This window comes from Aeromonas sp. 602396, assembly GCF_049173735.1.
Taxonomy (GTDB): domain Bacteria; phylum Pseudomonadota; class Gammaproteobacteria; order Enterobacterales; family Aeromonadaceae; genus Aeromonas; species Aeromonas veronii_A.
In genome coordinates, this window is sequence record NZ_JAAKSD010000014.1 from 57,040 (window position 1) to 148,106 (window position 91,067).

The 91,067-nt window shown below is 58.6% G+C and carries 87 protein-coding genes (1 of these 87 running past the window's edge); 47 read left to right on the top strand and 40 right to left on the bottom strand.

Annotation, left to right across the window (positions count from 1 at the left end):
* The 8 genes from sfsA to G5229_RS16145 form a co-directional block, all read left to right on the top strand.
* Positions 1 to 304 carry the final stretch of a DNA/RNA nuclease SfsA gene (sfsA, locus tag G5229_RS16110; protein WP_337073489.1) on the top strand. It extends 440 nt beyond the left edge of the window, so 304 of the gene's 744 nt are visible here — the last part of the coding sequence; the start codon falls outside the window, past its left edge; its stop codon occupies positions 302 to 304.
* Positions 305 to 423: 119 nt separating this feature from the next.
* Complete coding sequence (gene dksA, locus G5229_RS16115; protein WP_005335644.1) at positions 424 to 873, top strand: RNA polymerase-binding protein DksA; 450 nt, start codon at positions 424 to 426, stop codon at positions 871 to 873.
* 111 nt (positions 874 to 984) lie between these two features.
* Entirely contained in the window at positions 985 to 1,893 is a 909-nt protein-coding gene (gluQRS, locus tag G5229_RS16120) for a tRNA glutamyl-Q(34) synthetase GluQRS (RefSeq protein ID WP_337073490.1), read from the top strand.
* A gap of 255 nt (positions 1,894 to 2,148) precedes the next feature.
* Entirely contained in the window at positions 2,149 to 3,615 is a 1,467-nt protein-coding gene (gene pcnB / locus G5229_RS16125) for a polynucleotide adenylyltransferase PcnB (protein ID WP_421209624.1), read from the top strand.
* A gap of 11 nt (positions 3,616 to 3,626) precedes the next feature.
* Positions 3,627 to 4,136, top strand: a complete 510-nt coding sequence (gene folK / locus G5229_RS16130) for a 2-amino-4-hydroxy-6-hydroxymethyldihydropteridine diphosphokinase (protein ID WP_005354659.1) — start codon at positions 3,627 to 3,629, stop codon at positions 4,134 to 4,136.
* A complete protein-coding gene (gene panB, locus G5229_RS16135) occupies positions 4,133 to 4,927 on the top strand; it encodes a 3-methyl-2-oxobutanoate hydroxymethyltransferase (RefSeq protein ID WP_042063124.1) in 795 nt (264 codons plus the stop codon). The genes folK and panB overlap by 4 nt, the downstream gene beginning before the upstream one ends.
* A 201-nt stretch (positions 4,928 to 5,128) precedes the next feature.
* The gene (gene panC, locus G5229_RS16140; RefSeq protein WP_421209627.1) at positions 5,129 to 5,983 is read left to right on the top strand and encodes a pantoate--beta-alanine ligase; all 855 of its coding nucleotides are present in this window, start codon (positions 5,129 to 5,131) and stop codon (positions 5,981 to 5,983) included.
* A gap of 149 nt (positions 5,984 to 6,132) precedes the next feature.
* Complete coding sequence (locus G5229_RS16145; RefSeq protein WP_421209629.1) at positions 6,133 to 7,500, top strand: cation:dicarboxylate symporter family transporter; 1,368 nt, start codon at positions 6,133 to 6,135, stop codon at positions 7,498 to 7,500.
* Between the two features lie 83 nt (positions 7,501 to 7,583).
* Here the strand turns inward: G5229_RS16145 and G5229_RS16150 are convergent, their stop codons facing one another.
* The 8 genes from G5229_RS16150 to hpt all read right to left on the bottom strand — a co-directional run bounded on the left by G5229_RS16150 (position 7,584) and on the right by hpt (position 13,369).
* Positions 7,584 to 8,111 (bottom strand): rhodanese-like domain-containing protein, encoded by a 528-nt coding sequence (locus G5229_RS16150; RefSeq protein ID WP_421209631.1) that lies wholly within the window; start codon positions 8,109 to 8,111, stop codon positions 7,584 to 7,586.
* Positions 8,112 to 8,115: 4 nt separating this feature from the next.
* Positions 8,116 to 8,550 carry a MauE/DoxX family redox-associated membrane protein gene (locus tag G5229_RS16155; protein ID WP_421209633.1) on the bottom strand — a complete coding sequence of 145 codons (435 nt, stop codon included), beginning with the start codon at positions 8,548 to 8,550 and terminating at the stop codon, positions 8,116 to 8,118.
* Positions 8,551 to 8,564: 14 nt separating this feature from the next.
* Positions 8,565 to 8,873, bottom strand: a complete 309-nt coding sequence (locus tag G5229_RS16160) for a DUF3343 domain-containing protein (protein ID WP_421209635.1) — start codon at positions 8,871 to 8,873, stop codon at positions 8,565 to 8,567.
* Positions 8,870 to 9,652: an acyl-CoA dehydratase activase gene (locus G5229_RS16165; protein WP_320545803.1), complete on the bottom strand. Its 783-nt coding sequence runs from the start codon at positions 9,650 to 9,652 to the stop codon at positions 8,870 to 8,872. The genes G5229_RS16160 and G5229_RS16165 overlap by 4 nt, the downstream gene beginning before the upstream one ends.
* A 9-nt stretch (positions 9,653 to 9,661) precedes the next feature.
* Positions 9,662 to 10,813, bottom strand: a complete 1,152-nt coding sequence (locus G5229_RS16170) for a double-cubane-cluster-containing anaerobic reductase (protein ID WP_337073495.1) — start codon at positions 10,811 to 10,813, stop codon at positions 9,662 to 9,664.
* Positions 10,814 to 11,039: 226 nt separating this feature from the next.
* Entirely contained in the window at positions 11,040 to 11,813 is a 774-nt protein-coding gene (locus tag G5229_RS16175) for an ABC transporter permease (RefSeq protein ID WP_019445351.1), read from the bottom strand.
* The gene (locus G5229_RS16180) at positions 11,810 to 12,727 is read right to left on the bottom strand and encodes an ABC transporter ATP-binding protein (protein ID WP_201933394.1); all 918 of its coding nucleotides are present in this window, start codon (positions 12,725 to 12,727) and stop codon (positions 11,810 to 11,812) included. Before G5229_RS16180 ends, G5229_RS16175 begins: the two co-directional genes overlap by 4 nt.
* A 111-nt stretch (positions 12,728 to 12,838) precedes the next feature.
* Positions 12,839 to 13,369, bottom strand: a complete 531-nt coding sequence (hpt, locus tag G5229_RS16185; protein ID WP_421209638.1) for a hypoxanthine phosphoribosyltransferase — start codon at positions 13,367 to 13,369, stop codon at positions 12,839 to 12,841.
* A 201-nt stretch (positions 13,370 to 13,570) separates the two neighbouring features.
* Between hpt and G5229_RS16190 the strand changes: the two genes are divergently transcribed.
* Positions 13,571 to 14,185, top strand: coding sequence for a TetR/AcrR family transcriptional regulator (locus tag G5229_RS16190; RefSeq protein ID WP_019445349.1), 615 nt, complete (start codon positions 13,571 to 13,573; stop codon positions 14,183 to 14,185).
* Positions 14,186 to 14,257: 72 nt separating this feature from the next.
* On the opposite strand, the gene G5229_RS16195 is transcribed toward G5229_RS16190, so the two are convergent.
* Positions 14,258 to 14,869, bottom strand: a complete 612-nt coding sequence (locus tag G5229_RS16195) for a flavin prenyltransferase UbiX (protein WP_069529846.1) — start codon at positions 14,867 to 14,869, stop codon at positions 14,258 to 14,260.
* The gene (mpl, locus tag G5229_RS16200) at positions 14,866 to 16,236 is read right to left on the bottom strand and encodes a UDP-N-acetylmuramate:L-alanyl-gamma-D-glutamyl-meso-diaminopimelate ligase (RefSeq protein WP_019445347.1); all 1,371 of its coding nucleotides are present in this window, start codon (positions 16,234 to 16,236) and stop codon (positions 14,866 to 14,868) included. Before mpl ends, G5229_RS16195 begins: the two co-directional genes overlap by 4 nt.
* A gap of 258 nt (positions 16,237 to 16,494) precedes the next feature.
* Here mpl and G5229_RS16205 point away from each other — a divergent pair, with 258 nt between their 5' ends.
* Positions 16,495 to 17,196 (top strand): phosphatase PAP2 family protein, encoded by a 702-nt coding sequence (locus G5229_RS16205; RefSeq protein ID WP_421209641.1) that lies wholly within the window; start codon positions 16,495 to 16,497, stop codon positions 17,194 to 17,196.
* Positions 17,197 to 17,265: 69 nt separating this feature from the next.
* Here the strand turns inward: G5229_RS16205 and galE are convergent, their stop codons facing one another.
* The 7 genes from galE to barA form a co-directional block, all read right to left on the bottom strand.
* A complete protein-coding gene (gene galE / locus G5229_RS16210) occupies positions 17,266 to 18,279 on the bottom strand; it encodes a UDP-glucose 4-epimerase GalE (RefSeq protein WP_005335608.1) in 1,014 nt (337 codons plus the stop codon).
* A gap of 116 nt (positions 18,280 to 18,395) precedes the next feature.
* Positions 18,396 to 19,385 carry an FAD-binding oxidoreductase gene (locus tag G5229_RS16215; protein WP_421209643.1) on the bottom strand — a complete coding sequence of 330 codons (990 nt, stop codon included), beginning with the start codon at positions 19,383 to 19,385 and terminating at the stop codon, positions 18,396 to 18,398.
* 111 nt (positions 19,386 to 19,496) lie between these two features.
* Complete coding sequence (gene hcp, locus G5229_RS16220) at positions 19,497 to 21,146, bottom strand: hydroxylamine reductase (RefSeq protein WP_421209691.1); 1,650 nt, start codon at positions 21,144 to 21,146, stop codon at positions 19,497 to 19,499.
* Positions 21,147 to 21,435: 289 nt separating this feature from the next.
* Positions 21,436 to 21,903 carry a Dps family protein gene (locus tag G5229_RS16225; protein WP_021229540.1) on the bottom strand — a complete coding sequence of 156 codons (468 nt, stop codon included), beginning with the start codon at positions 21,901 to 21,903 and terminating at the stop codon, positions 21,436 to 21,438.
* A 155-nt stretch (positions 21,904 to 22,058) separates the two neighbouring features.
* Complete coding sequence (locus G5229_RS16230) at positions 22,059 to 22,946, bottom strand: N-acetylmuramoyl-L-alanine amidase (RefSeq protein WP_421209645.1); 888 nt, start codon at positions 22,944 to 22,946, stop codon at positions 22,059 to 22,061.
* Positions 22,947 to 22,980: 34 nt separating this feature from the next.
* Positions 22,981 to 23,460, bottom strand: a complete 480-nt coding sequence (locus G5229_RS16235) for a DUF1456 family protein (protein WP_421209647.1) — start codon at positions 23,458 to 23,460, stop codon at positions 22,981 to 22,983.
* Between the two features lie 89 nt (positions 23,461 to 23,549).
* Entirely contained in the window at positions 23,550 to 26,267 is a 2,718-nt protein-coding gene (gene barA / locus G5229_RS16240) for a two-component sensor histidine kinase BarA (RefSeq protein WP_075114607.1), read from the bottom strand.
* A gap of 153 nt (positions 26,268 to 26,420) precedes the next feature.
* Between barA and rlmD the strand changes: the two genes are divergently transcribed.
* The 5 genes from rlmD to eno all read left to right on the top strand — a co-directional run bounded on the left by rlmD (position 26,421) and on the right by eno (position 34,387).
* On the top strand, positions 26,421 to 27,743 hold the full coding sequence (gene rlmD, locus G5229_RS16245) for a 23S rRNA (uracil(1939)-C(5))-methyltransferase RlmD (RefSeq protein ID WP_421209649.1): 1,323 nt from the start codon (positions 26,421 to 26,423) through the stop codon (positions 27,741 to 27,743).
* Positions 27,744 to 28,132: 389 nt separating this feature from the next.
* Complete coding sequence (gene relA / locus G5229_RS16250; RefSeq protein WP_005335588.1) at positions 28,133 to 30,346, top strand: GTP diphosphokinase; 2,214 nt, start codon at positions 28,133 to 28,135, stop codon at positions 30,344 to 30,346.
* A gap of 73 nt (positions 30,347 to 30,419) precedes the next feature.
* Positions 30,420 to 31,217: a nucleoside triphosphate pyrophosphohydrolase gene (gene mazG / locus G5229_RS16255; RefSeq protein WP_216952021.1), complete on the top strand. Its 798-nt coding sequence runs from the start codon at positions 30,420 to 30,422 to the stop codon at positions 31,215 to 31,217.
* A gap of 141 nt (positions 31,218 to 31,358) precedes the next feature.
* Entirely contained in the window at positions 31,359 to 32,996 is a 1,638-nt protein-coding gene (pyrG, locus tag G5229_RS16260; protein ID WP_005335584.1) for a glutamine hydrolyzing CTP synthase, read from the top strand.
* Positions 32,997 to 33,085: 89 nt separating this feature from the next.
* The gene (gene eno, locus G5229_RS16265) at positions 33,086 to 34,387 is read left to right on the top strand and encodes a phosphopyruvate hydratase (protein ID WP_005335583.1); all 1,302 of its coding nucleotides are present in this window, start codon (positions 33,086 to 33,088) and stop codon (positions 34,385 to 34,387) included.
* Positions 34,388 to 34,510: 123 nt separating this feature from the next.
* Here the strand turns inward: eno and G5229_RS16270 are convergent, their stop codons facing one another.
* The 3 genes from G5229_RS16270 to G5229_RS16280 form a co-directional block, all read right to left on the bottom strand.
* Complete coding sequence (locus G5229_RS16270; RefSeq protein WP_421209651.1) at positions 34,511 to 34,996, bottom strand: GNAT family N-acetyltransferase; 486 nt, start codon at positions 34,994 to 34,996, stop codon at positions 34,511 to 34,513.
* 196 nt (positions 34,997 to 35,192) lie between these two features.
* Positions 35,193 to 36,881 (bottom strand): UvrD-helicase domain-containing protein, encoded by a 1,689-nt coding sequence (locus tag G5229_RS16275; protein ID WP_421209653.1) that lies wholly within the window; start codon positions 36,879 to 36,881, stop codon positions 35,193 to 35,195.
* The gene (locus G5229_RS16280) at positions 36,878 to 38,803 is read right to left on the bottom strand and encodes an ATP-dependent nuclease (RefSeq protein WP_421209655.1); all 1,926 of its coding nucleotides are present in this window, start codon (positions 38,801 to 38,803) and stop codon (positions 36,878 to 36,880) included. Before G5229_RS16280 ends, G5229_RS16275 begins: the two co-directional genes overlap by 4 nt.
* A gap of 474 nt (positions 38,804 to 39,277) precedes the next feature.
* Here G5229_RS16280 and G5229_RS16285 point away from each other — a divergent pair, with 474 nt between their 5' ends.
* Entirely contained in the window at positions 39,278 to 40,453 is a 1,176-nt protein-coding gene (locus G5229_RS16285; protein ID WP_421209656.1) for an aspartyl protease family protein, read from the top strand.
* Between the two features lie 39 nt (positions 40,454 to 40,492).
* Here the strand turns inward: G5229_RS16285 and G5229_RS16290 are convergent, their stop codons facing one another.
* Both G5229_RS16290 and G5229_RS16295 read right to left on the bottom strand, forming a co-directional pair.
* A complete protein-coding gene (locus tag G5229_RS16290; RefSeq protein WP_421209658.1) occupies positions 40,493 to 41,089 on the bottom strand; it encodes an MliC family protein in 597 nt (198 codons plus the stop codon).
* Positions 41,090 to 41,276: 187 nt separating this feature from the next.
* On the bottom strand, positions 41,277 to 41,642 hold the full coding sequence (locus tag G5229_RS16295) for a DUF2061 domain-containing protein (protein WP_042084552.1): 366 nt from the start codon (positions 41,640 to 41,642) through the stop codon (positions 41,277 to 41,279).
* 191 nt (positions 41,643 to 41,833) lie between these two features.
* Between G5229_RS16295 and G5229_RS16300 the strand changes: the two genes are divergently transcribed.
* Complete coding sequence (locus G5229_RS16300; protein ID WP_043821654.1) at positions 41,834 to 42,040, top strand: hypothetical protein; 207 nt, start codon at positions 41,834 to 41,836, stop codon at positions 42,038 to 42,040.
* Positions 42,041 to 42,180: 140 nt separating this feature from the next.
* Here G5229_RS16300 and G5229_RS16305 read toward each other — a convergent pair whose 3' ends face one another.
* The 6 genes from G5229_RS16305 to G5229_RS16330 all read right to left on the bottom strand — a co-directional run bounded on the left by G5229_RS16305 (position 42,181) and on the right by G5229_RS16330 (position 48,993).
* On the bottom strand, positions 42,181 to 42,594 hold the full coding sequence (locus G5229_RS16305; RefSeq protein ID WP_021229527.1) for a hypothetical protein: 414 nt from the start codon (positions 42,592 to 42,594) through the stop codon (positions 42,181 to 42,183).
* A gap of 60 nt (positions 42,595 to 42,654) precedes the next feature.
* A complete protein-coding gene (locus G5229_RS16310) occupies positions 42,655 to 43,899 on the bottom strand; it encodes a hypothetical protein (RefSeq protein ID WP_021229526.1) in 1,245 nt (414 codons plus the stop codon).
* Between the two features lie 160 nt (positions 43,900 to 44,059).
* A complete protein-coding gene (locus G5229_RS16315) occupies positions 44,060 to 45,028 on the bottom strand; it encodes a hypothetical protein (RefSeq protein ID WP_421209661.1) in 969 nt (322 codons plus the stop codon).
* Between the two features lie 752 nt (positions 45,029 to 45,780).
* Positions 45,781 to 46,635, bottom strand: coding sequence for a 23S rRNA (adenine(2030)-N(6))-methyltransferase RlmJ (locus tag G5229_RS16320; RefSeq protein WP_236351583.1), 855 nt, complete (start codon positions 46,633 to 46,635; stop codon positions 45,781 to 45,783).
* Positions 46,629 to 47,090, bottom strand: a complete 462-nt coding sequence (locus tag G5229_RS16325) for a DUF2390 domain-containing protein (RefSeq protein ID WP_005343337.1) — start codon at positions 47,088 to 47,090, stop codon at positions 46,629 to 46,631. Before G5229_RS16325 ends, G5229_RS16320 begins: the two co-directional genes overlap by 7 nt.
* Positions 47,083 to 48,993: an ABC transporter ATP-binding protein gene (locus G5229_RS16330; protein WP_421209663.1), complete on the bottom strand. Its 1,911-nt coding sequence runs from the start codon at positions 48,991 to 48,993 to the stop codon at positions 47,083 to 47,085. Before G5229_RS16330 ends, G5229_RS16325 begins: the two co-directional genes overlap by 8 nt.
* A gap of 154 nt (positions 48,994 to 49,147) precedes the next feature.
* Between G5229_RS16330 and G5229_RS16335 the strand changes: the two genes are divergently transcribed.
* Entirely contained in the window at positions 49,148 to 49,561 is a 414-nt protein-coding gene (locus tag G5229_RS16335) for a CBS domain-containing protein (protein ID WP_227341361.1), read from the top strand.
* A 152-nt stretch (positions 49,562 to 49,713) separates the two neighbouring features.
* Here the strand turns inward: G5229_RS16335 and G5229_RS16340 are convergent, their stop codons facing one another.
* From G5229_RS16340 to G5229_RS16350, 3 genes are all read right to left on the bottom strand, one after another.
* Positions 49,714 to 51,375, bottom strand: a complete 1,662-nt coding sequence (locus tag G5229_RS16340) for a hypothetical protein (protein ID WP_216952011.1) — start codon at positions 51,373 to 51,375, stop codon at positions 49,714 to 49,716.
* A gap of 125 nt (positions 51,376 to 51,500) precedes the next feature.
* Positions 51,501 to 51,968, bottom strand: coding sequence for a hypothetical protein (locus G5229_RS16345; protein ID WP_421209665.1), 468 nt, complete (start codon positions 51,966 to 51,968; stop codon positions 51,501 to 51,503).
* A 54-nt stretch (positions 51,969 to 52,022) separates the two neighbouring features.
* Positions 52,023 to 53,399, bottom strand: coding sequence for a PLP-dependent aminotransferase family protein (locus G5229_RS16350; protein WP_421209667.1), 1,377 nt, complete (start codon positions 53,397 to 53,399; stop codon positions 52,023 to 52,025).
* A 116-nt stretch (positions 53,400 to 53,515) separates the two neighbouring features.
* Here G5229_RS16350 and G5229_RS16355 point away from each other — a divergent pair, with 116 nt between their 5' ends.
* The 8 genes from G5229_RS16355 to G5229_RS16390 all read left to right on the top strand — a co-directional run bounded on the left by G5229_RS16355 (position 53,516) and on the right by G5229_RS16390 (position 61,595).
* A complete protein-coding gene (locus G5229_RS16355) occupies positions 53,516 to 54,112 on the top strand; it encodes a LysE family translocator (protein WP_005335536.1) in 597 nt (198 codons plus the stop codon).
* A gap of 125 nt (positions 54,113 to 54,237) precedes the next feature.
* Positions 54,238 to 54,828, top strand: coding sequence for a LysE family translocator (locus G5229_RS16360; protein WP_124928593.1), 591 nt, complete (start codon positions 54,238 to 54,240; stop codon positions 54,826 to 54,828).
* Positions 54,829 to 54,954: 126 nt separating this feature from the next.
* Positions 54,955 to 55,653 (top strand): aspartate/glutamate racemase family protein, encoded by a 699-nt coding sequence (locus G5229_RS16365; RefSeq protein ID WP_421209670.1) that lies wholly within the window; start codon positions 54,955 to 54,957, stop codon positions 55,651 to 55,653.
* Positions 55,654 to 55,783: 130 nt separating this feature from the next.
* A complete protein-coding gene (locus G5229_RS16370; RefSeq protein ID WP_005362790.1) occupies positions 55,784 to 56,890 on the top strand; it encodes a 1-acyl-sn-glycerol-3-phosphate acyltransferase in 1,107 nt (368 codons plus the stop codon).
* Between the two features lie 314 nt (positions 56,891 to 57,204).
* Positions 57,205 to 57,675, top strand: coding sequence for a YhcH/YjgK/YiaL family protein (locus G5229_RS16375; RefSeq protein WP_124928596.1), 471 nt, complete (start codon positions 57,205 to 57,207; stop codon positions 57,673 to 57,675).
* A gap of 221 nt (positions 57,676 to 57,896) precedes the next feature.
* Positions 57,897 to 59,096 carry an acetate kinase gene (locus G5229_RS16380; RefSeq protein ID WP_005354534.1) on the top strand — a complete coding sequence of 400 codons (1,200 nt, stop codon included), beginning with the start codon at positions 57,897 to 57,899 and terminating at the stop codon, positions 59,094 to 59,096.
* Between the two features lie 143 nt (positions 59,097 to 59,239).
* On the top strand, positions 59,240 to 60,481 hold the full coding sequence (locus G5229_RS16385) for a mechanosensitive ion channel family protein (RefSeq protein ID WP_005335524.1): 1,242 nt from the start codon (positions 59,240 to 59,242) through the stop codon (positions 60,479 to 60,481).
* Between the two features lie 187 nt (positions 60,482 to 60,668).
* Positions 60,669 to 61,595 carry a L,D-transpeptidase family protein gene (locus tag G5229_RS16390; RefSeq protein WP_005354531.1) on the top strand — a complete coding sequence of 309 codons (927 nt, stop codon included), beginning with the start codon at positions 60,669 to 60,671 and terminating at the stop codon, positions 61,593 to 61,595.
* A gap of 69 nt (positions 61,596 to 61,664) precedes the next feature.
* Here the strand turns inward: G5229_RS16390 and G5229_RS16395 are convergent, their stop codons facing one another.
* The gene (locus G5229_RS16395; RefSeq protein WP_100652902.1) at positions 61,665 to 62,558 is read right to left on the bottom strand and encodes a VirK/YbjX family protein; all 894 of its coding nucleotides are present in this window, start codon (positions 62,556 to 62,558) and stop codon (positions 61,665 to 61,667) included.
* 326 nt (positions 62,559 to 62,884) lie between these two features.
* On the opposite strand from G5229_RS16395, the gene putP reads away from it, so the two are divergent.
* The 10 genes from putP (at position 62,885) to rpoS (ending at position 71,348) form a co-directional block, all read left to right on the top strand.
* On the top strand, positions 62,885 to 64,402 hold the full coding sequence (gene putP, locus G5229_RS16400; protein WP_201986304.1) for a sodium/proline symporter PutP: 1,518 nt from the start codon (positions 62,885 to 62,887) through the stop codon (positions 64,400 to 64,402).
* Positions 64,403 to 64,610: 208 nt separating this feature from the next.
* On the top strand, positions 64,611 to 64,928 hold the full coding sequence (ftsB, locus tag G5229_RS16405; protein ID WP_005335520.1) for a cell division protein FtsB: 318 nt from the start codon (positions 64,611 to 64,613) through the stop codon (positions 64,926 to 64,928).
* Positions 64,921 to 65,613, top strand: a complete 693-nt coding sequence (gene ispD, locus G5229_RS16410; RefSeq protein WP_421209674.1) for a 2-C-methyl-D-erythritol 4-phosphate cytidylyltransferase — start codon at positions 64,921 to 64,923, stop codon at positions 65,611 to 65,613. The genes ftsB and ispD overlap by 8 nt, the downstream gene beginning before the upstream one ends.
* Before the next feature lie 146 nt (positions 65,614 to 65,759).
* Positions 65,760 to 66,236, top strand: coding sequence for a 2-C-methyl-D-erythritol 2,4-cyclodiphosphate synthase (gene ispF / locus G5229_RS16415; RefSeq protein WP_421209676.1), 477 nt, complete (start codon positions 65,760 to 65,762; stop codon positions 66,234 to 66,236).
* Positions 66,236 to 67,294, top strand: a complete 1,059-nt coding sequence (gene truD, locus G5229_RS16420; protein ID WP_040068370.1) for a tRNA pseudouridine(13) synthase TruD — start codon at positions 66,236 to 66,238, stop codon at positions 67,292 to 67,294. Before ispF ends, truD begins: the two co-directional genes overlap by 1 nt.
* Positions 67,275 to 68,036 (top strand): 5'/3'-nucleotidase SurE, encoded by a 762-nt coding sequence (surE, locus tag G5229_RS16425; RefSeq protein ID WP_005335515.1) that lies wholly within the window; start codon positions 67,275 to 67,277, stop codon positions 68,034 to 68,036. The genes truD and surE overlap by 20 nt, the downstream gene beginning before the upstream one ends.
* 7 nt (positions 68,037 to 68,043) lie before the next feature.
* Positions 68,044 to 68,661: a protein-L-isoaspartate(D-aspartate) O-methyltransferase gene (locus G5229_RS16430; RefSeq protein ID WP_005335507.1), complete on the top strand. Its 618-nt coding sequence runs from the start codon at positions 68,044 to 68,046 to the stop codon at positions 68,659 to 68,661.
* Positions 68,658 to 69,239: a YqaA family protein gene (locus tag G5229_RS16435; protein ID WP_021229508.1), complete on the top strand. Its 582-nt coding sequence runs from the start codon at positions 68,658 to 68,660 to the stop codon at positions 69,237 to 69,239. Before G5229_RS16430 ends, G5229_RS16435 begins: the two co-directional genes overlap by 4 nt.
* A 9-nt stretch (positions 69,240 to 69,248) precedes the next feature.
* Positions 69,249 to 70,319, top strand: coding sequence for a LysM peptidoglycan-binding domain-containing protein (locus G5229_RS16440; RefSeq protein WP_040068374.1), 1,071 nt, complete (start codon positions 69,249 to 69,251; stop codon positions 70,317 to 70,319).
* A gap of 45 nt (positions 70,320 to 70,364) precedes the next feature.
* Positions 70,365 to 71,348, top strand: a complete 984-nt coding sequence (rpoS, locus tag G5229_RS16445) for an RNA polymerase sigma factor RpoS (protein WP_005335504.1) — start codon at positions 70,365 to 70,367, stop codon at positions 71,346 to 71,348.
* Between the two features lie 99 nt (positions 71,349 to 71,447).
* Here the strand turns inward: rpoS and G5229_RS16450 are convergent, their stop codons facing one another.
* The gene (locus tag G5229_RS16450) at positions 71,448 to 72,485 is read right to left on the bottom strand and encodes an alkene reductase (RefSeq protein WP_199765779.1); all 1,038 of its coding nucleotides are present in this window, start codon (positions 72,483 to 72,485) and stop codon (positions 71,448 to 71,450) included.
* Positions 72,486 to 72,684: 199 nt separating this feature from the next.
* Between G5229_RS16450 and G5229_RS16455 the strand changes: the two genes are divergently transcribed.
* On the top strand, positions 72,685 to 73,251 hold the full coding sequence (locus G5229_RS16455) for a TetR/AcrR family transcriptional regulator (protein ID WP_005335495.1): 567 nt from the start codon (positions 72,685 to 72,687) through the stop codon (positions 73,249 to 73,251).
* 49 nt (positions 73,252 to 73,300) lie between these two features.
* On the opposite strand, the gene G5229_RS16460 is transcribed toward G5229_RS16455, so the two are convergent.
* Entirely contained in the window at positions 73,301 to 73,645 is a 345-nt protein-coding gene (locus tag G5229_RS16460) for an endonuclease domain-containing protein (protein ID WP_139406923.1), read from the bottom strand.
* A gap of 467 nt (positions 73,646 to 74,112) precedes the next feature.
* The gene (locus G5229_RS16465; protein ID WP_069528920.1) at positions 74,113 to 75,066 is read right to left on the bottom strand and encodes a LysR family transcriptional regulator; all 954 of its coding nucleotides are present in this window, start codon (positions 75,064 to 75,066) and stop codon (positions 74,113 to 74,115) included.
* Between the two features lie 155 nt (positions 75,067 to 75,221).
* On the opposite strand from G5229_RS16465, the gene aguA reads away from it, so the two are divergent.
* From aguA to G5229_RS16490, 5 genes are all read left to right on the top strand, one after another.
* Positions 75,222 to 76,319, top strand: coding sequence for an agmatine deiminase (gene aguA / locus G5229_RS16470; RefSeq protein ID WP_100652914.1), 1,098 nt, complete (start codon positions 75,222 to 75,224; stop codon positions 76,317 to 76,319).
* Positions 76,320 to 76,575: 256 nt separating this feature from the next.
* The gene (locus tag G5229_RS16475) at positions 76,576 to 78,279 is read left to right on the top strand and encodes an amidase (protein WP_421209680.1); all 1,704 of its coding nucleotides are present in this window, start codon (positions 76,576 to 76,578) and stop codon (positions 78,277 to 78,279) included.
* A 263-nt stretch (positions 78,280 to 78,542) separates the two neighbouring features.
* Entirely contained in the window at positions 78,543 to 79,667 is a 1,125-nt protein-coding gene (locus tag G5229_RS16480; protein ID WP_268016642.1) for a hypothetical protein, read from the top strand.
* Position 79,668: 1 nt separating this feature from the next.
* Positions 79,669 to 80,175 (top strand): hypothetical protein, encoded by a 507-nt coding sequence (locus tag G5229_RS16485; RefSeq protein WP_268016643.1) that lies wholly within the window; start codon positions 79,669 to 79,671, stop codon positions 80,173 to 80,175.
* A gap of 570 nt (positions 80,176 to 80,745) precedes the next feature.
* Positions 80,746 to 81,510, top strand: a complete 765-nt coding sequence (locus G5229_RS16490; RefSeq protein WP_202005948.1) for a CphA family subclass B2 metallo-beta-lactamase — start codon at positions 80,746 to 80,748, stop codon at positions 81,508 to 81,510.
* Between the two features lie 104 nt (positions 81,511 to 81,614).
* Here the strand turns inward: G5229_RS16490 and G5229_RS16495 are convergent, their stop codons facing one another.
* Complete coding sequence (locus G5229_RS16495) at positions 81,615 to 83,039, bottom strand: DASS family sodium-coupled anion symporter (protein ID WP_124241738.1); 1,425 nt, start codon at positions 83,037 to 83,039, stop codon at positions 81,615 to 81,617.
* A 288-nt stretch (positions 83,040 to 83,327) separates the two neighbouring features.
* Between G5229_RS16495 and G5229_RS16500 the strand changes: the two genes are divergently transcribed.
* On the top strand, positions 83,328 to 84,599 hold the full coding sequence (locus G5229_RS16500; protein WP_421209683.1) for a hypothetical protein: 1,272 nt from the start codon (positions 83,328 to 83,330) through the stop codon (positions 84,597 to 84,599).
* Positions 84,600 to 84,682: 83 nt separating this feature from the next.
* Here the strand turns inward: G5229_RS16500 and G5229_RS16505 are convergent, their stop codons facing one another.
* Together G5229_RS16505 and G5229_RS16510 are read right to left on the bottom strand one after the other, a co-directional pair.
* Positions 84,683 to 85,930 (bottom strand): DEAD/DEAH box helicase, encoded by a 1,248-nt coding sequence (locus G5229_RS16505; RefSeq protein ID WP_421209685.1) that lies wholly within the window; start codon positions 85,928 to 85,930, stop codon positions 84,683 to 84,685.
* 217 nt (positions 85,931 to 86,147) lie between these two features.
* The gene (locus G5229_RS16510) at positions 86,148 to 86,612 is read right to left on the bottom strand and encodes a hypothetical protein (protein WP_021229493.1); all 465 of its coding nucleotides are present in this window, start codon (positions 86,610 to 86,612) and stop codon (positions 86,148 to 86,150) included.
* A gap of 198 nt (positions 86,613 to 86,810) precedes the next feature.
* Here G5229_RS16510 and G5229_RS16515 point away from each other — a divergent pair, with 198 nt between their 5' ends.
* Positions 86,811 to 87,719 (top strand): SAM hydrolase/SAM-dependent halogenase family protein, encoded by a 909-nt coding sequence (locus tag G5229_RS16515; RefSeq protein ID WP_019446189.1) that lies wholly within the window; start codon positions 86,811 to 86,813, stop codon positions 87,717 to 87,719.
* An 80-nt stretch (positions 87,720 to 87,799) separates the two neighbouring features.
* Here the strand turns inward: G5229_RS16515 and G5229_RS16520 are convergent, their stop codons facing one another.
* Complete coding sequence (locus tag G5229_RS16520; protein ID WP_005335471.1) at positions 87,800 to 88,360, bottom strand: carbonate dehydratase; 561 nt, start codon at positions 88,358 to 88,360, stop codon at positions 87,800 to 87,802.
* Between the two features lie 197 nt (positions 88,361 to 88,557).
* On the opposite strand from G5229_RS16520, the gene G5229_RS16525 reads away from it, so the two are divergent.
* The 3 genes from G5229_RS16525 to G5229_RS16535 all read left to right on the top strand — a co-directional run bounded on the left by G5229_RS16525 (position 88,558) and on the right by G5229_RS16535 (position 90,593).
* Positions 88,558 to 89,199, top strand: a complete 642-nt coding sequence (locus G5229_RS16525) for a ribonuclease T2 family protein (protein WP_158112849.1) — start codon at positions 88,558 to 88,560, stop codon at positions 89,197 to 89,199.
* Positions 89,200 to 89,271: 72 nt separating this feature from the next.
* Entirely contained in the window at positions 89,272 to 89,550 is a 279-nt protein-coding gene (locus G5229_RS16530; protein WP_158112850.1) for a helix-hairpin-helix domain-containing protein, read from the top strand.
* Entirely contained in the window at positions 89,547 to 90,593 is a 1,047-nt protein-coding gene (locus G5229_RS16535) for an NAD(P)H-dependent flavin oxidoreductase (protein WP_421209687.1), read from the top strand. The genes G5229_RS16530 and G5229_RS16535 overlap by 4 nt, the downstream gene beginning before the upstream one ends.
* 222 nt (positions 90,594 to 90,815) lie before the next feature.
* Here the strand turns inward: G5229_RS16535 and G5229_RS16540 are convergent.
* Positions 90,816 to 91,067 (bottom strand): hypothetical protein (locus tag G5229_RS16540; protein WP_421209689.1); only part of this gene is annotated, 252 nt, incomplete at its 5' end.

Here is a 91,067-nt window from a genome sequence, read left to right on the forward strand (position 1 = left end):
GGCTGGCATGGGCTACTTCCCGGATGCGGTCACCGCCCGTGGTGCCAAGCATTTGCGCGAGTTGATGGCGATGAAAGCGGCGGGCCACAGGGCTGTGCTGCTCTTTATGGTGTTGCACTCAGGAATAAGCCGGATGCGCCCTGCAACCCATATAGATCCGCACTATAGTCTGCTAATTGAGCAGGCAATTGCGGCGGGGGTTGAAATTTTATGCTATCGGCCCCATGTTGGGGTGCAAGGCATGGTGGCTCAAGGGTTTATCCCGTTTGAATCTGGTCACCTGTTACCCGAGGGGAGGGCATAAATATTGGAGTGGGTAACATTATTGGTACGGCTCGTTTGCTTACCCGTTACCCTTCTGCTATAGATGTCGCCCTCAATTTATGGATGGCACGGGTAGCGTGCTGAATTAGGAGACAGGGCATGCCAACAGGCGAAAACAGGAAATCTCTGGGCCCCCTGGCCATTGCGGGTGTCGCGCCTTACCAGGAAAAGCCGGGTGAGGAGTACATGAATGACCAACAAAAGGCGCATTTTCGCAAGATCCTGGGTGCCTGGCGCAACCAACTGATGCAGGAAGTTGATCGTACCGTCGACCATATGAAAGACGAGGCTGCCAACTTCCCGGATCCCGTGGATCGTGCCGCGCAAGAAGAAGAGTTCGCTCTTGAACTGCGTACCCGCGACCGTGAACGCAAGCTGATCAAGAAGATCGAGAAGACCTTGCAGCTGCTTGAAGACGATGATTTCGGTTACTGCGAACACTGCGGTATCGAGATCGGTATCCGTCGTCTGGAAGCCCGTCCGACTGCCGACCTCTGTGTCGATTGCAAGACGCTGGCCGAGATCAAGGAAAAACAGATGGCCGGTTGATCCCGACCCTCTGGTATATGAAAAAGGGAGCTTGCGGGCTCCCTTTTTTATTGAGCTTTTGGCGGTCGCGCTCCAGAATGCAGCCTCAATGAATCGCTTACCCGAACAGTCATGCCAGTGAATCCCCCGTCCTCACCCCTTGTGCGCCCCTATGTCGGCCGCTTTGCTCCCTCACCCTCAGGCCCGCTTCATTTCGGTTCGCTGATCGCCGCCCTCGGCAGCTTTTTGCAGGCCAGAGCGCAGCAGGGGCGCTGGCTGGTGCGCATCGAGGATATCGATCCGCCTCGGGAGATGGCGGGGGCGGCCGACCTTATTCTCAAAACCCTTGAGGCATATGGTCTCGAGTGGGATGGGGAGGTGATGTTCCAGAGTGCGCGCCACGGCCGTTATGACGAGATCATCGACCAGCTCTATCGGGCGGGGGACCTCTACTGGTGCCGTTGCACCCGGCGCGAAATTATGGCCGCGGGCGGTCTCTACAGCGGCCACTGCCGCACGCTGGGGCTGGCGGCCGAAGGTTGCGCCGCCCGGCTGCGCCAGCACCATCCGGTCTACCACTTCGACGATCGTTTGCAGGGCCATATCGCGGTCCCGGCGGCGCTCGCCGAGGAGGATTTCATTATCCGCCGCCGCGACGGGCTCTACGCCTACAACCTGGCAGTGGTGGTGGATGATATGGACAGCGGCATCACCGAGATAGTGCGCGGCGCCGATCTGCTGGAGCCCACGGTGCGCCAGATTGCCCTCTACCAGACCCTGGGGGCGCCGGTGCCCGACTGGGTGCATTTGCCGCTGGCGGTGTTGGCAGATGGCAACAAGCTCTCCAAGCAGAACCATGCGCCGGCCCTCGCGCTTGATGAGGTGCGACCAGCCTTGTGGCAGGCGCTGCACTTCCTCGGCCAGTGTCCTCCCCCCGAGCTGATGGCAAGCAGGATCGACGAGATCATCGGGTGGGGCATCGCCAACTGGCGGCTCGATCGGGTGCCAGCCAGCCAGAAGATCCCGCTGGACATTGAGTAAAGAGAGCCGGTTTTCGTGTAACAGTACGCGAGCTATGTGCAGATTGACCGCTATTTTCGCTGACAGACGGTTTCATGCGGGATCAATTGTCAGCACGGTTTTTCATTTGGTTAGGCGTGAGCTATGCGCAAGTAGACCGCTATTTTTTGGCTCGGTTTGATTCAAATGAGCTGAAGTAGCCACATGGTTTTTCATTTGTGCAGGCGTGAGCTATGATAGGCCGCTATTTTTTGGCCTCCCGTCAATTTAGAAGTCATGAAGAGGTGTACCATTTTTTCCCAGATCGCAAACTTTTGCCGCAAGGTGCTCGGCAAGGAAGACGGCGAGCAGTCGGCGGAGTCCCCCATTCCGGCCCGTGTTGCCGGACAACGTCGAACCCTGAGTCGTGACCAGCACCCGATTTCGCGCAAAGAGATCAGCGAGAATGCACTCAAGGTGCTCTATCGCCTGAACAAGGGCGGCTACGAAGCCTACCTGGTCGGCGGCGGAGTCCGGGATCTGCTGCTCGGGAAGACGCCCAAGGATTTCGACATCGCAACCGATGCGACGCCGGAGCAGATCAAGGCGCTGTTCAGCAACTGCCGCCTGATTGGCCGTCGTTTCCGCCTGGCCCACATTGTGTTTGGTCGTGACGTGATCGAAGTGGCCACCTTCCGGGGTCACCACCATCAGGTCAATACCAGCAAACATGTGTCGGCCCAGTCTGATGAAGGCATGCTGCTGCGCGACAACGTCTACGGCACCATCGAAGAGGATGCCGAGCGCCGCGACTTTACCGTCAACGCCCTCTACTACAGCGCCAAAGATTTCACTCTGCACGATTTCGAAGGGGGTCTGGAAGATCTGGCCGAGCGCAAGCTTGAGCTGATCGGCGATCCCGAGACCCGTTATCGTGAAGATCCGGTGCGGATGCTGCGCGCCGTGCGCTTCGCCGCCAAGCTGGATATGACCATCAGTCCGCGTACCGCCGCCCCTATCAAGGAGCTGGCGCCACTGCTGCAAGACATACCGGCTGCCCGCCTGTTTGAGGAGACCCTCAAGCTGTTCCTGGCTGGCGACGGTCTGGCGACCTACAAACTGCTGCGCGAGTATGGCCTGTTCCAACAGCTCTTCCCGCAAGTGGCGGCGCTGTTTACCCCGCACGGCAACTCGCCCTGTGAGCAGTTTATCGAGCAGGCACTGATCGATACCGACACTCGCGTTCGTGAAGATAAACGCGTCACTCCCGCCTTCCTCTACGCCACCCTGCTGTGGGGCTGCGTCGAGGCCCGTGGTCGGGTGCTGGAGAACGAGAGCGGCCTGCCCTGGTATGACGCCTTCATGCTGGCGATCAACGAGGTGCTGGACAATCAGGTGCGGATCATCGCCGTTCCCCGCCGTTTCACCACAGATGTCCGCGATATCTGGGCACTGCAACAGCGGTTGACCCGTCGTCAGGGCAAGCACCCCGAGCGCGCCATGGAGCATCCCAAGTTCCGCGCGGCGTTCGACTTCCTGTTGCTGCGCAACCGGGTCGAGCGTGGTCTCGGCGAGCTGGCCAGCTGGTGGGAGCGCTATGTTGCCTCCAATCCGGATGTGCGCCCGCAACTGCAGCGTGAAGCGACCCGTCGCCCGGCCAGCGGTGAGCGCGGCGAGGCTCGCAGCCACGATGGCGAGAAGCGCAGCAGCAACAGCCGTAACCGTCGTCGCCCCCGTCGCCGCAAACCGAAAGTAGCCGAGTGACAACAGACGTGATGACCGAGGTCTTCATCGCCATTGGTTCCAACCTGTCTGATCCGCTGGGTCAGGCTCGTCGCGCCGTTGCCGCCTTGGCAAGGTTGCCGGAATCTGTGCTGGTGGAGGCCTCGTCGTTTTACAGCAGCCGCCCCATGGGGCCTGCTGACCAACCGGACTACGTCAATGCCGTGGCCCGGCTCAATACCCGGCTCGCGCCCCTTGCGCTGCTGGATCAATTACAAAAAATCGAGCTGGAACAGGGACGTGTGCGCAAAGATGAGCGTTGGGGGCCGAGAACTCTGGATCTCGATCTGCTGCTCTATGGGGATCAGGTGATCAACCATGAGCGCCTGATCGTACCCCACTACGGCATGAAGGAGCGGGAGTTCGTGCTGCTGCCCCTTGCCGAAATTGCGCCTGCTCTGGTGCTGCCCTGCGGCACCCCGCTCGCCCGACTGGTTGCCCGCTGCCCGCACAATGATTTGGCCATCATTGCCCCGCGTGCAGACGTACAGGAGCCTCTATGAGCAAGATCACCACCGCCAGCCTGCTGAAGATGAAGCAGGACGGTCAAAAGTTCACCGCCATCACCGCCTATGATGCCACCTTTGCCAAGCTGTTCGACGACGAGGGGGCCCACGTGCTGCTCATCGGCGATTCACTGGGCATGGTGCTGCAAGGGGGTCAGGATACCCTGGCGGTCAACATGGATGAGATGGTTTATCACACCCGCTGTGTGGCGCGCGGTGCCAGCAAGGCACTGGTGGTCGCCGACATGCCGTTCATGAGCTACGCCACCCCCGAGCAGACTTACCAGAACGCCGCCCGCCTGATGGCGGCCGGTGCCCGCATGGTCAAGATGGAAGGGGGCGACTGGCTGTGTGACTCCATCCGCCACCTCACCCGCAACGGGGTGCCGGTGTGTGGTCACCTCGGTCTCACTCCGCAATCCGTTCATGTCTTTGGCGGCTTCAAGGTGCAGGGGCGCGATGAGTTTCAGGCGCAGGAGATCTACCGTCAGGCCCTCGAACTGCAAGCGGCCGGTATCCAGCTGCTGGTGCTCGAGTGTGTGCCCACTGCGCTGGCCGAGCGCATCACCAAGGCGCTTCGCATCCCGGTGATCGGCATTGGTGCCGGCCCCGCGACCGACGGTCAGATTTTGGTGATGCATGATGCCTTTGGCGTCACCTCCGGCTATGTGCCCAAGTTCACCAAGAACTTCCTGGCCGAGACCGGCGATGTGCGTGCCGCCATCCGCCTCTATGTTCAGCAGGTGAGCGAGGGGAGCTTCCCCGGCCCGGAGCACTGCTTCAACTGATCCTGGCGGTTGCATGATGGGGGCTGCGGCCCCCGTCTCTGCTTCTCAGCCTCGCACAGTTAATCCGTATAGCTAATCCGTATCTTATTGATTCATCTAAAGGTGAACTGCTGATAGTCATGTTCGTGCCCCATCCCGCCCGAGCGCTATTTGTGGATGCAACCCGTCTCTCTTTTTGATTTATCGGAAGGTGAACTGCTGATGTTGGTCGTAAACAATCCCGTCGTTCTGCGTGAGCAGATAAGCCAATGGCGCCGTGAAGGGCGTGCCATCGCATTCGTGCCCACCATGGGCAATCTGCATCAGGGCCACCTGACACTGGTGAAGGAGGCACACAGCCACGCCGAGAAGGTGGTGGTCAGCATCTTCGTCAACCCGATGCAGTTCGACAAGGCCGAGGATCTTGCCAACTATCCGCGCACTCTGGAGCAGGATTGCGCTGCGCTGGAAGCGGCCGGTGTCGATATGGTGTTCACCCCGACCCCGGAGATCATGTATCCGCAGGGGCTGGCCAGCCAGACCTTCGTCGAGGTGCCGGGTCTCTCCAATCTGCTGGAGGGCGCGCTGCGCCCGGGTCACTTCCGTGGTGTCAGTACCGTCGTCACCAAGCTGTTCAATCTGGTACAGCCGGATGTGGCCTGCTTTGGCCAGAAGGATTACCAGCAGTTGGCGCTTATTCGAAAGATGGTGGCCGACATGGCGATGCCCATCGAGATCGTCGGCGTGCCCACCGTGCGGGCCGAAGACGGGCTGGCGCTCTCTTCGCGCAACGGTTACCTGACCGCCACCGAGCGGGCCATCGCCCCCGAGCTGGCGCGCACCATGAACTGGATCGCCGAGCAGATCGAAGCGGGTGATCACCACCTGCCCTCCTTGGTGGCGCAGGCCAGCCAGCGCCTCGACAACGCCGGTTTTCGTACCGATGCCATCGACATCGTCGATGCTGCCAATCTCGAAGCGGCTACCGACGAGAGCGAGCAGCTGGTGATCCTGATGGCTGCTTATCTCGGCAAGGCCCGTCTTATCGACAACCGCGTCGTCACCGTAAAGAAGTAATTCTCCCGATTGCCAGCGGACGCCTTCCCGGGCGTCCGCTGCTTTTTCACGCCTGCACTCTCCTGCATTCCGGCGTTTTGTTCTGCGGCCCTGCCCGCATCCTCCTTTGTTTCAATCCACTCTCGGCCTGATGGCCGCTACAGGTATTCATGATGTTTGTCCTGATTGCATCGCTTGTTTTCTGTCTGCTCTGTTTTGCTCTCACCCGGTTACCCTCCGGGTTGCCGCTCTCGCGCAAGGTGCTTGCGGGTCTGCTGTTTGGCGCCCTGTTCGGGCTGGCGCTGCAACTGGGGTGGGGTGCCGATGATGCCGGCGTCCAGCAGACCCTGGAGTGGGTCAATATCATCGGCGGCGGCTATGTCAGCCTGCTCAAGGTGGTGATGATGCCGCTGGTGTTCACCTCGATCCTTTCTGCCATCAACAAGCTGGAGCAGGCCCAGTCCCTCGGCAAGATCAGCGCCGTGTTGATCGGCTCCATGCTGACCCTGGTGATGATCGCCGGTGTGGTGGGGATGACGGTGACCCATCTGAGTGGTCTCACTGCCGAGGGGCTGCTGAGCCACGGCAGCGACACGGCTGCGCTGCAACAGAGCATGAGCACCATCGACAGTGCCCAGACCCTGCCGGCCTTGCTGCTCTCGCTGGTGCCCACCAACTTTGCCGCCGATATGGCGGGCAGCCGCGGTCTCTCGGTGATCGGGGTGGTGATCTTCACCGTGCTGGCCGGGGTTGCCCTGCTGCAGTTGAAGGCGGAGCATCCAGAGGCTGGCGCTCGCGCCGCCCTCGCCATCGACACTCTGCAACTGTGGGTGATGAAGATGGTGCGGGTGGTGATTGCGCTCACCCCCTATGGCGTGATGGCGCTGATCGCCCGGGTGGTGGCCCACTATCCGCTGAGCGAGATCCTCAGCCTGCTCGGCTTTATTCTGGTCTGCTACGTCGCCATTCTGGCGATGTTTGCGGTGCACATGGTGATCCTGCTGCTGATCGGCCAGAACCCGCTACACTACCTGCGGGAAGTGTGGGGCGTGCTTACCTTCGCTTTTGTCTCCCGCAGCAGCGCCGCCTCCATTCCCCTCAGCATCGAGACCCAGCAGCGTCTTGGGGTGCCCGCCAGCATCGCCAACTTTGCCGCCTCGTTCGGTGCCAATTTGGGGCAGAACGGTTGTGCTGGCATCTATCCGGCCATGATGGTGGCGATGATTGCCCCCATGCTCGGTATCAACCCGTTTGATCCCCTGTTCCTGCTGACTCTGCTGCCGGTGATTGCGCTGGGCTCCATCGGGGTGGCTGGTGTCGGCGGTGGCGGCACCTTCGCCGCGCTGATCGTGCTCTCCACCCTCAACTTCCCCATCGCGCTGGTGGGGGTGATGATCGCCATCGAGCCGCTGGTGGACATGGGCCGTACTGCTCTCAACGTCAACGGCTCCATCATGGCGGCCATGATCACCAAGCGGTTGCTGGGCAAGCAACAGCTGGCCCAAGCGGAGCAGCCGCAAGAGCAGGCCGCCAGCTAACCCCGAGTGTTGCCCAATATGAAAGAAGCCCGCAGTTGCGGGCTTCTTTCATATCGGCTGTGTTGCCTTGTGAGCAAACGCGGTTACTCGGCAGAGACGGGGTAACCGGCGCCTTTCCAGGCGAAGATGCCGCCCGGCACCCGATAGACCTGTTGATAGCCCTGATTGACTGCCCAGGCGGCAGCGTTGTGGCTGCGGCCGCACTTGACGAAGCCGCAGTAGATCACCACGGGGCGAGCTTTGTCTTCACCCAGCAGCGCCTGGAACTGCTCCGGTGTACCGCTTCCCTCGACAATCTCGCTCCAGTTGTCGCCCGCTTTCGCCTCTTTCACGAAGGCAAAGTTCTTGGCGCCCGGGATGTGCTCTTTCTTGTAGGAGTCCTCATAGGGCATGGTGTCGATGATCACCAGCTCCTCGCCCTTGTCCATCCGGGTTTTCAGCTCGGCCACGGTCAGCAGCTGATAGCCCCCCTGCTGCGCCTCCTGTGCCAGCTGCACAGCCGATTGCTCAAGCTTCACCTCCTGCTCGAACTGGTTGTCGCCACAGCCCGCGAGGGCAAAGCTGGCGGCGATCAGCGAGGCCAGCAGAGTGCGGGATCGCAATGTCATCATGTCACTACTCCTTTAGTACGGGAAAAACGGGAACGGGAAAAACGGGGCGGGAAGTTCGCAGCAGGGCGCCCGCAAGCGTCAGTAGCAGCAGATCCCGCACAATGGCCTCCGGCAACGAGCTGAGATCAGCCCTGCCCAGACAGCCGCAAGAGATGTCGAGCCCGATGGCAACGCCATAGCCCAACACCGGAATAAACAGGGCGAGCAGCCCGATCACCAGCCAGAGTCCCCAGCGCCGGTTGGCGATGACCGCCAGCCCTGCGCAGAGCTCAAGGGCAATCAGCCCCCAGGCCACTGGCGGGATCAGTGACGGCCAGATCAGCCCGAAGGCCGCGATCTGTTCGAAAAACAGGGCGGGGGAGACCAGCTTGAACCCGGCGGAGGCGAGGAAGAATCCCCCCAACGCCAGATTGGCCAGCATGCGCAGATAAACGGCCATGGGAGAGCTCTTTATCATCCATGACTCCGACTGCCAGCCACAGGCGTTTGCTTCGCCATGTCCGGGCTATCGGCCGGATAGCGGGCCAGCTCCTGATAGTCGCCGTCCGCTTCGCAGCGAAAGACGGCAGCGGTTTCACCGTTCTGACACCACTGTTGCCACTCATCTGGCGGGCAGTGGAGGCGAATGGCGAGGCCACAGCCGGCGCTGAGCAGGCGCGGCACGTCGCAGACCCGAAACGACTGGTCGTGCTGCTCCAGCCGCTTGCGCAGTCTGACCGTGCCGAGGGTAGAGTGGAACAGGTAGAGAAACTCCTGATTCATGATTTGCCTCCCGTGCTGGCGCGCGCGCCGAACAGGGCGGCACCCAGCGCACCGGCAAACTGGGCATCCGGGTGGGTGGCCACTTCGCAGCCCAACCCTTCGGCCAGATAGTGGCGGAAGGTGGCGCAGTGGCTGACACCGCCGGTAAAGAGTACGCTCGGTCGGGCGCCGAGGCGGCCGATAAAGTTGGCACTGCGCCGGGCCATGGAGCGGACGATACCGGCCAGGATTGACTCGGCCGGAATGCCCGCCGAGCGCAGGCTGATAGCCTCCGATTCGGCAAACACGGTACACATGCTGCTGATGTCGTGGGGCTCGGCCCCTTGCAGCAGTTCGTCAAGCTGCTCGACCCGAGCACCCAGAGTGCGGGTGATCACCTCGAGAAAGCGACCGGTGCCGGCGGCGCACTTGTCGTTCATCAGAAAATCGGTGAGGTTGCCGTCGCTATCGAGCTGGATCACCTTGCTGTCCTGCCCGCCGATGTCGATGACGGTGTGTACCGATGGGCAGAGCAGGCGAGCGCCCAGCCCGTGGCAGGAGATCTCGGTGACTCGGCGATCGGCGAACGACGCCAGATCCCGGCCATAGCCGGTCAGCGTCAGATAAGGTCGTTGGGGCAAATCGGCCGAGAGCTCCTCCCAGCCTTGCTCGATGGCAGCCAGCGGACGAAAGGGGGTCGGCACCAGAAAACGGCGGACGATACGCCCGCCATCCCGGCTGTCGAACAGGATCCCCTTGGTCGCGGTGGAGCCCGAGTCAATCCCGATGGAGAGTGACACGGCGCCTCCTTACAGCATCTCGATAAAGGCGGCCAGCCGGGTCGCCAGTTGTCCCTTGTCGGCGCTGGAGTAGTCGGTCTCGACTGCCATGTAGGGGATACCGTGGCGTTCGCGCACATGGCGCTTGATGGCGAGCGACTCCACCGCATAGGTGTGGCAAGCCTGCAGGATCACATCGATCACTCCGTCCGCCTGATACTCCTCCACCATCTGGCTCAGCAGATTCATGCGCTGGTGGTTGGGAGAGATGCAGGAGCAGCCTATGGCCAGATACTTGTCGGTCAGCGCATCGAACGGGTTGCCCTCTTCGCTGACGCACTGCTCGGTCGCCTTGGCGCCGGTGCAGTTCTCGTAACCCACCACCCAGCCGCCGTGCTCCTCGATAAGGCGCACCACCTTGTCGGCCGCGCCGCCGATGGGGCAGCCGGTGATGAGGATGCGCGGGCGGGCATCAAGCCGCTTGCCTTCGGCATACTCGACCTTGATGCTGCGGGTCATCTCCTGCAGCTCGCTGATGAGCTGCTCCTTGTCGAAGCGGAAGGTTGCACCATAGACCACCTTGAGCAGGTCGGTACCGCTGAGTGCCGGCGGATTGAGCTGGCCCAGCCGGTAGAAATCGGCCAGCGCGCGGCGCTCGCGGTTTTTCAGCACGATGGCGTCTCGCAATGCCTGCTCGCTGATGGGCTTGCCGAACTGCTGCTCCAGCAACTCCTTGAAGCGGACGATTTCGCTGCGCCACAGGGTGCGGGAGGCCTCGTCATCGGCGCGGTTGGGCAACTGCATCACATGCACCGGTTTGAACTCGGCCATGTACTCGTACATCTTCTTCTTGCCGTCGCAGGTGGTTTCCCCTACCACCAGATCGGAGAAGTAGAAGTAGGGGCACTTGTCGGTCTTGCCGAACCCGTAGCTGCTCTTGATGAGCGGGCAGAGGTTGCGGGGCAGATCCTTTTCGGCCTCCTCGATGGTCTCGTCGCTGGTGGAGCAGAGCGATACCACCACGGCGCCGGCGGCTATCGCCACCTCCTGCGGCATAAAGGTGCAGTAGGTACCGATCAGGGGGATCTGTCGCTCCTTGAGTGCCATTACAGCCAGAAAGCCCTGCCGACGGGCATCTGAAAAACTATCGAATATGGCTGGCAACTCGGTGATAAGTGACATAGGCGATCCTGCCCTGATGAGAGAAATGAAGAGACGGACGGGCCATCCGTGACGGCACATCCAACCGCGAGAATTATACCTTTGGGGGTAATTCGAAAATTGCGGTGGATCACAAGGTGTCAGGTAACTCCTTAATGACAGGCTGGTTATTGGGAAGGGGGCTGGCAGGTTGAAGGGGCTACAGGGGGAATAAAAAACGGGCACCGCGAGGTGCCCGTTTTGGCTATCAGTGGCGCAGACCGGTGCCGCGGGAGATAAGCCACCAGGCGATACCGTAGAGGGCCACGATAAAGCCGATGATGATGAGGTAGGCTGTGCCGAGCGGCACGTCGGAGATACCGAGGAAGCCGTAACGAAACGCGTTCACCATGTAGATGATGGGGTTCACCTGGGAGACCCCCTGCCAGAACGGGGGCAGCAGGCTGATGGAGTAGAACACCCCGCCCAGATAGGTGAGCGGCGTCAGCACGAAGGTGGGGATGATGCTGATGTCGTCGAAGGTCTTGGCAAACACCGCGTTGATAAGGCCACCCAGCGAGAAGAGGATAGCGGTGAGCAGCACGGTGAAGCAGACGCTGAACAGATGGTGGATCTGCAGCGGCACGAAGAACAGCGACACCAGGGTGACGATAAGGCCGACACAGAGGCCGCGCGCCACACCACCGCCCACGTAACCGGCGATGATGACGTAGTTGGGCACCGGTGCCACCAGCATCTCCTCGATATTGCGCTGGAACTTGGCGCTGAAGAAGGAGGAGGCAACGTTGGAGTAGGAGTTGGTGATCACCGACATCATGATGAGGCCGGGCACGATGAACTCCATGTAGGTGAAACCGCCCATGTCACCGATGCGCGAACCGATCAGGTTGCCGAAGATGACGAAGTAGAGGCTCATGGTGATGGCCGGTGGCACCAGGGTCTGGATCCAGATCCGGGTGAAGCGGCTCACCTCCTTGGCCAGAATGCTCTTGAAGGCGATGTAGTAGATGGCCAGATTCATGCTTTTCTCCCCTCTTCGACCAGATTGACGAACAGCTCTTCCAGCCGGTTGGCCTTGTTGCGCATGCTCACGACCTGCACCTGCTGGTTCGACAGTTGCTCGAACAGGCTGTTGAGTGACTGGCTCTTGTCGAGATCCACCTCAAGGGTTCGTTCATCCTGCATCCGGCCGTTGAACTCTGGCACCTCAGGTACGGCAGAACCTGGCGCAAGGTCGAGCAGGAAGGTCTCGCGACCCAGCTTGCCCAGCAGGTTTTTCATGCTGGTGTTCTCGATCAGACGACCCTTGTCGATGATGCCGATGTTGCGGCAGAGCATCTCCGCCTCTTCCAGATAGTGGGTGGTGAGGATGATGGTGACCCCCTGCTCATTGAGATCCTTGAGGAAACTCCACATGGAGCGACGGATCTCGATATCGACCCCGGCGGTCGGCTCATCGAGGATCAGCAGCTTGGGTTCGTGCATCAGGGCGCGGGCGATCATCAGACGGCGCTTCATGCCGCCGGAGAGGGTGCGGGCAGGCATGTCGCGCTTCTCCCACAGATCGAGCTGGCGCAGGTACTTCTCGGCGCGGATCTTGGCTTCCGCCTTGGGCACGCCGTAGAAACCGGCCTGATGGGTGACAATCTGGATCACCTTCTCGAACTGGCTGAAGTTGAACTCCTGCGGTACCAGTCCGAGCTGGGCCTTGGCCTGTTCGAGATCGCTGTCGATGTCGTAGCCAAACACCTTCACCTTGCCGGCGCTCTTGTTCACCAGCGAGCTGATGACGCCGATGGTGGTGGACTTGCCCGCGCCGTTCGGGCCGAGCAGGGCGAAGAAATCCCCCTGCCTGACGGTAAGATCGATGCCTTTAAGGGCTTCGACGCCCCCCTGATAGGTCTTTTTCAGGCCGCTGATTTCCAGTGCGTTCATTGCAACCTCTGTGATGGTTGAATCCGGCTCGATACAGAAAAGGCGGCCAAGGCCGCCTGCACAGAGTAAAGGGCGCAAGGCCGCTTCACCCGTGATATTCCTGAACCTGGCTTACTCCTGAGGTACCACTTTGCCGATAAACGGCAGGTTGCGATACTTCTGGGCGTAGTCGATGCCGCAGCCGACCACGAATTCGTCCGGGATGGCGAAGCCAATCCAGTCGACCGGCACCTGCACTTCGCGGCGGGAGGGTTTGTCCAGCAGGGTGCAGATGGCCAGGGATTTCGGCTCGCGCAGGGAGAGGATCTCGCGCACCTTGTTGAGGGTGTAACCGGTATCGATGATGTCTTCCACGATCACCACATCCTTGCCCTTGATGTCGTCGTCCAGGTCTTTGAGGATGCGGACGTCACGGGTGCTGTGCATGCCGGAGCCGTAGCTGGAGGCGGTCATGAAGTCCAGGGTGATGGGCAGCTTGCACTGGCGGCAGAGGTCGGCCAGGAAGATGCAGGAACCGCGCAGCAGCGCAATCATCACGACTTCGTCAGAACCCTTATAGCGGGCGGTGATCTCTTCACCCAATTTGGCGATCCGGGCGGCTACTTCAGCCTCGGAGATCATCACCTCGACGGTGTGTTTCATCACTTACTCCCATAAGGCCAAAGGGGATTTGGCCGTTCATGAATATCAAAACCGATGATTCTACCACTCATGTTGAAGGGTGCTAGAGATACGTGGTGCTTTTATCGGCTTATTTTAATTGATAGAGTTAGCAGGCACTCAGGCATGATTAGTTAAAATACTATAAACACCATAATCAATAACTATTAGATGATAAAAACTATGGAACCACGCGCAGAAATAAGACGTCGTACCCGGCTGTCGCCGGAAGCTCGTCGCTCCCAATTGATGGAATGTGCCATCGAGGTGTTCTCCCGTCGCGGCATTGGCCGTGCAGGTCACGCCGAGATAGCCGAACAGGCCAAGGTCTCTGTGGCTACCGTCTTCAACTATTTCAACACCCGCGAGGAGTTGGTAGATGAGGTGCTGGCCGAGATCGAACGCTTTGTGAACCAGATGCTGTCGCAGGCATACGGTGACCAGGGCTCCATTTTCGACAAGATCCAGCGTCATGTACGCCTCTCTGTCGATGCCGCCTACGATCAACCGGATTATGCCGGTATCTGGCTGGAGTGGAGCTCATCGGTTCGGGAAGAGGTATGGCCCCGCTATACCCGGCTGCTCGATCACTGCCTTGAGCTGATCGCCAGCGAGCTGCAAACCTCCATGGATGCAGGGGAGATCACCAGCGTGCTGTCAGCACAGGATCTGGCCCGCTCTCTGACCGGTTTTGGCTATGTGATGATGCAGATGATCAATCAACCTCAGCGCCCGGCGCGCCAAGAGGTGACTGATTTCCTGTTCAAGTACGTGACGGCGCCAATTCAGGCTCGCTAACACGGCTTAACGAAAAAACGGCGTCACTCATTGAGTGGCGCCGTTTTTTTATGGCCGAATGTGGCGGTCACCTCAATGGTGGCCATAGCCCCAGCGGTGGGTCAGCTCATGCTCGACACCGAGATGATCGAGGATGCGGGCGACCATAAAGTCCACCAGATCGGCGATGCTTTTCGGCTCATGATAGAAACCGGGCGCGGCAGGCATGATGGTCACCCCGAGCCGTGCCAGTTTCAGCATGTTCTCCAGATGGATCGCCGAGAAGGGGGTTTCGCGGGGCACCAGGATCAGCTGGCCGCGCTCCTTGATCACCACATCCGCTGCCCGCTCCAGCAGGTTGTCGGAGGTGCCGTTGGCAATGGCCGAGACGGTGCCCATGGAGCAGGGGCAGACCACCATCTGTTTGGGGGCTGCCGAACCGGAGGCCACCGGCGAGAACCACTCCTCCTTGCCGCAGGCGACAATCTGCCCCTCCTTGGCGCCATATTGGCGACAAAGATAGGCAGAGAGCTCTTTCGGCGAGCCGGGCCAATCCTGTTGCTGCTCGGTCTTGAGTACCACTCGTGCCGCCGAGGAGGCGAGCAGATAGACCCGATAGTCTGCCTGCACCAGACACTGGAGCAGGCGCAGGGCGTAGGGGGCGCCGGAGGCGCCGGTCAGCGCCAGGGTGATCGCTTTGTTCATAGTTCGCCGTGGTAATCCTTGAGGCGGGCGATCAGCTTGTCATGAATGCCACCGAAGCCGCCGTTGCTCATGATCAGAATATGGTCGCCATCGCGGCTCTCGGCCACCAGCCGGTTGATCAGGGTCTCCAGATCGTTGAACACCTTGGCCGGTCGGGTCATATGGGCAGTCACTTCGCCGAGATCCCAGCCGATGTTGGGAGGCTGGAAGAAGAATACCTCGTCAGCACCATCGAAGCAGCCGGCCAGCTCCTCCTTGTGTACCCCCAGCTTCATGGTGTTGGAGCGCGGCTCCAGCACTGCCAGGATACGGGCTTTGCCTACCTTGGCGCGCAGACCGCCAAGGGTGGTTTCGATGGCGGTGGGGTGGTGGGCGAAGTCGTCATAAACGCTGATGCCAGCTACCTCGCCCTTGAGCTCCATCCGCCGTTTGGGGGATTTGAACTGGCAGAGCGCCGCAATACCATGTTCTACCATCACGCCAGCATGACGGGCGGCCGCGATGGCCATCAGGCCATTGTTGACGTTGTGTTCGCCGATGCACTCCCAGTGCACCTCGCCCTGCTTTTCGCCATCCAGCCACACCTCGAAAGCGGAGCCGTCATCGGCCAGCTTGACCGCTTTCCACTTGGCGTCGTCCTGACCCACCAGCTCCACTTCGCTCCAGCAGCCCATTTTGCGTACGGCGGTGAGGTTGTCATCCGTTTGCGGGAACAGCACCCGGCCGTTGCTCGGCACGGTACGCATCAGGTGGTGGAACTGGCGCTGGATGGCGGCGAGATCCGGGAAGATGTCCGCGTGGTCGAACTCCAGGTTGTTCATCACCAGGGTACGCGGGTGGTAGTGGACGAACTTGGAGCGCTTGTCGAAGAAGGCGCAGTCATACTCGTCCGCTTCGATGACGAAGAAGGGGGCGGAGCCGAGACGGGCCGAGACCGGGAAGTTGCCCGGCACGCCGCCGATGAGGAAACCGGGCTCCAGCTTGGCATACTCCAGCACCCAGGCCAGCATGCTGGCGGTGGTGGTCTTGCCGTGGGTGCCGGCAACGGCCAGTACCCAGCGATCTTGCAGCACATGCTCCAGCAGCCACTGGGGGCCGGAGATGTAGGGCAGATTGCGATCCAGCACATATTCAACACAGGGGTTGCCACGGCTCATGGCGTTGCCAATCACCACCAGATCCGGCGCCGGATCGAGTTGGGAGGGGTCATAGCCTTCGGTCAGTTCGATGCCCTGTTGCTCGAGCTGGGTACTCATGGGGGGATAGACATTGGCATCCGAACCGGTCACCCGATAACCAAGCTGTTTTGCCAACACCGCCAGACCACCCATAAAGGTGCCGCAGATCCCGAGAATGTGAATATGCATACCGCTTCCTTTCGCAGTAAAGGGAAGTGGGCATTCTAGGGGGTGTTGCGGTGGTGGCACAAGCCGCACTCATGGTGAGAGGCCCACAGATGACGCACTGGAGGCAGAAATATTGTCGCTGTCGCGGTGTGCGAGGCTGGAGTGGGTTGTTGGGTTTTATTTGAGGCTTGATTTTGTGTCGCACTTTCTTACAATTCTTCGGTTTTGTGACGCACCCTACAGTTTTACGATATCGCCCTTTTCAAACGGAGAGTCCCCATGGGCAAGTTCCTGCTTTGCTATCTGGTCGGTGGTCTGGTGGCCATCAGTTGGGCTGCGCTGCCCGCTCATGGTCCCTGGGATCAGTGGGACCTCGCGATTTTTCATACCGTCAATGGTTGGCTCGGGCAGTCGGCGCTGTGGGCCGATCTGGTGGCCATCACTAATAACCGGCTGTTCGATCTGGCAGTACTGACCTGTATGGGGTTGATCCTGGCCCGCTGTTTCTTTGCCCGGGATTTGGCGGGGCGTCGCCAACTGGTGGCGATGGGCATTGTCATGCTGCTGAGTGCACTGGTGATCAACCAGCTTGGTCACCGATTGCCGGTGGAGCGACCCAGCCCGACCCTGATGGTGGCCGATGCGCTGCGGGTTACCCAGCTAAGCGCTATTCCGACCAAGGACTCTTCCGGTGACAGCTTCCCCGGCGATCACGCCCTGTTCCTGATGATCTTCGCCGGCTACGCCTTGCGATATCTGCCGCGCTGGGCGGGAGTCACCGCATTGCTGATGGTGCCGATCTTTTCCGCGCCGCGCATTCTGGCTGGCGCCCACTGGTTTACCGACGTCTACGTCGGCGCGCTGGGGCTGGCGACCCTCTGCCTGCCCTGGCTGCTGTTGACCCCGCTGGCGGATCGGCTGATAGAGCGCATCGCCCCCCGATTGGCCCGTGTGCCGCTGCTGCGCAGTCAGACCCACTGATTGAACGTCGCAAAATAAAACGCCCCGACATGAAAATGTCGGGGCGTTTTGTTATCCACCCGCGAGAGATCAGCCTTGATAGCCGTTCGGGTTGTTGCTTTGCCAGCGCCAGGTATCGACCATCATCTGCTCCAGACCGCGTTCTGCCTGCCAGCCCAGCTCGGCACGGGCCAGCGTTGGCTCTGCCCAGCACTCGGCGATGTCGCCCGGGCGACGGGGTTTGATCTGGTAGGGAATGGGTCGGCCACTGGCCGCTTCAAACGCCTTGACCATCTCCAGTACCGAGTAGCCTTGACCTGTGCCCAGGTTGTAGGTGAAGACGCCGGTGTCGCTCTTGATGCGTGCCAGTGCTTTCAGGTGACCGATGGCGAGATCCACCACATGGATGTAGTCGCGTACGCCGGTGCCATCCGGGGTCGGGTAGTCGTTGCCAAATACCCCCAGCTCCTTGAGCTTGCCGACACCCACCTGGCTGATATAGGGCAGCAGGTTGTTGGGGATGCCGTTGGGATCTTCACCAATCAGGCCGCTCTCGTGGGCGCCGACCGGGTTGAAGTAACGCAGCAGTACGATAGCCCAGCGGGGATCGGATTTGGCGAGATCGCGCAGGATCTCCTCCACCATCAGCTTGGAGCGGCCGTAGGGGTTGGTGGCGCTGGTGGGGAAATCTTCCCGCAGCGGCACCGAGGCGGGATCGCCATAGACGGTAGCCGAGGAGCTGAATACCAGCCGGAAAACCCCGGCCTTGGCCATCTCTTCGCACAGCACCAGAGTGCCACTGATGTTGTTCTGGTAGTAGGTGAGCGGGATCTGGCTCGACTCCCCGACCGCCTTGAGGCCGGCGAAGTGGATGACCGATTCGATCTGGTGGTTGGCAAACAGCTGCTGCAGGCAGGCTCTGTCCAGCACATCCCCTTCGACGAAGGTGACCGGCTTGCCGGTGATCTGCTCGACCCGCTTGAGTGACTCCGGTGAGGAGTTGGAGAGGTTGTCGAGTACCACGACCTGCTGCCCCGCGCCGAGCAGCTCAACCAGGGTGTGGGAGCCGATATAGCCGGCGCCCCCTGTGACCAGTATTGTCATTTTTTATCCCGTGTTCTGGTGAAACTGGGGCAGAGTCTAGCGCCCCTGTCTACTTGGGAAAAGGTTGGGATACCGATGACGCTTTCACCGCACCTCACAAAAGCCTTCACCACGCCTCAATAATCGAGACTGATATCCCCTTTCGCGGTGCAGGAGCAGGCCAGAGCCACGCCGCTCTCCAGGTCCTGCGCACTCAAGGTCATCACGCTCTGGCGCTCGATGTCACCTGTGGTGGTGCAACGACAGCTGCCACATACCCCGGCGCGACAAGCCGCCATTATGGTTTCGCCCGCAGCTTCCAATGCCGCCAGCAGGGTCTGACCCGGCAGGATTTTCACTTTCTTGCCGCTCTTTTTCAGGGTTAGCCAGAAGTGGTCGCTGGTGGTCTTGATGGGCTCTGCTGGAGGAAGACCAAAGGACTCCTGATGCAGCTGCTCCGGCGGCAATCCCAGCTCCGTCAGCATGGTCCTGACCGCCGCCATATAGGGGGCCGGGCCACAGAGATACACATGGCGTTCGCGCAGATCTGGGGCCAGTTCGGCTAGCATGGCGGGGATGAGTCGGCCCACCCAGGGATGAGCCGTTGGCGCCTCTTCCAGTATCAGGGCATGGCGAATACCTGCATGGGCCTTGGCCAAGGCTGCCAACTCATCTGCGAAGATCACATCTGCTGGCGAGCGGGCGCTGTGAATAAAGCGGATATCGGCATCCGGCCGTTTGGCGAGCTCGTCCCGCAACATGGCCCACATGGGGGTAATGCCGGAACCGGCACTGAGCAGCAGTGGCCGTTCGCAAGGCAAGGCGGTCAGGTTGAAATCGCCGAACGGGCCATCCACCCGGATTTTGTCTCCCACTTGCAAGGTCTGGTGTAGATGGCGAGAGACCCGTCCCACATCCTTGATAGTCACTTGCCAGCATGCATCCTGCGGGCTGGAGGAGAGGGTATAGGCGCGGCACTCCGGCTGGCCGTCAATCTCGGTGTGCAGGGTGATGCACTGGCCTGCCAGCACGGGAGGGAGGTTGCCGGAAAACGGCGCCAGCTGCCAGCTCACTACGTCGTGGGTATTCTGCTGGCGGTCAATGCAGATGAGCGTGAGAGAGGTCATCACAAGGCTCCTTAGGTGTGAAACGGTTTGAAAAACGTCTGATGAAAAAGCCGGATCCAGAAAAAAGGCGAGCCGGGCGGCTCGCCAAACGCTTACAACATGAGGTGCCGATCAGGCCGCCAGGATCTCGGCCAAGTCAGCCTCGGCCGTGGTGGTTCCTTTCAGTCCGAATTGCTCCTCCAGCACCTTGAGCAGGGCCGGGGTAAGGAAGGCAGGAGCGGTCGGGCCGGTACGAATGTCTTTCACCCCGAGGGAGAGCAGGGTGAGCAGAATGACGATGGCTTTCTGCTCGAACCAGGAGAGCACCAGCGTTAGCGGCAGATCGTTGACCCCGCACTCGAACGCTTCGGAGAGCGCCAGCGCCAGCTGGATGGCTGAGTAGGCATCGTTGCACTGGCCCACGTCCAGTAGGCGCGGAATGCCGCCGATATCGCCAAAATCGAGCTTGTTGAACTTGTACTTGCCGCAGCCCAAGGTGAGCAGCAGGCTGTCACGCGGCGCCGCCTTGGCAAACTCGGTGAAGTAGGCGCGCTCGGCCTTGTCGCCGTCACAGCCACCCACCAGGAAGAAGTGGCTGATTTCTCCGGCTTTGACCTTCTCAATCACCGCGGGGGCGGCCTGCATCAGGGCGTTGCGGGCAAAGCCGATGGTGATGAAGTGCTCGAGCTCGGTGTGCTTGAAGCCTTCCAGCGCTTGCGCCTTGGCGATCACGGCGGAGAAATCATCCCCCTCCAGATGGGTTACGCCCGGCCAGCCGACGATGGATCGGGTGAAGATGCGATCCGAGTAGTTGCCCACATTCGGGTCGATGATGCAGTTGGAGGTCATCACCACGGCGCCCGGGAAGTTGGCAAACTCTTTCTGCTGGTTCTGCCAGGCGGATCCGTAGTTGCCCACCAGATGGGGGTACTGCTTGAAGAAGGGATAGGCTAGCGCAGGCAGCATCTCACCATGGGTGTAGACATTAATGCCGGTCCCCTTGGTCTGCTCCAGAATGAGCTTGAGATCCATCATGTCGTGGCCGGAGACCAGAATGCACTTGCCGGGGATGGGAGTGACGCGTACCTGGGTCGGCTCCGGATGGCCGAAGGCGCTGGTTTCACCCAGATCCAGCATCTCCATGATTTTGAAGTTGAGCTGACCGATCTCCATGGCACAGCTGAACAGCCGACCCATTTCGCTCGGATCTGTGCTGAGCCAGCTCATGATGCGGTGGAATTCGGCAGCCACCTCGTCACTCTGCTGATCCAGCACCCGGGCGTGCTCCATGTAGGCTGCGGCGCCCTTGAGGCCGTAAAGGCAGAGCAGGCGCAGCCCCATGATGTCTTCGTTCACCTCACTCTTGCCCCGATTGGGGGCGGCTGGCGCGGCATGGGCAAGTTGTTCCAGCAGCTCGGCACCGGGTTCGAAGTAAGCGGACTGTGGTAAGTCGTTGACCTGCACCGCCATGGCGGTCAGACGATCGGCCAACTGCTGGCGATAGGCGAGGGCCTGATTGACGTAAGCCACGATGCGATTCGAGTCGAAGTTGACGTTGGTGAGGGTGGCGAAGAAGGCCTTGGGCACGAAGGCATCGATCTCGCGGTCGATGATGCCCGGCTCGCGGGCGGCCAGCGCCCAGGCGCTGAGACCCTGCAGGGTATAGATCAGCACATCCTGCAGATCCGAGGTTTCCGCCGTCTTGCCGCACATACCTTGTGCGTAGGCACAGCCGTTGCCAGCTGGGGTACGAATTGTCTGTTCACATTGCACACAAAACATCATGCCTCTCCTAATTGGACATTTCAGTTGTCTGTTTTGTGGCGATTCTATTCCTCTCGCGAAAAACTTAATAGGCATTCAATTTGCCAATTAAGATTCCCTTGATGCAGATCAAAAACAAAAAAAGCCGCCCAAACAGGACGGCAAGCGGGTGGATAAAAGGAGAGACAACTCAGGTTTGCAACAGAACATAACAATCAGATGGATTGGGCCGTGGTCTGGTCAGGAGCTTCCGGCCCGGTACTTACTCAAGCCAGCATACGTACGCTGTAGTCGGCTTGGTTCACTATCAGGCCAGATAAGCGCGCAGCATCCAGACCAGTTTTTCCTGCTGCTGCACATAGTCGGAGAGGATGGAGGCAGTGCCCTCATCACCGGCTTCGGCGGCCTGACCCAGAATACGGCGCTGGGCGACCAGCAGTTCGCGGAAGCTCTCCAGCAGAGATTCGACACAGGCGCGGCCATCGTGCAGCCCTTTTTGCTCCGGGATGGCAGAGACTTTCAGGTAGTCGCTGAAGCTGTGCATGGGCACGCCATCCAGGGTCAGGATCCGCTCGGCCAGAGCATCGACTTTCAGCAGCAGGTCGTTGTAAATCTCTTCAAATTTCAGGTGCAGTTCGAAGAACTGGTTGCCACGGATATTCCAGTGGAAGCCGCGCACGTTCATGTAGAGGATCTGGTAGCTGGCCAGCAATTTGTTCAACTCGGCTGCCAGGGCTTGTGATTGAGCAGTATCAAGACCAATCGGGCTTTTCATCATTCACCTCCAGATTTGGAAATCGGTTTTAAATTCTCTTTCGGAACGCACTCAGAGTAACGCCTTGCAAAATGCAGGGACAATTGCTTGTGCCTAACTGTTTGATAGCTAACGGCTATCAAACAGTACGCAGCAACGGGGGCAATGGATGAGGATTAGGGGAAGTATTTTTCGAGCAGCGCCATCAGGATGGCCTGACACTCGCGGTCTGGTTTGCTATCGACCTTGCTGGCGCGAAAGTGGAGTTGAAAGGCGCCCATGACGGCGCGGCTCTGCTCATCCCACTGGCCGCTCCGGGGCAGGCCATAGCCATAGCGGGCCAGCTGCTGCTGCCACATGGCCGCATCCCAATCGGGCAAGGGACTGGCCAGTAGCTCGGCCACCCGACCTTCATCTGGCCAGGCGCCGACCCCGTACGTCAGATAGAGCTGGCGCCAGGGGAAGTGTGGGCCGGGATCCTGCTTGCGCTCGGGGGCGACATCGCTGTGGCCCAGCACCTGGGTCGGTGGAATCTGGTAGCGGACGACCAGCTCCCGGCTGAGGGCGCCGACGGCGGCAATCTGCTGCGGGGTATAGGGTTGCCAGCGCCGCGCATCGGGTGGCAGTGACTCATCTTCTGGTGGATAGCCAAGGTTGACGATCTCGATACCAAGGGAGCTGGCATTGAGCCCGGCATATTGGTGCCAGCGGCTGCGTCCCGCATGCCAGGCGCGCGCGCTGTCCGGCACCAGCTGATAGACCGGTAGCGGGGTCTCGTGGCTGTCGCGGGGGATCAGGTAGTGGGCGCTCACCTTGTGCTCCGGCTCGGTCAGCAGGCGCAGGGAGTTGGCATCATCTTCGTCGGTGTAGTGGAGGATCAGAAAGGCGATCCGCTCGTTCTGGTTGGCGCTCTGATAGCGGGTAGATAGCTGGTACTCGGATGGTGTGCAGGCGCCCAGCAGCAGAATCAGTGGCAGACAGAAGAGGGGAAGAAGACAGCGCCAGCGCCATCCCCCTGCCACAGTCAGTCTGCTGAGCGTGGGAGGAGTGAGTCGCTGGCACATGTCGAAGGCCCGGTCTGGTCAGTCGCGCGGCTGGTTAGCCGCGGTATTTGGCTGTGAGACCGATCAGGAAGTTGCGCAGGATCTGATCCCCGCAATCCTGATAGTGCTTGTGATCCTTGGAGCGGAACAGGGCACTGAGCTCGGACTTGGAGAGGTTGAAGTCGGAGAGCTTGAGGGTGCCGAGCATATCCTCTTCCTTGAAGTTGAGACCGATGCGCAGCTTGCGCAGGATCATGTTGTTGTTGATCCGGTTCGGGATCACCTGGGCCGGTGCATCTTCCCGCACGCCGCGGCGGGCGATGATGAAACCGTCGAGGAACTGGCTCAGGGCCGAGTCGGGACAGGCGACATAGCCTGCCTCTTGCTCTTCACCTTCCGCTGCCTCTTTCATCAACCAGCTGTGCAGCTGGGCGTGAGTGACCGTCAGGTTGCCCTTGGCAAACATCTCGACCATCTGGTCGTTGCTGATGGTGAGGGCGTAGCGCAGACGGCGCAGAATATCGTTGTTGGTCATGCTGACTCCTGTGTAAACGGCGCAACTTTACCATCTGGCGGCCCTCGCGTCAGAAAAAGCGGGGGCCGGTATAGTTCAGGTCAAGCTCATCAAGCCTGGCCGAGATAACGGGGCGCCTCCTGGCGCACCAGTTCCAGCGCATCTTGCAGCTCCAGCAGCTCGGGTTCCAGCTCGCTCACCGGCACGCCGTCACGCAGCTGTTGCTCCAGCTGAGAGAGCAGCCGTTGCAGCCCCGGCACCCCGGAATAGGCACAGCCACCGTTGAGGCGATGGAGCTGGGCCAGCACCTCGCTATCTTCAATTTCGCCAGCCAGCGCGCTATCCAGCACTGGTTCCACCTCGTCGAAACTGGCCAGCAGCATGGTCAGCATCTCTCTGGCGAGATGCTCTTTCCCCGCCGCCTGCCGCACCGCCAGTGCCCAGTCGATCTGTTGGGCACCATTATTCTGGTGGCGGCGATGGGCAAAGTCGGTGATGAGCTGGGCCAGCATGCTCTCGTCGATGGGCTTGGCCAGATAGTCGTCCATCCCCTGCCGGATCAGCCGCTCTCGCTCTCCGGGAATGGCGTGGGCGGTCACCGCCACGATCGGGGTGGTGGTGTTGAGGGACTGGTTGCGGATCGCCTGGGTGGCGCTGATGCCATCCATGATCGGCATCTGGATATCCATGAAGATGATGTCGAACGGCTGGCTCTGGGCCTGTTTGACCGCCTCCTTGCCGTTTTTGCACACCACCACCTGACTCACCATCTCCTTGAGCATGGCGGCGATCAGCTTGAGGTTGGCGGCGTTGTCGTCCACCGCCAGCACCTTGATCGGCTGCAACTGGCGCGGCGCAGGCTGAGCAGGCAGCTTCTGGCGGCTCGATTCCGGCGAGAGCAGGGCGTGCAGCAGCTTGCGGTGGTTGACCGGTTTGGAGAGACAGTGCTGGGCGCCATGGGCCAGCATCGCTTCATAGAGCGCCGGCTCGTGGCTGCTGAGCAGCACTATGGTGTTCTGCTGCTGGCCGTTCAGTCTGTCGAGACGGCCGAGCACCTGCTGCGGCGTATGCAGGGTGCTGCTGCCGATGATCACCATCTCCTGCTCGCTCATCTCTGGCCAGGGATCATCGCTGGTCAGTGGGTGCACGTCGAGGTGCCACTCCGCCAGCAGGGCGAGCAGAGAGGCTTGCGCGAAGGGATCCGGTTCCAGCAGCCAGAGCCGTTTGCCACGGATCCGATCCAGCGGCAGTTGATCGGTCTGGGGCAGGGGTGAGACCTCCACATCCAGACTGAACGAGAAGATGGAGCCCTTGCCGAGCTCCGATTCAAAGCGGATCTGGCCGCCCATCTGCTGCACCAGCTTCTGGGTAATGACAAGGCCTAAACCCGTGCCGCCATAACGGCGGGAGATGGAGGAGTCGGCCTGATTGAAGGCCTGGAACAGCTGATGTTGCTGCTCCTGGGAGATACCGATGCCGGTATCGCGGATCTGGACGTTGAGCCTCACCTTGTGGTTGCCACTGCCGGTCTGCTCGATATGGACATCCACGTTACCCTGCTCGGTGAACTTGATGGCGTTGCCGGTGAGGTTGGTCAGCACCTGTTGCAGACGCATGGGGTCGCCGGTGAGGTAGTCCGGCACATCGGCATCCACCCGCAGGGAGAGCTCCAGTTGTTTGTCGTGGGCGCTGGGGCCGAGCAGGTGCATGGTCTCGTTGAGGGTGTCGCGCAGGCTGAACGGGATATGCTCCAGCTGCAGCTTGCCCGCTTCCAGCTTCGAGAAGTCGAGGATGTCGTTGATGATGCCAAGCAGGTTGCGCGCCGATTTCTCGATGGTCTGCATGTAGTCGGTCTGGCTCGGGGTCAGGCTGGTTTTCAGCAACTGGCGGGTAAAACCGATGACCCCGTTGAGCGGCGTGCGCAGTTCGTGGGACATGTTGGCCAAAAACTCCGACTTGACCCGCGCCGCCTCCTGCGCCCGTTTCTTGGCCATGTCGAGTTCGACGTTCTGGATCTCGATCTGCTCCAGGGTTTCGCGCAGGTCAGAGGTGGCCTGATCGATATTCTGCTGCATCTCTTCGTGATATTCGGAGAGCGCCTTGGCCATGGCGTTGATGCCGTTTTTCAGCATATCCAGCTCGCCGGTGAGCTGGCCGCTGACCCGGGTATCGAGCCGCCCCTCCCTGATCTTGTGCACCGCCTGCACCATGTTGGTGATGGGCTGGGTCACGCTCTTGACCAGCCGGAAGCCAAACAGGGTACTGAAGGCGACCCCGATGAGCACCATGATCACCGCAAAGAAGGTGTCGCGGTACTGCAGCAACATGGCCCTGTCGGTTGCCATCTGCATCGAGATGTAGCCGATCATCGGCGGCTCCACATCGCTTGGTAGCGGAAAGCCATCCAGACTGGTTTCAGCCTGGATCGGGGTGCGCAAAATGATGTCGTCCCCCTGAAACGTCACGCTGGTCAAATCCGGAATGGGTTCGCCATCGGGCAGCCTGAGCCGGGTGAAATCCCGGTGGTAGTTCGAGGTAACGAACAGCTGGTTGTCCTGGGTGAAGACAGCGATGGACTTGATGAAGGGGGAGTTCTTGCGATGGGTCAGGCCAATCAGCCGCTTGAGGGATTCTCGACTGTGCTGGGTCATCCCGTATTCACTGGCGATCGCCAGCGGTTCGATGATGTTGATCCCCTGATCAATGAGGTTGTTTTCCAGCTGCTGGTAGCGGTGGAAGGTGAAGTAACCGGCCATCAGGCCACCGATGATCAGGGTCGGCAGGATGGTGAAGGCGAGAACGCGTGCTCTCAGGCCATATTTGGTCATACGAACAGGCCACCAGTGAACAGGGTTGGCGATAGGGTTGATGGCAATACACGGGCTCTGTGGCCGTATTTGGTCATACTATTATTCTTGTGGGACAATACCCGGCAGCAGATTCCACAATCATGACATAGCCACCTATAGGCACCAAGTTTTATGGCCCAGTTTTTCAAGCCCCAAAAGAAGTCCACCCAGCTCCAACGCATTGAATTTACGATAGACACCCTCGATCACCACTGCGTCGGTATCGGTCGCCATCAGGGCAAGGCGATCTTCGTCGAAGGGGCACTGCCCGGCGAGACCGTCAAGGCACGCATCACCGAAGAGAAAAAGCAGTATGGTCACGCCGCCTTGCAGCAGGTGGTGACCCCGGCGGCCAATCGTATCGCCCCCTTCTGCAGCCACTATCGCGAGTGCGGCGGTTGCAGTGCCCAGCACATGTCGGTTGCCGATCAGCAAGCCGCCAAGGCGGCCGGACTGGTCAGCCTGTTCGAGCGGTTGGGCAATATCAAGGCGCCGGCGCTGGAGCCGGTACTGACCGGTGAAGATCGTGCCTACCGCCGGGTCTGTCGTCTGGCCATCAAATTTGACAAGAACGGTCGCTGCACCCGGGTTGGTTTCCGCCGCCGCAACAGTAACGATCTGGTGGAGATCGGCAGTTGCCCTGTATTGGCCGAGCCGCTCTCTGCGTTGATTGCCCCGCTGCGTGAATGCCTCAATCGCCTCAAGAGCCAGCGCGAGCTGGGCCATGCGGAGCTTATCCAGGCCGAGCAGGGGATCATGATGCTGCTGCGTCACACCGGCCGCCCCAATGAGGCGGATCGCGCCCTGCTGGTGGAGTTTGCAAAAACGCAGGGGATCGACCTCTATCTGCAGGCGGCCGATGAGCGCATCGAAGCGCTGCAGCAACAATTTTCCCCATCCTACTCGCTTGATGGCTTGTCTCTTGCATTTGCTCCCGGTGATTTCATTCAGGTCAACGGCCCCATCAACCAGAGCATGGTGGAGCAGGCGCTGACATGGCTCGGGGCGAGCAAGGATGACAAGGTGCTCGATCTCTTCTGCGGCATCGGCAACTTCACCCTGCCGCTGGCCCGTCAGGCTCGCGAAGTGGTCGGTGTGGAAGGTGAACTGGCCATGGTGCAGCGGGCCGAAGAGAACGCCCGTCGCAACGGCATCACCAATGCACGTTTCTACAAGGCCGACCTGAGTGATGACATCGTCGGTATGTCCTGGGCGCGGGAAGGGTTCGATCTGGTGCTGCTGGATCCGGCTCGTCCCGGCGCGCTGGAAGTGATGGGACACGTCGTGAAACTTTCACCCAAGCGGGTGGTCTACGTCTCCTGTAACCCGGTCACCCTGGCGCGGGACAGTCAGGTGCTGGTGAAAGGGGGTTATCGTCTGGTGTGCCTCGGCATGCTCGACATGTTCCCTCACACCGGTCATCTGGAGTCCATGGCGCTGTTTGAACGGGAGTAAATGACTCATCAGTTCGGCGATGCCGGATAGGTCATCCGGCATGTTCGTTACTCTTTGAGCAGGTGTGTATATGAAGTAATCCTGCTCATCTGTACGGCGATGCGGATGTTCAATCTGGCATGTCTGCGTCTGTTTGAGCTGGTGTGTATATGAAGTAATCCTGCTCATCGGTACGGCGATGCGGATATGTAATCTGGCGTGTCTGCGTCTGTTTGAGCTGATGTGATTGGGGTAATCTAGACCCTCGTCGTTCGGCAGGGCCTGTTGGCGCGCTCTATTGTCTTTCTGGACAATATGCCTTGAAAAGTGCGCTGGATATCCCCATTTGAGGCAATCTCATGAGGGGGGAAGTGACAGCTTTCGGCCCGATAATTTAAAGGATTGATACCATGGTTGCGGTTCGCGATATTCATTTGAAAGACAACTTCACCCTGGAAGAGTGGGTCAGCTCGCTCTCCTTGAGTGACAGTGAAAAGGATCAGCTGCGAACCGTCTACCAGTATTGTCTGACGCTCGGTGACGAGGCGCTGACCAGCAAGCTGCTGGTGCGCGGCATCGAAATGGTGGGCATCCTGCAGATGCTCAGCATGGATATCGGCACCCTCAAAGCGGCCATCATCTACCCCTTCGTCGAAGCCGGTCTCATCAGCCAGGAGCGGATGGACGAGGACTTCGGTTCCAAGATCGCCAAGCTGGTGGAAGGGGTGCTGGAGATGGAAGCCATCCGCTCCCTGCAGACCCTCCATCGCAGCGAAACCTCACCGGAGCAGGTCGACAACGTGCGTCGCATGTTGCTCGCCATGGTCGAGGATGTGCGCGCTGTGGTGATCAAGCTGGCGGAGCGGATCGCCTGCCTGCGGGAAGCGAAGACGGCAGATGAAGAGACCCGGGTGCTGATGGCCCAGGAGATCACCAACATCTATGCGCCGCTCGCCAACCGTCTGGGCATCGGCCAGCTCAAGTGGGAGCTGGAAGATCTCGCCTTCCGTTACCTGCACCCGGATACCTACAAACAGATCGCCAAGCAGCTCGACGAGAAGCGGCTCGACCGCGAGCGCTATATCCGCGAGTTTGTGCAATCCCTGCGTAATGGGTTGAAAGAGGCGGGAGTTGACGCCGAGGTGTACGGTCGCCCGAAACACATCTACAGCATCTGGCGCAAGATGCAGAAGAAGCACCTCGAATTCAACGAGTTGTTCGATGTGCGCGCGGTGCGGGTAGTGACCAAGCGGCTGCAGGATTGCTATGCGGCGCTCGGTATCGTGCATACCCAGTTCCACCACATTCCCCGCGAGTTTGACGACTATGTCGCCAACCCCAAACCCAACGGCTATCAGTCGATCCACACCGTAGTGGTGGGGCCGGAGGGCAAGACGGTCGAGATCCAGATCCGTACCGACCAGATGCATCAGGATGCCGAACTCGGCGTCGCGGCGCACTGGCGCTACAAGGAAGGGGCACAGGCTGGCGGCAAGGCCAACACCTTCGAAGACAAGATCGAGTGGCTGCGCAAGCTGCTCGCCTGGCAGGAAGATCTCTCCGAGAGCGGCTCCCTGCTGGAAGATCTGCGCAGTCAGGTGTTCGAGGACAGAGTCTACGTCTTCACCCCGAAAGGGGATGTCATCGACTTGCCGGCGGGCGCCACCCCGCTCGATTTTGCCTATCACGTCCACAGCATGATCGGTCACCGCTGCATCGGCGCCAAGATTGACGGCCGCATCGTGCCATTCACCTACGCGCTGCAGACCGGCGATCAGGTGGAGGTGATCACCCAGAAAGAGCCGAACCCGAGCCGCGACTGGATGAACCCCAACGCCGGCTTCCTGCGCTCCAGCCGGGCGCGGGCCAAGGTGGCGACCTGGTTCAGAAAACTGGATCGGGACAAGAATATCGTGGCCGGTCGCGAGCTGTTCGAGAAGGAGCTGGATCGCCACAACCTCAGCATGTCCAAGATCGACAAGGGCAACATGCTGCGTCGCTTCAATCTGGAGAGCACCGACGATCTGCTGGCCGGTATCGGCAGCGGCGACATCCGCATCAACCAGGTGCTCAATTATCTCGACACCTGCTACAACAAGCCGACGGCGGAAGAGGAAGATCGCCGCTTGCTGGAGAAGCTGGAGCAGAAGGCCAACGCGCCGATGCGCCACAAGCCCAAAGACCATATCGTGGTGGAAGGGGTCGGCAACCTGATGACCCATATCGCCCGCTGCTGCCAGCCCATTCCGGGGGACTCCATTCAGGGCTTTATCACCATGGGGCGCGGCGTTTCGATCCACCGGGAAGATTGCGAGCAGCTCAAGGAGCTGTCACGTCGCAACCCGGAGCGGCTGATCGATGCGGTGTGGGGGGAGAACTACTCCGGCGGTTACGGCCTCACCATCCGGATCATCTCTAACGATCGCTCCGGCCTGCTGCGCGATATCACTACCGTGCTGGCCAACGAGAAGATTAATGTGATGGGGGTGCGTTCGCGCTCAAACGTGCGCGAGCAAACCGCCGAGATCGACATGGAGCTGGAGATTTACAACATCAACGCCTTCAACCGGGCGTTGGCCAAGCTCAGTCAGCTCAATGACGTAATTAGCGCCAAGCGGCTTTGATATCGAACCGACCGGCCCCAGTGGCCGGTCTGCATTTACGACCCTTTTTGAACGAATCGAAAGCGAATATCCCATGTCCCAACGTTACGATCTGTCCCAACTGCTCGACATCATGGCTCGTTTGCGTGATCCGCAAAACGGCTGTCCCTGGGATCTGAAACAGGACTTCCAGACCATAGTGCCGCACACCCTGGAAGAGGCCTACGAAGTGGCCGATGCCATCGAGACCGAGGATTGGCAGGGGCTGAAAGGGGAGTTGGGCGACCTGCTGTTTCAGGTGGTGTTCTACGCCCAGCTGGGTAAAGAGCGGGGCTTGTTCGACTTCGCCGATATCGTCGACACGGTGAGCGAAAAGCTCATTCGCCGTCACCCCCACGTTTTTTCCGATGCAGATCTCTCCAACGAGCAGGCGGTAAAAGCGAACTGGGAGGCGGAAAAAGCCAAAGAGCGGGCGGCCCTCGACAAAGAGAGCGTGCTGGACGATATCCCGCTCTCGCTGCCTGCCCTGACCCGCGCCGCCAAGATCCAGAAACGTTGCGCCACCGTCGGTTTTGACTGGAAGACGTTGGGGCCTGTGGTGGACAAGATCCACGAAGAGATCGACGAGGTGATGGAAGAGGCATTGATGGCCGATGTGGACGAGGCGCGGGTGAGCGACGAGCTCGGCGACCTGTTGTTTGCCACCGTCAATCTGGTGCGTCATCTGGGCAAGGATCCGGAGCAGGTGCTGCGCGGTGCCAACGCCAAGTTCGAACGTCGCTTTCGTCAGGTTGAGCAGATAATCGCCGCAGAAGGCTTGAAAATGACCGATTGCACCCTCGAAAAGCTCGATGCCGCCTGGGATAAGGCGAAGGAAACCGAGCAAAGTTGATTTGGCGCAAGATGGGGGGGCGGTGAGCCTGATAGATTTTTGCTCATTGTTTGGGAGAGGGGTTTTTGGTATACTGTTTCCCCGTCCTGCTTCATCCCCGAAGCACCCCTTAAAATTCCCTAAACTTCTTTCAGGTTCAGCATGACGACCAAATATATTTTTGTTACTGGTGGCGTTGTTTCATCCCTCGGCAAAGGCATTGCCGCAGCTTCTCTGGCAGCCATTCTGGAAGCCCGTGGTCTGGATGTGACCATCATGAAACTGGACCCGTACATCAACGTGGATCCGGGCACCATGAGCCCGACCCAGCATGGTGAAGTGTTCGTAACCGAGGACGGGGCCGAAACCGATCTGGATTTGGGCCACTACGAGCGTTTCATCCGCACCAAGATGACCCGTCGCAACAACTTTACCACCGGCCGTATCTACGCCGACGTACTGCGTAAAGAGCGCCGTGGTGACTATCTGGGCGCCACCATTCAGGTTATCCCGCACATCACCAACGCCATCAAAGAGCGGGTGATTGCCGGTGCCGAAGGCCATCAGGTTGCCATCGTCGAAGTGGGCGGTACCGTAGGTGACATCGAGTCCCTGCCGTTCCTCGAAGCCATTCGTCAGCTGGCTGCCGAAGTGGGCCGCAACAATGCCATGTTCATGCACCTGACTCTGGTTCCTTACCTGGCCGCTGCCGGTGAAGTGAAGACCAAGCCGACCCAGCACTCCGTTAAAGAGCTGCTCTCCATCGGTATCCAGCCGGATGTGCTGATCTGCCGCTCCGACCGTGCCATTCCGGCCAACGAGCGCGCCAAAATTGCCCTGTTCTGCAACGTGCCCGAGCGCGCCGTCATCTCCATGAAAGACGTCGACTCCATCTACAAGATCCCGGCACTGCTGAAGTCCCAGAACCTGGACTCCTACTTCACCGAGCGTTTCGGTCTGGAGTGCAAAGAGGCTGACTTGTCCGAGTGGGAACAGGTTATCTACGAAGAGGCCAACCCGACTGGTGAAGTGACCATCGGTATGGTCGGCAAGTACGTCTCCCTGCCGGACGCTTACAAGTCCGTCAACGAGGCGCTCAAGCACGGTGGTCTCAAGACCCGTCACTCCGTCAACATCAAGTACATCGACTCTCAGGATATCGAGACTCGTGGCGCCGAGCTGCTGGAAGGTCTGGACGCGATCCTGGTGCCGGGTGGCTTCGGTGAGCGCGGTGTGGAAGGCAAAATTCTGGCTGCCCAGTATGCCCGCGAGAACAAGATCCCCTACCTGGGTATCTGCCTCGGCATGCAGGTTGCCATGATCGAATTCGCTCGCAACGTGGCGGGCATGGAAGGGGCTCACTCCTCCGAATTCAAGAAAGATTGCGCCTATCCGGTCGTCGGCCTCATCACCGAGTGGGTGGATGAAGAGGGTAACGTCGAGACCCGTACCGAGAAGTCCGATTTGGGCGGTACCATGCGTCTGGGTTCCCAGCTCTGCCACCTGGTCGAAGATTCCAAGGTGCGTCAGATGTACGGCAGCCCGACCATTTACGAGCGTCACCGCCACCGTTATGAAGTCAACAACAAGCTGCTGCCGCAGATTGAAGCGGCAGGTCTGAAAGTGACCGGTCTCTCCGCCGACAAGAAGTTGGTGGAAATCATCGAGATCCCGGATCACCCCTGGTTCGTGGCTGCGCAGTTCCACCCGGAGTTCACCTCTACTCCTCGTGATGGCCACGCTCTGTTCGCCGGTTTTGTGAAGGCGGCAGGCGAGTATCAGAAGCGTAATTTGAAGTAATTGAAAATAAATGCGGTTGGGGCACTGTGCCACAGCCGCTTTTTTTGGCATATTTTTGTTGTTTTTTTACGAAACCTGAGGAAATACACATGTCCAAGATCGTTAAAGTGATCGGTCGTGAAATCATCGACTCCCGTGGTAACCCGACCGTTGAGGCCGAAGTTCACCTGGAAGGTGGTTTTGTTGGTATGGCAGCCGCTCCGTCTGGCGCGTCCACCGGTTCCCGCGAAGCGCTGGAACTGCGTGACGGCGACAAGAGCCGTTTCCTGGGTAAAGGCGTGCTGAAAGCCATCGAAGCCGTAAACGGCCCGATCGCTCAAGCTCTGCTGGGTAAAGATGCCAAGGACCAGGCCACCGTTGACCAGATCATGATCGACCTCGACGGTACCGAGAACAAATCCAAGTTCGGCGCCAACGCCATCCTGGCTGTTTCCCTGGCTAACGCCAAAGCTGCCGCTGCTGCCAAAGGCATGCCGCTGTACGCCCACATCGCCGAGCTGAACGGCACCCCGGGTGTTTACTCCATGCCGCTGCCGATGATGAACATCATCAACGGTGGTGAGCACGCCGACAACAACGTCGACATCCAGGAGTTCATGATCCAGCCGGTTGGCGCCAAGACCCTGAAAGAAGCCGTTCGCATGGGCGCAGAAGTGTTCCACAACCTGGCCAAAGTGCTGAAGTCCAAGGGCTACAACACTGCAGTTGGTGACGAAGGTGGTTTCGCTCCGAACCTGAAATCCAACGCCGAAGCGCTGGAAGTTATCGCTGAAGCCGTTGCCGCTGCCGGTTACAAACTGGGCACCGACATCACCCTGGCTATGGACTGCGCTGCTTCCGAGTTCTACGACGCAGAGAAGAAAGAGTACAACCTGAAAGGCGAAGGTCGTGTCTTCACCTCCAACGGTTTCTCCGACTTCCTGGCTGACCTGACCACCAAGTTCCCGATCGTCTCCATCGAAGATGGCCTGGACGAATCTGACTGGGAAGGCTTCGCCTACCAGACTGCTGAACTGGGCAAGAAAATCCAGATCGTGGGTGACGACCTGTTCGTAACCAACACCAAGATCCTGAAGCGCGGTATCGACAACGGCATCGCCAACTCCATCCTGATCAAGTTCAACCAGATCGGTTCCCTGACCGAAACTCTGGCTGCCATCAAGATGGCCAAAGACGCTGGCTACACTGCCGTCATCTCCCACCGCTCCGGTGAGACCGAAGACGCGACCATCGCTGACCTGGCTGTTGGTACCGCTGCTGGCCAGATCAAGACCGGTTCCATGAGCCGTTCTGACCGTGTTGCCAAGTACAACCAGCTGATCCGTATCGAAGAAGCTCTGGGTGCCAAAGCTCCTTTCCGCGGTCTGAAAGAAGTTAAAAACCAGGCTTAATTTGCTGGTTTGCCAGCTTCGACTGGAATGAAAAAAACCGGAACCCTTGGGTTCCGGTTTTTTTATGCCTGATCCTTGCCACAACGGCCTGAGAGGCGAGGGCGTTGTGGCTCTGGTCTCGGGTCAGACAAAGGGGGGCGTGCGCTGATAGCGCCCTGCATGCGCCTTGAAGCCCAGTTTTTCAAACAGGGCGATAGAGCGGACATTATCTGCATCGATATCTGCGGTGAGGCAGGTGACTCCCAGTGTGCTAGCGTGGGCGAACAGCAATCCCAGCGCCTCCGACATAAACCCTCTGCGCCAATAGGCCGCATTGAGTAGGCAGCCCACCTCGCAGCGGTGACCCGCCTCGCTGAAACTGTGCAGGCCGCAGGTGCCGATCACCTTGTTGCCCTTCCGCTCGACAATCGCCCACTCCAGCGACTCACCCGTTTGTTCCAGCCGAACTACGCTCGCCATCATCTGCGCCACCATGGCGGGAGAGGTAAAGCAGGGATCAGAGGCAAACTCCATGGTCAGCGGATTGCCATAAATCTCGAACAGATCGGCGGCATCCTGCGGGCCAATGGTGCGCAGCACAATCCGTATGCCGGTTAAGTCGGGCTTCATAAATCTCCTTGGGATGAGTTACGCCAGCAAAGCCACAGGTGAATAAAGAGGCCATCTGAACGTCGGTATCTAAAGGCAACTGGCACAATCAAGACATATTCGTATTGCGAACGCCTATTATGCTTTGCTAATCGAATTTATGGACTCAGAAAGATGAGCACCCTAATCTTTTTTAGGCGTCACAATTCAGTTCTGCTCATTGCCTTTGCGTCAGAAACGGTGCGGCGTAGCTGAAGTATTCAGTTTGAGGCGTACGATTCACATCCCAGCGCTTCGTATGTCCAGCTGGACGCTCTCGTTGATTCGCATGAGTAAGGACTAGGCGTTTTTTGGCACGTGAAACCCCAACGAAATAGGCACATAGGTTTTCTTTCTGTTCCGATTCGTTCTTGAAAAAGAATGTTTCGTTTTCGACGGCCATGATGATGACCGAATCAAACTCAAGGCCCTTGCTCTTATGGATGGTCAGTATTCGTACTGCTTGATCGTCTGAGAAACGCTTAAGGGCTTGGGGCAAGTCAGGTTCCAGCGTTAGCAATTCTTCAATCTTCATCTTGGTATCGCGGATTACTTCGCTTAGCCGGTCACGAGACTCGTAATCAGGGGAAAGCGACATTAGTGTTTCAACACTGATTTGCTTCAGAAATATTTGAACAAACACCCACCAGCCAGAGAAAGGGGGGGCAACCAGCTCGTTAAGGGCTATTTCTTTTCGTTGCTGCTTGATCAGCCGATCAAGGTCTTTGCGCGCATTCGACGGAGTCTCGTCATCTGCAAACGGGATTAGCTGGTTCATGAGCCGAATCCATGATTTGGGCTCGCGCTGACCATAGAGGCAGGAAAGATAGTCCACTATCAAACGTGCTGCAGGCTCGACGGTGATGTCTTGCATCTGCTGCTCGTTGCGGAAGGGGATGCTACGAGCCTCCAGTTCCGTCATAAGGTGATCAGCGTACAGGTCAAGCTGATTACGAATCAGGACCGCAATTTCTGCTGGTGGCAGCTGTTCTGTGTTTATCCAGTCTGCAATCAAATCTGCAAGGTAGTCTGCTTCTTGACGACTGTTTTCAAAGCGCCACGCGAATACCTCCCCTTCGTCGCCTGCAAGTTGCTCATCAGGCATGACAGAAGCTGGATCCAGCTTGCGAATGATCTCGTTCTGCAAGCGCAGCAAACGTGGTTGAGAGCGGAAGTTTCGGTACATATTGAGTGGAGTTGCTGCAAAATCAGCAACGAAGTCCTGAAAGATGCCTTCCAAAGCGCCTGCCCAGCCCATGATTTTTTGCTTGGTGTCGCCTACGGCGGTCAAGCGAATGTTCGTACCTTGAAACGCGAGCTTGAGGAGTTCGTATTGACGGTTTGTACAGTCCTGGAATTCGTCGAGGAAGACATCGCTGTAGGTCTGACGGATGGCATATCTCGCGACAGGTGACTTTCTTAGAATCTCAATTGCCCACGGCACCAGATCGGAAAACGTGATCAACGTTCGTGATGGGCCAAGTTTCCGATCTGCAATTTGGTATCCGGCATCCAACGCATACTCACCAGTTAGCACAGGACGGAAACGATCGATGATGCGCTTGGCGAATGCGTGAAAGGTATAGCTGTCAAACCGCGCAGCAAGTTCTGAACCACAGCGTCGCTTGACCCGTTCTTTCAAGTTACTGCTGGCATCGACCTTGAACGAAATGGCCAGAATCCGTTTGGGATAGCGGCAGGTACCTGTGCGCAATAGGAAATCTGCCCGCTGTGCAAGCATTTCGGTCTTTCCTGCGCCTGGGCCAGCGGTAAGAGCAAGGCTGCGTGTTTGCTCCTTGGCTGCAATCAGGGCGTTGGGCTCAAGTGTCAGCCCATCTGCAGGTTCCCAAGTCTCGACTGTTATCATTCCGGTAGATCCGCGAGTTTGGTGATGACGGCATCTGCCAATCTGCTCAGGGATGCGGGCATGTTTGTCAGTAGCTCTGCATCAGTCAGCTGAGCCAATGCATCAATATGGGCTGCGGGTTTGCTACCAAGCTTGAAGCGCTGATGGTAGGTGTTAAATAGCTTCTGCTCATCTTCGCTGTACTGGCTTGCATCGTGGTGACTTTTACCCAAAACAGCTTTGATCGTGGATGCCTCTGGGTCTTCCTTAACTACGCCATACGCATCTGGGTAAGCAAGTAACATGGCGAAATCGAGATCCATTGGAGCCGAGAAAAATACACCTCGACTTTCCAGCTCAAGAAATACGTCTTTCGTCCCTCCATCAAAATAGTGATGTGTTCGGACTGGAGTATCGGCTGTATCCCATTTCGGCAGAGTCCAAGCGGCAGGAAGTATTTTTGCTGATTCAAACTTAAGGAGTTGATCATTCACGTACTTGATTCGCCCCCAACCAGCAGAATAGCGAGATATATCGAGGTCTAATAATGTCAAATATGGAATTTGCAGCGTGGAAAGTAGGCGCCAAAAATGATTGACGTGACGTCCACCCAACGGGGCTATTGAAACTGCAGATTCATCAACAGGAGCTCCCTTCGCTTTAAGTAGCCGCGGTAATACGATTTCTTCACTATCACCCTCTCCAAGAACGACAAGCAGCGAGAAATAGATTTCGGGAAATGCTTGGACTGCTTCGCGCACGAATTTGTGTGCATCCTCCTCCCGTTCCGGTAGTTGAATACATGTGACTCGTGATGTTCGCTCTTCGGTCAACCTCAGATAACGGATACGTTCCGGAGCAACGCGCCTCAGCATGGATGGTGCGTGGGTGGCGATGAGCGCTTGTGCGTCACCTTGTCCGGTCATTCCATTGAGGGCATTGACGATCCGCCCAAGGTAGTGTGGCGAGAGACTGTTTTCTGGCTCTTCGAGAGCGACCACCGTAAAGACTGGTGGGCGCAGCTTGTCTGGATCGAATGAAGTATCTTCAGCCGCCAGTACAGCACGGCCAATCGCCTGTGAAGAGTGTACCAGTGACAGATACAGCATCGACTTCTGGCCGTCGCTAAGTCGTGAGAAATCGACCAACTGATCCCCATGGCCAGGAGTGAAAGACACCGACATGTGCCGCAACAAGGCTTCGATCTCGGACGCAGCAAAAGTTAGCTTGGGGTCGGTAAAGAAGCTGCCTTTGTGTAAAGCGCCCCATGTCTTTCTCAAACTTGCGCTGAACGCATTGATTGATGGATTGTCTGCCAAGCTGTCACTGATTTGGTCGGTCAGTCCCTTAATGACCGTTCGTTCTGTATCCCAGTTCACCGCACGCAGCATTCGCCCCAGTAATGCATTCGCACCATAGGCAATGTGATCGGCGGGATCACGGCGGGCGGGAAGGTAGTGGATATGGATATGGTTACGTTCAGCTCGAGGTACTTGGGTGGTGGTAAGTGGTGAGCCATCTGGATTGATATCCAACACATAGACCATGTTTTCCTCTATATCCCCATCCAACCCCATTGTCGCGTTAAGGCGAAAACGAACGCGGGGTGTGCCATCGATCTCGTCGAGGCGCATATGACCGAAATGAGGTGCAACCGTGCTGTTTTCCCCGTCATCTTTTAGTTCAGGGAATACAAAGTCGGCCTCGATCCATAACTGGCGCTCTGGCGGAGGTATTTCTTCGTTCAGCGGGACATGAAAGTCTGAGCGCAGTATTCGACGCTGTGATGGATCAAAGGCAAACAACCGACACAAGGCCTGCAGTGCAGCTGTTTTGCCGGAGCCATTAGGCCCAATGAGGTAAGTAATCTCCTCCAATGGAATTTCGGTGGGTGTGGTCCCGAAAGATTGGAAGCTCGACAGACGGAGGACTTGAAGTTTCATTGCGTATGCTCTGTCTTAGAACGAATAGAATTGGGACTGCCACCGTTTTGAGTGACCCATTGCACGGCACTACTTGCTTACCCGTTCCATCAGACAAGACAGCCTCCAGTCTGCTGTTTTGTAACCAACGGGGTGAGGTTGGCATGGCTCATGGGAGACTCCGACGAGGCAAGTGTTGCCAAATGGCAATATTAACCATGGCGCTGTGGAGAGAAAGCTCAACATTGAGATTTTCTGTGCAAGATCAATAAATTAATCAAATGTCACCCGCGATTGATGACGCGCCGAGATAGCGTGAACAACCATTCTTGAACAATCTCCATAGAATATTCATGGTCATATCTGGCTTGAACCAGCATAAAACTCTTTGTTATTGTCCACCTCCCCCGCTGAAATAGCTTATTTATCTATAAATCAACAAGATAGCATTATGCGGTGGCGTTGCGGGGGCATCTGCTATCGGGAAGGAGAGTTATGAAGTCGCAGTTCAAAGTGGCGCTGGCCATGTTGGCCCTGTTCGTCGTCCAAGGCTGCACAGCCCCGGATTCATCCGCCAAACGCAATGCACCCGGCCCGGTGCTGACCGTGCATTACGAAAGTGCGCCCCTGATCCCCGTCACCATCGCTGGTGAGCAGTACCAGTTTTTGCTGGATACCGGGGCCAGTATCACCTTTATCGATCGTCGTCTGGCCAGTCGCTTCAAGGCGCTGACCTTAAGCGAATTGCCCAGGGCCTATCAGGCTGATTTTGCCACTGTGAGCAGCGTTTCGAGCCAACTGGGCAGCGAGCAGCTTGGCTTTGTTGAGCCGCAGCCCTTCTTGGTGGGGTCGGTCACCATTGATGACAGCGATCTGTGGGCAACCGTTGATTTCGATCTTTTCTCCCAGTCTCTCGGCAGCCGTGTCGATGGCATCCTCGGGATCGACACCATCCGCCGTTTCAACTGGGTGTTTGATCGCGACAGGCATCAGCTCACGGCTTTGCTGACGGCACCGTCGGCAGCCACGTTCGAGCGTTGCATCGGCTATGAAGACAGCTACAACCGTTCCCCGGCAGTGTATCTGACCCACGGTGAGAGCAGCGTGCGCATGTATCTGGATACCGGGGCCGATCAGAGCTATGCCGATCATGCCTTTATCGACTTTATGGCGAGCCAGAAGGCGATCTCTGGCGAAGATGCGATGCCACGCAAAGGGGTGGACGCCAGCGGTATGGTGGAGGGGCGTGAACATATCCTCACCGGCCTGCACTTTGATGAGCGCCAGCTCGGTGAGCTGCGCGTGTCGGAAAACAGCAATGAGCAGTATGGTCTGGGGCTGGATTTTGTTAACCGCTTCAATCGCTTTGCGATCATGCCCGGGCGGATGATGCTCTGCTACGACGCCGATAGCCTGGCGCGCAAAGTGCCGCCAGTCCTGCGCAATATCGGGGTGCGCTTTGATGGCGAGCATCTGCAGGTCTACTACAGCGACGAACGGGATCTGGCCCCCTATGGTCTGGCCAACGGCGACATTCTGGAACAGATCAACGGGGTGGCTTATCGTCCCCTCGAGATCGACAAGGTGCGTGAACTGCTCAGCACCAGCAAGCCGGGGTCGCTTAAGTTGCGAATTGTGCGGGAAGGAAAACCGCTGGATATCGCCATCTAGTCAAGGTGGGGGCGGCAACATGAGCCGCCCCTATGAGCCTCAGCCCTTGGTTGGATTTTCCATGCAGGTGAGGGTGGGCTGGCCGTAACGCTCCAGCGTGGCGTCGTCCCCCTGGGTGAAGAAGGTGAGGTTTTGCCCTTCATAACGGGCGCCGCTGGCGCTGGGGGCTTCATAGGCGAGCACTTGTTGCTGCTTGTCGCCCTCGCTCAGGTTGATCACCGCGGCGGGCAGCTTGGCATCGTTATAGAAGTAGGTGGAGAGAGTGACGTTCTTGCCGCACTGGTAGTTGACCGGAGCCGGCACCATCAGCTGGCCGCCGCTGATCTGCAGTTCGGTGATCCGCAGCAGGTAGTTATCCTCCACACACTGGCGCAGATCTTGCCCCTTCCAGCAGTCGTTGCGACCCTTGATCCAGCCGCGCTGCATGGCGCGCTCTGTCTTGAGCTGTTCGGGAGAGAGCGCAGCAAGCGCCTTGGGGTAGAGGGCCGCCAGTTCGTTATCAAGGGCGGCCAGTCCGGCATCCTTGCAGATCAGGGTTTCGACCGACCCGGAGGCTTTGGTGCAGTCAAAGGAGGGGGTTGCGGCGCTGGCCAGCAGAGGGGCAAACAACAGGGTGGCAAGCAAGGTCTTGTTCATCGATAGGTTCCAGCAATGAGGAGTGCATATCTGCTTACTACAGCACACTCTACAGGGCAATGCAGCAGGGGAGCCGAGCGCATTTTGCTCTGCTGAATGGTTGCCAAACGGAAAAACCCGACACTCCTCGCCGGAATGTCGGGTTTTTTGTGGCCGCGATAAAGGGGGAGGCGGGTTGCCCGGTTGATCAGGCCAGCGCCAGTTGCTGACTGCGGGCGCGCCACAGCCGCTCGTGGAAGAAGAACACCACGGTATTGATGGCCGGTTCGATCATCGCCATCACGCCGCCGGTGAGCAGCTCGCCGCTCAGCAGGAAGGCCACCCCGAAGGCCACCGAGAAGTGGACCACCGCGAAGCTGCTGGTCTTGGCCTGCAGGCTGTGATTTGGTTTGAGCTTGTGCCAGCCAAGGTCATGAAAGTAGAAGGCGACCGTGTTGACGGCAGGCTCGATCAGGGCGATCAGGCTGGCGGTCAGCAGCTCACCGGTCAGCAGGTAGGCCACGGTAAAGGCGACACCGAAGTGCAGGATGGCAAAGCTGATGGTCTTTTTCATGATGGCGGCTCCCTCTGTTGATGATGAGAGTATCCGCCGAAATGATATTAAATGAAAACTATTCTCATCTATTGCCAGAATAGAGAGAACCTATCAACGGGCGAGTGGCCGGTGCGCTTCAGCGGTTGCCAATCGCAGCCAAGGCGATAGAGTACAGGTTCTTCACACTTGCCCATGAAAAAGGATCTTTCATGAATATCAATGCCACCCTGCTTGGCCAGTTCATTGCGCTGCTGATGGTCATCGTCGGCCTCATCGCCTGGCGACTGGCGCGCCGTAAGAGCGAGCATCCGGCGCTGATCACCCTTATCTGCTCCCTGCTCTGTCTGTTTCCGCCCTTTGGCCTGCTGGCCCTGTTGCTGGTTGCGCTCAAACAGGATCTGCCCGCCCGCTCATAGGGCGCGCTGCGGTTGACGCACAGGTTCAGGCTGCCGCACACACCGGCCGCCCCAAAAGCAAAAGCCCCGTGATGGGGCTTTTGCTTTTGAACTCGGTGAGCAGAAGACCTTGGACACCCATCTTTTGGGTTCGGGCTATGCTACGCCTTGCTCAAAAAGGTGGGTGTCCCAGATTTGTTATCCCAGATTTGTTTATTTCTCGCCACAACACTTCGCTTAGATACATTCTCCGAATTGCTGGCCTGAATCGGTTGTTGAATCGGCTGCCCAAACTCAAGAGCATCAAGAATTGGCGTAAACTGTTCCGAGATGTAAGTTCTTCGTTCGGCATACGTTCCGAATTTTTGCTTGATAAACCCCCAGAACGTATCAAGGCTTCGATGCTGCTTTAACCATTGAGGAAGCAGAGGCGCAAGGTTCGGCTTGCTCAATAGTTCGTGACGCAAGGTTTCGAACTCGCGCGAATCCGCAGCCAAACCTGTCGCCCTCGAAGTCAACAAGTTTACGAGGTAGCTCACCTTGTCGAAATCACTTTCCAAGAATTCAATGCTCAAACTTAAACCCCTTCCTCGGACCAATGCCGATTACGGCCTAACGCCCTCTTAAACAGATTGTTATATTTTTGAAAAATACTCTGAGATTAATTCTTTGTTTTCTAAATAGGCATCCAGCACTTGGTATAGAAAATACTCTTCATCTTTCTTGAACCCAAACGGGATCTTAGCGTTATCAATTTTGAAAGATTTTATTTTCTTATACCCTTTCTTATCAGGATTTGAAAGTCTTTCAGAATATTCGTCCAATGTATAAAGTATAAATTCATGATCTAAGTGTTTAATAAAGTATTCATCATCTAAAACGAAGTATTCCAAATGGATAACCTGAGTAACAACGTCCTGATTGACAACCTCAAAGTCTTCCATTGTCTCTTCAAATGTTAAACTTTGTTTTTCAATATCATGGCGCACCCATAAGTTGTTGTCATAATTATCGATTGTGTAAAACTTCGAAACCTCTGGTAAGTCTGATACATCAATTCTTAGAATGGAACCATATTCCATCTCTTCCATCATTGGAATGCATTCAGAAATATAATCAATTCTGAACGAGATGTTGGATAACAAATTTTTATCTATCAAACACTCAATTGAAGAAAGTAGTTTCTTTGGTAAAGGGATCCAAAAATACTTATCAATTCTTTTATCACGGATAGTTTGACTATCTTTATCATTGTGTATTTCAATGTTATCGTTGAGACTTAACAATTTGTATTTTGAAAACTGACTATCTGCTTCATCCAAATCAACATCAATATTCTTATACTCATCATAAAGATGGTATGAATATTTCATATCAAACATTTCAGAACGACTTTTAATACTCTTGTAATTATTATATATCAGTTCACACACCACTAATAAATGATAATTATCTTCTATATATACAGGGTCTTCTTCACCATGGATAAATTTGTATTCGTTATTGTAGACTTCTGAAATTCCAGAGAATTCAGAGTATTCTTTTTCAATGGAATCCAATAAATCATTGAAAGTTGTTATTTTAAGCTTTTCTTCAACCCTATCAATCATCGGCTTATAAAACCTAATAGCACGCTCTGATTCACCTAGGTCCTGGATTTTGTTAGAATGGCTCTTTTTTTCTAACTCATATTTTCTTGCATACAGTCTCATAACTTTCGATCTGAATGCATCACTGTCACAAGATTTTTTTATACTCGGTAATAGTTCCTCAGTGATGAAAGGGGATCTTTCAAGGAAAGCCCTAGTTAACCTCCCTGACATACAAAGCTCACTTTTACTTAAATCTAAGCTATCTAGTTTTTTAAACAATGCGTCCATGTGATCGCTTTACCCTCTTTGTTGCATGAAAAATATAACGCCCGCTTAAGGGGCAGCCAACGCTACGATTCACTTTCCGCATAACATCGTAACCACAAAAACCAACGCATGGTAAAAATGCCGCGCGTTGGCTGTCCCTCTTGAAGCGTTTGTTAGGTTTTTATTCACCCCACCAAGATGAGGTATCAAGCTTTAAACCTTCTGGAATTAACTGGAGATCTCTTAAATTCGATAACGGTGCCTGCAATGTAAAGTCATATGGATAGCTTTCACTCGAAGTTGCACCTATATCATTTTTCAAGTCCGAATTTGATCCCCATTGCAATTCACAGTGAGCAATACCAACACCAACTATCCATATGTGCTCACTGGATATTTTAGATACATGGAATGACTCAAGTTCACTGTAATCAACTACAGAATGAGTCGATAATATGTCAATTTCGTCAAACTTGTTTGAAATGAACTCCTCCACGATTGTAGAGTCAACCTCAGATTCAACATGTGAGATGATTTGACTTCTCATTTCTTCTACTAACACCAAAATATCGTTGACTATACGCATTACTGCTAGAGCTAACTCTTCACATTTGGAGTCACCAATATTGAAACGTTTTTCTCGCAAATGAGTATGCTCATTAAGTTCACGAAATAATTTGGTAAAAGTTTTTAATTTCTTTTGTACATAATTTCGGTCTTCTTCATCTAATTCAAGTAATTCAAATACTCTTTCATCACTAAAACCCCCTTGTATTGCATACTTTGCTCTTTGGGCTCTAGTTACGCCATTGTCAGTATTTGTTTCATTTCTATACCAACAGCATTTCAGAATATCTTCGTCCGAAGAGTACCTTGATAAAATGAGAGTAATAATTTCTCTCATTGTATAAGCAAAGTTGTTGAACCTAAGAGGGTTACCCTTATCACTTAGATTGTTGAGTGCTGCTTGGTATAAGTCTTTTTCAAAGCCAAAGGATAAGTGAGACAAGATTTTCTGGCTTTCCTCACTTGAACTCAGACTTTTATATATCTTGGTTCTTAATTGTACTGTTTTTGGCACAACTCCAAACTTTAGTCTTTGTTGTACCTTAGCCATTTTATTTCGAACTCTTCTTGAAACTAACGACATTTAATCCTCTAAACAATAAAATAGACAGCTATCGCTGACTTGAAACCTAACAGTGATTAGATGGAAGGCGGCATTAATCCGTTAGCAGAGCATTCCATATAACTCCGTAACATTTTCACAGCCGCCAAGTAAAAATTATCATTAAATCATAACGTTATCAGCTTTCTTCTCGTGCTGGGCGTATTCGCTTGACTTCCTCTTTTTGCGCCACCGTTACTACTGTGTGAAAAATCAGTGCTTAGCGCACTCTTGGCAAGCACCGCCAAAGCACGCCTGCGTGAGCGGGTCAGAAATCAGCATAAGGCTGTCACCATGTTGACTGGGCAGTCGTGGGCAACGTTCGCTTATCCATTCCATCCGGCATGGCTACCGCCCCTGAATTTCAGCCTCCAGTCTGCTGCGTTTAACCAATGGGGTGTGGCTGGCATGGCTCATGGGGTGACTCCGACGAGGCTCGTGTTGCCAATTGGCTATAGTACCGGCCCCTTGGCCAAGGGAAAGGGCGATGCGGGGATTTTCTGAGCCAGATCAAGCAATTAATAAATCGCGACCGGTTGGCGCTGCGAGTGGAAAGTGCGACCACTGTGTTGCTGGATAAAAAGTGTTGGCGGGTAAAGTGTCGGTGGGTAAAAGCACTGGCAGGTAAAAAACAAGAAGCCCCGGAACGGGGCTTCTTTTTGCTGGCCATGCCGCCACTGTGAACGGCTTGGGTGAGCGACTTGCTGGCGCGTTGGCCGGGCGCCGGAGCGGGCCTACTCTGCGGCCTTGTTGAGCCACTCGACCTTGTACTGGGCGCCTGCACCCTGCGCCAGCTTGGCGCACAGCGGTTTGAGGAAGGCTTCAATCTGCTCGTCCAGCATCCAGGGCGGGCTGATGATCAGCATACCTGAGCCGTTCATGCCCCAGTCGGCAGTCTGGCCGGCCACTTCCAGCTCGGCCACCAGGACGTTGCCGAAGTTCTCGCGCTTGATGGCGCGCAGCATGTCGCGGGATTTGTCCGCTTCCTGCCCGAGGATGGGATACCAGAGGGCGTAGATGCCGGTCGCCCAGCGTTTCTGCGCCTTTTTCAGGGTGTCGACCACGGCGAAGTAATCTTCCTTGAGCTCATAGGGCGGGTCGATCAGCACCAGCCCGCGGCGCGGGGTCGGTGGCAGCAGGGCGATCAGCCCCTCGAAGCCGTCGCGGTGGTGCACGGCGACGCGAGGGTCATAACCCATGTTGGCGCGCAGATCTTCGACCTCGTTGTTGTGCAGCTCCATCAGCGCCAGCTTGTCCTGCTCGCGGGTGAGGCGGCGGGAGAGCTCCGGTGAGCCGGGGTAGTAGTGCAGCTCGCCGTTCTGGTTCATCTCCTCGATAACACCCAGATAGGGGGCCATGGCAGACCACTGGGCCCGCTCGTCCCACAGGCGGCCGATGCCGTCGGCATACTCGGCCTTCTTCTGGGACCAGTCGCCGCGCAGGTCGTAGAGACCGCCACCGGCATGGGTGTCCAGCACGATGAAGGGTTTCTCCTTCTTCTTGAGGGACTCGATGATCAGGGCCTGAACGGCGTGTTTCAGCACGTCGGCATGGTTGCCGGCGTGAAAGGCGTGGCGGTAGCTCAGCATATTAGATCTCTGAGGGGGCCCTGCTGGGCACCCAGTAACGATAGATAGTTCAACAAATTGCGGCTGTTGCCGCGAAACAGGGAGAGGCTGCGCAGGGTCTGCAACAGGACGCCCTGTTGCAGCCGCTCCAGCTCCAGCTCGTGGGCCAGCATCGACTGATATTGCTGCTCGTCGAGTCGCGTCTTGGCGCTCTGGCGCAGGGCGCGCCACGGGGTCAGCACCGCCTCGGTTTGTACCAGCGCCGGTTGCAGGTCGGTGAGATCGACCACGATGCCGAGTTGATCGAGCCGGTGCAGCAGCAGTGCCAGATTGACGTTGCCCCCCTGCTCCTGCACGGTGAGCCAATCCTGGCTGCGCTCACCATAGACCTTGCCGCTCCAGTGCCAGAAGCCGATCGGCGTCGGCAATTCGTGGACCGCGACCCGCTCGCTGGCCATCAGCTGTTCGTCACGCAAAGAAGGCTTGCTCCATGGTTTCCAGCTCTTCGGAGAGGCTCATCCACTCCAGCTCCACCTCTTCCAGCTGCTCCTTGAGGGGGCCCTGGGATTTGAGCAGTTCGGAGAGCTTGTTCTTGGCGCTCTCTTCGTAGATAGCGGGGTCGGCCAGTTGGCTCTCGATGTCGCCAAGCTTGCCCTGCAGCTTCTCCATGCTCGCTTCGAGCTTTTCCAGCTTCTGGCGCAGGGGACGGGTTTGCTGGCGGAACTCCGCCTCGCGCCGCTTCTGATCCTTGCGCGCCACCGCCGAGTTGGCCGAGACGGGGCCATCCGCCGGTTTGGCGTTGGCCTCTTTCTCCTGCTCGCCGAGCCACTTGTGGTAATCGTCCAGATCGCCGTCGAACGGCTCGACCCGGCCACCGTGCACCAGATAGAAGTCATCTGTGGTGGTGCGCAGCAGGTGGCGGTCGTGGGAGACCACTACCATGGCCCCTTCGAAGCCTTGCAGCGCCATGGTCAGGGCGTGGCGCATCTCCAGATCCAGGTGGTTGGTCGGTTCATCCAGCAGCAGCAGGTTCGGCTTTTGCCAGGTGATCAGCGCCAGCACCAGCCGCGCTTTTTCACCGCCGGAGAAGGGGGCCACCTTGTCGAGCGCCTTGTCACCGTGAAAACCGAAGCTGCCCAGATAGTTGCGCAGCTCCTGCTCGGTCTTGTCCGGCGCGAGGCGGGCCAGATGATCGAGCGGGGAATCGTCGAGACGCAGGGTCTCCAGCTGATGCTGGGCGAAGTAACCGATGCTCACCCCGGCGCTCACTTCGAGCTTGCCGGAGAGCGGCGGGTTGGAGCCCGACAGCATCTTGATAAAGGTCGATTTACCGGCGCCGTTGCGACCGAGCAGACCGATGCGTGAACCCGGTACCAGATTGAGTTTGATCTTCTCGAGGATCACCTTGTCACCGTAACCGGCAGAGAGGTTCTCCATGGCGATGAGCGGGGTCGGCAGGGCCGACGGCTCGCGAAACTCGAAGCTGAATTCGGAATCGGCGTGTGCGGGCAGGAGCTTCTCCATCCGCTCCATGGCTTTCAGGCGGCTCTGGGCCTGACGGGCCTTGGAAGCCTTGTAGCGGAAGCGGTCCACATACGCCTGCATGTGGGACATCTCCCGCTGCTGCTTCTCGTACATCGACTGCTGCTGGGCCAGATGTTCGGCGCGCTGCAGTTCGAAGTCGGAGTAGCCGCCGGTGTATTCGTTGAGCTTGCCGTTCTCGATATGGATGATGCGGCTGATGACAGAATCGAGGAAATCGCGGTCGTGAGAGATGAGCACCAGCGTGCCCTGATAGCCCTTGAGCCACTTCTCCAGCCAGATTACCGCATCGAGATCCAGGTGGTTGGTCGGTTCATCGAGCAGCAGCAGATCGGAGCGGCAGAGCAGCGCCTGAGCGAGGTTCAGACGCATGCGCCAGCCACCGGAGAAGCTGCGCACCGGCGAGCTGAGCTGCTCGTCGCTGAAACCGAGGCCGTGCAGCAGTTCGGCGGCGCGGGCGCGAATGCTGTAGGCGCCTATGGTATCGAGGCGACCGTGCAGCTCGGCTACCAACAGGCCATTGTCATCCTGCTCGGCTTGCACCAGCTGGGCTTCCAGCGAGCGGAACTCCTTGTCGCCGTCGATCACGTAGTCGAGGGCGGAGCAGTCCAGCGCTGGGGTCTCCTGCGCGACGCCTGCAATCTGCCAACCGGCGGGCAGGCTGAAGGTGCCGCTGTCGATGGCCAGCTCGCCCCGTACCAGTGCAAAAAAGGTGGACTTGCCACAGCCGTTTTTGCCCACCAGACCCACTTTGTGGCCGGGGTGAATGGTGGCGGAGGCGTTGTCCAGCAGCTTGCGGCCGCCGCGGATCAGTTCGATTTGACTGGCAACTATCATGGGTGGGATCTGCTTGCTCAAAATGGAGGAGAAAAACTGGCGCGGATCTTACGTGAAATGACGCTGATTTGCACTGTAGCGAAGGGCTGGCCACTGGCTGGCGCTGCAAAAACATGCCATAACAGAGAAACCAGTTTGGTTACGGGAGGTTAGCATGCATATCAGGGATATTATGACGACCCGGGTCGCCACCGTTTCAATGGATGATCGACTCCGAGTCATCAGGGATATCTTCGAGCAGGCACACTTTCGCCACCTGCTGGTGCTGGAAGAGGAGGAGCTGGTAGGGGTCATCTCGGATCGGGATCTGTTCCGCGCCATCAGCCCCTATCTCGACTCCGAAGCCGAGATGAGCCGCGATACCGAAACCCTCAACAAGCGGGCCCACCAGATCATGAGTCGTCAGCTCGTCACCATCGCTCCCCATCTCACCGTGCGCGACGGCGTCAAGCTGATGTTGGAGAAGGGGGTCTCCTGCCTGCCGGTACTGGAGAATGGCGCCCTGGTCGGCATTATCAGCTGGAAAGATTTTCTCAAGGCGGCGCTGGAGAGTGATGCACTGGGCTGAGCCCGGGTACATAACAGTCATCTGTCACCGTAGCTGCTTGTGCCCGTCCTTGAGGGCCATAAGGGTACACGAAATGAATAGAGGGGAGCCAAGGCTCCCCTCTCTCTATGTGGTGGCTGGTGGCGCAGGTAAGTGCACCCCCTGCTGCTTCATCATGACTCCGGGGGCCCCTTGGCCAGGCTGGATGGGCCACTGCCGGAGAGGTGCGGCTGCAAGTGGGTGCGGATCTCCTGCAGAGTACGCTGGTACTGCTGGGCATGTTGATCCAGAAACGCAGGGCTGTGCTTGAGGCGCCGCTCCAGGGTATCGACCAGCAGCGCTACCTTAGGGGCAGCCATGCCCGTCGGCCAGCTGTGTTGCAGCAGTTCCAGCAATTGCCAGGCATCGCCGGGCAGGGCAGGGAACTCCTCCAGCAACTGCAAGCCGGCCTGCAGAGCCAGTTGATAATCACCTTTTTGTATCCCCTGATGGCGGGTCTGGCGCAAGCTGGTCAGGCGCTGCTCCCGCGTCGTCAACCGTTGGCCCAGTTCCGTTAGCAGATGGTGAAACAGTTTACGGGTCAGTGGGTGGGGCGCGACACGGTCACGGTAGTGTGCCAGTTGGGCGAGATAACGCTGGGCATGATGGGGCAGGCCACAAAACTGACAGACGGCAAAGCCCAACAACAGGGTGAGATGGTTCTCGCTCGCCTGGTTGGGTTGATGGTGGGCGATCAGGATCAACGCCTCGTCGAAGCAGTAATCCAGTCCCTGCATCAGTGCTTGCAGCAGCTCGTACTCCTGGGGAGGCAGGTTCACTGTTCGCTGCAGGTGGGTCCACTCCTGTTTCAGGGAGCGGATCCGGTTGCTGGACGGTGCATGCCACAGTACCGCCAGCATGGCATTGATCATGAAGTGGTCGATGGCCAACCGGACGCGCAGCTCACTGAAATAGTGAAGATTCAGGGTGCTGGCTTGTTCCAGTACCTTCCTCTCGTCTTGCTGTAACAGTCCCAGAATCATGGCCAGCTGATGCCAGCGTGGTTGATGAGGGCGGACTTGCTGCAGCTGCACCATGGTCTCCCAGGCTGCCTGCCACTGATGTTGGTGCAGCTGGCTGGCGAGTTGCAGCTCCAGTCGGGTGGCGGTCGGCAATATGGCCTGATGACGCTGCAAGTCAGTTTCGGCACTCTGCAGTTTGCCCAATCCCAACATGGCGTAAAACAGTCCGACCCTTGGCCAGCTTGCCCGATACTCGTTGGCGCAGAGGGCATAATGCTGAGCGGCAGTGAGCTGTTCGCTGGATTGCAGCAGCAGGTAGCCCTTGAACCGATCCAGCCAGGGGGCAAGGGGGCGGTTGTCCCGTTGATAGAGCAGGTCTTCACAGAGTGCGGTCGCCAGTTTCCACTCCCGCAGCAGGGCCGGAGGGGCGAGGGTGTGGGTCATTTTGCTCAGTTGTGCCAACTGCTTGAGCACAGTCGTGAGCTCTCCTGCCATGAAGGGGAGTGGCAGATGGAGGGAGAAGTAGAGGTCCGAGGGGAGAAAATCCTGCTCGTTCTGGTCCGCATCCAGCAACAACAGGACGCAGGCGGGTTGCAGCAGGCCGAGGTAGTGTGCCTCATGCAGCAGGCGGGCGCCGTCATGGCCCAGTTTTCTATTTTGCTGGCAGACAATGGCATCGAATGGCTGTTGTTGCAGCAGGGTGAGCAGACCGCTGCGTTCCTGACCCGGATGGCTGTGGTGGTGGATCCGTTCAGCAGGAATACCCTGTTCGGTCAGTTCTCTGGTGATGGCGCTACGGAGCAGGGGATCCTCTTCGAGCAGCAGTATCGTCATGCACGCGTCCTTTCAATACTCCACGAGTAGATCAGAGTAGACCCAAGAGGAACATAGCGACAACTCTGCGGAGGGAGGAAAAGTGACAGTAGTCAGCGCGGGAAGGGAGAGGGCACTATAGGTGGTTACCGGGAGCCATGTACCCCGGTGAGAAAGACACACTCTGTTTGACGGATCAGGTGTGAACCACTCCCTAGTTTCCCTTGCCAGCTGACTTCGAGCTTGCCGAGGCGGCCCAGATGGCGCAGCTCGAACTCGTAGCGCTGGCAGAGGTTGTCCTGGGGTAGGCTCGCCATCCCCGCTGGCAGTCGGTATTGATAGCGCAGGATTGGCCCATCCTCCAGCTTGCTGGTCATCGGTACCAGCCCCTCTGGTGTGGGCTGCTGCGCCCCGAGCGCACGGCGCAAACTGAGCGGCGCATCGATCGCCTTTTGATAGTGCAGGCCGTTCATCGCCGCCAGCTCCTCTTCCAGTCGTTGCAACTCCCCTTCCAGTCCATTGAGCGCGGCCCCCAGCTGTTGGTGGGTCGTTGACGAGGCGCAGCCACCCAACAACAGGGTGGCAAGCAGCAGGGCGGCTCTGATGGGGGGCACGGCATCTCCTTGGCAATGACGATGAAGCGTGAAGGTCAGGTCGGTTGGCCCTGACTATAGCAGGGGATTGCTGGGGGGCGTCCCCTGCAGCAGTTGCGCCAGACGGGCCAGCCCTTCGCCGACTCGGGCGTCGGTGGCGGGTTGGCTCAGGCTCAGGCGCACCCCTTGCGGAGCGGCAAACTGACCGGCAGCGAAGTGTTCCCCGCTCGCCACGCCAACGTCAAGGGCGTCGGCGGCGGCAGCAAACTGCTGGCTGCGCCAAGGCTCAGGCAGCGGTAGCCAGGCGTGCATGCTGCCAGGCTGCCAGCGGGCGGCAGGCAGCAGGTGGCGCAGCAGTTCGCCACGGCGTTTGAGGATCTCACGCTGCTGCTCGACCAGCGGCATGATCTGGCGCTGACTGACCATTTTGCAGGCGAGCTCGATCAGCAGCGGGCTCACCATCCAGCTCGACAGCCGCATGGTCTGGGCGAAGGCGCTGCGCAGGGCAGGGGGCGTCAGCACGAAGCCCACCCGCAGGCCGCCGCAGGCGATCTTGGCCAGACTGCCCAGATAGATGACCCGCTCCGGCGCCAGATTGACCAGAGGGATCACCGGTTGCTGGGGCAACAGGCCGTTGACGTCATCTTCGATGATCAGCAGATCGTGGTTACGGGCGATGGCGACGATTGCCTCCCGTCGCGCCAGACTCATGATGGCGGTGGTGGGGTTTTGCAGGGTCGGGGTGAGGTAGAGCAGCTTGGCCCGGCGGGTACGGCAGGCGGCGTCCAGCGCCTCGGGCAGCAGCCCCTCCTCGTCCATCGCCAGCCCCACCACCTGATTCTTCAGCTGGCGGGCATTGCCCAGCATACCGGGGTAGCTCAGCCCCTCGCACAGGATGGTTTCCCCCACGCAGCCGGTCGCCAGCAGCGCCAGCATGATGCCGTGCTGGGCGCCGTGGCTGAACAGCAGGCGATCCTCACTACAGGCCACCCCTTGCTCCGCCAGCCAGTTGACGAACTGCTGGCGCTGATCCGGTCGTCCCGCCTCCTTGTCGTAGCCGAGCAGGGCGTTGAGATCCCCGTCTGCCACTTCCCCCAGCATGGGGCGAATGATGGCCGCCCGATCCAGCTGTACCGGCAGGTTCTGCCACAGCTCGATGCGGTGCCCCTCCTCCTGGCGGATCACCCACTCATTGGCGGGATCCGTGTTCGCTCCCTTGACCCAGGTGCCGTGGCCCACCCGGGCGGCCAGCAGGCCGCGTCGCTCCGCCTCGCTGTAGGCGCGGGTGACGGTGCCGACGGTGACACCCAGACGATCCGCCAGGGATCTGTGGGTAGGCAATCGGGTCTGCGGTGGCAGCTCGCCATTCACGATCCCCTGTTCGATCGCTTTGACCAGCTTGAGGTAGAGGGGGCCATCGAAGGCCGCAAGGTCGGGCGTCCAGATTGTCATGGTGACAATAAATCCATTGATCCAAATTCATTGTCAATATAGCGTGAATTTCAACCTGATAACAACCAAATAGCACATATTGTATCGATACAATGTGGCAGGCAAGGAGTCACAATATGACGATGGAGTGGTATGTCACCCTGTTCGGTTTTGCCGTACTCACCTGCGGTACGCCGGGGCCCAACAACCTGATGCTGACGGCCTCCGGCGCCAACTTCGGGGTGCGTCGCACTCTGCCACATCTGCTCGGGGTGGGGCTGGGGCAGCCGGTGTTGCAACTGGTGCTGGCGCTGGGGCTTTATCCGCTGTTCGAGCGCTGGCCCCTGCTACGGCTCGGTTTGCAGATCTTCGGCAGCCTCTATCTGCTGTGGTTGGCGTGGCGTATCGCGGTGGCCGGGGCGCCGGGGGATCCGGCCCGTAGGGCCCGTCCGCTGACCATGCTGGAGGGGCTGGGCTTTCAGTTCCTAAACCCCAAGGCGTGGATGATGGGGATCTCCGCCATCAGTCTGTTCAGCCTGCCCGGCGCCAGTTACTGGTCGAGTCAGCTGGCGGTGATGGTCATGTTTGTGCTGGTGGCCCTGCCGGTCTGCTTTGTCTGGGTACTGTTCGGCCATCAGCTGAGCAACTGGATCAGCTCGGATCGGGGCTGGCGGCGACTCAACGGTTCTCTCGGTCTGCTGACGGCGCTCTGCGTGGTGATGCTCTGGTATTGAGCCGTGCTGCGCTGATGGGGGAGGTGGCCGAGAAAGAGGCATTTCTGACTTGTCGCCAAGGGGTTGGCTCTGCATATTAGAAGGCTTTCCCCATAACGGGGGCGTTGTATCGACAAGAGGTTGAGATGGATCTGAACTGGTTACTGCCCCTGGCGGGGTTTGCCCTGGTTACCTGCGGCACGCCGGGGCCCAACAATATGTTGCTCACCAGCGCCGGGGCGGCGCAGGGTTTTCGCCGCACGATTCCCCTGCTGGTTGGGGTGGTCGGGGGGATCAATCTGATGATCCTCGCTACCGCGCTGGGGCTTGGCGTGGTGTTCGAGAAGGTGCCGCTGCTGCACGACGGCCTCAAGCTTATCGGTTCGGCGTATCTGCTCTGGCTGGCGTGGAAGGTGGCGACCGCCAGCGGCCCGGCCGAGGGCAACCGGCCGCTCATTCCCGCCCATCAGGGGGCCATGCTGCAACTGCTCAACCCCAAGGCGTGGATGATGGCGCTCTCCGCCATCAGCGGTTTCACTCTGGCGGGGGAGGCTTACTGGCCCTCCGCGCTCTGGGTGTTGGTGATCTTCTTTATTACCGGCCTCTACACAGGGGCGTTCTGGGTGCTTTTTGGTGCCCAGGTGCGGCAAATCATTCGCACCGCCCAGGGTTGGCGGCGTTTCAATCTGGGCATGGGGCTGGCGACGGCCGCCTGTGTCGGGATGATCTGGATTTAGCCCGGGGTTGACCCGGGCCTTTACCGGCTGTCTTGTTGGCCCTGCGGGGCCTTTTTTATCTCGCCCGCGTGACCTTGCCTGCAAGGTTGCGTGGTTCTGCCCTCCCTTGGGATGAAAGGAGTTCATATGAAATGTATCGGTCTGCTGGGTGGCATGAGCTGGGAGTCCACCGTCAGTTATTATCAGGCGCTCAATCGCGGGGTGCGGGCACAGCTCGGTGGTTTGCACTCGGCGCGGGTGCTGCTCAATAGCGTCGACTTTGCCGGTATCGAGCGGTTGCAGCATGCCGGTGACTGGCCCGCTACCGCCCGTCAGCTGGCGGCGGAGGCGCGCAAGTTGCAGGATGGCGGCGCCGATTTCTTGCTGATCGGCACCAACACCATGCACAAGGTCGCCCCCGAGATTGAGGCGGCCATCGATATCCCGCTGCTCCATATCGCCGATGCTACCGCGGCCAAATTGCAGGCGGACGGGATAACCCGGGTCGGCCTGCTCGGCACTCGCTTCACCATGGAGCAGGATTTTTACAAGGGGCGCTTGCAGGAGCGCTTCGGGTTGGCGGTGCTGGTACCCGATGAGGCCGGGCGGGAGCGGGTACACAGGATCATCTATGACGAGCTCTGTCTGGGGGAGAGCCGTGAATCATCGCGGGCCGAGTATCTGGCGATTATCGAGGGGCTGGCGGCCGCGGGTGCCGAGGCGGTGATCCTCGGTTGTACCGAGATTGCCCTGCTGGTGGGGGATGCCCGGGCGGCGGTGCCGCTCTACGACACCACTGCCATCCATGCCGAAGCGGCGGTCGCGCTGGCACTGGCAGCTGATTAATAAACTGGTCAGATCTCACTATTCATGCTTGTCTCATACCCCTTGCCATAAAAGCGTGTAAAATTGCGCCCTGAATTTTCCCCGGCCAACGCGGGTTGGCTGCGGTTTCCTAGCATGCAAGGCTGACATTGTGACTGAAGTAGATAGATTCGCGGATATTCGCCCCTACCGCGATGAAGAAGTGCCGGCAGCCATCGAACGGCTGATCCAGGATGATGAATTTATCGGCGCCATCGCCAAGTATCGTTTCGGTTCCCTGATGAGCTGGCTGGGTTGGGCCATCCGCCCGATGATCCGCCTGTTCCTGCGCCGCAAATGGTCAAAAGTGACCACAGTGCATCAGGTCCAGATGGGGGTCACCCGGTACATGTCCCGCATGATCGCCACCTCCACCAAGGGGGTGACCTTCTCCGGGATCGAGCATCTTAAGAAAGAGCAGGGCTATCTGTTTGTCTCCAACCACAGAGACATCGCTATGGATCCGGCGTTCGTCAACTGGGGGCTGCACACCCACGGTTTCGATACCGTGCGCATCGCCATCGGTGACAACCTGCTGCGCAAACCCTGTGCCACCGAGCTGATGAAGCTCAACAAGAGCTTTATCGTCAAACGCTCCGCCAAGGGGCCGCGGGAGATGATGAAGGCGCTCGGCGAGCTGTCTGCCTATATTGGCAACTCGGTCCACGAAGGTCACTCCATCTGGATTGCCCAGAAGGAAGGGCGCGCCAAGAATGGCGATGACAAGACAGATCCGGCCATCCTCAAGATGTTCTACGTCGACGGCAAGAAGCAGAAGATCGACTTCGTCGACTACATGCGCAGCCTCAATATCGTGCCGGTCAGCATCAGCTACGAGCTGGACCCTACCGACAAGGCGAAGGCGCGCGAGCTCTACGAGAAGTCGGTCAACGGCAGCTACGAGAAGGGCGAGTTCGAGGATATCGAGAGTATCGTCGCCGGTATCGTCGGCATGAAGGGGCGGGTACACGTCTCCTTCGGCGCGCCGATCACCGAGGGCTTCAGCGATCCGGACGAACTGGCCGCGCTGATCGACAAGGCGATCTGGAGCAGTTACCACCTATTCCCCAGCAACTATCTGGCGGCCGATGTTTCCGGCAAGGCCAATACCATCGAACAGGCGGCCTTCCTGACCCGTCAGTCAGAGGTGCCGGAAGAGCACAAGGCGATCTGGCGGGCCATGTACGCCAAACCGGTGGAAAACGCCAAAAAGGCTTGAATGAAACCGGTTGTTAAACGGTTTTGCGAAAAAAACGGGCGCTGATGCGCCCGTTTTTGCGTCTGGTCAAAGTCGAGGGGGAAAGGGTGGTGAATAATATGGTTTCAGCTGGTACGATCACTATGAAAATGGGATTATGTCTCTTGGCAAGGTGCTGACGAGTGTGTAACAGTGCCCATATAGCTGAACATGAGCAAAAGCTCTAAACCGGTTTGCACGGATTGCAGACGGCATTATTGAAGGACCTGTCACAGGTCCTTTTTCATTGGCTGGCAAAGATGCCGCTCAGATATACCTAACAGGAAACAGACGCCATGATCACCGGTAGCCTGAACACCCTGCAGCGGACGCCGCTGCCCGCCCCGCTGGCCCATATCATGGCCGAGGTGGTGAAGAGCGTGGCTCACTGGGGTGACGCTCCGCTCGGCAAGACCGAGATCGATGGTCTCAACCTGTTCTGTCTGGTGAGCGAAGATCTGACCGAGCCAGCCGCGGATCGCCGTGGCGAATTCCATCAGCAGTATCTCGATATCCAGTTGCTGCTGCGCGGTGAAGAGTGGATTGGTGTGGGCCCCCACGACTATGTGAGCGACGGCGCCGACCATCCCCATCCCGACCTCTGGTTTGTCGATGACGAGCAGACCAGCTATCTGGCGCTGCAACCTGGCGATTTCGCCATCTTCTGGCCGGGCGAGCTGCACCGCCCGCTCTGTACCTTCAACCAGCCCGCCAAGGTGAAGAAGCTGGTGGTCAAGGTACACAAGGATCTGTTGGCTATCGCCTGAGCATTCCCATTGAGGCGAGCCCTGCGCAGCTGATGCGTTGAGACTCGCAAGCATTGAAACCAGTGATACGCACCACAAGTTGCGATGACTCTTTCAAGAGCAAGAATTGAAAAATTGGACGCACCCTCCTGCGACCATAAGCCCCCGGCAGGGGAATCCCATCCTCTTTTGGATGACACGACACTGTCGGCATAAAGCCGAAGCACAGGAAGATGTAGAAAATGAGCAAGTTGGTATTGATCCTTAACTGCGGTAGCTCTTCCCTGAAATTTGCCGTAATGGACGCCGAAACAGGTGAGGACATGCTGTCCGGCCTGGCCGAATGCTTCAATCTGGATGATGCACGTATCAAATGGAAACTCCACGGGGTCAAGGGCGAAGCCATGCTGGGAGCGGGTGCCGCTCACCAGGAGGCCCTCGACCATATCGTGGGTCACATCCTGCCGCAGGATCCGACTCTTGCCGAGCAACTGGTGGCCATCGGTCACCGAATCGTACACGGTGGCGAGCAGTTCTCCCGCTCCGTGCGCATTGATGACGGCGTGATCGCCGGTATCGAAGCCGCCATTCCGTTCGCCCCGCTGCACAACCCGGCCCACCTCATCGGTATTCGCGCCGCGCTGAAAGTGTTCCCGCAGCTGTCCGAGAAGAACGTGGCCGTGTTCGACACCGCCTTCCACCAGACTCTGCCGCAAGAGGCATACCTGTATGCGCTGCCGCACAAGCTCTACCGCGAACACGGCATCCGTCGTTACGGTGCCCACGGTACTTCTCACCGCTACATCGCGGAAGAAGCCGCAAAAGAGCTGGGCAAGCCGTTGAATGAACTGAACATCATCAACTGCCACCTGGGTAACGGTGCCTCTGTCTGCGCCATCAAGAACGGCGAATCCGTTGACACCTCCATGGGTCTGACTCCTCTGGAAGGTCTGGCGATGGGTACCCGCTCCGGTGATATCGATCCGGCCGTGGTCTTCTTCATGCACGACCAGCTCGGTTACAGCGTTGAGCAGATCAACCACACCCTGACCCGTGAGTCCGGTCTGTTGGGGATGACCGAAGCGAGCAGCGATTGCCGCTACGTCACCACCAACTACGCCACCGACGCCGGTGCCAAGCGCGCGCTGGATGTCTTCACCTACCGTGTGGCCAAGTATGTCGGTGCCTACGCCGCTGCGATGGACGGTCGTCTGGACGCCGTGGTCTTCACCGGCGGTATCGGTGAGAACGCCGCCATGGTGCGCGAGATGGTGCTGAACCGCCTGGCTCTGTTCGGCTTCAAGGTGGACAAAGAGGCCAACAACGCCGCGGTACTGGGTGGCGAAGGTCGCATCACCACCGCCGACAGCCGTTGCGCCATGGTGATCCCGACCAACGAAGAGCTGGTCATCGCTCGCGATGCCCTGAGCCTGGTCTGCTAAGTCAGCCTCGCTTTGAAACAACGCCCGGCCTGTGCCGGGCGTTGTCATTTCTGGCGTACGCCGATTTGACATGGGGGAGGGGAGCGGTACCCTGACCACCACTGTTTTTGCAGCCAGCGGGCTGCCCGGTTCGGGAGAGAGCAATGAAAGAGGCGTTTTTTAACTGGTTGTCGGGCCTTGGGGTGGAGGTGACCAGCCTGATGGCGCTGGTGATCGCACTGGGCTTTATCGTCATCACCTCGTTGCTGCTGCACATGGCGCTGCACCGGGTACTGCTGGTCCGGCTGGTGGGGATCCTCGGCAAGGCCAAGCAGGTGTGGCTGCCGCCCCAGCTGCAACAGCGCCTCTTCAACCGGCTCGCCTTTGTGCTGCAGGGGGCCGTGCTGCTCGGTCAGGCGGAGATCTGGCTACCCCGCCAATCGGATAGCCTCAAGCTTATCGAGATGGTGGCCCAGCTCTGGATTTTGCTGTTCCTGCTGCTGGCCTTCTTCGCCCTGCTCGACTGCCTGTTGTCGGTGAGCCGTTACACCCGCCTTGGCCGGGATTTGCCCCTGCGCGGCATCTTCCAGGGGGCCAAGTTGGTAGGCAGCATTCTGGTGGGCATCCTGATGATCGCCCTGCTGCTCGGCAAGTCGCCGCTGTTCCTGTTCAGCGGTCTGGGTGCCATGACCGCAGTGCTGATGCTGGTATTCAAGGACCCCATCCTCGGGCTGGTGGCGGGGATTCAGCTCTCCGCCAACCGGATGCTGAGTGTCGGTGACTGGCTGCAGATGGACAAGTATGGCGCCGATGGTGAGGTGACCGACATCGGGCTTACCACGGTCAAGGTGTCGAACTGGGACAAGACCATCACCACTATTCCCACCTATGCCCTGATCTCCGACTCTTTCAAGAACTGGCAGGGGATGACCGAGTCGGGCGGCCGCCGCATCAAGCGCAGCGTCAATATCGACATGACCAGTGTGCGTTTTCTGACGGCCGAGGAGCAGTTGCAGCTCAAGCAGGCCCAACTGCTGGCACCCTATCTGAGCCGCAAGGAGCAGGAGCTGAGTGCCTACAACCAGCAGCTGAGCGATGCCCTGAGCTGCCCCATCAACGGTCGTCACCTCACCAACCTCGGCACCCTGCGCGCCTATCTGGATGCCTACCTGCGTGCCCACCCCGGTATTCGCAAGGACATGACCCTGATGGTGCGCCAGCTGGCACCCACGTCAGACGGTCTGCCGCTGGAAATTTACTGCTTTACCGCGACAACGGCATGGGCCGATTACGAAGGGATCCAGGCCGATATTTTCGACCATATCTTCGCCATCATTGAGCAATTTCATCTGCGGTTGCACCAATCTCCCACAGGTTACGATATGCGTGCCTGGCAACGGGGATAAACAGGGAAACCGGGCGGGTCGGGGACGTGGAAAAAACCGCATATTAATCATCGACCCGTCGCCACTTGTCAGTTGAAATTTGCCGTGCAGAGGAGAAAAATGGCGGCCTTCTCTTCGCGCCCCTGATCCCCTCTTGATCAGCTGCCAGCCCAGAGACGTCACTTCAAGTCATCATCATGGGAAAGTTATGAAGCTCCTTCGCAATAGTGTGGCAACACTCTGCTACAGCCTGCTGCTGACCGCTGCGCCGGTTTTCGCTGTTGAATATGCTCTGCCTGCGGCCAACAGCCGTCTGGTAGGGGAAAATCTGGAATATGTGGTTCCGGCCGAAGAGAACGGCCAGCCGCTGGAGGCCATTGCGGCCAAATTCCAGCTGGGGCTCACCAACATGACCGAAGCCAACCCCGATGCGGATCCCCTGCTGGTTCAGACCGGCGAGAAGCTGGTGATCCCCCAGCAACTGATCCTGCCGGATGCACCCCGTGAAGGGATCGTGCTGAACGTGGCCGAGATGCGACTCTACTACTACCCCAAGGGTAAAAAAGTGGTGGAAGTGCTGCCCATCGGCATCGGCCAGCTCGGCACCGATACTCCGGAAAACTGGGTGACCAGCGTGCAGCGCAAGAAAGCGGGCCCGACCTGGACCCCGACCGCCAAGATGCATGCCGAATACGCCGCCCGTGGCGAGAGCCTGCCTGCGGTATGGCCAGCCGGCCCGGACAACCCTATGGGTCTGTTTGCCCTCTACATCGGCAAGATGTACGCCATCCACGGTACCAACGCCAACTTCGGCATCGGCCTGCGGGTGAGCCACGGCTGTGTGCGTCTGCGCAACGACGACATCGCCTATCTGTTCAAGCAGGTACCGGTCGGTACCCGCGTCCAGTTCGTCAACCAGCCGATCAAGGCCTCTCTCGAGCCCAACGGCGTCCGCTATCTGGAAGTGCATCAGCCGCTGTCGCGCAGCGAAGAAGAGTTCAACTCCAAGCTGCCGGCACCGCTGCCGATGACTCCGGCGGTGACCCGCTTCATTGCCCACGCCGACAGCGACTCCCAACTGGTGAAGCAGGCGCTGGAGCAGCGCAACGGCATGCCGATGGCGATCAACCGCTAACGGCAAATCCCCGTCATGAAAAAGGGCGAACAGCATGCTGTTCGCCCTTTGTGTTTCTGCTGTGCTGACTCAGCTTCGCAGCAGATTTGCCTGCAGCTCGCTGCCGAGCTGATCGAGCAGCTGATAGCGCGCCTTGTAGCTGGCCCGCTTGCGGGAGGGGATCTCCTCCAGCGTCTTGCGGGGCACCTCTAGCGGCAGGCTCATCCAGAGTTCATCCTGCACGCTGCCCTGATGCTCCTGCCACAAGCCGTCGAGGTCGAACTTGACCCGATCGGCGGTGCGCTTGCTGCTCTGATAGACGTGGCTTTGGGTGCGGATCCCGAGCAGGCTCTTGCACGCCAGCCCCCGGGCCAGCTCGGCGGCCATATAGACCAGCAGGGACATGGGGCGCAGCCCGCCGCACGCCTTGGTGACCTGCTTGATCTCCTCGCTCTGCCCCTTGCCGCCCTGCAGCGAGCAGATCTCGAGGGTCGGGTTCGGCGCGGGGCGCAGATTGAGGGCCATGTAATAGAGCGCCGCGTCACCCAGCTTGAGGGTCAGGCTCATCTCCCCCTCTTTGCCCATGTGGGTTTGGTAATCCAGTTGCAGGGTCAGCGGTGCCGTCAGCTTGTCGCTCTGCCACTGGGCCAGCAGCAGGCCGCGCCCGCTGTAGATTGCCAGTTGTTGCGCCTTGGGCAGCTGACGTGCCAGCTGCTGGTAGTGGCCGCTGATAAGCCCGGCTCGCAGGCGCTTGCGGAGCCCCTTGTGGCGATAGGGGTGGATCGGCTTTTCCAGAATATCGGGGAAGCGGCTGATCGCCTGCGCCAGCAGCGGTTGCTCCTGCTGCTGGCGATAGAGTGCGCGGGCGCCGGGATTGAGCCAGAGACGCCCCACATACTTGGCCCGTCGGATGAGATGACCCGACTCCTCCACCGGATGAAGGCGGCGGGCGAGGGTTCGCAGGTGTGACAGATGAGATGACATGGTGCCGACCTCTGACTGGTGTGATGAGACAGGGCGGGGAGTGTAGGAGCGGGGCGCTGGCTTGTAAAAAAATGGATAGTAACAAAATGTGAAAACATAACGCTCAATAGCCGCCGTTGCGGCGATATGGCAGCCACGGCCACGGCAGGAAATCTGGCGCCATCCTCTTGATGTGGCAGATGATTTGATGCGCAAAGGTTTTTATTGTGTTTTGTGTTTGTTAAAAGTGGTTGAGCTGGCGCGAACGGCTGATTAAGCTAGGCCGGTTTTTTAGGGATGAGCCCGTCACCAGAGCGGGCATAAAATGACACAAAACGGAGTTTCGCATGACAGCTAGCACACCCATGTTAATCACCTTCCTGGTGTATATCCTCGGAATGGTGTTGATCGGCTTCGTCGCCTATCGCGCCACCCGCAACTTTGATGACTACATTCTGGGCGGCCGCCGGATGGGGAGCTGGGTGACCGCTCTCTCCGCCGGCGCCTCCGACATGAGCGGCTGGCTGCTGATGGGCCTGCCCGGCGCCGTCTTCGTCAGTGGCATCTCCGAGAGCTGGATCGCTATCGGTCTGGTCATCGGCGCCTACCTCAACTGGCGCTGGGTAGCGGGTCGCCTGCGGGTACATACCGAGAAGAACCGCAATGCCCTGACCCTGCCGGACTATTTCACCTACCGCTTTGAAGATCACAGCAAGGTGCTGCGCATTCTCTCGGCGCTGGTGATCCTGCTCTTCTTCACCATCTATTGCGCCTCCGGCGTGGTGGCCGGTGCCCGTCTGTTCGAGAGCACCTTCGGCATGGATTACAACACCGCCCTCTGGGTAGGTGCCGCCGCCACCATCACCTACACCTTCTTCGGCGGCTTCCTCGCGGTGAGCTGGACCGATACGGTGCAGGCGACCCTGATGATCTTCGCCCTGATCCTGACCCCGGTCTTCGTCATCATCGCCGTCGGCGGGATAGACAGCGCCATGATCGAGGTGGCCGCCAAGAGCGCCACCAACCTCGACATGTTCAAGAATCTGGATGTGATCGCCATCATCTCGCTGATGGCCTGGGGCCTTGGCTACTTCGGTCAGCCCCACATTCTGGCCCGTTTCATGGCGGCGGACTCCCACCACTCCATGGCCAATGCCCGTCGCATCAGCATGACCTGGATGGTGTTCTGCCTCGCAGGCGCGGTGGCCATCGGCTTCTTCGGGCTGGCCTACTTCGCCCGCTTCCCGGAAGTGGCGGCTGGAGTGACCGGCAACCCGGAGCGGGTCTTTATCGAGCTCTCCAAGATCCTGTTCAACCCCTGGATCGCCGGTGTGCTGCTCTCCGCTATTCTGGCGGCGGTGATGAGCACTCTAAGTTGTCAATTACTGGTCTGCTCCAGCGCCATTACCGAGGATCTCTACAAGCCCTTCCTGCGCAAGAATGCCTCCCAGCGTGAGCTGGTGTGGGTGGGTCGCCTGATGGTGCTGCTGATCGCCGTGATTGCCATCGCCGTTGCCATGAATCCGGAAAACCGGGTGCTGGGGCTGGTGAGCTACGCCTGGGCCGGTTTCGGTGCCGCCTTTGGTCCCGTGGTGCTGCTCTCGGTGCTCTGGCCGAGAATGACCCGCAACGGCGCGCTGGCCGGCATGCTGGTCGGTGCTATCACAGTCATCGTCTGGAAGCAGTTCGGCTGGCTGGGGCTGTATGAGATCATTCCGGGCTTCCTGTTCGCACTGCTGGCCATCGTGGTGGGCAGTCTGCTGGGCGAAGCGCCCTCAAAAGCGATGCTGGAGCGTTTCCGCGATGCCGAGGAGGAGTACAACACCCCGGCCGAGAGCGCGGGAGAGCCGGTCGCGGTGAACTGATCCCCCTTACCGCTTTCTGATTGAGAGCCCCGCCCCCGGACAAGGAGCGCCCTGGTTGGCCATCCTTGCACCGGTTTGGCGGGGCTTTGTGCTATCTGATTCACTCTTGGGCACTTTTTTATGTTCGGCCAGTGGCTCCCGGGTGCTCGCTTTCTTTTGTCTTGGCACCGAATATGGGACACTAGGCCGCCTGAAGGAGACCTAGTGCATGCGGCTATTCACCCTGATCCTGATCCTCCTGCTGGGGGGACTGCAATATGACCTCTGGCTGGGGAAGAACGGGCTATCCGATTATCAGAACCTGTCGGAGGCCATCTCGCAGCAACAGCGGGACAACCAGACTCTCAAGGATCGTAACGACCTCATTTACCGCGAGATAGATGATCTCACCTCTGGCCTCGAGGCCATCGAGGAGTTGTCGCGCAACGATCTGGGTTACATCAAGCAGGGGGAGACCTTCTACCGGATCATCCCCAAAGAGAAAGACAAAGAGACAGCGCCGGACGATGAGCCCTACGATGACTGATGCCAGCCGGGTATCCGGCCTGACGGCGATCGTCCCTGCCGCCGGTATCGGCAGCCGGATGGGGGCCGATTGCCCCAAGCAGTACCTGCAACTGGCGGGTAAAACCATTCTCGAACATACCCTGGAGCGGCTGCTCTCCCACCCGGCTATCGCCCAGGTGATCGTGGCGCTGGCACCCCATGACCGCTGGTTCGAGGCCCTGCCCGTGGCGGCCGACCCGCGAATTGTGCGGGTAGAGGGAGGCGCCGAGCGCGCCTTTTCCGTCCTCAATGGCCTCCATGTGGCGCAAGGGGAGTGGGTGCTGGTGCACGATGCGGCCCGCCCCTGTCTGACTCACGGCGATCTCGATGCGCTGATTGCCGCGGCCATGAACTGCGGCGGTGCCATTCTCGGCAGTCGGGTGCGCGATACCATGAAACGCTCCGATGGGGAGGGCAATATCATCGCCACCGTCGAGCGCGAGCAGCTCTGGCATGCCCTGACGCCACAGATATTCCCGACCCGAGCCCTGAAACGGGCGCTCGAAGAGGGGCTGCTGCTGGGCGCCACCATCACCGACGAGGCCTCCGCCATGGAGCGGGCCGGATTCACGGTGCGGATGGTGGAGGGGCGCGCCGACAATATCAAAGTGACCCGGCCGGAAGATTTGTCGCTGGCGGGGCTGTTTTTAAGCCAGCAAGCATAAGCCTCTCAGTCAGAACAGACCGTTCAGAGCAGAGCGTCTCGAACAAACAGGCCCGAACAAGGAGTTAGCATGATCCGGATTGAACATGGTGTGGACGTACACAAAATTGATGGGGTTGGTTTCAGCATGTTGGGAGGTTGCCGCTGATGATGCGCATTGGTCATGGTTTTGATGTTCATAAATTTGGTGGTGTTGGCCCCTGCATGCTGGGTGGCGTGCCGGTTCCCTACGAGCGGGGGCTGGTTGCCCACTCTGACGGCGATGTGGTGCTGCACGCGGTAAGCGATGCCCTGCTGGGGGCCATCGGTGCCGGTGACATCGGTCGCCACTTCCCCGATACCGCTGCCGAGTTCAAGGGGATCGACAGCCGCATTCTGCTGCGGGATGTCTTTGCCCGGGTACTGCAGGCGGGGTATGCCATCGGCAACCTGGATGTGACCATCATCGCCCAAGCCCCCAAAATGGCCCCCCATATCGACGCCATGTGCGCCGTGCTGGCCGCCGATCTGCAATGTGATTTGAACCGGGTGAACGTCAAGGCGACCACCACCGAACAGCTTGGGTTTACGGGGCGCAAGGAAGGGATCGCCACCGAAGCCGTCGTCCTACTGGTGAAACAATAATGCTGGAACAACTTGCCTATCTGCACGGGGCGCCCACCGCCCGCGGTATCCTCAAGGCCGAGGCCGCCGACTTCGTGGTCAATGAAGATCTCGGCTTCGAGCCTTGCGGGGAAGGGGAGCATATCTTCGTCCGGGTGCGCAAAACCGGCGAGAACACCGCCTGGGTAGCGGGTCTGCTGGCCGATGCGGCAGGGGTCAACCGCAATGCGGTGACCTGGGCGGGCCTGAAGGATCGCCACGCGGTGACCGAGCAGTGGTTTGGCATTCACCTGCCAGGCAAGGCCGAGCCGGACTTGTCGGTCATCGAGAGCGACAGCATCCAGATCCTGCAAGCCAGGCGTCACAACCGCAAATTGCGGGTCGGCTACCTCAAGGGCAACCACTTCACCCTGCGTCTCACCGGTCTGGAACAGGCCGACGGGCTGGAAGCGCGCCTGCAGGCCATCGCCACTCAGGGCGTGCCCAATTACTATGGTGAGCAGCGTTTTGGCCGCGATGGCAACAACCTGGAAGCGGCCAAGGCGATGTTTGCCGGCAAGCGGATCAAGGATCGCAACAAGCGTTCCCTCTACCTCTCTGCCGCCCGCAGCATGCTGTTCAACGCCATTGTCAGCGCCCGTATCGAGCAGGGGCTGGCTCATCAGCTGCTGGCCGGTGATTGCGTGATGCTCAAGGGCAGCCACTCCATCTTCAGCGAAGAGAGCGTGACCCCCGAGCTGGAAGCGCGTCTTGCCTCCGGCGACGTGCAGCTGACCGCGCCCCAGTGGGGCCGTGGCCGCTTGGCCAGTCAGGGCGCCGCTGCCGAGTTCGAACAGGGCGTGCTGGCTCCTTACAGCGATTGGTGTGACGGGCTGGAGAAGGCCGGGCTGGAGCAGGACAGGCGCCCCCTGCTACTCAAGCCGGAGCAGATGAGCTGGCAGCTGGACGGCGAGGCGCTGACCCTCTCCTTCTTCCTGCCGGCGGGCGCGTTTGCCACCAGCGTGGTGCGCGAGTTAATGCAGGCCGAAGAGGCCGATCACGGTTTCAGGAATCAGACCGATGCGAATTCTGGTCAGTAATGATGATGGTGTGCATGCCGAGGGCATTCGTGCCCTCAGCGAGGCGCTGCGCGCCTGCGGCGAGGTCATTGTGGTGGCACCGGATCGCAACCGCAGCGGCGCGAGTCACTCCCTGACGCTGGAAGTACCGCTGCGGGTTACCCGCATTGCAGAAAACGGCTTTAATGGGTGCGAGAGCTATGCGGTGAAGGGGACGCCGACCGACTGCGTGCATCTGGCGGTCAACGAGCTGGTGCGCCCTGAACCCGACATGGTGGTGGCCGGTATCAACCACGGTGCCAACCTGGGGGATGATGTCATCTATTCGGGCACGGTCGCCGCGGCCACCGAGGGGCGCCATCTTGGCTACCCTTCCATCGCCATCTCGCTGGTGGGCAAGACCCACTTCGCCACTGCGGCCCACTATGCGGCCCTGCTGGTGAAAGGGTTGATGAAGCACCCCCTGCCTGCCGATCAGATCCTCAACGTCAACGTGCCGGACTTGCCCCTCGAGCAGATCAAGGGGATCAAGACCACCCGCCTTGGCAATCGCCACCGGGCGGAGTCGGTGATCTGCACCGAGGATCCCCGTGGTCAGCCCATCTACTGGATCGGCCCCCCCGGTAGCCAGCAGGATGCCGGTGAAGGCACCGATTTTGCCGCCATCGAGCAGGGCTATGTCTCGATTACCCCCCTGACCATCGATATGACTGCCTATGACAGTCTCGCCGGTCTGGGGGCCTGGTTAGATCTGCAGGGATGAGGGTGGTGTGATAGTACAGCGCCTGTTAAATCAGCTCATTGCGCAGGATATTCGCGATTTTCGCGTGCTGGCGACCATCGCGAAAGTGCCGCGCCAGCTGTTCGTGGACGAGGCCATGGCGCACAAGGCGTGGGACAACACCGCCCTGCCCATTGGCCACGGCCAGACCATTTCGCAGCCCTATATGGTGGCGCGAATGACCGAGTTGCTGATGCAAAACAATCCGGCCCATGTGCTGGAGATTGGCACTGGCTCGGGCTACCAGACGGCGATCCTCGCCCATCTGGTGGAGCATGTTTATACCGTTGAGCGGATCAAGTCGCTGCAGTTCCAGGCCCGACGCCGACTGCGCCAGCTCGATCTGCACAATGTCTCGGCCAAGCACGGCAACGGCTGGCTGGGGTGGCCCAACAAGGGGCCTTATGACGCCATTCTGGTGACGGCCGCGGCGAGCGAGATCCCGACGGCGCTCACCGATCAGCTGGCCGAAGGGGGCCGACTGGTGTTGCCCGTGGGTGACAGCCAGCAGACCTTGCAGCTGATCGAACGATCCGGATCCCAGCTTACCAGCCGTATTCTGGAGCCGGTACGTTTTGTTCCCCTGATTGACGGAGATGTTGAGTGAAGTTGTTTTCCCGTTTGTACGTACTGGTGATGCAGTGGGCTCGCCACAAGCATGCCCCCTGGTATCTCTCCATCACCGCTTTCATCGAGTCGGTATTCTGGCCGATCCCGGTGGATGTGATGCTGGCGCCGATGGCGCTCGCCAAGCCCCACAAGGCGTGGCACTACGCCACGCTGGCCACCCTCTTCTCTGTGCTGGGCGCCCTGTTTGGCTATGCCCTTGGCTATGCCCTTTGGGATCCGGTCGTGCTGCCACTGGTGGAGTCTGTGGGCTATCAGGACAAGATCGAGATTGCTCGCAACTGGTTTGAGCAGTGGGGGATCTGGGTCATTTTCATTGCCAGCTTCACCCCTATCCCCTACAAGGTGTTTACCGTGACGGCAGGGTTGTTGCAAATGGCTCTGCTGCCCTTCATCATCACCTCCCTCATCGGTCGTGGCATGCGCTTTTTCCTGGTTGCGGGCCTGATGCGCTGGGGTGGCGAGAAGATGGAACGCAAACTGATGCACTATGTTGATGTGCTCGGTTGGCTCTGTATTGGTCTGGCCGTGGTGGCCTATTTCTGGTTTAGTCGTTAAGGATCCATTATGCGTTCGCGTATTTGGCAAGGAAGCAGTGTCGTGGTGTTGTCATGGCTGCTGCTTGCCTGCTCCTCCAGTAAAAATGCAGCTCCGGTAGATGGTGTTGATGAGGGGCAGTTTGTCTCGACCATTCCGGCTCGCCAAAGCGGTGCCCAGGTCAGCGCCCCCATTCAGGGCGGTAGCTATGTGGTGAAGCGGGGCGATACCCTCTACTCCATCGCCTTCAACTCCGGCAACGACGTACCCTCGTTGGCCAGCCTCAACAACATCAGCCCGCCCTACAACATCTATCCGGGGCAGCGACTGCGACTCGATGGTTCCAGCGCCAGTGTTGGCAGCAGCCGCAGTGCCGGTACCTATGAGGTGCGCCGCGGCGATACCCTAAGCAGCATCGGCCGCCAGTTCGGCATGACGCCGCAGGCGCTGGCCCAGAGCAACAACCTGAGTGCCCCCTATGCGCTGCAACCGGGTCAGGTGCTCAATGTCCAGACCGCAGGCGGCGGTTCGACCCAGATGGTGGCTGCGACTCGTCCGGCAACCGTGACGCCGGTGGCAGTGAGCCGTCCCAGCAGCGGTCCGCGTCCGTTGGCCGAGCCGAGTGGATCTGGTCAGACCACGCCATTCATCTCTCAGAAATCCGTTGCTCCGGCAGCACCGAAGGAATACGCTCAGTCCAAAGAACAAAAAATAAACAACCCCCAGTCGAGACTTGCTTGGCACTGGCCCGCAAAAGGCCGGATTGTCGAGGGGTTCTCTGTTGCAGAACAGGGTAACAAGGGGATCGACATAGCCGGCCAGAAGGGGCAACCCGTCTACGCCGCCAGCAGCGGTAAAGTGGTATACGCTGGCAGTGCTTTAAGGGGGTACGGCAAGCTGATTATCCTCAAGCATGATGATGACTATCTCTCCGCTTACGCACACAACGACGAGTTGCGGGTGAAGGAAGGGGACAGCGTCAAGGGGGGCTCGGTCATTGCCAACATGGGTAGCACGGACGCGCCGGATGTGCGATTGCATTTCGAGATCCGGTACAGAGGCAAGTCGATCAATCCGATGAGCTATTTGCCAAAGCGTTAACCCCAGAGAGACCGTCTTACTCTGGTAACGTCAGGGAGACACACCATGAGCCAAGAACAACTGGTAATGCAGGATGCAGAGTTAGAGTTTGACGCTGAACCCGAATCTCACGAGGTAGAAGAGTTGCAGGAGGTAGCCGCCGAGGCGGACGAGACTATCTCCGATGAGTTGCTGGCACCTGAGCTGAATAAGGTGATGGATGCCACGCAACTCTATCTGGGGGAGATAGGTTTCTCCCCGCTGCTCACAGCCGAAGAGGAAGTCTACTACGCCCGTCGTGCCTTGCGAGGTGACAAAGCCGCCCGCAAGCGCATGATCGAGTCCAACCTGCGGCTGGTGGTGAAAATCGCCCGTCGTTACAACAACCGCGGCCTGGTGCTGCTGGATCTCATTGAAGAGGGCAACCTCGGTCTTATCCGCGCGGTCGAGAAGTTTGACCCAGAGCGCGGCTTCCGTTTCTCTACCTATGCTACCTGGTGGATCCGCCAGACCATAGAGCGGGCCATCATGAACCAGACCCGTACCATCCGTCTGCCCATTCATGTGGTCAAGGAGTTAAACGTTTACCTGCGCACCGCGCGCGAACTCTCTCACCGTCTCGATCATGAACCGACCGCCGAGGATATCGCCTTCGCGCTGGATCGTTCGGTGGATGATGTGAACCGCATGCTCAAGCTCAACGAGAAGATCACCTCGGTGGACACCCCCATTGGTGGCGATCGCGACAAAGCGCTGCTGGATGTGCTCTCCGACGAGCGCGGCATGGGGCCGGAGCTGGAGTCACAGGAAGATGATATGCGCAGCAGCATTGTGCACTGGCTGGAGGAGCTCAACCCCAAGCAGCGGGAAGTGCTGGCCCGTCGTTTCGGTCTGCTGGGGTACGAGCCCGCCACCCTTGAGGATGTGGGGGCCGAGATTGGCCTGACCCGCGAGCGGGTACGCCAGATCCAGGTGGAGGGGCTGCGCCGTCTGCGGGAGATCCTGCTGAGCCAGGGGCTCTCCATCGAGGCGTTATTTCGTACCAATTAAGCATCCGCACCAACTGATCAGCGCATCAGCCAGATAGCACGAGGGGAGCAACAGCTCCCCTCGTTTTTTATTGCCTGTGGTCTGGCGATGGCTTCGTGGTTATACCAGCTCGGCCAGCATGGTGTCGGCGTAGGGCACCAGTGCTTCGCCCCTCTTCACCTTGGTGAGGTAGTCCGGGTTGGCGATAAGTGGACGGCCGATGGCCACCAGATCGAAGCGGTTGGCCTCGATGGCCGCTGCGGCGCGCTCGGCGTCGTAGTTGCCCACCCCGACCAGATTGCCCTTGTAGTGGGCGCGCAGATAGTCGGAGGCGCGGCCACCCAGATAATCGAAGGTGAGGTTGTCATCAAAGATGCCGAGGTGGATATAGGCCAGCGGGCGATCGTTGAGCTTGCCCAGCAGATAGTCGAACACGGTGCGATCTTCCGGGCTGCCCGCCAGATGGACATAGGCACCCGGGGAGAGACGAATACCAACCCGATCACCGCCGATGCGGGCGCTGATGGCATCGACCACTTCCAGCGCGAAGCGGCTCATCTTTTCCGGGCTGCCACCATAGTTGTCGGTGCGCAGGTTGGTGGAGTGGTGCAGGAACTGATCGATCAGGTAGCCATTGGCACCGTGGATCTCCACCCCGTCAAAGCCCGCCTCGATGGCGTTGGCAGCGGCCTGGGCGTAATCCAGTACCAGCTGGGCGATTTCCGCCTCGGTCAGGGCACGCGGCACCTGATAGGTCAGCTCGCGCATGCGGGGCACAGTGCCCTCGTGCGCCACGGCAGAGGGGGCCAACACTTCAGCCTGATGGAAGAAGGGGTGGGAGAGGCGGCCGACGTGCCACAGCTGGGCGAAGATCTTGCCGCCCTTGGCGTGCACGGCGCTGGTCACTTTCTTCCAGCCATCGATCTGCGCCTGGGTGAAGAGGCCCGGGGTATTGGGGTAACCCTGCGCGTCGGGGCGGATGATGACGGCCTCGGAAACAATCAGGCCGATGTCGGCGCGGCGGCCGTAATAGGCAGCCATCTGCTCGGTCGGCACCAGACCTGGGCCTGCCATGCAGCGGGTGAGCGGGGCCATCATGAAACGGTTGGCCAGGGTCAGAGTGTCATTGAGTCGATACGGCTGAAACAGGGTATTCATGATAGGTTGTCCTGAACGGGTTATTCTTGAACGTGCATTCAAGACGTTTTTTGCGTCGGGCGCAAGCTTTTTTTGAATGCGCGTTCAAGAAGGTTGGCCCGAGCGGGCGGCTGGGGTAAACTTGCCGCCCTTTCCAGTCACTCTTTATCGGCGGGCCCTGTTGCTCCTTGCCGGTGAACCATTTCCCACGGGAGGAACCATGCGCATAGCCGAGTTTGATCGGGACGAGGTACTGCGAAATGCCATGGAAGCGTTTCGCGCCAAGGGATATGCCAAGACCACCATGCAGGAGCTGGTGGCTGCCACCGGCCTGCACCCGGGCAGCATTTACGGCGCCTTTGGCAACAAGCGCGGCCTGCTGCTGGCGGCGGTGGATCATTATGTCGAGGGCAAACGCACCCTGCGCCGCTCCCTGCTCGACAACCCGAGCCCGTTGGCGGGTCTTGCTGCCTATCTCGACCGGATTGTGGGGGAGGCGCTCTGCGGCTCCTGTCTGGTGACTCGCACCATGATGGAGCTGAGCGAGCAGGATGAGGAGCTGACCCAGCGGGTCAAGGGGATCTATGGCGAGCTGGAGCAGGATCTGGCCGAGTTGCTGACACAGGCGCAGGCCAAGGGTGAACTGGCCCCGGATAGCAATATCCACACCCTCACCGCACTGCTGCTGATCAACCTGCAAGGGCTGGTCACTTTCGCCCAGTGCCGCCCCGATCGCCCCCTGCTCGACGACGTAGTCGCCCAGCTGATGCGGGCCCTGCGGGCGTAAGTTAGGTTTCCCCTTCTCCGTTTTTGCTTTTTGAATTGAGGGGAAGGGGTCAATCGGATTGACGTAATGAGAACAGGATAAAATCCAGCACGGAGTTGAGCCTGCCCAGTACATCGTTATTCCACACTCGTATCACCCGAAATCCCTGCTGATTGAGATAGGCTGTCCGAGCCTCATCATGCATCTGGTTCGCTAGTGTTCCATGTTGCGAACCATCCACTTCGATGATCAATCCCTGTTCAAGGCTGATGAAATCCACCACATAGGGGCCGATGGGCATTTGGCGGCGAAATTTCACTCCCGCCAGACGGCGATTGCGCAAGTGTTGCCACAGTTTCTGCTCTGCCAGCGTGGCATCACGTCTCAGTCGTTTGGCAAAGCGGTTGCTTTCCATAAAGGGCTCCAGTTCTGTTTGGCCCTATAGATATAGCCAGCTTCCTTTGTGTTTACCGGTTGGATATTGCGTCCCCTCACCCTAGCCCTCTCCCAAAGGGAGAGGGAACAGATCTAGGTGCTGTCAGGATTTGTTGACCCCAACCGAGCTATCGTTGTGTTTGGTAATGATGAGCTGATGAGCTGATGAGCTGATGAGTGGATGGGCATTGCCCTGCTAGTTGGTTACCCGTGATGTTGCCGATTGTACTGGATCAGCTCCCTTCTCCCCTTGCGGGAGAAGGGCTGGGGATGAGGGGATGGAGCAGGAGCAGCCCTCACCCTAACCCTCTCCCAGAGGGAGAGGGAATTGATCGAGGTTCGGTTTGGGCATCATGGTCGGTCAACAAGCTCCTTCATCAAATCCTTGAGCCACACCTGCGCCGGTTGTTGCGTATGCGCCGATGGGGTATGCCAGACGCTGCGGCCTCACCTCGGCCCCACCAGCTCCTTCATCAAATCTTTCAGCCATACCAGTGCGGGTTGCTGGGCATGAACGGGGTGCCAGACGCAGTTTAGGTGGTAATCCGGCACGTCTGCGGGCAGCGGCAAGCTTTTCAGCGGCCAGTGGGTGGCAAGCAGCTCGGCCACCATGCTGGGCAGCACCAGCAGGTGATCGCTCTGGCTGACAATGGCTGCGGCGGACATATAACTCTGGCTGTTGACCGAGATGGTGCGGCTAAAGCCCTGACTTTTCAGATAGCGGTCGAGGCTCGCCTCCGAGGTGCCAAGGGGCGAGTGGAACACATGGGGCATGGCGATGAGCTGCTGCAGGGTGATGCGCTCCTGCCACTGGGAGGGGTCATCCTCGGCGCCGGCGGGGGCCGATTTGGCAATCGGCAGATCGGCGCGTACCAGCCCGGCCAGCGGCTCGGTGAGCCAGGTCTCTTTGCCGAGATACCCCGGCACCTGCATGTATTCGTCAAACCCCAGCACCAGATCGATCTCCCCGCTTGCCAGTTCGGCTTCGGGCAGGGTGTCGCGCAGGATGCGGATCTCGATGGTGACCCCCGGCGCCAGCCGTCTGAGCCGCTGAATAAGCGGCGGGATCAGCACGCACTCCACGTAATCTGTGGTGCAGAGCACGAAGCGCCGCTTCGACTGGCTCGGCTCGAACTCCTCCTCCTCGGTGAGCTGCTGCTCCAGCAGCCGCAGCGCCTGCTGTACCCCGAGGTGCAGCCGCTGGGCGCGCGGGGTCGGCAGCATCCCCTGCGGGGTGCGCACCAAAAGCGGGTCGCCGAGAAAGGTGCGCAGCCGGTTAAGCGAATGGCTCATGGCGGGCTGGCTGATAAAGAGCGCTTCGGCGGCGCGGGTGACGCTGCCCTGCGTCATCAGGGCGTCAAACGCGAGCAGCAGATTGAGGTCGAGCTGGTGCAGTTTCATGGGGGGATTATTCGCCGTGTTTATGGGACAATCCATCCTATTCATTTGATGGATGGGGGCGCAACGTCTTAATCTGCGACCCACTCTTATTTTTCCGGGTTCCCGCGCCGCATCGGGCGTAAACGGGGGCCTCAATCCATGCAAGGAGCCTTGCGATGAGCATCAAGACCATTAACTCCACGCCGGCCGCCGACGGCTTCACCATGCCCGCCGAGTGGGCGCACCAGCAGGCCGTCTGGATGATCTGGCCGTTTCGCCCGGACAACTGGCGCGTAGCCGGTCGCTTCGCGCAAGAGACCTTCGCCAAGGTGGCCGATGCCATCGGTGGCGCCACCCCGGTCTTTATGGGGGTTCCGGCCCAGTTTATGGAGCAGGCCCGCGCCATCATGCCCGCCCACGTCACTCTGGTTGAAATGAACAGCGATGACTGCTGGGCCCGCGATACCGGCCCCACCATCGTTACCAACGCTGCCGGCGAGTGCCGTGGGGTGGATTGGGGCTTCAACGCCTGGGGCGGACACAAGGGTGGTCTCTACTACCCGTGGAATCAGGATGAAGAGGTCGCTGCCCAGATGCTGGCCCAGCACGGCATGGCTCGTTACGACGCGCCGCTGATTCTGGAAGGGGGCTCCATCCATGTTGATGGCGAAGGCACCTGCCTGACCACCGCCGAGTGCCTGCTCAACGAAAACCGCAACCCGCACCTGACCAAAGAGCAGATCGAAGCTTACCTGCGCGACTATCTGGGCGTCACCAGCTTTATCTGGCTGGACGAAGGCGTCTACATGGATGAAACCGACGGCCACATCGACAACATGTGCTGCTTCGTGCGTCCGGGTGAAGTGGCCCTGCACTGGACTGACGACCAGAACGATCCCCAGTACGCCCGCTCCGTGGCCGCCCTCAAGGTGCTGGAAGCGGCAGTCGATGCCAAGGGTCGCAAGCTGAAAGTGTGGAAGCTGCCCCAGCCGGGCCCGCTGTTCTGTACCGAAGAGGAGTCAGCCGGTGTCGAGAGCGGTACTGGTGTGCCGCGCGAGGCAGAAGGCCGTCTGGCCGGTTCCTACGTGAACTTCCTGATCACCAACGATCGCATCGTCTATCCGCTGCTGGATGCCGCCACCGATGGCGAAGCCCAGCGCATTCTGGAAGAGATCTTCCCGGAGCACACCGTGGTCGGCGTGCCGGCCCGCGAGATCCTGCTGGGCGGTGGCAATATTCACTGCATTACCCAGCAGATCCCGTCCGGCAAATAAGAACCGGATGACGATCCTGCTGCGAAGCCGTGATCAAGGCTCATGTGCTGCTCGGAAGCCTCACGTATGTTTATACGCTCCGGTTCCTGCGCTGCTCTTCACCTTGCTGACGGCCTCTCGCGACGGGTCGTAAACCGGTTCTAGTTAGTATTCAAAACCCCACGCCGTGGGGTTTTCTCTCTTGATGGTGTGATGGTCGCAGGCGCTGATGCTGCGATCATCATGACAAACAGTCACCCTTTTACAGGAGATCCCCATGATCGAAGTGACCGAGGTTTCCATTGCCGAGCTGCGTGCCGCGCTCGAATCAGGCCGCACCACAGCGGTCGAACTGGTCAAGGCCTATCTGGCCCGGATCGAGGCTTACAACGGCCCCGAAACTGCCACCAAACTCAACGCCGTGGTGGTCGCCAATCCCGATGCGCTGAAAGAAGCCGAAGATTCCGATGCCCGCCGCGCCCGTGGCGAGACCCTGAGTCCGCTCGACGGCATCCCCTACACCGCCAAAGATAGCTATCTGGTCAAGGGGCTGACCGCCGCCTCCGGTAGCCCGGCCTTCAAGGATCTGGTGGCCCAGCGCGATGCCTTTACCGTTGAGCGCCTGCGAGCCGCCGGTGCCATCTGCCTTGGCAAAACCAATATGCCACCGATGGCCAATGGCGGCATGCAGCGCGGCGTCTATGGCCGTGCCGAGAGCCCCTACAACGCCGACTACCTGACCGCGCCCTTTGCCTCCGGCTCCTCCAACGGTGCCGGTACCGCCACCGCCGCCAGCTTCTCCGCCTTTGGTCTGGCGGAAGAGACCTGGTCGAGCGGCCGTGGCCCGGCTTCCAACAACGGTCTGTGCGCCTACACCCCGTCCCGTGGCGTGATTTCGGTACGCGGCAACTGGCCGCTGACCCCGACCATGGATGTGGTGGTGCCCTATGCCCGCACCATGAATGATCTGCTGGAAGTGCTCGACGTAGTGGTTGCCGACGATAGCGATCCCCGTGGCGATCTGTGGCGCCTGCAGCCCTGGGTGCAGCTGCCCAAGGCCTCTGAAGTGCGTCCGGCTTCCTATCTGGATCTGGCTGCCAAGCCCGATGCCCTCAAGGGCAAGCGCCTCGGTGTGCCGCGCATGTTTATCAACAAGGATGAACTGGCCGGCACCAGCGAAAACCCCGGCATCGGCGGCCCGACCGGTCAGCGCATCCATACCCGCGAGACCGTGATCGCCCTCTGGGAAGATGCGCGCAAGGCGCTGGAAGCCGCTGGCGCCGAAGTTATCGAAGTGGACTTCCCGCTGGTCTCCAACTGCGAAGGGGACCGACCCGGCGCGCCGACCGTGTTCAATCGCGGCATCGTGAGCCCGGAGTTTCTTAATGACGAGCTGTGGGAGCTCTCCGGCTGGGCGTTCGACGACTTCCTGCGCGCCAACGGCGATCCCAAGCTCAACAAGCTGGCCGATGTCGATGGGCCGAAGATCTTCCCCCACGATCCGGGCACACTGCCGAACCGCGAGGGCGATCTGGCGGCGGGCATGGACGAGTACGTCAATATGGCCAAGCGTGGCCTGAAATCCTGGGACGAGATCGCCACAGTGCCGGACGGCCTGCGCGGTCTGGAGAAGACCCGCAAGCTGGATCTCGAGGACTGGATGGACGGGCTCAAACTCGACGCCGTGCTGTTCCCGACCGTCGCCGACGTCGCCCCGGCTGATGCGGATGTGAATCCGGCCTCCGCCGATATCGCCTGGAGCAACGGCATCTGGGTTGCCAACGGCAACCTCGCCATTCGCCACCTCGGCGTGCCGACCGTCACCGTCCCCATGGGCGTCATGGCCGATATCGGTATGCCGGTGGGGCTGACCTTCGCCGGTCGCGCCTATGACGACAACAACCTGCTGCGCTTTGCCTCGGCCTTCGAGTCCACCGGCAGCAAGCGTATGGTGCCGCCACGCACGCCGCCGTTGGGGTGATTGCTGTTGTAAGTTAAATCTCTGGGGGTCAACCGAGAATACAAAAAGCCACTCGCAAGATGCGGGTGGCTTTTTATTGCTATCTAGTGAATGGCTTAGCTGATCATTTATTTTTCAAACTTATATCTACATCTATGTTACAAAGTTGGCATGATAGTTCTGGTTGAAATTCATGCTTATTGATAGTTTTAATTGGTATCTGTATGAGAACGATATGGGTTGTGTTAGCCTTAGAAAATTAATGTTCTTATATAGAGGTAATCATGGAGCAAGGATTAATCACATTTTTCGATGTTTCTCAATGTGGCTTTTATCGACAGAGGAAAGAGAAAGCTCAAGAATTAATAGAAGGATCTCTTGCCGATACGTTGTCACTGGTGACAAAGTGGTTAGAAGGACGAGAGGTAGAACAAACAATCCCGTGGGATGTAGAAACTCATCCATATCGTACCAAAGTATATTGTAAGTCTATGGAATATGATCCTGTAACGGGTGATTATCTATTTATTTTTTGGAAAAAGTTTGGCGAAGATGATGGGAATATTAATGGGGTTATTGGAGATTCAAAGGTCGGTGATGGAGTCACTGATTCACACATTGTAAAAGCCAGTGTTGGCGGTAAAAAATTAATATTGGGTCAGCCAATGTATTATTGGTTCATGCCTTCGCTTAATTTGCTTGCATCTATTAAGTTCCCTCACTCATTATCTGATACAGATGATGTCGTTAAATTTATAAAAAACTGCATTGATTTAAGAGTTAGCCATCCTAGGAAAAAGACTACAGAGAGCGCAATTCCAAATGTTAGGGCAGGCCGTGAAATAATTACTAAACATGTATCGTATACATCACGTGATGGTTCTTTTTCTTTGGTTTTTAAATTAAAGGCTGATATGAAAGAATTATCAATTGGAGATGCAACATTGGCTGAACTTGCTAAAAATATTTCACACCTTGTTGTTAGGGAGACCATTTCAACTACTAAAAAAGTAGAAAGAAATGTGGTTTTTGAAATGTGGGATAAAGTAACTGGAAATAATGAAAGGGTATCCAGAAGTAAGCAAGTTGAGATTATATCAGAAGAATCCCTTACTGTTTCTGAATTAAAGGGTATTCTGGAAACCTATGCTGAGGAACATGATCCTCGGAGTAAGTGGGACAATGTTGGGTTTAAAACGGATGGTAGAGATGCGCCGACAAAGTGGTTTGATCGATATGTTGAAAGGAAAAAAATTCTGATCAAGAAAAATGAAAAAATGAATGAAAGTTACTTTCCAGCTAAAGTAATTCTTGGTTCGCTGTTAAAAGAACGTAAGTCATTAATTAGTTTTACTGAGAAAAATAATGAAAATGTAGCTGATGAATACAAGGTAACTGTGGTGGCTTGATATGCTGAGAGTTTTCATTGCACAATTTATCTATTTAGTCGCGGGTATACTAGTCGCATACAGCTGTTTTGAGTATGTGTCATATTCAGATATATCATCAGTTATGTCAGTTCTTCAGAATATATCCGCTGCAATATTTACTATTGCAGGTATATGGATTGCTTATATTTACCCAGAGGCAATCACTTCATTTACTAATCCTTCAAAAGTTTCCTTGTTAAAAGGGACGGAAAGTACCAGAAGAATTGAATCATTAGTTATTATAATTTTCACTTCGGCATCAGTTCTTGTTTGTACTTTATTTTGCAGTCTTTTGTATGCGCTCTATTCAAATCATCCTTTTTTTGTGGGATATATACCTGAGATTAGATTTTTAAATGTTTGGTTGTTAGTCTTTTTATGTATAAATCAAATAAAGGCAATGTTATCCGTGATGGTAAATAACATTAAGTTTGTTGAGCGATTACATAGGCTAAAAACAGAAAAAGAAGTTGATGATGATTTATAAGCGCTGTTGGTTCGAATAGCGAAGCGTATTCGGACGATCGCGAACAGGTCGTGGCCGATAAGCAGGTGATATTCAGAGTTTCCTGTTGGCCTTGCCATGACTCGATGCTCGGCGGTATGCGGACGATTACGCTGCGCTAATCGACCCTACATTATGTGGCTTATTGTTACCTCCCCCCTCATCCCCAGCCCTTCTCCCGCAAGGGGAGAAGGGGGCAAATATGCTCCGCTGATTGTGCGTTGGCTCTGTGGTGCGGGTGAATATGAGTGGCTTGGAATTGGCACGGGCCATCCCCTCTCCCTCGGGAGAGGGCTAGGGTGAGGGGCTGCTATCTGTGTTGTCGTTTCGTTTTGAGCCTTTACCTCTCTCCACTTCCCGTACCGTCGAACGCCATATTGGTCGTGGCTCGTCGCCGATTCCCCCCTGAATTTTCTGCATTCCCCCTGACTTCACCCAGACTTCACACAACCTCATTTTCCCCTCACAAATCCCCCGTATCTTCTGCCCACTGCTTAAAAGGCCCGGCTTGCCACAGGGGTGGCGAGGGGGCGGTTGGTTCGAGGGAGCAAGATGATGAAAGGTTGGATGAAGTGCGGATTGGCCGGGGCCGTGGTGCTGATGGCGAGTTTCTGGGGCGGCAGCGTGCGGGCGGCGGGGATCTCCCTCAAGCAGGTAAGCGGCCCTGTCTATGTGGTGGAGGACAACTACTACGTCAAAGAGAACTCCATGGTCTATTTCGGGGCCAAGGGGGTGACGGTGGTGGGGGCGACCTGGACGCCGGATACTGCCCGCGAGCTGCACAAGCTCATTAAACGGGTCAGCAGCAAGCCGGTGCTGGAGGTGATCAACACCAACTACCACACCGATCGGGCGGGCGGTAACGCCTACTGGAAGTCCATCGGCGCCAAGGTGGTGGCGACGCGCCAGACCCGGGATCTGATGAAGAGCGACTGGGCCGAGATTGTCGCCTTTACCCGCAAGGGGCTGCCGGAGTATCCGGATCTGCCGCTGGTGCTGCCCAACGTGGTGCACGATGGTGACTTCACCCTGCAAGAGGGCAAGGTGCGCGCCTTCTACGCAGGCCCGGCCCATACGCCGGACGGCATCTTTGTCTACTTCCCCGACGAGCAGGTGCTCTATGGCAACTGCATCCTCAAGGAGAAGCTGGGCAACCTGAGCTTTGCCAATGTGAAGGAGTATCCGCAGACCATCGAGCGGCTGAAAGCAATGAAGCTGCCGATCAAGACGGTGATTGGCGGTCACGACTCACCGCTGCACGGCCCTGAGCTGATTGATCACTACGAGGCGCTGATCAAGGCGGCGCCGCAGAGCTGACCCGCGCTGTTTTTAACAATGCCGCAGCTTGTGGCAAGTGCAGCGCCGGTATGGAACGCTGCACACCCTCTATGCAAAAGGGCCCGTTACGGGCCCTTTTGCTATCAGATCAGCCACTGCCACCAGGTGAGGCCGATGCTCATCACCACGGCAAAGCCCACGATGGCGATCACCAGACCGATGCGCATCCACTCCGCGCTGGTGTGATAGCCCATCCCCATCAGCAGCGGGATGCGGGCGTGGGAGTAGGTGGCGAGGTTGCAGCCGACGTTGGTGATGGCGGCGATGCTGAAGATGGCGAGCTCGGCAGGTACGCCGACCGCCAGCAGGGCCCCGGCAATCACCGGCGCCAGTGCCACCACCTTGGCGGTGGCCGAGGCGAAAGCATAGGAGGTAAAGAGGTAGAGCCCCATCACCACCAGCAACATGGGAATGGTGCCGAGCCCGCCGAGGGTGCTGTGCATAAAGCCGGATAGTTCATCCCCCAGCCAGCCGGTAAAGCCGACCCGTTTCAGGTTGTCGGCCATCCCCATCAGCACGCTGAACCAGATCAGGGTATCGAAGGCGGCGCTGTTGCCCTTCACATCGTTCCAGTTCAGCACCCCGAGCAGCAGCAGGGCGGCCAGACCGAGAAAGGCGACCGTGGTGGCATCCAGCCCCAGATTGCTGCCGCCAACCCAGAGCACCACCAGACCGACAAAGACCCCGAGCAGGCTCTTCTCATGGCGGGAGAGGGGGCCCATTTTGGCCAGCTCCTCGCGGGCGAAGCGGGGGGCATCCGGCGTGTCGCGGGTCTCGGGGCGGATCACCATATAGAGCACCAGCGGCATGATCAGCAGCAGACCGATGGCGGGCGGCAGCAGGTAGAGCGCCCATTCGCGAAAGCCGACCGTCAGCCCGGCGACACTGGCGGCAATGCCGACCAGCGCCAGATTGCCGGCAAAGCCGGTGCTGAAGGCGACCGCCGAGGCGTCGTTCATGGCGCTGACGCTGGAGAGCAGGAACTGCCCCAGCTTGCGGTCATCCTTGTTGATGGTCTTGGCCAGCGAGTCGGCAATGGGGGCGACGATGGCGGCGCGAGCCGTGTTGCTCGGGGTGGCGGGGGCCAGAATAAAGTCGGCAACCGCCAGACAGTAGGCGGAGCGCAGGGTGGACTGGCCGAAGCGGCTGAGCAGCAGCAGGGCGATCCGCTTGCCAAGGCCGGTCTTGGCAAAGGCGCTGGCAATCATGAAGGCGATGACGATGAGCCAGATCAGCGGGTGGTTGAAATCGACCAGCGCCCCTTCGATGGCCGCCTTGGGGGTTGCTTCGCCGCCGGCATGGAGCACGGCGTAGAGCCCGAGGGAGAGAATGGCGATATAGCCGGTCGGCGCTATGTTGGTGACGATGACCAGAATGGTGGCGATAAACAGAATGGCGGTGTGGTAGGCCGCCGGTGCCAGTCCGGCCGGGGCTGGCAGCTGCCAGCAGACGATAGCCAGCAGCACGGTCACGAGTGCGGCGAGCTGGGCGAGAGTGAGTTTTTTCATAAGATTCCTGTCCGGAATGAGTGGGGAGGGAGCGATTGAGGCCGCTTCGGCCCTACTATAAGAGGGGTAATGGTGGATGCCAAATCCATCAATTACACCAAATGGGTATTCGATTAATTGCGGCTGTTTTTAACGGCGTCTTTGGCTTTGTGAGCTCGGGTTGATGAAGGGGGGTGAGTGAAGGAGTCGTTGCGACCTGGGGGGCTGGCGGGATTAAGGCTGTTCAAGGGGGCGGGGCTTTCATAAGATGGCCCTCTCTCTTTTCCCTGAAAGTTATCCATTTTCGTTATGCAATACGCCTCTCTCGCGCGCCTCAAGCAGGCCTTTATCACCGGGATGTGGGCCTCGCTGGTCAGCATCGTTATTGGCTTCGCCTTCAAGGTGTGGCTGGCGCAGTGGGTCGCCAAGGGAGAGCTGGCGCTGTTCAACAGCGTGGTGGATTTGATTTCCCTCTCCTTTATCCTGATGACAGGTTTTCGCTCTTCCATGGTGGTGAGTTACTCCCAGACCAAGAACGATCGGGACATCATCAATATCTTTCGCTACTTCCTCATCGGCATCGTGTTGCTCACCTGGGGGGCGGTGATCCCCTATATCAAGCACGGGCTCCATATCCGGGTGGAGTATCTGCAACTGGTGGGGGTCATCTTCGGGCTGGGGCTTAAGGTCTACTTCACCAATCTGGTGGCCATGTACCGGATGTATCAGCTCTCCAACCGGGTCACCTGGCTGGAGCCGCTGGCCAACGGTCTGCTGTTTATGGCCTGCTACTTTGGGCTCGGGATGGATGCGCTCGCTTCACTCTTCTACGGGCTGACCTTCTCGTCACTCGCCATCGCCGGTTATATGTATGTTTCGCGTCGTCGGGCCATCGCCACCAGGCCGCTGGCCAAGGTGGCGCTCGGCCCCGAGATGGTGAGCTATGTGAAGAAGAGCTTTACCGCCTCGCTGGAGGCGGGGGCCAGTATCCTGATGATCTACATCACTGTGCTGCTCACCATCCGCCACTTCAGCATCGACGAGCTGGGGGATTTTCAGGTGGTGGTGCGCCCCATCTTCACCTATATGACCACCTTGTTTGTCTTCCCCATCTACCGCTTTGTGCTGCCGGAGCTGGCGGTCAATCTGCGCAATGGCGATCACCGCCAGATCAGGATGATCCGCCGCTGGATCTTCCGCCTCTCCGCCATCGTCAGTCTGGCCTTCTTTGGCTTGATGCTTCTGGCGGGCAAGCCGCTGGTGCTGTTGTTCTTCCCCGCTGACTACGTGGGGGCGGTGCCGGTGCTGTTCCACTTCTCTATCTTCTTTATCTTTATGATGCTCAACGGCTATCAGCTCGCCTATATCAAGGCTCACGGCCACTTTACCCAGAGCCTGCTGATCCGGCTGGCAGGCATAGTGGCGCTGATTGCGGCCTACTATCTGGTGGCCGAATTCACCGCCAACGTGGTGGCGATTATCGTGGCGCTGGGGCTTGGCTATATGGTGATGTTTATTCTCTCGACCCTGGCGGAGCGGCAGATCTTGCGATCCCTGCCACTGGTGCTGGCGACCCATTAGGGTGTGACTCGCCAAGAGCTGGCCCCTGTCAGATAACAAAAAACGCCCGTGCGGGCGTTTTTTATTGGCGGCGCAGGGCAGGCTTAACGCTTGCCCTTGCCACCCTTGTTGCCAGCGAGGGCCTGCTTTCTGGCACGCTGCTTCTGGGCCGCCTTGCTATTGCGGCGCGGCTCGGGCTCGAAGCGGGTGAGATCCGGCTCAAAGCCGGGGAACCACTGCTGGGGCAAACGGGTGTCGAGTACCGCTTCCACCTTCTCCAGCAGCGGCGCATCTTCCGGGCTGAACAGGGTAATGGCGAGCCCCTTGTTGCCGGCACGGCCGGTGCGCCCGATACGGTGGACGTAATCCTCCGCCACAAACGGGAACTCGAGGTTAATCACATAGTTGAGATCCGTGATGTCGAGGCCGCGGGCCGCCACGTCGGTGGCAACCAGCGCCTGCAGGGTGCCGGCGCGAAACTCCAGCAGCACTTTTTCCCGCGCGCTTTGCGACAGATCGCCGTGGAAGGCCAGCGCATTGATGCCCGTCTTGCCAAGCTGCTGGGCCAGTTTGTCCGCCCCCTGACGGGTGCGGCTGAAGATAAGCGCCGGTGCCCACCTTTTCACTTTCAGCATGTGTTCGACCAGCGCCAGCTTGCGATCGCTGTCCACCGTGTAGACCCGCTGCTCCACCTCAGCCGCCGTGGTGTTGCGCGATGCCACTTCAATCAGCTCGGGGTCACGCAGCAGCACCTTGCAGAGGGCAAACAGGTTGTCGTCGCAGGTGGCGGAGAAGAGCAGGGTCTGGCGATCCGCCGGGAGCTGTTTTAGCAGCGCCTTGATCTCGTCCATAAAGCCCATGTCGAGCATGCGATCCGCCTCGTCAAACACCAGATGGCGCAGCTCCGCCAGACTCAGCGCCCCCTGCCGCAGATGGTCGAGCAGACGGCCCGGAGTGGCGATCAGCAGATCCACCCCGGCTTGAAGCGCCTCTATCTGAGCCGCTATGCTCACCCCGCCGTAGACTTGCGTGCTGGTGAGACCGGTGCCCTGGCCGTAGCGCGCCACGCTCTCGGCGACCTGCACCGCCAGCTCGCGGGTCGGCACCAGTACCAGTGCGCGGATTGGGCGGGGCTCTGCTTGTGGCTGCGCAAGCAACTGTTCCAGCAGCGGCAGCACAAAGGCGGCGGTCTTGCCGGTGCCGGTCTGTGCCCCCGCCATCAGATCCCGACCCGCCAGAATGACGGGGATGGCGCGAGCCTGAATGGGGGTCGGCGCGGCATAGCCCAGTTCGCTCAGGGTCTGCTGCAAGCGGGGGGAGAGGGCCAGTTTGGCAAAGGAGGCAGTGGACATAGGGGCACCAGTCGGGGTTATCGCGGCCTGCGGCCACGATACAATGAGTGATCGTGGCCGCGATGGTAACAGAAGCAGGGGGCGCGGCAGAAGGCGATGATGAGCAAGGGCGCATAGCTCCCGGTTTTGCATGCCGTGCATGGCGGTGGCGCAGGACCTCGTCGCCGCGCTCCTGTTTTACCGCGAGTCGGCAGTGCAAGGGACATCCGCCATGACTCTACTCCACAATCAGCACGCTCTCGCTGGCCAGATGGTGCAGCCACTCTCTGACGATCAGCAGCACGGCGGCAAAGTGCTCGTCGCGGGGCAGCAAGCTGGCGGCGAGGGGATCCCCTTCCGCCATGGCGGCCAGCTGGCCAAAGGCTTGCTCCACCAGATCCCGGTCGAGCTGGTTGTCCCCCAGCACTTCGGCCAGCGACGGCTGGCTGCGCAGGGTCAGCTGCAAGCCGGGCGGGATCTGCGGGGCGATGCGCATCAACTCATCTTCCACCACCATGATGGCCCGCTCCAGTTCGAGCGGGGTGGGTGGCGCGTGGCGAAACGGCCCGGGCTGGATGGCGTGGGTGCCAAAGGCCAGCGGGTAGTGTGACGGGGCCGCATCTGGCTGGCTCAGCCAGAGCTGGCTGCTCTGTTCACCAATCTCCAGCAGCAGGGTCATCATCTCCGGTACGGGTTGTGTCATGGTGCTGAGCTCCTGTATTGTAAACGTTTTCCCATTCTGCCTTTGATACCCCCGCCGCCGACGTTTGGCGAGCACAATTTCTGCGAGTCGTCCCTCACTTTGTTGCAAACCCCTTGCAAAAAAATCCATTGGTGGCAGTCTGGATGTCTAAATGGCTGTTTCTGTTTCGTTATCCTCAGATGATTCAGGAGTTCAGATATGGATATTCGTACCGCTCCCCGCGCCATTGCGCTCGCCCTCATGCTGGCAAGCGGCATCGCCGCCGCCAACGAAGCGCTGGTGATCCAGACCGATTTCGGCCTCAAAGATGGCGCCGTATCGGCCATGAAGGGGGTTGCCTTCGGGGTGGATCGCACCCTGCCGCTCTATGACCTGACCCACGAGATCCCGGCTTACAACATCTGGGAAGCCTCCTACCGCCTCTACCAGACCCTGCAGTATTGGCCCAAGGGCACAGTGTTTGTCAGCGTGGTTGATCCCGGTGTCGGCACCGAGCGCAAGTCAGTAGTACTCAAGACCAGGAGCGGCCACTACATCGTGACCCCGGACAACGGCACCCTGACCCTGGTGGCCGAGCACTTCGGCATCGAGGCGGTGCGCCAGATCGACGAGAAACTCAACCGCCTCAAGGGTTCCGAGAAGTCCTACACCTTCCACGGCCGCGATGTGTATGCCTATACCGGCGCACGGCTAGCCTCCGGCGCCATCAGCTACGAGCAGGTGGGCCCGCTGCTGCCCGCCGAGGTAGTGAAGATCCCCTATCAGCCTGCGGTAGCAGAGAAAGATGGCACCCTCAAGGGCACCATCCCGATCCTCGATGTGCAGTACGGCAACGTCTGGACCAATATCGACGATGCCTTGCTGACCAAGGCGGGGATCAACAAGGGGGATAACGCCTGCATCAAGATCCGTGAAGGGGATGTGGTCAAATATGACGGCAAGGCCCCTTACGTCAGCAGCTTCGGTGATGTGCCGGAAGGTCAGCCGCTGGTCTACCTCAACAGTCTGCTGCAGGTGTCGGTGGCGCTGAACATGGACAGCTTCGCTGCCAAGCATCAGGTGCAATCCGGTGCCAACTGGCATATCAGCCTGAAGAAGTGCTCCTGACCCGCACATATATAAGTAGAGATAGAAACAGCAACGGGCGCCTCGGCGCCCGTTTTGTTCTCTGGTCATAAAGAAAGGGATCAGAACTCGTTGGAGAGCGCCTTGTACCCTTTGACCAGATCGATATTGGTGTGGGCCACGTCTTCGGAGAACTCGGCGGCATCTACCGAAACCCGCGGGATATGGGTCAGATCGCTCTGCTGGTTGATACGGGTGGTGGAGGGGACGTAGAACTCCGGCGGCAGATCGCAGCCATCGATCACCGAGTTGTGACGCACCACGGCACCGTCACCGATATGGCAGTTGAACAGCACGCTGTTGAAGCCGATAAAGACCCGGTTCCCCACTTCGCACGGCCCGTGGACTATGCTGCGGTGGGCGATGGAGGTGTACTCGCCGATGGTGACGGCGGCGCCGGATTTGGAGTGGATCACCACCCCGTCCTGGATATTGGAGTTGGCGCCGATGACGATGGGTTCCATATCTCCACTCTCATCCACCTCGTCGGCACGGATCACCGCATAGGGGCCGACAAAGACATTCTCTTTGATGATCACCTTGCCGCAGATGATGGCGGTCTTGTCGATATAGGCGGATTCGTCGATGACAGGCAGATGGCCGGAGGGATTCTTGCGGATCATGTTACATCCTGTGGTTGCTTGAAATGATGCGGTGGCGCACCCGGCGCCAGGATGCCAGCTTACGCCTCGTTATTATCCGGTGAAACCCCGAAGTGGTCTGACCCTTGTCGCAAGCCTTGGCGGGAGCACTGTTTCCGCGCGCTGGAATATGGGAGCATTGCAGCCATTCCCGAGTTGGTTGAAATGGATATATATAGATGAAGAAGATGATTGCCCTGCTGGCGGGTGGTTTGTTGCTCTCCTCGGCCGCACAGGCCAAAGGGGAGGCGGGGGAGTTTGATTATTACGCCATGGCGCTCTCCTGGTCGCCCGAGCACTGCGCCGTCAAACCGGCGGATCGGGACCAGTGTTCCCGCAAGCTGGGGTTCGTGCTGCACGGTCTCTGGCCTCAGTACGATCGCGGTTATCCCAGCAGTTGCACCCGCGAACGGCTCGATCCCGATATGGAGAGCGAGTTTGCCGACCTTTACCCCAGCCGTTTCCTCTATCGCCATGAGTGGGAGAAGCACGGTACCTGCTCCGGTCTGAGCCAGCAGGCCTTCCATCAGCTGGCTAGCGATCTGCGCCAGAAGGTGAAGATCCCGGTGGCCTATCAATCCCCGGAAGCGCCGCTGCGCAAGAGCACCTTCCAGCTCAAGGCCGATCTGGCGAGCGCCAACCAGTGGCTGGCGCCCGACAACATCACGGTGGCTTGCGCCGATGGTGGCCGCTTCCTGCGGGAGATCTACATCTGCGTCAATAAAGAGGGGACGGATGCGGTCACCTGCTCCGCCGAAATGCAAAAGCGTGAGCGTCGCTCCTGTGGTCAGCCGGACTTCCTGCTGCGCAGCGTGCGTTAAGCCTTCACTCTCTCCATCAGGCCCCTTGCGGGCCTGATGTTTAACCACAGCTATCGGAAAGGAGTCTGAAAGATGGATGGCAACAACCGGTTTGGCCCGCAAGAGCGGGCAATGCTGCTCGGGGTGAAAGGAGTGGGGCCGACGGTTATCGAGCGGATCGAACAGCTTGGCTACCATACCCTGGCCGGATTGGCCGAGGCCGACACCACCCATATTGTCCAGCGGGTAGCCAGCATGCTGGGCTCGACCTGTTGGCAGAACAGCCCGCAGGCGCGCAGTGCCATCGACGGCGCCATTGCGCTGGCCCGTGCACATCTGGTCGCCGATACGACAAGTGGGATGAATGGATGAGCTTCTTTAGCGAACTGGGGATGCGTTATCCCATCATTCAGGCACCGATGGCCGGTGTGCAGGGCTGCGAGCTGGCGCTGGCCGTGACCCGTGCGGGCGGCTTGGGCTCCTTGCCTGCCGCCATGCTCACGCCAGCGGAGCTGCGCAGCGAACTGGAGCGTCTTGCCCAAAGTGGTCTTGGGCCATTTAACATCAACTTCTTCTGCCATCGGCAACGGGAACCGGATCCCGTTGTACTGGCCCGCTGGCAGCAGTGCCTTGCTCCCTACTATGCCGAGTTCGGCGTACAGCCCCCAGCTGTTACGACGGCGCCAAGCCGTGCACCTTTCAATGGGGAACATGCCGCCATGGTGGCTGAGTTCAGACCGGCGGTGGTCAGCTTTCACTTCGGCCTGCCCGCGCCCGAGTTGCTTGTCCAAGTGAAGGCGGCGGGGGCCAAGGTCTTGGCCAGCGCCACCACGGTGGCGGAGGCCGTATGGCTTGCCCAGCACGGTGCCGACGCCATCATCGCTCAGGGATTGGAGGCGGGCGGCCATCGCGGTCATTTCCTCTCCGATGATCTCGCCTTGCAGCAGAGCACCTTGACCCTGCTGGCGCAGATCCTCGCGGTGACCGATCTGCCGGTGATTGCCGCTGGCGGTATCGTCGATGACAAGGGGATCGCCAACGCGTTGGCAATGGGGGCGAGCGCCGTGCAGATGGGCACTGCTTTTCTCTGCTGCCATGAAGCGACCACCTCGGCGTTGCATCGCGCCGCCATCCATTCACCAGAGGGCCAGCAGACGGCACTGACCAATCTGTTCAGTGGACGTCCGGCGCGGGGGATCGTCAACCGTCTTATGAAAGAGCTGGGCCCGCTCTCGGATCTTGCCCCTCACTTCCCCTATGCCAGTGGCGCACTGGCCCCGCTGCGCGTCGCCGCCGAGAAGGCGGGGGATAGTGGCTTCTCTCCGCTCTGGGCTGGGCAGGATGTATCGGGCTGCCGGGATCTTCCCGCTGGTGAGCTGATGGCGTGCTGGGTCAAAGAGGCTGGATTGGGATAAGCGCTTCTATATATTCCTCATAGGCCTTCTTATATAGAAGATGTCGAGGGCGCTGCGCGTTAGACGCGACAGTGCGGCAATGGTGGATGAGTGCCAGGCCAGTACCCTTGTAAGCCATTTATCCGGTGTAAAACGTCCTCACTTCACCCTTGGTTGTGGATAAGTCTGTATAAAGGCTGTGTGTTAATATGAATAACCAAGAAATTGCACTTTTTTGCAATTTTATTGCGGTAAAGCCTTGTCAATGTGAGCTGGATCTCTATAATGCGCCACATCGACAGGGCAAGCGGCAACGCAAACAGCCGAGTCGATAACCTCGAAAAGCCTTTGAAAATAAGGCTTGACTCGAGAAGGCGGTTGAGTAGAATTCCACTCCCGCAGCAACACTCTGTTGCATCGCTCTTTAACAATTTGAATCAAGCAATCTGTGTGGGCACTCACAGCATCGAACATCAAAAACAATTTTTGATTTTC

Coding starts and splice junctions, on each gene's coding strand:
- dksA (WP_005335644.1), top strand. CDS start 424: ATGCCAACAGGCGAAAACAGGAAATCTCTGGGCCCCCTGGCCATTGCG.
- gluQRS (WP_337073490.1), top strand. CDS start 985: ATGCCAGTGAATCCCCCGTCCTCACCCCTTGTGCGCCCCTATGTCGGC.
- pcnB (WP_421209624.1), top strand. CDS start 2,149: ATGAAGAGGTGTACCATTTTTTCCCAGATCGCAAACTTTTGCCGCAAG.
- folK (WP_005354659.1), top strand. CDS start 3,627: ATGACCGAGGTCTTCATCGCCATTGGTTCCAACCTGTCTGATCCGCTG.
- panB (WP_042063124.1), top strand. CDS start 4,133: ATGAGCAAGATCACCACCGCCAGCCTGCTGAAGATGAAGCAGGACGGT.
- panC (WP_421209627.1), top strand. CDS start 5,129: ATGTTGGTCGTAAACAATCCCGTCGTTCTGCGTGAGCAGATAAGCCAA.
- G5229_RS16145 (WP_421209629.1), top strand. CDS start 6,133: ATGATGTTTGTCCTGATTGCATCGCTTGTTTTCTGTCTGCTCTGTTTT.
- G5229_RS16150 (WP_421209631.1), bottom strand. CDS start 8,111: ATGATGACATTGCGATCCCGCACTCTGCTGGCCTCGCTGATCGCCGCC.
- G5229_RS16155 (WP_421209633.1), bottom strand. CDS start 8,550: ATGGCCGTTTATCTGCGCATGCTGGCCAATCTGGCGTTGGGGGGATTC.
- G5229_RS16160 (WP_421209635.1), bottom strand. CDS start 8,873: ATGAATCAGGAGTTTCTCTACCTGTTCCACTCTACCCTCGGCACGGTC.
- G5229_RS16170 (WP_337073495.1), bottom strand. CDS start 10,813: ATGTCACTTATCACCGAGTTGCCAGCCATATTCGATAGTTTTTCAGAT.
- G5229_RS16175 (WP_019445351.1), bottom strand. CDS start 11,813: ATGAATCTGGCCATCTACTACATCGCCTTCAAGAGCATTCTGGCCAAG.
- G5229_RS16180 (WP_201933394.1), bottom strand. CDS start 12,727: ATGAACGCACTGGAAATCAGCGGCCTGAAAAAGACCTATCAGGGGGGC.
- hpt (WP_421209638.1), bottom strand. CDS start 13,369: ATGAAACACACCGTCGAGGTGATGATCTCCGAGGCTGAAGTAGCCGCC.
- G5229_RS16190 (WP_019445349.1), top strand. CDS start 13,571: ATGGAACCACGCGCAGAAATAAGACGTCGTACCCGGCTGTCGCCGGAA.
- G5229_RS16195 (WP_069529846.1), bottom strand. CDS start 14,869: ATGAACAAAGCGATCACCCTGGCGCTGACCGGCGCCTCCGGCGCCCCC.
- mpl (WP_019445347.1), bottom strand. CDS start 16,236: ATGCATATTCACATTCTCGGGATCTGCGGCACCTTTATGGGTGGTCTG.
- G5229_RS16205 (WP_421209641.1), top strand. CDS start 16,495: ATGGGCAAGTTCCTGCTTTGCTATCTGGTCGGTGGTCTGGTGGCCATC.
- galE (WP_005335608.1), bottom strand. CDS start 18,279: ATGACAATACTGGTCACAGGGGGCGCCGGCTATATCGGCTCCCACACC.
- G5229_RS16215 (WP_421209643.1), bottom strand. CDS start 19,385: ATGACCTCTCTCACGCTCATCTGCATTGACCGCCAGCAGAATACCCAC.
- hcp (WP_421209691.1), bottom strand. CDS start 21,146: ATGTTTTGTGTGCAATGTGAACAGACAATTCGTACCCCAGCTGGCAAC.
- G5229_RS16225 (WP_021229540.1), bottom strand. CDS start 21,903: ATGAAAAGCCCGATTGGTCTTGATACTGCTCAATCACAAGCCCTGGCA.
- G5229_RS16230 (WP_421209645.1), bottom strand. CDS start 22,946: ATGTGCCAGCGACTCACTCCTCCCACGCTCAGCAGACTGACTGTGGCA.
- G5229_RS16235 (WP_421209647.1), bottom strand. CDS start 23,460: ATGACCAACAACGATATTCTGCGCCGTCTGCGCTACGCCCTCACCATC.
- barA (WP_075114607.1), bottom strand. CDS start 26,267: ATGACCAAATATGGCCTGAGAGCACGCGTTCTCGCCTTCACCATCCTG.
- rlmD (WP_421209649.1), top strand. CDS start 26,421: ATGGCCCAGTTTTTCAAGCCCCAAAAGAAGTCCACCCAGCTCCAACGC.
- relA (WP_005335588.1), top strand. CDS start 28,133: ATGGTTGCGGTTCGCGATATTCATTTGAAAGACAACTTCACCCTGGAA.
- mazG (WP_216952021.1), top strand. CDS start 30,420: ATGTCCCAACGTTACGATCTGTCCCAACTGCTCGACATCATGGCTCGT.
- pyrG (WP_005335584.1), top strand. CDS start 31,359: ATGACGACCAAATATATTTTTGTTACTGGTGGCGTTGTTTCATCCCTC.
- eno (WP_005335583.1), top strand. CDS start 33,086: ATGTCCAAGATCGTTAAAGTGATCGGTCGTGAAATCATCGACTCCCGT.
- G5229_RS16270 (WP_421209651.1), bottom strand. CDS start 34,996: ATGAAGCCCGACTTAACCGGCATACGGATTGTGCTGCGCACCATTGGC.
- G5229_RS16275 (WP_421209653.1), bottom strand. CDS start 36,881: ATGATAACAGTCGAGACTTGGGAACCTGCAGATGGGCTGACACTTGAG.
- G5229_RS16280 (WP_421209655.1), bottom strand. CDS start 38,803: ATGAAACTTCAAGTCCTCCGTCTGTCGAGCTTCCAATCTTTCGGGACC.
- G5229_RS16285 (WP_421209656.1), top strand. CDS start 39,278: ATGAAGTCGCAGTTCAAAGTGGCGCTGGCCATGTTGGCCCTGTTCGTC.
- G5229_RS16290 (WP_421209658.1), bottom strand. CDS start 41,089: ATGAACAAGACCTTGCTTGCCACCCTGTTGTTTGCCCCTCTGCTGGCC.
- G5229_RS16295 (WP_042084552.1), bottom strand. CDS start 41,642: ATGAAAAAGACCATCAGCTTTGCCATCCTGCACTTCGGTGTCGCCTTT.
- G5229_RS16300 (WP_043821654.1), top strand. CDS start 41,834: ATGAATATCAATGCCACCCTGCTTGGCCAGTTCATTGCGCTGCTGATG.
- G5229_RS16310 (WP_021229526.1), bottom strand. CDS start 43,899: ATGGACGCATTGTTTAAAAAACTAGATAGCTTAGATTTAAGTAAAAGT.
- G5229_RS16315 (WP_421209661.1), bottom strand. CDS start 45,028: ATGTCGTTAGTTTCAAGAAGAGTTCGAAATAAAATGGCTAAGGTACAA.
- G5229_RS16320 (WP_236351583.1), bottom strand. CDS start 46,635: ATGCTGAGCTACCGCCACGCCTTTCACGCCGGCAACCATGCCGACGTG.
- G5229_RS16330 (WP_421209663.1), bottom strand. CDS start 48,993: ATGATAGTTGCCAGTCAAATCGAACTGATCCGCGGCGGCCGCAAGCTG.
- G5229_RS16335 (WP_227341361.1), top strand. CDS start 49,148: ATGCATATCAGGGATATTATGACGACCCGGGTCGCCACCGTTTCAATG.
- G5229_RS16340 (WP_216952011.1), bottom strand. CDS start 51,375: ATGACGATACTGCTGCTCGAAGAGGATCCCCTGCTCCGTAGCGCCATC.
- G5229_RS16350 (WP_421209667.1), bottom strand. CDS start 53,399: ATGACAATCTGGACGCCCGACCTTGCGGCCTTCGATGGCCCCCTCTAC.
- G5229_RS16355 (WP_005335536.1), top strand. CDS start 53,516: ATGACGATGGAGTGGTATGTCACCCTGTTCGGTTTTGCCGTACTCACC.
- G5229_RS16360 (WP_124928593.1), top strand. CDS start 54,238: ATGGATCTGAACTGGTTACTGCCCCTGGCGGGGTTTGCCCTGGTTACC.
- G5229_RS16365 (WP_421209670.1), top strand. CDS start 54,955: ATGAAATGTATCGGTCTGCTGGGTGGCATGAGCTGGGAGTCCACCGTC.
- G5229_RS16375 (WP_124928596.1), top strand. CDS start 57,205: ATGATCACCGGTAGCCTGAACACCCTGCAGCGGACGCCGCTGCCCGCC.
- G5229_RS16380 (WP_005354534.1), top strand. CDS start 57,897: ATGAGCAAGTTGGTATTGATCCTTAACTGCGGTAGCTCTTCCCTGAAA.
- G5229_RS16385 (WP_005335524.1), top strand. CDS start 59,240: ATGAAAGAGGCGTTTTTTAACTGGTTGTCGGGCCTTGGGGTGGAGGTG.
- G5229_RS16390 (WP_005354531.1), top strand. CDS start 60,669: ATGAAGCTCCTTCGCAATAGTGTGGCAACACTCTGCTACAGCCTGCTG.
- G5229_RS16395 (WP_100652902.1), bottom strand. CDS start 62,558: ATGTCATCTCATCTGTCACACCTGCGAACCCTCGCCCGCCGCCTTCAT.
- putP (WP_201986304.1), top strand. CDS start 62,885: ATGACAGCTAGCACACCCATGTTAATCACCTTCCTGGTGTATATCCTC.
- ftsB (WP_005335520.1), top strand. CDS start 64,611: ATGCGGCTATTCACCCTGATCCTGATCCTCCTGCTGGGGGGACTGCAA.
- ispD (WP_421209674.1), top strand. CDS start 64,921: ATGACTGATGCCAGCCGGGTATCCGGCCTGACGGCGATCGTCCCTGCC.
- ispF (WP_421209676.1), top strand. CDS start 65,760: ATGATGCGCATTGGTCATGGTTTTGATGTTCATAAATTTGGTGGTGTT.
- truD (WP_040068370.1), top strand. CDS start 66,236: ATGCTGGAACAACTTGCCTATCTGCACGGGGCGCCCACCGCCCGCGGT.
- surE (WP_005335515.1), top strand. CDS start 67,275: ATGCGAATTCTGGTCAGTAATGATGATGGTGTGCATGCCGAGGGCATT.
- G5229_RS16440 (WP_040068374.1), top strand. CDS start 69,249: ATGCGTTCGCGTATTTGGCAAGGAAGCAGTGTCGTGGTGTTGTCATGG.
- rpoS (WP_005335504.1), top strand. CDS start 70,365: ATGAGCCAAGAACAACTGGTAATGCAGGATGCAGAGTTAGAGTTTGAC.
- G5229_RS16450 (WP_199765779.1), bottom strand. CDS start 72,485: ATGAATACCCTGTTTCAGCCGTATCGACTCAATGACACTCTGACCCTG.
- G5229_RS16455 (WP_005335495.1), top strand. CDS start 72,685: ATGCGCATAGCCGAGTTTGATCGGGACGAGGTACTGCGAAATGCCATG.
- G5229_RS16460 (WP_139406923.1), bottom strand. CDS start 73,645: ATGGAAAGCAACCGCTTTGCCAAACGACTGAGACGTGATGCCACGCTG.
- G5229_RS16465 (WP_069528920.1), bottom strand. CDS start 75,066: ATGAAACTGCACCAGCTCGACCTCAATCTGCTGCTCGCGTTTGACGCC.
- aguA (WP_100652914.1), top strand. CDS start 75,222: ATGAGCATCAAGACCATTAACTCCACGCCGGCCGCCGACGGCTTCACC.
- G5229_RS16475 (WP_421209680.1), top strand. CDS start 76,576: ATGATCGAAGTGACCGAGGTTTCCATTGCCGAGCTGCGTGCCGCGCTC.
- G5229_RS16480 (WP_268016642.1), top strand. CDS start 78,543: ATGGAGCAAGGATTAATCACATTTTTCGATGTTTCTCAATGTGGCTTT.
- G5229_RS16485 (WP_268016643.1), top strand. CDS start 79,669: ATGCTGAGAGTTTTCATTGCACAATTTATCTATTTAGTCGCGGGTATA.
- G5229_RS16490 (WP_202005948.1), top strand. CDS start 80,746: ATGATGAAAGGTTGGATGAAGTGCGGATTGGCCGGGGCCGTGGTGCTG.
- G5229_RS16495 (WP_124241738.1), bottom strand. CDS start 83,039: ATGAAAAAACTCACTCTCGCCCAGCTCGCCGCACTCGTGACCGTGCTG.
- G5229_RS16500 (WP_421209683.1), top strand. CDS start 83,328: ATGCAATACGCCTCTCTCGCGCGCCTCAAGCAGGCCTTTATCACCGGG.
- G5229_RS16505 (WP_421209685.1), bottom strand. CDS start 85,930: ATGTCCACTGCCTCCTTTGCCAAACTGGCCCTCTCCCCCCGCTTGCAG.
- G5229_RS16510 (WP_021229493.1), bottom strand. CDS start 86,612: ATGACACAACCCGTACCGGAGATGATGACCCTGCTGCTGGAGATTGGT.
- G5229_RS16515 (WP_019446189.1), top strand. CDS start 86,811: ATGGATATTCGTACCGCTCCCCGCGCCATTGCGCTCGCCCTCATGCTG.
- G5229_RS16520 (WP_005335471.1), bottom strand. CDS start 88,360: ATGATCCGCAAGAATCCCTCCGGCCATCTGCCTGTCATCGACGAATCC.
- G5229_RS16525 (WP_158112849.1), top strand. CDS start 88,558: ATGAAGAAGATGATTGCCCTGCTGGCGGGTGGTTTGTTGCTCTCCTCG.
- G5229_RS16530 (WP_158112850.1), top strand. CDS start 89,272: ATGGATGGCAACAACCGGTTTGGCCCGCAAGAGCGGGCAATGCTGCTC.
- G5229_RS16535 (WP_421209687.1), top strand. CDS start 89,547: ATGAGCTTCTTTAGCGAACTGGGGATGCGTTATCCCATCATTCAGGCA.